General features: G+C 65.4%; 93 protein-coding genes and 1 pseudogene (1 of these 94 cut by a window edge). 31 read left to right on the plus strand and 63 right to left on the minus strand.

All coding sequences use genetic code 11. From position 1 onward, the window contains the following. Window positions 1-845: the 5' portion of a DUF475 domain-containing protein gene (locus DFP89_RS05625; RefSeq protein WP_114348434.1), read on the minus strand. It extends 205 nt beyond the left edge of the window; only the first 845 of its 1,050 coding nucleotides appear in the window; the start codon lies at window positions 843-845; its stop codon lies off the left edge, out of view. Window positions 846-933: 88 nt separating this feature from the next. Between DFP89_RS05625 and DFP89_RS05630 the strand changes: the two genes are divergently transcribed. Beyond that, the gene (locus tag DFP89_RS05630; RefSeq protein WP_114348435.1) at window positions 934-1,608 is read left to right on the plus strand and encodes a DUF1045 domain-containing protein; all 675 of its coding nucleotides are present in this window, start codon (window positions 934-936) and stop codon (window positions 1,606-1,608) included. Here the strand turns inward: DFP89_RS05630 and DFP89_RS05635 are convergent. The 6 genes and pseudogenes from DFP89_RS05635 to DFP89_RS05660 form a co-directional block, all read right to left on the minus strand. Continuing rightward, window positions 1,605-2,636 (minus strand): annotated as a pseudogene (locus DFP89_RS05635) (magnesium transporter CorA family protein). The gene DFP89_RS05630 and the pseudogene DFP89_RS05635 overlap by 4 nt on opposite strands. 6 nt (window positions 2,637-2,642) lie before the next feature. Next, entirely contained in the window at window positions 2,643-3,869 is a 1,227-nt protein-coding gene (locus DFP89_RS05640) for a glycerate kinase type-2 family protein (protein ID WP_114348436.1), read from the minus strand. Further along, a complete protein-coding gene (locus DFP89_RS05645) occupies window positions 3,869-4,819 on the minus strand; it encodes a 2-hydroxyacid dehydrogenase (RefSeq protein WP_114348437.1) in 951 nt (316 codons plus the stop codon). The genes DFP89_RS05640 and DFP89_RS05645 overlap by 1 nt, the downstream gene beginning before the upstream one ends. Then, window positions 4,819-5,178, minus strand: a complete 360-nt coding sequence (locus tag DFP89_RS05650) for a tRNA-binding protein (protein ID WP_114348438.1) — start codon at window positions 5,176-5,178, stop codon at window positions 4,819-4,821. The genes DFP89_RS05645 and DFP89_RS05650 overlap by 1 nt, the downstream gene beginning before the upstream one ends. After that, complete coding sequence (gene proC / locus DFP89_RS05655) at window positions 5,175-5,981, minus strand: pyrroline-5-carboxylate reductase (RefSeq protein WP_114348439.1); 807 nt, start codon at window positions 5,979-5,981, stop codon at window positions 5,175-5,177. Before proC ends, DFP89_RS05650 begins: the two co-directional genes overlap by 4 nt. A 172-nt stretch (window positions 5,982-6,153) precedes the next feature. After that, window positions 6,154-6,654 (minus strand): type III secretion system chaperone family protein, encoded by a 501-nt coding sequence (locus tag DFP89_RS05660; protein ID WP_114348440.1) that lies wholly within the window; start codon window positions 6,652-6,654, stop codon window positions 6,154-6,156. Window positions 6,655-6,889: 235 nt separating this feature from the next. Between DFP89_RS05660 and cobD the strand changes: the two genes are divergently transcribed. Further along, the gene (cobD, locus tag DFP89_RS05665) at window positions 6,890-7,855 is read left to right on the plus strand and encodes a threonine-phosphate decarboxylase CobD (RefSeq protein WP_114348441.1); all 966 of its coding nucleotides are present in this window, start codon (window positions 6,890-6,892) and stop codon (window positions 7,853-7,855) included. Here the strand turns inward: cobD and DFP89_RS05670 are convergent. From DFP89_RS05670 to DFP89_RS05680, 3 genes are all read right to left on the minus strand, one after another. Further along, window positions 7,839-8,882 carry a 5-(carboxyamino)imidazole ribonucleotide synthase gene (locus tag DFP89_RS05670; protein ID WP_114348442.1) on the minus strand — a complete coding sequence of 348 codons (1,044 nt, stop codon included), beginning with the start codon at window positions 8,880-8,882 and terminating at the stop codon, window positions 7,839-7,841. The two genes, cobD and DFP89_RS05670, sit on opposite strands and share 17 nt — an antisense overlap. Next, window positions 8,875-9,360, minus strand: coding sequence for a 5-(carboxyamino)imidazole ribonucleotide mutase (gene purE / locus DFP89_RS05675; RefSeq protein WP_114348443.1), 486 nt, complete (start codon window positions 9,358-9,360; stop codon window positions 8,875-8,877). The genes DFP89_RS05670 and purE overlap by 8 nt, the downstream gene beginning before the upstream one ends. 73 nt (window positions 9,361-9,433) lie before the next feature. Continuing rightward, window positions 9,434-9,652, minus strand: a complete 219-nt coding sequence (locus DFP89_RS05680; protein WP_114348444.1) for a YdcH family protein — start codon at window positions 9,650-9,652, stop codon at window positions 9,434-9,436. A gap of 198 nt (window positions 9,653-9,850) precedes the next feature. On the opposite strand from DFP89_RS05680, the gene DFP89_RS05685 reads away from it, so the two are divergent. Next, a complete protein-coding gene (locus DFP89_RS05685; protein WP_114348445.1) occupies window positions 9,851-10,261 on the plus strand; it encodes an Hsp20 family protein in 411 nt (136 codons plus the stop codon). A gap of 13 nt (window positions 10,262-10,274) precedes the next feature. Next, complete coding sequence (locus DFP89_RS05690) at window positions 10,275-10,502, plus strand: DUF1150 family protein (protein WP_114348446.1); 228 nt, start codon at window positions 10,275-10,277, stop codon at window positions 10,500-10,502. 124 nt (window positions 10,503-10,626) lie between these two features. Here the strand turns inward: DFP89_RS05690 and DFP89_RS05695 are convergent, their stop codons facing one another. The 5 genes from DFP89_RS05695 to trxB all read right to left on the minus strand — a co-directional run bounded on the left by DFP89_RS05695 (window position 10,627) and on the right by trxB (window position 16,015). After that, window positions 10,627-11,232, minus strand: a complete 606-nt coding sequence (locus tag DFP89_RS05695) for a hypothetical protein (protein ID WP_147273271.1) — start codon at window positions 11,230-11,232, stop codon at window positions 10,627-10,629. Between the two features lie 100 nt (window positions 11,233-11,332). Continuing rightward, window positions 11,333-12,139 (minus strand): glycosyltransferase family 2 protein, encoded by an 807-nt coding sequence (locus tag DFP89_RS05700; protein WP_114348448.1) that lies wholly within the window; start codon window positions 12,137-12,139, stop codon window positions 11,333-11,335. Continuing rightward, the gene (locus tag DFP89_RS05705) at window positions 12,136-12,915 is read right to left on the minus strand and encodes a hypothetical protein (RefSeq protein WP_114348449.1); all 780 of its coding nucleotides are present in this window, start codon (window positions 12,913-12,915) and stop codon (window positions 12,136-12,138) included. The genes DFP89_RS05700 and DFP89_RS05705 overlap by 4 nt, the downstream gene beginning before the upstream one ends. 92 nt (window positions 12,916-13,007) lie before the next feature. Further along, on the minus strand, window positions 13,008-14,717 hold the full coding sequence (locus tag DFP89_RS05710; RefSeq protein WP_114348450.1) for a bifunctional sulfate adenylyltransferase/adenylylsulfate kinase: 1,710 nt from the start codon (window positions 14,715-14,717) through the stop codon (window positions 13,008-13,010). A gap of 287 nt (window positions 14,718-15,004) precedes the next feature. Next, the gene (trxB, locus tag DFP89_RS05715; protein ID WP_114348451.1) at window positions 15,005-16,015 is read right to left on the minus strand and encodes a thioredoxin-disulfide reductase; all 1,011 of its coding nucleotides are present in this window, start codon (window positions 16,013-16,015) and stop codon (window positions 15,005-15,007) included. A gap of 184 nt (window positions 16,016-16,199) precedes the next feature. Here trxB and DFP89_RS05720 point away from each other — a divergent pair, with 184 nt between their 5' ends. After that, a complete protein-coding gene (locus DFP89_RS05720; protein WP_114348452.1) occupies window positions 16,200-16,700 on the plus strand; it encodes an Lrp/AsnC family transcriptional regulator in 501 nt (166 codons plus the stop codon). Here the strand turns inward: DFP89_RS05720 and DFP89_RS05725 are convergent. From DFP89_RS05725 to lgt, 4 genes are read right to left on the minus strand one after another with little or no spacing between them, the layout of a single operon-like run. Then, complete coding sequence (locus DFP89_RS05725; RefSeq protein ID WP_114348453.1) at window positions 16,697-17,134, minus strand: DUF6314 family protein; 438 nt, start codon at window positions 17,132-17,134, stop codon at window positions 16,697-16,699. The genes DFP89_RS05720 and DFP89_RS05725 overlap by 4 nt on opposite strands. A gap of 2 nt (window positions 17,135-17,136) precedes the next feature. Then, window positions 17,137-17,901, minus strand: a complete 765-nt coding sequence (gene pgeF / locus DFP89_RS05730) for a peptidoglycan editing factor PgeF (RefSeq protein WP_114348534.1) — start codon at window positions 17,899-17,901, stop codon at window positions 17,137-17,139. Continuing rightward, entirely contained in the window at window positions 17,861-18,943 is a 1,083-nt protein-coding gene (locus DFP89_RS05735; RefSeq protein ID WP_114348454.1) for a class I SAM-dependent methyltransferase, read from the minus strand. Before DFP89_RS05735 ends, pgeF begins: the two co-directional genes overlap by 41 nt. Further along, complete coding sequence (lgt, locus tag DFP89_RS05740; RefSeq protein WP_114348535.1) at window positions 18,940-19,833, minus strand: prolipoprotein diacylglyceryl transferase; 894 nt, start codon at window positions 19,831-19,833, stop codon at window positions 18,940-18,942. Before lgt ends, DFP89_RS05735 begins: the two co-directional genes overlap by 4 nt. Before the next feature lie 110 nt (window positions 19,834-19,943). Between lgt and DFP89_RS05745 the strand changes: the two genes are divergently transcribed. Next, complete coding sequence (locus tag DFP89_RS05745) at window positions 19,944-20,192, plus strand: accessory factor UbiK family protein (protein WP_114348455.1); 249 nt, start codon at window positions 19,944-19,946, stop codon at window positions 20,190-20,192. Window positions 20,193-20,194: 2 nt separating this feature from the next. Here the strand turns inward: DFP89_RS05745 and DFP89_RS05750 are convergent, their stop codons facing one another. Further along, the gene (locus DFP89_RS05750) at window positions 20,195-20,500 is read right to left on the minus strand and encodes a DUF6476 family protein (RefSeq protein ID WP_245948608.1); all 306 of its coding nucleotides are present in this window, start codon (window positions 20,498-20,500) and stop codon (window positions 20,195-20,197) included. Here DFP89_RS05750 and DFP89_RS05755 point away from each other — a divergent pair. The 3 genes from DFP89_RS05755 (at window position 20,499) to DFP89_RS05765 (ending at window position 23,774) form a co-directional block, all read left to right on the plus strand. Next, the gene (locus DFP89_RS05755; RefSeq protein ID WP_114348456.1) at window positions 20,499-21,545 is read left to right on the plus strand and encodes an RluA family pseudouridine synthase; all 1,047 of its coding nucleotides are present in this window, start codon (window positions 20,499-20,501) and stop codon (window positions 21,543-21,545) included. The two genes, DFP89_RS05750 and DFP89_RS05755, sit on opposite strands and share 2 nt — an antisense overlap. A 47-nt stretch (window positions 21,546-21,592) precedes the next feature. After that, window positions 21,593-22,498 carry an RNA polymerase sigma factor RpoH gene (rpoH, locus tag DFP89_RS05760; RefSeq protein ID WP_114348457.1) on the plus strand — a complete coding sequence of 302 codons (906 nt, stop codon included), beginning with the start codon at window positions 21,593-21,595 and terminating at the stop codon, window positions 22,496-22,498. A gap of 256 nt (window positions 22,499-22,754) precedes the next feature. After that, a complete protein-coding gene (locus DFP89_RS05765) occupies window positions 22,755-23,774 on the plus strand; it encodes a hypothetical protein (RefSeq protein ID WP_114348458.1) in 1,020 nt (339 codons plus the stop codon). A 124-nt stretch (window positions 23,775-23,898) separates the two neighbouring features. Here the strand turns inward: DFP89_RS05765 and DFP89_RS05770 are convergent, their stop codons facing one another. The 6 genes from DFP89_RS05770 to DFP89_RS05795 all read right to left on the minus strand — a co-directional run bounded on the left by DFP89_RS05770 (window position 23,899) and on the right by DFP89_RS05795 (window position 29,746). Continuing rightward, window positions 23,899-25,206, minus strand: coding sequence for an SPOR domain-containing protein (locus DFP89_RS05770; RefSeq protein ID WP_245948609.1), 1,308 nt, complete (start codon window positions 25,204-25,206; stop codon window positions 23,899-23,901). Between the two features lie 71 nt (window positions 25,207-25,277). Further along, window positions 25,278-25,913 (minus strand): uracil phosphoribosyltransferase, encoded by a 636-nt coding sequence (gene upp, locus DFP89_RS05775; RefSeq protein ID WP_114348459.1) that lies wholly within the window; start codon window positions 25,911-25,913, stop codon window positions 25,278-25,280. Next, window positions 25,910-26,878 carry an adenosine deaminase gene (locus DFP89_RS05780; RefSeq protein WP_114348460.1) on the minus strand — a complete coding sequence of 323 codons (969 nt, stop codon included), beginning with the start codon at window positions 26,876-26,878 and terminating at the stop codon, window positions 25,910-25,912. Before DFP89_RS05780 ends, upp begins: the two co-directional genes overlap by 4 nt. Next, the gene (locus DFP89_RS05785; protein ID WP_114348461.1) at window positions 26,875-28,074 is read right to left on the minus strand and encodes a phosphopentomutase; all 1,200 of its coding nucleotides are present in this window, start codon (window positions 28,072-28,074) and stop codon (window positions 26,875-26,877) included. Before DFP89_RS05785 ends, DFP89_RS05780 begins: the two co-directional genes overlap by 4 nt. After that, window positions 28,071-29,354: a thymidine phosphorylase gene (locus DFP89_RS05790; protein ID WP_114348462.1), complete on the minus strand. Its 1,284-nt coding sequence runs from the start codon at window positions 29,352-29,354 to the stop codon at window positions 28,071-28,073. Before DFP89_RS05790 ends, DFP89_RS05785 begins: the two co-directional genes overlap by 4 nt. Next, entirely contained in the window at window positions 29,351-29,746 is a 396-nt protein-coding gene (locus DFP89_RS05795) for a cytidine deaminase (protein WP_114348463.1), read from the minus strand. Before DFP89_RS05795 ends, DFP89_RS05790 begins: the two co-directional genes overlap by 4 nt. A 194-nt stretch (window positions 29,747-29,940) precedes the next feature. On the opposite strand from DFP89_RS05795, the gene DFP89_RS05800 reads away from it, so the two are divergent. Next, window positions 29,941-32,220, plus strand: coding sequence for an NADP-dependent malic enzyme (locus tag DFP89_RS05800; protein ID WP_114348464.1), 2,280 nt, complete (start codon window positions 29,941-29,943; stop codon window positions 32,218-32,220). Window positions 32,221-32,447: 227 nt separating this feature from the next. Next, window positions 32,448-34,343 carry a propionyl-CoA synthetase gene (locus DFP89_RS05805; protein ID WP_114348465.1) on the plus strand — a complete coding sequence of 632 codons (1,896 nt, stop codon included), beginning with the start codon at window positions 32,448-32,450 and terminating at the stop codon, window positions 34,341-34,343. A gap of 412 nt (window positions 34,344-34,755) precedes the next feature. Here the strand turns inward: DFP89_RS05805 and DFP89_RS05810 are convergent, their stop codons facing one another. Next, the gene (locus DFP89_RS05810) at window positions 34,756-36,810 is read right to left on the minus strand and encodes a type VI secretion system Vgr family protein (RefSeq protein WP_181870261.1); all 2,055 of its coding nucleotides are present in this window, start codon (window positions 36,808-36,810) and stop codon (window positions 34,756-34,758) included. A gap of 253 nt (window positions 36,811-37,063) precedes the next feature. On the opposite strand from DFP89_RS05810, the gene DFP89_RS05815 reads away from it, so the two are divergent. The 6 genes from DFP89_RS05815 to DFP89_RS05840 all read left to right on the plus strand — a co-directional run bounded on the left by DFP89_RS05815 (window position 37,064) and on the right by DFP89_RS05840 (window position 44,989). Beyond that, window positions 37,064-39,286, plus strand: coding sequence for a S8 family serine peptidase (locus tag DFP89_RS05815; RefSeq protein ID WP_147273272.1), 2,223 nt, complete (start codon window positions 37,064-37,066; stop codon window positions 39,284-39,286). Window positions 39,287-39,435: 149 nt separating this feature from the next. Continuing rightward, window positions 39,436-40,905: a tyrosinase family protein gene (locus tag DFP89_RS05820; protein ID WP_114348467.1), complete on the plus strand. Its 1,470-nt coding sequence runs from the start codon at window positions 39,436-39,438 to the stop codon at window positions 40,903-40,905. A gap of 1 nt (window position 40,906) precedes the next feature. Further along, complete coding sequence (locus DFP89_RS05825; protein ID WP_181870262.1) at window positions 40,907-41,686, plus strand: copper chaperone; 780 nt, start codon at window positions 40,907-40,909, stop codon at window positions 41,684-41,686. Window positions 41,687-41,829: 143 nt separating this feature from the next. Further along, window positions 41,830-42,582, plus strand: coding sequence for a gamma-glutamylcyclotransferase (locus DFP89_RS05830; protein WP_114348469.1), 753 nt, complete (start codon window positions 41,830-41,832; stop codon window positions 42,580-42,582). Window positions 42,583-42,725: 143 nt separating this feature from the next. Beyond that, window positions 42,726-44,030: an ABC transporter substrate-binding protein gene (locus DFP89_RS05835; RefSeq protein WP_114348471.1), complete on the plus strand. Its 1,305-nt coding sequence runs from the start codon at window positions 42,726-42,728 to the stop codon at window positions 44,028-44,030. Between the two features lie 185 nt (window positions 44,031-44,215). Further along, window positions 44,216-44,989 carry an L-iditol 2-dehydrogenase gene (locus tag DFP89_RS05840; RefSeq protein ID WP_114348472.1) on the plus strand — a complete coding sequence of 258 codons (774 nt, stop codon included), beginning with the start codon at window positions 44,216-44,218 and terminating at the stop codon, window positions 44,987-44,989. A gap of 69 nt (window positions 44,990-45,058) precedes the next feature. On the opposite strand, the gene DFP89_RS05845 is transcribed toward DFP89_RS05840, so the two are convergent. The 10 genes from DFP89_RS05845 to DFP89_RS05890 form a co-directional block, all read right to left on the minus strand. After that, the gene (locus DFP89_RS05845; protein WP_245948610.1) at window positions 45,059-46,117 is read right to left on the minus strand and encodes a LacI family DNA-binding transcriptional regulator; all 1,059 of its coding nucleotides are present in this window, start codon (window positions 46,115-46,117) and stop codon (window positions 45,059-45,061) included. A gap of 17 nt (window positions 46,118-46,134) precedes the next feature. Then, entirely contained in the window at window positions 46,135-47,427 is a 1,293-nt protein-coding gene (locus DFP89_RS05850; protein WP_114348474.1) for a D-tagatose-bisphosphate aldolase, class II, non-catalytic subunit, read from the minus strand. 3 nt (window positions 47,428-47,430) lie between these two features. Beyond that, complete coding sequence (locus DFP89_RS05855) at window positions 47,431-48,372, minus strand: tagatose kinase (protein ID WP_114348475.1); 942 nt, start codon at window positions 48,370-48,372, stop codon at window positions 47,431-47,433. Window positions 48,373-48,375: 3 nt separating this feature from the next. After that, window positions 48,376-49,347: an ABC transporter permease gene (locus DFP89_RS05860; protein WP_114348477.1), complete on the minus strand. Its 972-nt coding sequence runs from the start codon at window positions 49,345-49,347 to the stop codon at window positions 48,376-48,378. Further along, window positions 49,344-50,855: a sugar ABC transporter ATP-binding protein gene (locus tag DFP89_RS05865; RefSeq protein ID WP_114348479.1), complete on the minus strand. Its 1,512-nt coding sequence runs from the start codon at window positions 50,853-50,855 to the stop codon at window positions 49,344-49,346. The genes DFP89_RS05860 and DFP89_RS05865 overlap by 4 nt, the downstream gene beginning before the upstream one ends. 80 nt (window positions 50,856-50,935) lie before the next feature. After that, complete coding sequence (locus DFP89_RS05870; RefSeq protein WP_114348480.1) at window positions 50,936-51,823, minus strand: substrate-binding domain-containing protein; 888 nt, start codon at window positions 51,821-51,823, stop codon at window positions 50,936-50,938. Window positions 51,824-52,327: 504 nt separating this feature from the next. After that, window positions 52,328-53,110: an ATP-binding cassette domain-containing protein gene (locus tag DFP89_RS05875; RefSeq protein ID WP_114348482.1), complete on the minus strand. Its 783-nt coding sequence runs from the start codon at window positions 53,108-53,110 to the stop codon at window positions 52,328-52,330. 8 nt (window positions 53,111-53,118) lie between these two features. After that, window positions 53,119-54,120, minus strand: a complete 1,002-nt coding sequence (locus DFP89_RS05880; RefSeq protein WP_114348484.1) for an ABC transporter permease — start codon at window positions 54,118-54,120, stop codon at window positions 53,119-53,121. Between the two features lie 112 nt (window positions 54,121-54,232). Next, window positions 54,233-55,192 carry a substrate-binding domain-containing protein gene (locus DFP89_RS05885; RefSeq protein WP_245948611.1) on the minus strand — a complete coding sequence of 320 codons (960 nt, stop codon included), beginning with the start codon at window positions 55,190-55,192 and terminating at the stop codon, window positions 54,233-54,235. Window positions 55,193-55,456: 264 nt separating this feature from the next. Beyond that, complete coding sequence (locus DFP89_RS05890) at window positions 55,457-56,416, minus strand: sugar phosphate isomerase/epimerase family protein (protein WP_114348485.1); 960 nt, start codon at window positions 56,414-56,416, stop codon at window positions 55,457-55,459. 196 nt (window positions 56,417-56,612) lie between these two features. Between DFP89_RS05890 and DFP89_RS05895 the strand changes: the two genes are divergently transcribed. Both DFP89_RS05895 and iolG read left to right on the plus strand, forming a co-directional pair. Continuing rightward, window positions 56,613-57,629, plus strand: a complete 1,017-nt coding sequence (locus DFP89_RS05895; RefSeq protein WP_181870263.1) for a Gfo/Idh/MocA family protein — start codon at window positions 56,613-56,615, stop codon at window positions 57,627-57,629. A 1-nt stretch (window position 57,630) separates the two neighbouring features. Next, window positions 57,631-58,620, plus strand: coding sequence for an inositol 2-dehydrogenase (iolG, locus tag DFP89_RS05900; RefSeq protein ID WP_114348489.1), 990 nt, complete (start codon window positions 57,631-57,633; stop codon window positions 58,618-58,620). A 56-nt stretch (window positions 58,621-58,676) separates the two neighbouring features. Here the strand turns inward: iolG and DFP89_RS05905 are convergent, their stop codons facing one another. From DFP89_RS05905 to DFP89_RS05915, 3 genes are all read right to left on the minus strand, one after another. Further along, window positions 58,677-59,840: a Gfo/Idh/MocA family protein gene (locus DFP89_RS05905; protein WP_114348491.1), complete on the minus strand. Its 1,164-nt coding sequence runs from the start codon at window positions 59,838-59,840 to the stop codon at window positions 58,677-58,679. Between the two features lie 107 nt (window positions 59,841-59,947). After that, the gene (locus tag DFP89_RS05910; protein ID WP_147273273.1) at window positions 59,948-60,985 is read right to left on the minus strand and encodes a LacI family DNA-binding transcriptional regulator; all 1,038 of its coding nucleotides are present in this window, start codon (window positions 60,983-60,985) and stop codon (window positions 59,948-59,950) included. A gap of 86 nt (window positions 60,986-61,071) precedes the next feature. After that, window positions 61,072-61,845 (minus strand): class I SAM-dependent methyltransferase, encoded by a 774-nt coding sequence (locus DFP89_RS05915; protein ID WP_114348494.1) that lies wholly within the window; start codon window positions 61,843-61,845, stop codon window positions 61,072-61,074. A gap of 129 nt (window positions 61,846-61,974) precedes the next feature. Between DFP89_RS05915 and DFP89_RS05920 the strand changes: the two genes are divergently transcribed. Genes DFP89_RS05920 through DFP89_RS05930 form a run of 3 tightly spaced genes read left to right on the plus strand, consistent with a single transcriptional unit; the run spans window position 61,975 to window position 65,007 of the window. Then, on the plus strand, window positions 61,975-63,099 hold the full coding sequence (locus DFP89_RS05920; protein WP_181870264.1) for an ABC transporter substrate-binding protein: 1,125 nt from the start codon (window positions 61,975-61,977) through the stop codon (window positions 63,097-63,099). Between the two features lie 55 nt (window positions 63,100-63,154). After that, window positions 63,155-64,252, plus strand: coding sequence for a FecCD family ABC transporter permease (locus DFP89_RS05925; RefSeq protein ID WP_114348496.1), 1,098 nt, complete (start codon window positions 63,155-63,157; stop codon window positions 64,250-64,252). Next, window positions 64,246-65,007 carry an ABC transporter ATP-binding protein gene (locus DFP89_RS05930; RefSeq protein ID WP_114348497.1) on the plus strand — a complete coding sequence of 254 codons (762 nt, stop codon included), beginning with the start codon at window positions 64,246-64,248 and terminating at the stop codon, window positions 65,005-65,007. Before DFP89_RS05925 ends, DFP89_RS05930 begins: the two co-directional genes overlap by 7 nt. A 335-nt stretch (window positions 65,008-65,342) precedes the next feature. Here the strand turns inward: DFP89_RS05930 and DFP89_RS05935 are convergent, their stop codons facing one another. From DFP89_RS05935 to DFP89_RS05945, 3 genes are all read right to left on the minus strand, one after another. Next, window positions 65,343-67,403, minus strand: coding sequence for an ATP-binding protein (locus DFP89_RS05935; protein WP_114348542.1), 2,061 nt, complete (start codon window positions 67,401-67,403; stop codon window positions 65,343-65,345). 58 nt (window positions 67,404-67,461) lie between these two features. Further along, window positions 67,462-68,613 carry an RsmB/NOP family class I SAM-dependent RNA methyltransferase gene (locus DFP89_RS05940; RefSeq protein WP_114348498.1) on the minus strand — a complete coding sequence of 384 codons (1,152 nt, stop codon included), beginning with the start codon at window positions 68,611-68,613 and terminating at the stop codon, window positions 67,462-67,464. A gap of 82 nt (window positions 68,614-68,695) precedes the next feature. After that, complete coding sequence (locus DFP89_RS05945) at window positions 68,696-69,505, minus strand: lysozyme family protein (RefSeq protein ID WP_114348499.1); 810 nt, start codon at window positions 69,503-69,505, stop codon at window positions 68,696-68,698. Window positions 69,506-70,429: 924 nt separating this feature from the next. Between DFP89_RS05945 and DFP89_RS05950 the strand changes: the two genes are divergently transcribed. Further along, on the plus strand, window positions 70,430-74,449 hold the full coding sequence (locus DFP89_RS05950; RefSeq protein ID WP_114348500.1) for a peptidoglycan-binding domain-containing protein: 4,020 nt from the start codon (window positions 70,430-70,432) through the stop codon (window positions 74,447-74,449). A gap of 175 nt (window positions 74,450-74,624) precedes the next feature. Here DFP89_RS05950 and DFP89_RS05955 read toward each other — a convergent pair whose 3' ends face one another. The 10 genes from DFP89_RS05955 to DFP89_RS06000 form a co-directional block, all read right to left on the minus strand. Continuing rightward, window positions 74,625-74,948 carry a hypothetical protein gene (locus tag DFP89_RS05955; RefSeq protein WP_114348501.1) on the minus strand — a complete coding sequence of 108 codons (324 nt, stop codon included), beginning with the start codon at window positions 74,946-74,948 and terminating at the stop codon, window positions 74,625-74,627. After that, the gene (locus DFP89_RS05960; RefSeq protein WP_114348502.1) at window positions 74,945-76,492 is read right to left on the minus strand and encodes a lipase family protein; all 1,548 of its coding nucleotides are present in this window, start codon (window positions 76,490-76,492) and stop codon (window positions 74,945-74,947) included. The genes DFP89_RS05955 and DFP89_RS05960 overlap by 4 nt, the downstream gene beginning before the upstream one ends. A gap of 1 nt (window position 76,493) precedes the next feature. Next, window positions 76,494-77,408 carry a hypothetical protein gene (locus DFP89_RS05965; RefSeq protein ID WP_147273274.1) on the minus strand — a complete coding sequence of 305 codons (915 nt, stop codon included), beginning with the start codon at window positions 77,406-77,408 and terminating at the stop codon, window positions 76,494-76,496. A gap of 132 nt (window positions 77,409-77,540) precedes the next feature. Then, the gene (locus DFP89_RS05970) at window positions 77,541-78,239 is read right to left on the minus strand and encodes a DUF4123 domain-containing protein (protein ID WP_114348504.1); all 699 of its coding nucleotides are present in this window, start codon (window positions 78,237-78,239) and stop codon (window positions 77,541-77,543) included. 221 nt (window positions 78,240-78,460) lie between these two features. Then, window positions 78,461-80,227 (minus strand): ABC transporter ATP-binding protein, encoded by a 1,767-nt coding sequence (locus DFP89_RS05975; protein ID WP_114348505.1) that lies wholly within the window; start codon window positions 80,225-80,227, stop codon window positions 78,461-78,463. 3 nt (window positions 80,228-80,230) lie between these two features. Further along, on the minus strand, window positions 80,231-81,175 hold the full coding sequence (locus DFP89_RS05980) for an ABC transporter permease (protein WP_220269817.1): 945 nt from the start codon (window positions 81,173-81,175) through the stop codon (window positions 80,231-80,233). Beyond that, on the minus strand, window positions 81,172-82,170 hold the full coding sequence (locus DFP89_RS05985) for an ABC transporter permease (protein ID WP_114348506.1): 999 nt from the start codon (window positions 82,168-82,170) through the stop codon (window positions 81,172-81,174). Before DFP89_RS05985 ends, DFP89_RS05980 begins: the two co-directional genes overlap by 4 nt. Before the next feature lie 65 nt (window positions 82,171-82,235). Next, a complete protein-coding gene (locus DFP89_RS05990; protein WP_181870265.1) occupies window positions 82,236-83,999 on the minus strand; it encodes an ABC transporter substrate-binding protein in 1,764 nt (587 codons plus the stop codon). Between the two features lie 28 nt (window positions 84,000-84,027). Next, window positions 84,028-84,852, minus strand: a complete 825-nt coding sequence (locus tag DFP89_RS05995; RefSeq protein ID WP_181870266.1) for an SDR family NAD(P)-dependent oxidoreductase — start codon at window positions 84,850-84,852, stop codon at window positions 84,028-84,030. 8 nt (window positions 84,853-84,860) lie between these two features. Next, a complete protein-coding gene (locus DFP89_RS06000) occupies window positions 84,861-86,033 on the minus strand; it encodes an enolase C-terminal domain-like protein (protein WP_114348509.1) in 1,173 nt (390 codons plus the stop codon). A gap of 231 nt (window positions 86,034-86,264) precedes the next feature. Here DFP89_RS06000 and DFP89_RS06005 point away from each other — a divergent pair, with 231 nt between their 5' ends. The 3 genes from DFP89_RS06005 to DFP89_RS06015 all read left to right on the plus strand — a co-directional run bounded on the left by DFP89_RS06005 (window position 86,265) and on the right by DFP89_RS06015 (window position 90,402). Continuing rightward, window positions 86,265-87,860, plus strand: a complete 1,596-nt coding sequence (locus DFP89_RS06005; RefSeq protein ID WP_181870267.1) for an SMP-30/gluconolactonase/LRE family protein — start codon at window positions 86,265-86,267, stop codon at window positions 87,858-87,860. Next, a complete protein-coding gene (locus tag DFP89_RS06010) occupies window positions 87,857-88,705 on the plus strand; it encodes an SMP-30/gluconolactonase/LRE family protein (protein WP_114348511.1) in 849 nt (282 codons plus the stop codon). The genes DFP89_RS06005 and DFP89_RS06010 overlap by 4 nt, the downstream gene beginning before the upstream one ends. Window positions 88,706-89,088: 383 nt before the next feature. Beyond that, window positions 89,089-90,402, plus strand: coding sequence for a hypothetical protein (locus DFP89_RS06015; RefSeq protein WP_114348512.1), 1,314 nt, complete (start codon window positions 89,089-89,091; stop codon window positions 90,400-90,402). On the opposite strand, the gene DFP89_RS06020 is transcribed toward DFP89_RS06015, so the two are convergent. From DFP89_RS06020 to DFP89_RS20090, 9 genes are all read right to left on the minus strand, one after another. Beyond that, window positions 90,371-90,925 (minus strand): hypothetical protein, encoded by a 555-nt coding sequence (locus tag DFP89_RS06020; RefSeq protein ID WP_114348513.1) that lies wholly within the window; start codon window positions 90,923-90,925, stop codon window positions 90,371-90,373. The two genes, DFP89_RS06015 and DFP89_RS06020, sit on opposite strands and share 32 nt — an antisense overlap. Further along, window positions 90,922-91,470, minus strand: coding sequence for a hypothetical protein (locus DFP89_RS06025; protein ID WP_114348514.1), 549 nt, complete (start codon window positions 91,468-91,470; stop codon window positions 90,922-90,924). The genes DFP89_RS06020 and DFP89_RS06025 overlap by 4 nt, the downstream gene beginning before the upstream one ends. Further along, window positions 91,467-92,027, minus strand: coding sequence for a hypothetical protein (locus DFP89_RS06030; protein ID WP_147273275.1), 561 nt, complete (start codon window positions 92,025-92,027; stop codon window positions 91,467-91,469). Before DFP89_RS06030 ends, DFP89_RS06025 begins: the two co-directional genes overlap by 4 nt. A 146-nt stretch (window positions 92,028-92,173) precedes the next feature. Beyond that, window positions 92,174-93,442, minus strand: coding sequence for an amidohydrolase family protein (locus DFP89_RS06035; RefSeq protein ID WP_114348516.1), 1,269 nt, complete (start codon window positions 93,440-93,442; stop codon window positions 92,174-92,176). Further along, entirely contained in the window at window positions 93,442-94,389 is a 948-nt protein-coding gene (locus DFP89_RS06040; protein WP_425452638.1) for an ABC transporter permease, read from the minus strand. The genes DFP89_RS06035 and DFP89_RS06040 overlap by 1 nt, the downstream gene beginning before the upstream one ends. Further along, a complete protein-coding gene (locus DFP89_RS06045; protein ID WP_114348517.1) occupies window positions 94,386-95,432 on the minus strand; it encodes an ABC transporter permease in 1,047 nt (348 codons plus the stop codon). Before DFP89_RS06045 ends, DFP89_RS06040 begins: the two co-directional genes overlap by 4 nt. Continuing rightward, a complete protein-coding gene (locus tag DFP89_RS06050) occupies window positions 95,422-96,951 on the minus strand; it encodes an ABC transporter ATP-binding protein (RefSeq protein ID WP_114348518.1) in 1,530 nt (509 codons plus the stop codon). The genes DFP89_RS06045 and DFP89_RS06050 overlap by 11 nt, the downstream gene beginning before the upstream one ends. Next, window positions 96,948-97,961, minus strand: a complete 1,014-nt coding sequence (locus tag DFP89_RS06055) for a BMP family protein (RefSeq protein WP_114348519.1) — start codon at window positions 97,959-97,961, stop codon at window positions 96,948-96,950. The genes DFP89_RS06050 and DFP89_RS06055 overlap by 4 nt, the downstream gene beginning before the upstream one ends. Further along, window positions 97,958-98,362 (minus strand): hypothetical protein, encoded by a 405-nt coding sequence (locus DFP89_RS20090; protein ID WP_147273276.1) that lies wholly within the window; start codon window positions 98,360-98,362, stop codon window positions 97,958-97,960. Before DFP89_RS20090 ends, DFP89_RS06055 begins: the two co-directional genes overlap by 4 nt. Window positions 98,363-98,709: 347 nt before the next feature. Here DFP89_RS20090 and DFP89_RS06060 point away from each other — a divergent pair, with 347 nt between their 5' ends. The 5 genes from DFP89_RS06060 to DFP89_RS06080 all read left to right on the plus strand — a co-directional run bounded on the left by DFP89_RS06060 (window position 98,710) and on the right by DFP89_RS06080 (window position 104,777). Beyond that, on the plus strand, window positions 98,710-99,327 hold the full coding sequence (locus DFP89_RS06060; RefSeq protein ID WP_181870268.1) for a DUF4123 domain-containing protein: 618 nt from the start codon (window positions 98,710-98,712) through the stop codon (window positions 99,325-99,327). Window positions 99,328-99,359: 32 nt separating this feature from the next. After that, window positions 99,360-100,085: a hypothetical protein gene (locus tag DFP89_RS06065; protein WP_147273277.1), complete on the plus strand. Its 726-nt coding sequence runs from the start codon at window positions 99,360-99,362 to the stop codon at window positions 100,083-100,085. Next, window positions 100,070-101,335, plus strand: coding sequence for a glycoside hydrolase family 108 protein (locus DFP89_RS06070; RefSeq protein ID WP_114348522.1), 1,266 nt, complete (start codon window positions 100,070-100,072; stop codon window positions 101,333-101,335). Before DFP89_RS06065 ends, DFP89_RS06070 begins: the two co-directional genes overlap by 16 nt. Beyond that, complete coding sequence (locus DFP89_RS06075; protein WP_114348523.1) at window positions 101,325-101,723, plus strand: hypothetical protein; 399 nt, start codon at window positions 101,325-101,327, stop codon at window positions 101,721-101,723. Before DFP89_RS06070 ends, DFP89_RS06075 begins: the two co-directional genes overlap by 11 nt. A gap of 726 nt (window positions 101,724-102,449) precedes the next feature. Further along, window positions 102,450-104,777 (plus strand): S8/S53 family peptidase, encoded by a 2,328-nt coding sequence (locus DFP89_RS06080; protein ID WP_147273278.1) that lies wholly within the window; start codon window positions 102,450-102,452, stop codon window positions 104,775-104,777. 4 nt (window positions 104,778-104,781) lie between these two features. Here DFP89_RS06080 and DFP89_RS06085 read toward each other — a convergent pair whose 3' ends face one another. After that, window positions 104,782-104,973, minus strand: coding sequence for a hypothetical protein (locus tag DFP89_RS06085; protein WP_147273279.1), 192 nt, complete (start codon window positions 104,971-104,973; stop codon window positions 104,782-104,784). Window positions 104,974-105,055 lie beyond the last annotated feature (82 nt).

Genomic DNA, 105,055 nt, shown 5'->3' on the forward strand with positions numbered 1-105,055 from the left:
AGCATCACCGTCATGGCGCGCACATACATCGCCCCGATGCCCAGCCCGATGGCGATCAGAAACAGGTTCTGGGTCAGGGCAAAGGCACCGATCACCCCGTCAAAGCTGAACGAGGCGTCCAGCACCTCGAGGTAGAGGAAGGCGCCAAGGCCGCCGCGCGCCATGTCGGCGGGGCTGGAGCGGCCGCCCCAATTGTCCAGCACATGGCCCAGCATGTCGACGCCCAGATAGGTCAGCACCCCCCAGATCGCGGCGATGGCAAAGCTGTGGTCCTTGGCTTCGGGCAGTTGGCCCAGGATCACCAGCATGCAGATCAGCACGAAGCCGATCTCCATGCCGCGGATCTCGCCCAGACGGCGCAGGAAACGCTCGATCCCGGCGATCCAGTCCACGTCCTTGCTTTGGTCAAAGAAATAGTTCAGCGCCACCAGCATCAGGAACGAGCCGCCAAAGGCCGCGATCGGCAGATGCGCCTCGTGGATGATGCGGGAATATTCCTGCGGTTGGGTGGCGGCAAGGCGCATCGCCTCCCACGGGCCGAGTTTCGCGGCGATCACCACCACCATCAGCGGAAAGATCACCCGCATGCCGAAGACCGCGATGAGGATCCCCCATGTCAGGAAACGGCGCTGCCATTTCGGCGTCATCTGCTTGAGCTTGTTGGCATTGACGATGGCATTGTCGAAGGAAAGCGAGATTTCCAGCACCGCCAGCACCCCGGCGATCAGGAAAAACGACAGCGCCCCCGCCCCGCCGTCATAGCGCCAGCCGATCAGCGCAGCCAGCACCAGCCCAAGGCCGGTGATGATGAAGGGCCAGGTCATGTAGCGAAGCGTCTGGCGCATGGCGCCTCCGATAAGCGGCTGTCGATCCTCAATAGGCTCTGCTATGGCGGGGGGCAAGGCGGCCATGCGACATCGGCAAGGGGGCAGGATGCAGTTCCGGCGCTACGCGATCTATCACCTGCCCGGCGCTGCGCTGGGGGATTTCGGCGCCGGCTGGCTGGGCTGGGACGCGCGGACGGGCAGCACGCCCCCGCGCCCCGAGGGCCTGCCCGATCCGGCCGGGGCACTGATCGAGGTGCCGCGCCGCTATGGTTTTCACGCCACGCTGAAGGCGCCCTTCCGGCTGGCCGAGGGGCGGCGGCCCGAGGATCTGGCGCTGGCGCTGCAACTGCTATGCGACCATCTTGCGCCCTTCACGCTGGCGCTTGAGCTGCGCACCGACTGGGGTTTTGTCAGCCTGCGTCCGCGCCAGCAGCCACCGGAGCTGCTGGCGCTGGAATCATCGCTGGTAACGCGGCTGGATGAATTCCGCGCCCCCCTGACCCCGCAGGAATATGAGCGCCGACGCCCCGACGCCCTGCCCGATCAGGCGCGCAGGCATCTGGAACATTGGGGCTATCCCTTTGTGCTGGAGCTTTTCCACTATCACCTGACGCTGAGCGGCCCCCTGCCCCCCGCCCGGGCCGAGGCGCTGAGGGATGCCTTGGCACCCGGCCTTGCGCCGCTGATCGCCGAGGCCATGCCCGTCACCTCGGCCGCGCTGATGGGCGAAGACGAGAACGGGTTCTTTCACCTGATCGAGGATATTCCCCTGCGCAGCTAGTCCCACTTCATCCATTTCAGGACCAGCACGGTCAGCACCACCGAGCCAACCATCATCCCCAGCGCCAGATGGAAGCCCCATTCCAGCTCGAGGATCGGCATATGTTCGAAATTCATGCCGTAGATGCTGGCGATCAGCGTCGGCGGCAGGAACAGGGCAGCGACCACCGACAGGCTGCGCACGCGGTCGTTCTGCATCAGTCCGATCATCCCCATCGTCGCATCGACCGTCATGCCGATGCGGCCGCTGAGAAAGCTCGCATGTTCCTCAAGCGCCTGAATGTCGCGTTGCAGCGCCGCATGCGCCGGCCGCAGCTTGGCGCTGTCGGGTCCGCGCACGGCATTGGCGGCCTGATAGACCAGAATGCGGTCCAGCGACAAAAGCCCCATGCGGATGCGGTTCATCAACTCGGCCTGCTGGCCCACGGTGACCAGCACTTCCTGCAGCGTATCGCCGCCGCGCTGGCCGGGCATGCGCAGGACCTGCGCAGCCTCGGTGTCCAGCATTTTCGAGACCCCTTCGGAGAGGTCCGCCAGACGGCCGATGATTTCCTAGATCAGACCCAGAAAGATGCGCTCGGGGCTGGAGGTGCCGCAGCTGGAACGGTCGGCGCGGGTCGGAAAGGTCTCGAAGGGGCGCGGGTTGTGATGGCGCACGGTGACCAGCCGCTGGCCGTTCAGGATGAAGGTCACCGGCATGGAAAGGTTGGTGCCATCAGGCAGCGTGCCGGGCAGCACGCCGGTCATGTAGACGGTGCCCTTGTCGGTATAAAGCCGGTTCGAGATCTCGATCTCTTCCATATCGGCCAGGGTCGGAATGTCGTAACCCAGCGCCGCGACGGCCTGCACCTGCTCTTCCAGCGGCCGGTAAAGGTCGATCCAGATCGCCTCGGCCAGATCGGAATCCTTTGGCAGCGGTGCGACCCCCGTGCCCTGAGTGACATAGCTGTAAAGCATCGCATCCCGCCTGATCTCTTGCGGCCCTAGCTGTGCAGGGCCGGGCGGCGGGGTCAAGCCCCAGCCGGTCATAGGCTCTCAGGCGCGGACCAGCACCGCAAGGTCGGCGACATTGGTGCCGGTGGCGCCGGTCATCACCAGCGCCTTGCCCACTGCCAGCGCCGGGGTGGAATCGTTGCGCGACAGCGCATCAATGGGGTCGATGCCGCCGGCACGGATCGCGGCCAGCGTGGCCGGGCCGACCAGCCCGCCCGCCGCCTCGCCCGGGCCATCGCGCCCGTCGCTGCCGACCGAGGCAAAGGCCCAGTCAAAGCCCACGGGCCGGGCCTCGGCCAGCAGCGCGAGCCGCAGGGCCAGTTCCTGATTGCGCCCGCCCATGCCGTCGCCGACCAGCTTCACGGTGGTTTCGCCGCCAAAGGCCAGTGCCTGACCGGGGGCCAGACCGGCGGCAAGGGCCCAGATTGCCCCGGCGCAGTCCTGCACGTCGCCCTCCAGCGGGATCGGCCCGGCATCGGCGCCCGCCGCCTGCATGGCCGCGACCGAAATCCCGTTCGAGCCGACAAGGATATTGCGGCCCGGCGGCAGGGCTCGGCGATCCTCTGGGCGGCTCAGCGCGGCGCGGGCGGCCCCGGGCATCTGGTCCCAGATCCCCAGCGCGCGCGCCAGATCGGCGGCCTGCGCCCGGCTGCCCACAGGCGCCACCGTCGGCCCCGAAGCAATGACCCGCAGGTCGTCCCCCGGCACATCCGACAGGATCAGCGCCGTCACCGGCGCGCCCGAAAGCCGTAGCCAGCCGCCGCCCTTCAGCCGCGACAGGCCCTGACGGATCAGGTTCACCTGCGAAATATCGGCGCCCGAGGCCAGAAGCAGCCGGTTCACCGCCTGCTTGTCAGAAAGCGTCATGCCCTCGGCCGGGGCGGGCAGCATGGCCGAGCCACCGCCCGAGATCAGCGCCAGAACCCGGTCCTGCGGGCCGGCCGTGCCAAGCCGCGCGATCACCTCGGCGGCGGCGGCGGCGCCCTCGGCATCGGGCTGGGGATGGCCTGCGCGCATGACCCGCGCGCCGGTCAGGGGCGTGTCATTGCCGGCATTGGTGACGACCAGCGCCTCGGCCCCCGGCAGGGCGGCCAGCGCCGCCTCGGCCATGGCGCGTGCGGCCTTGCCCAGGGCGATCACCTGCCAGCGCCCACCGGCACCGGGCGGATTTGCCAGCACTTCGGCCATGCCGCGCGCGACCGCCGCGCCGGGATCGGCGGCAGCAATACCCGCGCGGATCAGCGCCATGGCGCGTTCTGCCGGCCCCATCAATTCACCCGGTCGGGCAAGCCATGCCCGTCGGCGAAAGCGACAAGATTGTTGAATGCACGCATGGCCATGGCGGTGCGGACCTCTTCGGCAGCGGTGCCCAGATGCGGCAGCAGGGTGACGTTTTCCAGCGCCGACAGCGCGGGGGCGACCTTGGGCTCAAACTCATAGACATCGAGCCCCGCCCCGGCGATGCGGCCGCGCTGCAAGGCGTCGATCAGCGCCGCCTCTTCGATCACGTCGCCACGGGCGATGTTGATGATGAAGGATCGCGGCCCCAGCCGGTCCAGCTCATGCGCGCCGATCATGTGGCGGGTGCCGCTGCCACCGGGGACGGCGACGACGGCGAAATCCGATTGCGTCAGCAGCTCGTCCAGATCGGCGACCTGCCGGGCCGGAAAATCTAGCGACGAAACGACCGAGCGGTTGTGAAACAAGACCTGCATGCCAAAGCCGAAATGGCAGCGCCGGGCGATGGCCTTGCCGATCCGGCCCATGCCGATGATGCCGACCGTACAGCCCGAGACATGCCGCCCCAGAAGCTGCGTCGGCTGCCAGCCGATCCACTCCCCCCGGCGCAGCAGACGCTCGCCCTCGCCGGCGCGGCGCGCGGTCATCAGGATCAGCGTCAGCGCGATATCGGCAGTGGCCTCGGTCACGGCATCCGGGGTGTTTGTCACCGCGATTCCGGCAACGGCGGCGGCATTCACGTCGATATGGTTAAAACCCGCGCCAAAATTCGCCAAGAGCTTGCAGCGCAGGTCGCCGCGAAAGGCGCCGGCGCCAAAGCGGTCGCCCAGCGTCGGCATGACCGCGTCATATTCGGCCATGGCGGCGGCGGCCTCATCCTCGGTCAGCCCGTCGGTGCGGTCCAGAATCGTCGTCTCGAACCGCGCCGTCAGGGCGTGCTCTGCCGCCTGCGTCATCCGCCGCGTCACCAGAAGCTTCATCAATACATCCTCCCCCCGATGGGCACGGGCTTGTCCGGGCCGATCAGCACCACCTGATCATCCTCATCCGGCAGACCCAGCACAAGCACCTCGGACATGAAGGGGCCGATCTGGCGCGGCGGGAAATTCATCACCGCCAGCACCTGTTTGCCGATCAGTTCCTCGGGCTGATAATGCCGGGTGATCTGGGCCGAGGATTTACGCTCGCCGATGCCGGGCCCGAAATCCAGCCACAGCTTGATCGCCGGGCGCCGCGCCTGCGGAAAGGTCTCGGCGCGGATGATGCGGCCGACGCGGATATCGACGGCGGCGAAATCGTCCCAGCCGATCTGCGGGGCAAGTTCGGTCGCGTCGCTCATTTCCCCAGCTCCCGCCCGCGTTCCGCCGCAGCCGAGACGGTGCGGCGCATCAGGGGCGGCAGGCCGGTTTCGGGATCCATCAATTCGCGCAGACCCGCTGCCGTGGTGCCGCCGGGAGAGGTCACGTTCTCGCGCAGCTTCGCCGGGTCCTCGTCCTCGGCCACGGCCAGCGCACCGGCCCCGGCCACGGTCGCCCGCGCCAGTTCCAGCGCCAGATCGGGCGACAACCCCTCGGCCTCGCCCGCAGCCGCCATCGCCTCGATCATGTGAAAGACATAGGCCGGGCCCGAGCCGGACAGCGCGGTGACCGCATTCATCTGGTCCTCGGACGGCAGCCGCACGACACGGCCGACAGCGGACATCAGCGATTGCGCCAGTGCCAGCTCGGCCTCGCCCGCCCGGGCATTGCCGACAATCGCGGTGATGCCCTGCCCGATGGCGGCGGGCGTGTTGGGCATGGTGCGCACGATGGGCGCGGCGGGAAAGGCCGCCTCATAGGCGGCGATGGTCACCCCCGCCGCGACCGAGACCACCAGCGTGGCCCCGCCCACCTGCAATTGCGGCAAGACATCGGCCATCATCTGCGGCTTGACCGCGATGACCAGACCCGCCGGGTCGGCGGGCAGCTTGCCATTGACCGAAATGCCCATCGCCGACAGATCGCCGCGCGGCTTGGGGTCCACGACATGCACCGCCGAGGGCCGCAGGCCGTTCTTGAGCCAGCCATCCAGCAGCGCGCCGCCCATCCGCCCGCAGCCGATCAGCACCAGCCCGCGGGCGTTCAGTTCCGAAATATCCGTCATGCGCTCCTGTCCCTGTCCCGGCCCCCGACCCGGGAACGCGCGATAGCAGGGTCCTGCCCCGTCGCGGGCGATCCCGGCCCTCATCTGCGTAAGGTTTTAGCCACAACCACGGGGCGGGGAAAAGGACCTTATCGGCCCGCCGGCCGATGCCGGTGCCGAAAATCCCCCGGCATCAGGCGCGCCCGTAAGCCTCGGCCATGGCGATGTTCATCGCCGCCTGCGGCGTGGCATCCCCCCAGCAGGCCAGCTGGAAGCAGGGGTAAAAGCGTTCCGCCGCCATGATCGCATTGCCGATCATCTGGTCGATCTGCCCGGGGCTGGCCATCGCATCGCCCGACAGCACCAGGCCGTAGCGCCAGACCATCAGCCGCTGCTGCGACCAGAAGGTGAAGCCGCCATCCCAGACCTGATCATTGGCAAGGTTCAGCACTTCGTAAAGCTGCGGCAGCCGCTCGGCCGGAGGGTCCATGTCGAAGGTGCAGATCAGCCGCAGCACCTCTTCGCCCGGAGACCAGGCCAGCGTGATCGAATAGGTCCGCCACTGCCCCTCGACCGCCATGGCGATCTGATCCTCGGCCAGCCGGTCGAAATCCCAGTCGTGATGGGTGGCGACGGTTTCGACGATGTCGATCGGATGGATCTCGTCGCTATGGATGAAGTCCAATTGTGCCATGCCCTGTCCCTGCCTGTCCGGGGGTGAGGCTGACCCACCCCTATCCTTGGTGGTCCCAACTACACCCGGCGTAGTTTCCCGAATGTGCCTACCAGATATCGTGGTACGGTTCCATGAGGGTGTAAAGCGAAAATTCGGTTACCACGGTATAACGGCCGATCCTCGCCGCTTGACGCGCGCAGGTTGCGGGGCTTCATGGCGCAAGGCAAGCCCCGAGTGAACAAGAGGTAAACGGATGCGCGATCATGGCGGCGATATCGACCGGGCGGCGAAACGATTCGGGTATACGGACTGGATCGACCTGTCGACCGGCATCAATCGCAGGCCGTGGCAGGCCGCGCCCCTGTCGGCCCATGCGCTGACCGCCCTGCCGACCGCTGCGGACGAGGCGCGGCTTTCCGCGCTGGCCGCCGCACGATTCGGCTGCGCGACGGATCAGGTCCTGCCCATGGCCGGGGCCTCGGCCGCGATCCAGCTTTTGCCGCATGTGCTGGCGGGGCGTCGCGCCGCCGTGCTGTCGCCGACCTATAACGAACATGCGGCCAGCCTGCGCGCGGCGGGCTGGCAGGTCGAGACGCCGCAGGATGTGGCGGGCCTCGTCGGCGCCGATCTGGCGGTGGTGGTCAATCCGAACAACCCCGACGGGCGCGAATTCACCCCGGCGCAGATCGCCGGGATCGCCGCCACGGTCGGGCATCTGGTCGTCGATGAGAGCTTTGCCGATCCGCGTCCGGACCTGTCCGTGGCCCCTGCCCGGCCCGCGAACGTGACCGTCCTGCGATCCTTCGGCAAGTTCTGGGGGCTGGCCGGGCTGCGGCTGGGCTTTGCCATCGCCGCCCCCGACCTGCTGGCCCGGCTGGCCGAGCGCGCCGGCCCGTGGTCGGTCAGCGGCCCGGCGCTGGAGATCGGCGCGGCGGCGCTTGCCGACCAGAAATGGTCCGAGGAAACCGTAACATGGCTCTCCGAGGCCGCGCTGCATCTGGACCAGATCGTCACCCAACACGGCTGGCGGCTAACGGGGGGCACGCATCTGTTCCGGCTCTATCACACCCCGGACGCCCGGACGGCGCAGGATCAACTGGCCCGCGCCGGCATCTGGGGACGGATTTTCCCATGGCATCCGCATTGGCTGCGGCTGGGCATTCCCGGAAACCGGGCCGAGTTCGCGCGCGTCAAAGCCGCCCTTACAGCAGCCGGTTGACATGCCCCATCTTGCGGCCCGGGCGCGCCTCGCCCTTGCCGTAAAGATGGACCTGCACGCGCGGCTTGCGCAGCAATTCCGGCAGGCGCGCCATGTCGTCGCCGATCAGGTTCTCCATCTCGACATCGGCATAGCGCTGGCCATCGCCCAAAGGCAGGCCGGCGACGGCGCGGATATGCTGCTCGAACTGGTCGACGGCGCAGCCGGCCTGCGTCCAGTGGCCCGAATTATGGACGCGCGGCGCGATCTCGTTCACCACCAGCCCCTGCGGGGTCACGAACAGTTCGACCCCCATCACGCCGACATAATCCAGCGCATTGACGATGCGCGCGGCCATCAGCACGGCATCGGTCAAAAGCGAGGCGGGCAATCCGCAGGGCACGGTGGTCGTACGCAGGATCCCCTCGCGATGGACGTTCAGGCCGGGGTCATAGGCTGCGACCTGCCCGTCCGCGCCCCGCGCCACGATGACGCTGATCTCGGCCGTGAAATCGACAAACCCCTCAAGCACCGATGGGACGCCGGTCCAGTCGCGCTGATCCGTGTCGCGAAAGCGGATCTGGCCCTTGCCGTCATAACCCATGCGCCGGGTCTTGAGAATCGCGGGCGCGCCCAGATCGGCCAGCGCGGCGGGCAGGTCGGCCTCGGTCTCGACATTGCGATAGGGTGCGGTCCTCAGCCCGATCCCGGCCAGAAAATCCTTTTCCGTCAGCCGGTCCTGCGACACCGCCAGCGCCCGGCGGTTGGGGCGGATCGGCCGGATCGATTCCAGCAGGTCAAGCGCCGCCGTTGGCACGTTCTCGAACTCATAGGTGATGACGTCGACCGATTCGGCAAAGGCGCGCAGGGCGGCCTGATCCTCATAGGGCGCATTCGTTACCGCATGGGCCACATCGCCCGCAGGCGCGGCGGCGGGTTCATAGACATGGCAGCGATAGCCCAGACGGCTGGCCGCGACCGAAAGCATGCGGCCAAGCTGGCCGCCGCCCAGAATGCCGATGGTCGAACCGGGGGCAAGCTCAGTCATCCTTGGGCTCCTGCGGGATGGATGCGGACAGGGCCGCGCGCCAGGCATCCAGCCGCGCCGCCAGCGCAGGGTCATTGATCGCCAGAATCCCCGCCGCCATCAGCCCGGCATTGGCGGCACCCGCCGCGCCGATGGCCATGGTCGCGACCGGATAGCCCTTGGGCATCTGCACGATCGAGTAAAGCGAATCGACGCCCGACAGCGCCTGGGTCTGGACCGGCACGCCGATCACCGGCACCCGGGTCTTGGAGGCCATCATGCCCGGCAGATGCGCCGCCCCGCCCGCGCCGGCGATGATGACCTTGAGCCCGCGTTCGACAGCGCTCTTGCCATAGTCCCACAGCCGGTCGGGGGTGCGGTGCGCGCTGACGATCCTGGCCTCATAGCCGATGCCCAACTCGTCAAGGATACTCGCCGCCTCGCGCATGGTGGGCCAGTCGGACTGACTGCCCATGATGATTCCGACGGGTTTGTCCATGGCGATCCCCCTGACTGTCGCGTTTGCCCCGCCCTAGCGCGACGGGCGCGCGCATGCAATCAGGCGCGGGAAATCAGGCAATGATATCGGGGGTCAGCTCGTCCTCAAGCCGGGCGATGCGGTCTTTCAGGGACAGCTTCTGCTTTTTCAGCCGCTGAAGGGTCAGCGAATGGGTCAGGCTTTGATTGGCCAGCGCGGCGATGGCCTCGTCGAGATCACGATGCTCGCGCCGCAGGACCTCCAGCCGGGTGCGGGCGATTTCCTCATGGGACATTTCGTGATGGGCATTCATGTCGGGCCTCGGGCTGGACTTGATCGCTTATAGCGCGGCGCCCGCGCACTGTTAATGGGTTGTTAACGGCTTTGCCCAATCCTGGTTAACAAACCGGACGCATCTTGCGGATCGGGGCCTGCGTTCACATATTGTCCCTGCCGGATCGCCATTCTGGGGTCTGGCCGACAGTCGCTTTACTGCAAAGGGCTTGGGGAAATGACCAAGATCAGTCTGGCCGCACATCCGTTCCTGCTGGGGTTCGACCAGCTTGAGCGCCTGGCCGAACGGGCCGCCAAGGGCGCCGAGGGCTATCCGCCCTATAATATCGAACATCAGGGTCCGAACGGGTTCCGCATCACGCTGGCCGTGGCCGGATTTTGCGACGACGATCTGGCCATCACGCTTGAAGATCGCCAGCTGGTGATTCGCGGCCGTCAGGCCGAGCCAGAGGCGGACCGCGTCTTCCTGCATCGCGGCATTGCCGCCCGCGCCTTTCAGCGCAGTTTCGTGCTGGCGGACGGGGTCGAGGTGGTCTCGGCCGGGCTGGAAAACGGACTGTTGAACATCGACCTGCGCCGGTCTGTCCCTGACAGCATCGTGCAAAGCATTCCGATCAGCCGCAAATGAAAGGGGATCGCAAATGAACGAGAAATTTGACTTCAGCCCGGAGACCTCGGGCAATACCGTCTATATCCGCCGCGTCGCGCTGGACACGCTGCCCGACGAAGTCCGCCGGCAGGTGCCGGATGTGGACGCGCTTTACGCCGTCCATGGCGTCGACGGCGAAAGACTGGCGCTGGTCAAGGACCGCGACCTGGCCTTTATTCTGGCCCGCCAGAATGAGCTGACCCCGGTCAGCGTCCACTGATGCATTGACGGGCGGGGCGCATTTTTGCCCCGCCCGCCCCGCGACCATGGCGACCGCCTGAGATCAGCAGATTACCGCAAGACACGGCCTATGGCCTGCGCGACCCGCGGCGGCATTCAACGCGTCACGAATTTGTCAGTCCGGCAACAAGGGCGTTCTGCGACCATTGCCAATGCGCGGTCAGCGAATTGATCAGGCAATGGCGACAAACCTTGCCCCCTTTCCATTCCGCAAAAAGGTCGCGCCGCGCGGGGGGCGCACCGGTCCCGGCAAGGCCAAAGGGGCTTGTGTCGCGAAACGGCACCTCTTTGCCGATCACCTCCTGACCGCAAAAGGTCTGACCGGTTCCGGGTACCTGCAGATGCAGCCTGCCCCGCTGCGAGATCAGTGGCAGACAGTGCTGCATGTCGCTGATGACCCGGCTGCCCATCGGTCCGACAAGCTGGTTCTGGGTCGGGCAGAACAGTGCCGCCCAGTTCTCGCCATCGGGATCGACCTCGATCCGCACCGGAATCAGCTCATCGACATCCGAGATCGGCATATTGGGGTAACGCGGCAGCGGAGGTCCGGCGACCGCCGCCTTGCGAATGACAAAGCCGGTGGAATCGGCCTCTCCCACCGTCAGAAAGCGGGTATAGAGGTCATCCAGAACTGCAAAGACTACTGCACAATAGGTCGCGTATTGCACGCGACCATCCGGGAAACGGACACTCGCCATCCAAGTCGCCACGACCGCCCCCTTTCAGCGGGTTCGCCCCAACGAAGCCGGAAACAGATTGCGAGATTTTCAACCAGAAATCAATGCGATAGATAAAATCAGAACGATATGTTCAGGCCGGCCAGCCATAGCGCTTGAGCATTGCACTGACGGCGCGGTCATTGCCATCGCCCGCCAGATTGGTGCCGCGCAGGTTCTGGGCCTGCGTATCTGGCCATTCGGTGATGCGGAAACGCCTGCCGATCTTGGCCGGGTTCGAGCCGCGCATCCGGTGCATCCAGTAAAGCCAGACGTCATCGGCCAAGGGCGCAAGTTCCTGAAACCGCGCCGCGTCGGTCACGTCTTCGTGAAAGACGCCGGGCGCATAGAGGACGCCCCCCACCCCGGTCGGAAAGATCAAGGGCCCGGTCTCGGGCGTCTCGATATTGCGCCGCCAGTCGTCATAGCTGCGCGGCTGATCGCCCGCCATGGTCACGCGATGGGCGCGATGGGCGGCGACACCGGCGCCGGCATGGGTGACCAGCCGCTCGAGCCAGTCCGGACCGTAATAGATATCGTCATCGGCGGTGACGATATGGGCACCGGGTGCCTCGATCAGCGTCGGCACGATCTTCTTGTAGGAGCGCCAGTTCGGACAGATCCGCACCTCGAGCCCCGGCAGATGCGCGGCACGGGGCAGCAACGCCTCATGCTCGGCATCCAGCCACAGGATCACCCGGTCGGCACGAAGGCTTTGCGCCAGCAACGAGCGCAGCACCAGATGCAGATGGGCAAAGCGCGCCGGATAGCTGGTCAGGCTGACCACCAGTTCCGAGGGCAGACCGTGCGGGCGCGGCTGGAGATCGCGGGACATGATCTCGGCCTCGGCCCGGGCGATGCGGCGGGCATGCTTCCAGCGCCGGAAGGCGTCCGCGATCATCCCTGCCATGCCTTGCGCAGCCAGTCGATATTGCCGATGCGGCGATACCATTTATGGCCGCGACCGGCAAAGACGTCCTCCATCTTGGGGGCGCCGGCAAAGAGCACGATCTTGGCCCGCGCGGGCAGCGTCGGATCGCTCAGATAGCTTTGGATATTGCGCGGCACGCAATCGTTCTTGAAGCTGACGCACCAGCCACGCGGCCAATAGTTCAGATGGCCATGCTTGGCCAGTTGCGCGGACTGGAACTGCTGGCTGATCTCATAGCCGGCGGTCGCGGCGACCGGATCGGCCAGATAGGCGTCAAGGATATAGCTGTGCGCGCCCACGACATAGCGAAAGACCGAGCTGTTGCCCACGGAATGCAGGAAACGGTCGCGTTCGGGGTTCAACCGGCGCAGCGGCTTGGGGCGAAACAAGTCGTCATCGCGGATGATGAAATATTCGCCTGGAAGATCGAAGAAATCCGAGAGGTCATCGACGACCACCAGATCCAGATCCAGAAACAGCGCCGTCATGCCGGTGAAACCGCCCAGATCGGCGCGAAACAGCGCCAGCTTGCGCCAGCGGGTGTCGCCATGCCCTTTGGGCAAGCCCAGTTCCGGCAAGGGCAGCGCCTCGACGCCCGGATCGATGCCCTCGGCGTCGTCGGTAAAGCAGATGAAGCGGTGCGGGCGGGCCAGATGGCGCTTTACCTGACGGTAAAGCCGGTTGACGTCCTCGGCGCCATAGATCGTGCCCCATTTCATCGTCAGGATCAGAACGGGCTCGGTCATCGGCACTCCCTTCACATCGTCTATCCCGCGATATGCGAAGGGGCCGCGCTGGTCAACGCCGGCGCGGCCCCCGAAATGTCACGGCTCCCGGCTTATTTCAGGCCGATCAGCCCCATGCCTTCCAGCTTCAAGAGCACCTGCTGGGCGGCGTGATCGACATCGACGCCCTCGGTCTGGACGCGCAGCTCGGGGTTCACGGGCTCTTCATAGGGGTCCGAAATGCCGGTGAACTCCTTGATCTTGCCTTCGCGCGCCAGCTTGTAGAGGCCCTTGCGGTCGCGGCGTTCGCATTCCTCAAGCGTGGTCGCGACATGGACCTCGATGAAGGCGCCGCCAGCCTCGACCATCTCGCGCACGGCGCGCCGCGTCGCGGTATAGGGCGCGATCGGGGCGCAGATGGCGATGCCGCCGTTCTTGGTGATCTCGCTGGCGACAAAGCCGATGCGCTTGATGTTGATGTCGCGGTGTTCCTTGCTGAAGCCCAGCTCCGAGGACAGGTGCTTGCGCACCACGTCACCGTCGAGCAGCGTCACCGGACGGCCGCCCATCTCCATCAGCTTGACCATCAGCGCGTTGGCGATGGTCGACTTGCCCGAGCCGGAAAGCCCGGTGAAGAACACCGTGAAGCCCTGCTTGTTGCGCGGCGGCGAGGTGCGGCGCAGCTGGGTCACCACCTCGGGGAAGCTGAACCATTCCGGGATTTCCAGACCTTCGCGCAGGCGGCGGCGCAGTTCGGTCCCCGAGATATCCAGAATGGTCGCGCCGTCTTCGACCTCGTCGCGGGGCTCGTATTGCGCGCGTTCCTGCACATAGACCATCTGTTTGAAATCGACCATCTCGATGCCGATTTCGTCCTGATATTTGCGGAACAGCTCTTGCGCGGCATAGGGATCGTAGAAATCCTCGCCCTTGCTGTTCTTGCCCGGGCCGGCATGGTCGCGGCCGACGATCATATGGGTCAGGCCGTGGTTGCGGCGGATGATGCCGTGCCAGACCGCCTCGCGCGGGCCGGCCATGCGCATGGCAAGGTTCAGCAAGCTCAGATGCGTGGTCGCGGCCGGATATTTGTCCAGAACCGCCTCATAGCAGCGCACGCGGGTGAAGTGGTCCACATCGCCCGGCTTGGTCATGCCGACGACCGGGTGGATCAGCAGGTTGGCCTGCGCTTCGCGCGCGGCGCGGAAGGTCAGTTCCTGATGGGCGCGGTGCAGCGGGTTGCGGGTCTGGAAGGCGACGATGCGGCGCCAGCCCAGCTTGCGGAAATAGGCGCGCAGTTCATTGGGGGTGTCGCGGCGGCCGCGAAAATCGTAATGCGTCGGCGGCTGGATGCCGGTGATCGGGCCGCCCAGATAGACCGGGCCGGCGGTATTGTGCAGGTAGTTCACCGCCGGATGCGCCAGATCGTCGGCGCCAAAGACCTGCTCGGCCTCATGCGCCTTGTTCGGGACCCATTTGTCGGTGACCGACAGGATCGCCAGAATGACGCCCTCCTGATCGCGCAGCGCGATGTCCTGGCCCGGCTCGATCTTGTCGGCGAAGTCCTGGCTGACGTCCAGGTTCACCGGAATCGGCCAGATATCGCCGGTGGTCAGGTGCATGTCCTCGACCACGGAATTGTAATCGGCCTCGGTCAGGAAGCCTTTCAGCGGGTAGAAGCCGCCATTCATCAACAGTTCAAGGTCGCAGATCTGGCGCGGGGTCAGATCCCAGGACGGCATGTTGCCGGCTTCGGTCTTGAGCTTCTGCGCCGAATCGGCGCTGACATAAAGTTCGGGGATCGGGGCAAGGTTGGGCTGGGTCATCGGTTACTCGGCGGTTTGATCAGGGCCGGAACAGCTGGCCCACAGCGAAAAAGGACATGGCGGCCGAAAAAATCCCGGCCCCCGGTTTCGGCTTGCCCTTAGCCGTCAAATTTCGCGGATTCAACAGAAGGTTTCAGGGTTTTCCCGCACTGTGTCGCATATCGGCCATGCATCGCCAAAAGGCCGGAATCTGACCGAAAAGGCTTGGTTTCCGCGCGCCGCCGCGCCGCCGCAAAGGCTTTCGCGGCAGCAGCGTATGGCCGGAACGCCGTCCCGGCCCGGGCGTCTCAGGCGGGAATTTCCGCCTCGTCCGGGGCGGGGGCGCCGGCCATGTGGTGATCGGCCAGCCAGCGCTCGGCATCCAGCGCCGCCATGCAGCCCATGCCGGCGCTGGTCACCGCCTGACGATAGATGTGGTCGGTCAGGTCGCCCGCCGCAAAGACGCCGGGAATCGAGGTGCGGGTCGAACCCGGCTCGACCTTCACATAGCCGCCGTGATGCAGCTCCAGCTGGCCCGCCACCAGTTCGGAGGCCGGCGCATGGCCGATGGCGACGAACACCCCGTCCGCCGGCACGGTCTGCTCAGTGCCGGTCTTGAGATTGCGCAACCGCACGCAGGTGACGCCCAAAGGCTGTTCGTCGCCCTGGACCTCCAGCACCTCATGATCCCAGATCACGTTGATCTTGGGGTTTTTGAACAGCCGATCCTGCAGGATCTTTTCGGCGCGCAGGCTGTCGCGGCGATGAACCAGCGTCACCTTGCTGGCGAATTTGGTCAGAAACAGCGCTTCCTCGACCGCAGTATTGCCGCCACCGACCACCACCACCTCGCGGTTGCGATAGAAGAATCCGTCACAGGTCGCGCAGGCCGAAACGCCAAAACCCTTGAACTTTTCTTCGCTTTCCAGCTCGAGCCAGCGGGCCTGCGCGCCGGTCGCAAGGATCACCGCGTCGGCGGTGATGCGTCGCCCCGAATCCAGTTCGGCCACGAAAGGACGCGCCTTCAGGTCCAGCCGCGTCACCGTGTCGATGAAGATGCGCGCGCCCATGGCGGCGGCATGGGCCTCCATTTTGACCATCAGGTCGGGGCCCTGGATCTCGGTCTCGCCGGGCCAGTTCTCGACCTCGGTGGTGATGGTCAACTGGCCGCCCGGCTGCATGCCCTGGATCAGCACCGGCTCAAGCATGGCGCGCGAGGCATAGACGGCGGCGGTATAGCCGGCGGGGCCGGATCCGACGATCAGCACGCGGCTATGGGCAGGCAGTGCGGTCTCGGCGGGGGTGGGGGCGTGGGACATGGACGGACCTTGGGCTGAAGCTTTCGCGTTGCCGCGCTAGGTAATCACGCCCGCGCCCGCATGCAATCCGCAGGAAGGTACGACCGTGCCCCAAGGGAATTTTTGAAATTATATTGCGCGAATACACCCGGCACGGTAGTTTCCGGAAAAAATTCAGGCCGACACCCGGCCCACGAGGACATTGATGAGCGCCGCCCGACTAGACGAAATCGACCGGAAAATCCTTTCCGAACTGCAGGCGGATGGCCGGATGACCAATGTCGAGCTGGCCCGCCGGGTAGGAATTTCCGCGCCGCCCTGCCTGCGCCGCGTCCGCGCGCTTGAGGAAATGGGCTATATCCGCGGCTATCACGCCGATATCGACGCGCGCGAGCTGGGATTCGAGGTGCAGGTCTTTGCCATGGTGCGGCTGATCAACCAGTCCGAGCGCGACCTTTCCGCCTTTGAGGCGCTGGCCCAGGGCTGGCCCTTGGTCCGCGAATGCCACATGCTGAACGGCGAGATCGACTTCATCCTGAAATGCGTCTCGCCCGACCTGCCGACCTTCCAGCGTTTCCTGACCGAGCATCTGACCTCGGCCCCGAATGTCGCCTCGGTCAAGACCAGCCTCGTGATCCGCTGCGCCAAGGACGAGCCGGGCGTGCCCTTCTCGATCGTCGAGGAACGCGCGGCAACGCAGGGTTAAGACGCGGGAACGTAGTCCGTTTCCAGCAGATAGTCCTTTTTCGGGCCGGTGACGCGGTGGCGGATCATCAGCGCAGGCGGCCGTCCCGGCAGGATGCGATAATCCGACCGATAGATGTCCTGCCCGCAGGGATGATGGCCCTGCCCCGTCCATGCGCCATTCGCCCAAACCAGATCGACGCGCTGGAACAGCCCCTGCGAAGGTCCGTCGAACAGGATCGTCATGCCCTGCCCGTCGATCCGGTAGAGATAGTTGCGAAAGAAGCTCAGCTCGCGCCCGTCGGGCAGGATCGCGCGGCCTTCCTCGTGATAGCGCAGGCAGTCCGGACTGTCGGCCCGGAACTCCGCCGTGCCCTGCATGCGCTCGCCGGTTGAGGCATGGCGCTGAAAGCGCCAGCGCCCGGTCAGCGCGGCCATGACCGTTGGATCGGCCATGGCTACAGCCGGATGACCGAGATCAGCCGGCCATAATCGACCTCGTGCAGATGGGTGCTGCGGCGATAGGAAAAGAACCGCTCGGGATCGGTATAGGTGCAGCGGCCGATCCATTCCGCATCAGTGCCCGCCTCGCGCAGCCGCATCAGCCCATAGGAGGGCAGATCGAACATCGGCCGCCCGTTCGGCCCACCGGCGAAAAAGCGGTGATGGCCGGGATCGTCGCTCAGGAATTCGTCCATGAATTCCGGGCTGACCTCATAGGCGCGCTGGCTGATCGTCGGGCCGATGACGGCGCGGATGCGGCGCGCGCCAAGGTCGGCCATGGCCCCCAGAGCGGCCTCGATCACGCCGGCAAGTGCGCCTTTCCAGCCAGCATGGACAGCGCCGATGACGCCAGCCTGCGGATCGGCCAACAGGATCGGCTGGCAATCGGCGGTCAGCACCGCGATGGCGATGCCGGGCTGGTCGGTGACGATGGCATCGGCGCGCGTCTTGCCGATTTCCGGCAATTGCGCGGCGTCGGTGACCACCGCGACCTCGGCCGAATGGGTCTGGTGCACGGTCAGCAGCGCCGCGGGGGCCACCCCCATCGCCTCGGCCACGCGGGCACGGTTGATCGCCACGATCTCGCCCTGATCGCTTGAGCCAAAACCGCAGTTCAGCCCCGCGAACAGCCCCGAAGAGGCGCCGCCGCGCCGGGTGAAAAAGCCGTGCCGGACCGGGTCAAGCAGCGGATGGGTCAGGATTTCCAGCGTCGTGTGCATCATTGTCCAGAGGTTCGAATCCGGGGGGAACTGGCACATCTGGCGCCCAAAGGGCCAGAACTTTGAACAGGTGACCCATTTCCGCAGGCGCGGTCAAGCGATGAAGCGCCGCCATCGCGTCCTGATCGCCGGCCTGCGCCAGCCGCTCGGCACGGGCCGCAATGCCCAGCCGCAGCAGCCATTCGCCCTGCGTGACCATGCGCGAAACCCGCGCCCCCGCCGCCTGCGCAGCCTGCGCCAAGGGCGCGAAATCGACATGGGCGGTCAGATCGGCCTCGCCGGGATGGGCAAGGGGGTCCTCGGGCGCGTGGCGGCGCAGGGCCTGAAACGTGTCGCCCCAGCCCTGCCAGTTTCCGTAATCGATGGCGATGGCCAGCCCGCCATGGTCAGCGATGCGCCGGGCGATCTGGGTCATGATCGGCGCAGCCTCGGGGCAGAGCTCGTGGATCTCGCGCAACCGTGCCTCGGGGCCGGGGGTCGGCGCGGCAAGGCCAAGCGCCAGATTGCCGGCATCGTCCAGATGCACGACCCGCTCGGCCCAGCCCTGTTCGGCGCGCTGGAATTGCCGGATCGGCAGCGCGTCGAAAAACTCGTTTGCTATCAAAAACAAAGCGCTTTCAGGAAGATCTGAGACGGAATCGAGGTGCTGGACCGCCCCCAGCCTGTCGCGCTGGACCTGCCGCAGATGTGGGGAGGCCTCGATCAGCGTGACCTGCGCCGCCTCATGCATGCCGGGGACAATGCGGATCGCGCGCAGGATATCGGCCATCAGCGTGCCGCGCCCCGGCCCGATCTCGGCCAGCGTAAAGGGCGCGGGGCGGCCCTGATCCAGCCATGACTGCGCCAGCGCCAGCCCGATCATCTCGCCAAACATCTGGCTGATCTCGGGCGCGGTGGTGAAATCACCTGCCACGCCAAAGGGGTCGCGCGTGGCGTAATAGCCATGGCGCGGATGCAGCAGGCACAGCCGCATGTATTCGTCCAGCCGCATCGGCCCCGAGGCGGCGATCTGGGCCGCGATCACTTGGGCCAAAGGCGTCATGCGGCGATCTGGCTTGCGACGGCAGGACGCCTGCGCGCCCGGATCAGGAAGACCAGCCCGACCAGCACCATCGGCAACGACAGCAGCTGGCCCATGGTGATCCCCCAGACCGGCCCGCCCAGCACATGGCCCAGCGGGTTGTCGGGGGTGATGAATTGCGCATCGGCCTGACGAAAGAACTCGACCACAAAGCGCGACAGGCCATAGCCCATCAGGAAGATCCCCAGCGCCTGCCCCGGACGGCGCAAGCCGCCCGCGCGGACCAGCGCGAACAGGACCAGTGCCAGCAGCACACCCTCAAGCCCGGCCTCGTAAAGCTGGCTGGGATGGCGCGCGCAAAGCCCCTCGACACCCGGGCAATCCTGCGCGGCCACGCCGGGAAAGATCACCCCCCAGGGCGCATCGGTCGGACGGCCCCACAGCTCGGCATTGATGAAATTCGCGATCCGGCCCAGTCCCAGCCCGATGGGTGTCGCCACCGCCAGCGCATCCGAGAGCCGCAGAAGATTGATCCCATGCCGGCGGCAGAACCACCACGAGGCCAGAACCACGCCCAGAAACCCGCCATGAAAGGACATGCCGCCCTTCCAGAGCACCGGGATCTGCGAGGGGTTCGCCAGATAATAGGCCGGTTCATAGAACAGCACGAATCCCAGACGCCCGCCCAGCACCACGCCAAGGATGATCCAGGTCAGCAATTCCTCGACCTGCTGGGGCCGCATCGGGGGCGCATCGCCCCAAAGCGCAGGCCGGCGCATCAGCGCGGTCACGATCCACCAGCCGATCAGCAACCCGACCAGATAGGCCAGCGCATACCAGCGCAGCGCCAGTTCCATGCCGAAAAGCTGGATCGTGAAGATTTCGGGCGAGATCTGCGGGAAAGGGATCATGGGCTCCTCGTCTTCGGGGCAGGCTAAGCGGTCGGCATCGGCCGTCAAGCGATTGAACAGCCGCTGCGGGAAGGCCATATAGGGGGCAAACCCGATCCGAAAGGCCCGCCATGACCGCGAACAACCGTTTCTTCGACGATCTCTCGAAATTGATGACCAATGCCATGGGCGTGGCCCAGGGCGCCAAGGACGAGGCCCAGACCGCCTTCAACGGCTGGATCGACCGCTGGCTGGCCGAGCGCGACTTCGTCACCCGCGAGGAATTCGAGGCGGTGCGCGAAATGGCGATCAAGGCCCGCACCGAGAATGCCGAATTGCGCGCCCGTCTGGACGCGCTTGAGGGCAAGCCCCAGGGCTGAACTCAGGGCTGAACCCGGTCCTTGAGCCGGCCCTGCCTGTCGTAAAGCAGCACCTCGCCCGTTTCCGTCACCACCACGACCCAGTTGCGGGCAAAGGTGACGGCGGCGGGCGCGGCGCCTTCGGGCAGGGCGATCTGTTCGGGCAGCTCGGGCAAGGGTGCCTCGGACAGGCGCAGCCACAAAAGCCCCGCGATCGCCAGCACCCCCACCCCCATCACCACCGCCAGCGAGGTCACGAGGATGCGCAGCCAGCGCAGCATCGGCAGCGCTTCCTCTGGCCCCGGTTCCACCTTATCATCCCGCGCCATGGCCGAAATCCTCATCACCATTCCCGAAGGTCTTTCCGACCGGCTTGATAAGGCCCTTGCCGCCGCCGCGCCAGAGGAGGCTGCGCTGTCGCGCTCGCGCCTGACGCGGCTGATCGCCGAGGGCGCGGTGACCGGGCCCTCTGGCCCCGTGCGCGACGGCAAGGCCCGGGCCGAGCCGGGCGAATACAGCATCGAGATCGGCGAGCCCGAGGCGCTGGACGCCCGGCCCGAAAACATTCCACTGAACATCGCCTATGAGGATGCCGACCTGATCGTGGTCGACAAGCCCGCCGGCATGGTGGTCCATCCCGCCCCCGGCGCACCCTCTGGAACGTTGGTGAACGCGCTGCTCTGGCATTGCGCCGACAGCCTGTCGGGGATCGGCGGGGCGGCGCGCCCGGGGATCGTGCACCGCATCGACAAGGACACGTCCGGCCTGCTGGTGGTGGCGAAAACCGACCGCGCCCATCAGGGGCTGGCGCGGCAATTCGCCGATCACAGCGCCAGCCGCCGCTATCTGGCCCTTGCCCACGGCATGATCGACGCCGCCGATGCGCGGCTGCGCGGGTTGCCCGGCATCGCCTTTGAGCCGGGCGGCGTCCTGCGCATCACCACCATGCTGGGCCGCCACCCGACCGATCGCCAGCGTCAGGCGGTCAGCTTTGACCGCGGCCGCCATGCGGTGACGCGGGCCCGCCCGCTTGAGGCATTCGGCACGCCGCCCGCCGCCATGCTGGTCGAATGCCGGCTGGAAACCGGGCGCACCCATCAAATCCGCGTGCATATGGCCCATGCCGGGCTGGGACTGGTCGGCGACCCGGTCTATAGTGGGGCAAGGCGCGCCTCGGCCAAGGCTTTGGGGGCGGATCTGGCCGGTGCTATCGCCGGTTTTCCCCGTCAGGCGCTGCATGCGGCCGAGCTGGGCTTTGACCATCCGGTCAGCGGCGACAGGCTGAGTTTTACCAGCCCGCTGCCGCCCGATATGGCCGGGCTTCTGGACAGGCTGCGCGGGGCTTCCGGCACGGCGGAACTTGAAATACGCTGATAGCGTTCACATTTACCCGCTAAAACCGCGGGACAGGGAATTTTCAGATGGCAACTTATCAGAACCTTCCGGCGCCCAGCCCCGAACAGGGGCTGAACCGCTATCTTCAGGAAATCCGCAAGTTTCCCCTGCTGGAACCCGAAGAGGAATACATGCTGGCCAAGGCCTGGGTGGACCATGAGGACCCCGAGGCCGCGCAGCGTCTGGTGACCAGCCACCTGCGGCTGGCCGCCAAGATCGCCATGGGCTATCGCGGCTATGGCCTGCCCCAGGCCGAGGTCATCTCGGAGGCCAATGTCGGCCTGATGCAGGCGGTCAAGCGCTTTGACCCGGAAAAAGGCTTCCGGCTGGCCACTTACGCGATGTGGTGGATTCGCGCCTCGATCCAGGAATATATCCTGCGGTCGTGGTCCTTGGTGAAAATGGGCACGACCAGCGCGCAGAAAAAGCTGTTCTTCAACCTGCGCAAGGCCAAGTCCAAGCTGGGCGCACTTGAGGAAGGCGACCTGCGCCCCGAGAACGTCGCCCTGATCGCCCATGACCTGAACGTGACCGAACAGGAAGTCATCGACATGAACCGCCGCCTGTCGGGGGGCGATGCCTCGCTGAACGCGACGGTGGGTTCGGGCGACGGCGAATCGACGGCGCAATGGCAGGACTGGCTGGAGGACGAGGACGCCAATCAGGCCGAAGCCTTTGCCGAGGCTGACGAGATGTCGGCGCGTCGTGAAATGCTGATTTCCGCCATGGATGTGCTGAACGACCGCGAAAAGGACATCCTGATGGAGCGGCGGCTGCGCGACGACCCGATGACGCTGGAGGATCTGTCGGCGCGCTATGACGTCTCGCGCGAGCGGATCCGCCAGATCGAGGTGCGCGCCTTTGAAAAGCTGCAAAAGCGTATCCGGGAACTGGCGCGGGATCGCGGCATGACCGTCCCCGAGGAAGCCTGAGACACCCAGGCCCTCCGGCCCGGCCATTGCAACATGACCGGGCCGCGCCGGACACGCATGTGGCGTGTTGCTTTTGTCGCGAACAATTCTGCGGCGATTTCACACCTTGGCCCGTGGCAAGCGAGACGAATTTTTCCCCCGTCCGCAGCCGGACGCTCTGGCGCAGCGGTGGTTTTTTCGTGACAAGGGGCGAAGTTGACCACCGCCTCGCTTGGCTTAAGGTCAGGGCAAGGCAGCAGGAACCGGTGGCGCAAGCATGACGGCGCTGAACCAATATCAACGGCTCGAGGCCGCAGGCATCTGGCGCGAAACGCCGCTGGCGCAGGCCCGCGACGTCATCGTGTCCTTTGGCGATGCGACGCTGGTTCTGACCGATCCCCGTTCCGAGGTACCGCTGGCGCATTGGTCGCTGCCCGCCGTCACCCGGATCAATCCCGGCAAGACCCCTGCGCGCTATGCCCCCGGAGGCGTCGATGCCGATGAAGAACTGGAAATCGAGGACGATCTGATGATCGCCGCGATCGCCAAGCTGCATCGCGTCATCGAGGCCCGCAAACCCCATCCCGGCCGCCTGCGCGGCGGGCTGATGCTGGGGGCGGCGGCGGTCATGGCGGCGCTGGCCGTCTTCTGGGTGCCTCCGGCGCTGGTCAGGCACGCCGCCGATGTCGCGCCCCCCGCCCAGCGCGCCGAGATCGGCCGCATGATCCTGAGCGAGATCGCCAAGACAACCGGCAGCCCCTGCTCGCGCCCGGCGGGCGATATGGTGCGCAAGAAACTGGCACAGCGCCTGATCGGGCCGGATGCGCAGATCGAGATTGTGCCCGCCACCCTGCGCGGCGCGCTACAACTGCCCGGTCCGGTCACGGTGATCGGCGAGGATCTGATCGCGGGACAGGTCACCCCTGAGGTCGCGGCCGGTCACATCCTTGCCGCGCAGGCCACGGCGATCAAGGCCCCGCCCTTGCTGGGCGCGCTGCGCCATGCCGGGCCGCGCGCGACCTTTCATCTGCTGACAAACGGCACGCTGCCGGCATCATCGCTGGCCGGTTACGGTGAAAAACTGTTGGCCGCCCCGGTGCCCCGCCCCGATGACGACGTGCTGCTGGACTATTTCGCCCGTGCCGGCATTTCGAGCGAACCCTATGCCCGGTCGCTTGATCCGACGGGCGAGGCGACGCTGGGCCTGATCGAGGCCGATCCCTTTCGCACCACCGAACCCCGCCCGGTCCTGAGCGATCGCGAATGGGTGGCCCTGCAGGAGATCTGCGACCAGTGATCTGCTGGCCAAGGGCGCTGCATCACCACACAAGCGGCAGTCGCAGCCCCCTTATGAAAGCTCCGAACGCCAACCGCGTACAGGGCAACGCCATTCCCGAACTGCCCGCCAAGGTGCAGCCGCGTCAGCGCGGATAGGCATCCTTGAACCCGGCGCGGCGGATGCTGTCCATCGCCTTGACGATGGACTGTCGGTCATTGAAGGGCCCGGCCATGATGTACTGCACCGCGCGTGTGCCGACCTTGTCCTTGCCGCGCAACACCGGATAGCCCATGGCAGCGATGGCCTGCGCCACGCGATCCGCATTCGCGGCATCGGCATAGGTCCCGACCTGAACATAGCGCGCGCCGGCAGGGATCATCATGCCACCCGTGGACGGTGCAGCCTCGGGCTTGGGTTTGGCGACGACCGCAGCCGGGGCGGACGGGGTCTGAGCAGCAGGAGCCTCGGCAGCAGGCATTGTGGCAGCGGGTACGGTCGCAGCGGGCGTTTTCGCAGCCGGAGCCTTGGCCGCAGGTTTCTCAGATGCAGGCGCTTTTTCAGCAGGCTTTTTCGGGACAGCTTGCGGCTGGGGCTTGTCCTTGGCGCCGGCATCGGCAGGCCTGGGCGCGGTTTCCTGATCGGGCTTGGCGGCGGCAGGCTTCGCCGGCTCGGATTTGGGCGCGATTGCAGCCTCGGCAACCTTTGGCTTGGCGGGGGGCTCGGCCTTGGGCGAGGTCGCAGAGCGAACCTCAGGCACCGCTGCAGCCGGCATTTCCGGGCTGGTCGCAGCAGGCGTTTCGCCGGCAGGTTCGGGGTTCTGGATACTGTCCACCGGGCGGATGAAGGTCAGGCGTGACAGATCCGCAGCCGGCAATGAATCGCAATAGCCCTGGCTTGGATCGGTTGCCAGCGCGCCGGGATTGGCCGTGCCGTCATAGCCCAGCAGTTCGCACAGCCGCTTGTTGGGCTGCAATGCCTCGCCCATGCTGCGGCGCATGTCGGGCGCGGCAGCCAGCGCCGCCTTGAGCGCATCGCCGGGGGCCGAGGAAATATCCGGCTCGGGTCCCATATCGGGCAATTTTTCCATCGGCGTGGGATCGCTGGCCAATTCGCCGGGGCGCAGATTGGTCAGGACCGTTTCGGCCAGCGCCTCTTCCAGCAATTCGGCGCGCGAGCGTCCGGCATCGGGGTCCAGCACCTTGAGCTTGGGCTTGCCGTCCAGCCCGCGCGCGGACAGCGTCGGCGGATAGCCGCAGATGGGCGAGCCATCGCGCGAGACCCGCGCCTTCCATTCCCCGGTTTCCTCGTCGCGCAGGAACACGCAGCCCTTGCTGTCAATATACTGACGCGAGGAGAAATCCGCCGGCGGCATTTCCGCCGGCCGGTAATCCAGCGCCAGCGCAACACCCGGCATCAGCAAAACCAGCATTACCCGCAGCATCAGCAGCATCGTCCCAATCCCGAATCGGCCATCTCGCCTAGGGATAGAACAAAAGCAGTGAAGGCGCGGTTAACGCGGGACTATTTCGTGCCGAACATGCGGTCGCCCGCATCCCCCAGACCCGGAACGATATAGCCGTGATCGTCCAGCCGCTCGTCCAGTGCGGCGGTGACGATGGGCACGTCGGGATGGGCCAGACGCATCCGTTCGACCCCTTCAGGCGAGGCCAGAAGGCACAGGAATCGCAGGTTTTTCGCGCCCGCCTTTTTCAGCAGGTCGATAGCCACGACCGAGGAATTCCCGGTCGCAAGCATCGGGTCGACGACGATGGTCATGCGCTCGTCCAGACCGCTTGGTACCTTGGAATAATATTGCACCGGCTGCAGCGTCTCGGGGTCGCGGTAAAGACCGATAAAGCCCACACGCGCCGCCGGGATCAGTTCCAAAATCCCGTCCAGAAGCCCGTTCCCGGCCCGCAGGATCGAGATCAGCGCCAGCTTCTTGCCCTCAAGCACGGGGGCATCCATTTCGCAAAGCGGGGTCTCGATGCGGGTCGTAGTCATCTCCAGCTCGCGCGTGATCTCATAGGCCAGAAGCAGGCTGATTTCGCGCAGCAGCCGGCGGAATCCGGCGGTCGAGGTCGATTTGTCACGCATCAGCGTCAGCTTGTGCTGCACCAGCGGATGATCGACGATGGTCAGATGCGGTTGGGTCATGTCAGGTCCTTTCGCAGACGCGTCTTTGTTGTCTCGTCGCAGAATGCCGCATCGACCGCCCAGAGGTTCATCTGGCGGAACTCATCCTCGGCCCAGCCGAAATGATCTGCAAGCATCTGATATTCATGGGAAAGCGTAGTGTGAAAAAACGGCGGATCGTCGGTCGAGACGGTCACGCGCGCACCCGCATCGGCAAGCCGCGCGATGGGATGGGCACCCCAGCCCCGGACCGCGCCAAGCGCCACGTTTGAGCCGGGACAGACCTCAAGCGTGACCTCACGCTGGGCCAGTTCATGCATGAGGTCCACGTCCTCGGAGGCGCGGATGCCATGGCCGATGCGGGTGACGCCCAAGGACAGCGCATCGCGCACCGATTCCGGGCCGCCCCATTCGCCGGCATGGGCAGTCAGACCCAGCCCCGCCTCGCGCGCGCAGTCATAGGACCAGGCGAAATCGCGAAGATTGCCGAAATCCTCGGCGCCGCCGATGCCAAGGCCGGTGACCCAGCCGCCGGCGGTTTCCGCCGCGCAGATCGCGGTCTTGCGGGCGCGGTCGGGGCCGAAATGGCGGATCGCGGTCAGGATGGCGCGGCTGGCGATGCCGCCCCGCTCGGCCGCCTGCGCGGCCTCCTCCATCGCGGCCAGATAGTCGCGCCACGCCACCAGATCGCCGCCGCCGCAGAACTCGGGCGAGACGAACAGCTCGGCATAGATCGCGCCATGTTCGGCGCATTCGCCCAGCACTTCGGTCAGCAGCCGCGCATAGTCGCGCGGCGTGGTCAGGACCGAGGTCGCCGCCTCATAGACGCGCAGAAAATCATGGAAATTCTGGTAGCTATAGGCGCCATTGGCATCAAAGATGCCGCTCAGGTCCTGCTTTTTCTCGGCGGCAAGGCTGCGGATCAGGGCCGGGGGGGCGGCGCCCTCGATATGCAGGTGCAGTTCGATCTTTTTCAAGGCGGTCATAGGAACGACTTTCCGGGTCCGACGGGGGGCAGGTCCAGATGGGCGGCAATCGAGGCCGCGATATCGGCAAAACCGACCTGTCCAATCCCGCGCGCGCCATGGCCCCAGCCCAGCACCGGCACGCGTTCGCGGGTGTGGTCGGTGCCGGACCATGTCGGGTCGTTGCCGTGATCGGCGGTGAAGATCGCCAGATCGCCCGGACGCAGCCGCGCGATCAGCGCCCCCGCGACGCCATCGAACCATTCCAGCGCCGAGGCGTAACCCGCCACGTCCCGGCGATGGCCGTAAACGCTGTCGAATTCGACGAAATTGGCGAATGTCAGGCTGCCCGGCTCGGCGGTTTCGCCCAAGGTCAGCAGATGCCCGGCCAGATCGGCATCGGACTTGCCCTTGTGCAGCTTGCCGATGCCGCGATGCGAAAAGATGTCGCCGATCTTGCCGATGGCATGGGTCGGGCGCCCTGCCCCCAAAGCGGCGTCCAGAATCGTCGTGCCGGGGGGCGCGATGGCATAGTCGCGGCGGTTCGGGGTGCGGGTGAATGCCCCCTTGGTCCCGATGAAAGGCCGCGCGATCACGCGGCCCACGCGCATCGGATGGACGATCGCCGCCACATCCTGACACAGCCGGTACAGCCGTTCGAGGCCGAAAAGCTCTTCATGCGCGGCGATCTGCAGGACGCTGTCGGCCGAGGTATAGCAGATCGGCCAGCCGGTCTGGACATGGCGCGCGCCCAGACGCTCGATGACCTCGGTTCCCGAGGCATGCTCGTCGCCCAGGATGCCCTCGGTTCCGGCGGCCTGCGCGATGCGCGCGGAAAGATCGGGCGGAAAGGACGGCTGGGTGTCGGGGAAATAATGCCAGTCCCATGGCACCGGCACGCCAGCGATTTCCCAATGCCCCGAAGGCGTGTCCTTGCCGCGCGAAATCTCGGTCGCGGCGCCCCAGAGGCCCTGCGAGGTCGCGCCAAGACCGGGTGCCTCCGCGCCACTGGCCAGACGGATCGCGGCCCCCAGCCCCAGCGCGTCAAGGTTCGGCATGCGCAGCGGCTGGCACGCCTTGGCCTGCGCCTGCGCGATATGGGCCAGTGTATTGGCGCCGGTATCGGGGCGGCCGTCGTTGAAATACTCGGCGGCATCCGGGGCACCGCCGATGCCCACGGAATCCATCACGATCAGAAAGGCGCGTCGGTCGGTCATGGCGATACCTCGCTGCGGATCAATGGTCCCGGTCCGGGCCCGTCGCCCATCAGATAGGCGGACTGGATGGTGGCAATGGCGGCCTCGGCCGCCGGTTCGGACGCCGCATGCACCAGCGCAAGCGGCCGATCCGGGCCGGCCTCTTCGCCGATACGCAGCAGATCCGCAAGCCCCACCCTTGGGTCAATGCGGTCCCCGGCATGAAGCCGCCCGCCGCCAAGCGCCACGACCGCATGCCCCAGCGCCTCGGTGTCGATGGCGGCGACGCGGCCATGACCGGGAACGGCACGGATGACCGGCGCGGAGGGAAGATGGCGGTCGGCGTTTTCCAGCAGATCGGCAGGCCCGCCTTGGGCCACGACCATGCGGGCGAAGCGCTCGGCCGCAAGGCCGGTTTCCAGCGCCCGTTCGGCCCCGTCCGCCAGCCCCGCCAGCCGCAGACAGGCCGAGGACAGCGCCAGAGACAGATCGCGCAACGCGCCCCCCTCGCCCTTCAGCGCGGCAATCGCCGCGCGCAGCTCCAGCGCATTTCCGGCGGCGCGGGCCAGCGGCTGGTCCATGTCGGTGACATAGGCGCGGGTCCGGCAGCCCGCTCCTTCGGCGGTATCGACCAGTGCGCGGGCCAGCACCTGCGCGGCATCCATGCTGCGCAGGAACGCTCCGCTGCCCTGCTTGACGTCCAGAACCAGCGCATCCAGCCCCGCCGCCAGCTTTTTCGACAGGATCGAGGCAGTGATCAGGTCGATCGAGCCCACGGTCGCGGATTCGTCGCGGATCGCGTAAAGCCGCGCATCGGCCGGCGCCAGATCGCGCCCCGCCGCGACAATGGCGCAGCCCTCATCGGCAACGATGCGGCGGAACTCGTCCTCGCTCAGCGCGGTGCGGAAACCGGGGATCGCCTCAAGCTTGTCCAGCGTGCCGCCGGTATGGCCAAGGCCCCGCCCCGAGATCATCGGCACATAGCCACCGCAGGCCGCGACCAGCGGCGCCAGGATCAGGCTGACCGTATCGCCGATGCCGCCGGTCGAATGCTTGTCCACCACCGGCCCCGGCAGGTCCCAGCGCATCACCTTGCCGCTGTCGCGCATGGCGCGGGTCAGCGCCACCCGCCCCGCCGCGTCCAGCCCGCGCGTCAGCACCGCCATGGCAAAGGCCCCGGCCTGCGCATCGCTGACCGAGCCATCCGCCAGACCGCGCGCGATCAGGCCCGCGCCCGCCGCATTGAGCCCGCGCCCGTCGCGGACCCCCGCAATGATGGGACGCGGATCGGCTGGCGTCATTCGTTGCCCGACATATGCGAGATGTCAAAGCGGCCCGGCAGCAGCTCGCCAATGGTGGTGGCCAGCGTGACGCCCCCCGTGGTCGCCAGCAGGACCGGGGTGTCCGCGCGGCCGAACTCGGCCAGTTTCTGGCGGCAGCCGCCGCAGGGCGGCACCGGGCTGGGACTGTCGGCGATGACGGCGACCTCGACCAGCTCGGTCTCGCCGCTGGCGACCATCAGGGCGATGGCTCCGGCCTCGGCGCAGGTGCCCTCGGGATAGGCGACATTCTCGACATTGCAGCCGGCATAGATCTGGCCCGAGGCCCCGCGCACCGCCGCACCCACCTTGAATTTCGAATAGGGCGCATAGGCCCGTTCCCGCACGTCGCGCGCCGCATTCAAAAGCGTCATGGCCCCGTCTTTCCCCTGCCGTATTCCGTTGCCGCCGACTTTGCGCCCGGCCAAGTGCCGATGCAAGTCTGGCGCGGCCTTGACGTGAATGCCGCCATTTTGCGGCGTGGTTCCGCCCCCTTGCGGGCAGCCCCCTGTTCGTCGCCGGAAAATTAGTTTAACGCTGAACCATCCGATCCGAGGAGGGGGCAGGCATGGAAGAACGCCGGCAGGACAGCGCCAGACAAGAGGCACTTGATTATCACGAATTCCCGCGCCCGGGTAAGCTTGAGGTGCGCGCCACCAAGCCCCTTGCCAATGGCCGCGATCTGGCCCGCGCCTATTCCCCCGGCGTGGCCGAAGCCTGCCTTGAGATCAAGGCCGATCCCGCCGCCGCCGCCCGCTATACCGCACGCGGCAATCTGGTCGCCGTGGTCTCGAACGGCACCGCCGTGCTGGGTCTGGGCAATATCGGTGCCCTGGCCTCAAAGCCGGTGATGGAGGGCAAGGCGGTGCTCTTCAAGAAATTCGCCAATATCGACTGTTTCGACATCGAGGTGAACGAGGCCAATCCCGAAAAGCTGGCCGATATCGTCACCGCGCTGGAACCCAGCTTTGGCGCCATCAACCTTGAGGACATCAAGGCGCCGGAATGTTTCATCGTCGAAAAGCTCTGCCGCGAGCGGATGAACATCCCGGTCTTTCACGACGACCAGCACGGCACCGCCATCGTGGTGGGCGCCGCCGCGACCAACGCCCTGCATGTCGCGAAAAAGAAGTTCGAGGATATCAAGGTCGTCTCGACCGGCGGGGGTGCTGCCGGCATTGCCTGCCTGAACATGCTGCTGAAACTGGGCGTCCGGCGCGAGAACGTCTGGCTTTGCGACATTGCCGGTCTGGTCTATCAGGGCCGGACCGAGGAAATGACCCCGCAAAAGGCCGAATTCGCCCAAGCATCCGACCTGCGCACGCTGGATCAGGTGATCGAGGGCGCCGACCTGTTCCTGGGCCTGTCGGGTCCGGGTGTCCTGAAGGCGGCGATGGTCGAAAAGATGGCCCCGCGCCCGATCGTCTTTGCCTTGGCAAACCCCACCCCCGAGATCCTGCCCGAAGAGGTGCGCGCGGTTGCCCCCGACGCGATCATCGCCACCGGCCGCAGCGACTATCCCAACCAGGTCAACAACGTCCTGTGCTTTCCCTTCATCTTCCGGGGCGCGCTGGATGTGGGCGCGACCACCATCAATGACGAGATGGAACTGGCCTGCATCGAGGGCATTGCCGCCTTGGCCCGCGCCACCACCAGCGCCGAGGCCGCCATGGCTTACCGCGGCGAGACGCTGAGCTTTGGCCCCGACTACCTGATCCCGAAACCCTTCGATCCGCGGCTGATCGGGGTCGTCTCGACCGCCGTGGCCAAGGCCGCGATGGAAACCGGCGTCGCCACCCGCCCCATCGCCGATATCACCGCCTACAAGCGCAAGCTGGACGGTTCGGTCTTCCGCTCGGCGATGATCATGCGCCCGGTCTTCGAGGCCGCCGCCACCGTCAAGCGCCGCATCATCTTTGCCGAGGGCGAGGATGAGCGCGTGTTGCGCGCCGCCAATGCGATGATCGAGGAAACCACCGATGCGCCGATCCTGATCGGCCGTCCCGACGTCATCGAACGCCGCGCCGAGCGCGCCGGCCTGCCGATCCGCCCCGGCCGCGACTTCGAGATCGTGAACCCCGAAAACGATCCGCGCTATCGCGATTACTGGGAGACCTATCACAATCTGATGGCCCGTCAGGGCGTCACCCCCGACATCGCCCGCGCCATCATGCGCACCAACACCACCGCCATCGGCGCGATCATGGTCCATCGCGACGAGGCCGACAGCCTGATCTGCGGCACCTTCGGCCAGTATAGCTGGCATCTGAACTATGTCAGCCAGATCCTTGCCCGGGACGGGCTGCGCCCCGTCGCGGCGCTGTCCCTGATGATCCTCGAGGACGGGCCGCTGTTCATCACCGACACCCAGGTCCATCACTCACCCACCGCCGAGCAACTGGCCGATGCCGCCATCGGCGCCGCCCGCCATGTCCGCCGTTTTGGCGTGACGCCCAAAGTGGCACTGTGCAGCCATTCGCAATTCGGCAATCAGAACACCGAATCCGGGCGCAAGATGCGCGACGCCATGGATATCCTGCATGCGCGCGAGGTGGATTTCGTCTTTGACGGCGAAATGCATGTCGACTCGGCGCTGGACCCGACCATCCGCGAGCGGATCTTCCCCGGCTCGCGTCTTGAAGGCGCGGCGAATACGCTGATCTTCTCGGGGACGGATTCGGCCTCGGGGGTCCGGAACGCGCTCAAGCTCAAGGCCAACGGGCTTGAGGTCGGGCCGATCCTGATGGGCATGGGCAACCGCGCCCATATTGTCACCCCCTCGATCACCACGCGCGGCCTGCTGAACATGAGCGTGATCGCTGGCACCCCGGTCGGTCATTACAAGTAAGGGGCCGATTCGCCCCGCCAAGGCTATGAAACGCGCGCCAGTTTGCAAACTGGCGCGCGTTTTTCTGTCCCCAGCAAAGAATTTTCCGCTTTGCAAACCAACCTCGCCGGTCTCGGCGAAATTCTGCAAAATATCGCCCTGCCCTGCCGATATTGGGCGTTAACATGCTTGCGCGAAGGCTTGGGGCGCGCCTAACTCTCGTCAACAGCTCGGGGAGGAGTGATCTGATGGGATATCGCGACACCTATGCCGCCTGGCAAGCCGATCCCGAAGGCTTCTGGATGCAGGCCGCCGGGGCGATCGACTGGCAGCAAAAGCCCTCAAAGGCGCTGTTTGCCGAAAACGCCCCGATCTATGAATGGTTCGCCGATGGCATGGTCAACACCTGCTGGAACGCGGTGGACCGCCATGTGCTGGCCGGGCGCGGCGACCAGATCGCGATCATGCATGAAAGCCCGATCACGCTCTCGACCAAGGGCATCACCTATCGGCAATTGCAGGACCGCGTGGCCTCGCTGGCCGGCGCCTTGCGCGCCAAGGGCGTTGAAAAGGGCGACCGCGTCATCATCTACATGCCCATGGTCCCCGAGGCGCTTGAGGCGATGCTGGCCTGCGCCCGACTTGGTGCCATCCATTCGGTGGTCTTTGGCGGCTTTGCCGCGAATGAGTTGGCGGTGCGCATCGACGATTGCCAGCCCAAGGCGATCATCGCCGCCTCCTGCGGGCTGGAGCCCAACCGCGTCGTCCATTACAAGCCGCTTCTGGATGCGGCCATCGACATGGCCAGCCACAAGCCCGATTTCTGCGTCATCTTCCAGCGCGAACAAGAGGTCGCCAAGCTGATCGAGGGCCGCGATGTCAGCTGGCACGGCTTTCAATACGGGGTCGAGCCGGCCGAATGCGTCCCGGTCGAGGGCAATCACCCCGCCTATATCCTTTACACCTCGGGCACGACCGGCCAGCCCAAGGGCGTGGTGCGCCACACCGCCGGCCATCTGGTCGCGCTGCAATGGTCGATGACCAATGTCTATAATATCGGCCCCGGCGACCGCTTTTGGGCGGCGTCGGACGTGGGCTGGGTCGTGGGCCACAGCTATATCTGCTATGGCCCGCTGATCGCCGGCGCGACCACCGTGGTCTTTGAGGGCAAGCCCGTCGGCACCCCTCATCCTGGCGTCTTCTGGCGCATCATCCAGAACCACCGCATCAAAAGCTTTTTCACCGCGCCGACCGCCCTGCGCGCCATCCGCCGCGAGGACCCGACCGGCGAATGGATCCGCCGCTACAAGCTGCATGACCTTCAGGCGCTGTTTCTGGCCGGCGAACGCGCCGATCCGGACACGGTGAAATGGGCACAGGAGCAGCTGGGCATCCCGGTCGTCGATCATTGGTGGCAGACCGAAACCGGCTGGGCCATCGCCGCCAACCCGATCGGGATCGAGGTGATGCCGACCAAGCTGGGCAGCCCCTCGGTCCCCATGCCCGGCTATGACGTGCAGGTGCTGGACGAGGGCGGCAATCCCGTGCCGCGCGGCACGCTGGGCGCCATCGCGATCAAGCTGCCCCTGCCCCCCGGCACATTGCCGACGCTGTGGAATGCCGAAAGCCGTTTCCGCAAAAGCTATCTGGACCATTTCCCCGGCCATTATGAGACCGGCGATGCGGGCTATGTCGATGAGGACGGCTATCTTTATATCATGGCCCGTACCGATGACGTGATCAATGTCGCCGGCCATCGCCTTTCGACCGGCGCCATGGAGGAGGTTCTGGCCAGCCACCCGGCGGTCGCCGAATGCGCGGTGATCGGGGTTGCCGATAGCCTCAAGGGCCAGTCTCCGCTGGGGTTCCTATGCCTGAAGGCAGGCGTCACCACGCCCCATGATCAGGTGGTGAACGAGGTGGTCAGGATGGTGCGCGACAGAATCGGCCCGGTCGCGGCCTTCCGCTCGGCCTGCGTCGTCGATCGCCTGCCCAAGACCCGCTCGGGCAAGATCCTGCGCGCCACCATGGCCAAGATCGCCGATGGCGAAGAGTTCAAGATGCCCGCCACCATCGACGATCCGGCGGTTCTGGACGAGATCCGCACGGCGCTGTCATCGCTGGGCTATCCCAACGCTTCCTGATTTCCGTATTTCGGGATGCCGGGTGCCCGGCAGCGCGGAACTGCGACCCGCTGGGGATCCTGTATGCTATTGCGCCTTCGATCCTCGTCGGGCCCATGCCGATCCGCCAGCTTTTCGCCCGCATCCGCGCGGCCCGTGAACCACTGCGCGTTCTCGCCCGGGCGGGCGTGATGTGCAGCTGACGGCCCCAGATCAAGACCGCGCGAGACGAGTTCACCAAGATTTCCGGGTGGCGCATCCCGCGTCCCATCAAGAAAAGCTCTGGCGGCCGCAAGACCAGCCCAACCCTTTCATCCTTGCCCGATGAAAAGCAGCGCCACTCCGAGCAAAGCCCGTCATCCGACTGCCTCAGCGCCGGCAAGATCGCCAGCCGTGGCGGGGCGGAGCCGGCGTCAGCCCTGGACCTCGCGGGTCAGGCCTTTTCGTCGTCAAACTTGGCGCATTCCTCGCAAAGCGGCAGGCCCTCGCGCGCGGCCATCTGCAGCGTCGGAACCTGCGCCCCGCCCGTGCCGCCCATGATGACATTGCCTTTCAGCCAGATCGTCGGCGCCTCCAGCGTGATGCCGCTGGCGTCGATGGTGATCTTGCCGCCGGGGCCCTTGATCTGCATCTTTTGCCAGGCCATCAGCGTGTGCAGCTTGGTGTTGTTGGTGATGGTCTCGCCCACGTCCAGCGTATAGCGGCCGAACACCTCGCCCTCGAAATTGCGGCCCGCCTCATAGAGATGGTCGGCATAGATCGACTGCTTGTGGATATTGCCGACGCGGTGGATGTGATCCTTGCCGTAGTTTTCCTGCTGGTTGCGGCCGACATTGTAGACCATGTCATTGCCGATGGTTTCGCGGTGGTCATTGCCGACGCTGATCGTCTTGTCATGCCCGATAGCTTCGGACTGGTCATTGCCGACGGTCTTGCTGCGATCATGCCCGATCGAATGACTTTCATCGTTTTCGATGATGGTGTTGTGGTCTTTCTGCGCATGCATGAAGACCTCTTCGCGGCCCTGTTCGTCCTCGAAGCGAAATTCGTTATAGCCGCTGCCCTGATGGGTGTCGGACTTGAAGGTGCTGACGGTCTTGTTGGCCGGCAGGGCATAGGGCACGGCATTGCGCCCGTTATAGACGCAGCCGGTGACCAGCGGCTTGTCGGGATCGCCCTCGAGGAACTCGACCACGACCTCCATGCCGATCCGGGGGATGACCATGCCGCCCCAGCCATTGCCGGCCCAGTTCTGGCTGACCCGGCAGCGCATCGAATAGGCACCGTCAAGATCCCAGTGAAAGCGCACGAGGATGCGGCCATATTCGTCGGGATCGATCTCGCCCTCGCCCACGACCATCGCGGTTTGCGGGCCGTGGACCACCGGCACCTGCGTGCGCCGCGGCGGCACCATCGGCGCGGTGTCGGGCATCAAGGTATAGGACCCGGTGAAGGAATAGCCGTCACTGCCCTGCCCGCCCGAGCCATATGCCTCGGATACGAAATGATGGCTGGCCGAAAGACACAGATAGGTCTCGCCCGTGCCGGGCACCTTGTCCCCTGACAGGGTCACGCGCTTGCCGGCCCCAAGGCTGACGCAGTCACCCACCGCCCGGTTCCGGCGATCCGCGCCGCGTTCCTGATTGGTGCGCAGCCCGGCGACGAGCTTGCCCACCGATTGCGCCAGATAGTCGCCCGGATAGTCGAAGCTTTCGATCTGCCCCTGGGCATAGACCGCGTCGCCCAGACGATCGGTCTCCATCGCCGCATCGGGGCTTTTGAAGTTGAAGTCGGTCAGGCGGATCGCGCCGGTGGTGATGTTGCGCTCGGGCGCCCAGTCCCAGAAATGCTCGCCCTCGGCCTGATGGTGGCCATCATAGCTCTTGAAGGGTCTTGCGCCGACCGTCTCATGGGCCAGCACGTCATCGGTCATGACCAGCGTGTGGCTGCCCATGGCGTGACGGAAGTGGAAGCTGATGCCGGCGCGCTCCATCTGGCGGCGGGCGAAGTCCAGATCGGATTCGCGATACTGCACCGTATATTCAAGGCTTTGGTAATCGCCCGAAAGCTTCATCTCCAGCGCCGGATCGCCCAGCCCGGCATAGTCGGAAAGCAGCTCGGTCAGGATCTGGACCACGGTCTTATTGTGGAAAATCCGCTGGTTGCGGCGGCGCGAGGCCAGCCAGAACCAGGGCCGCAGGATCAGGTCATAGCGGTGGCCATTCTCGCCCACCCCGGCCCAGCGGGCCTGCGTGACGATGCCGTCGAAATGGCGGGTGCCCTCGCGGGTGTCGATCTCGACCGTGGCATGGGTGCCGATCAGCGCATCGAAATCAAGATCGGAGCGGATCGCCAGCGCCTCGACGCGATATTCGTAAAGCTCGTTGATATGCTCGCTGCCATCAAAGCGCAGAAGCGAAAGCGTGTCGGGGCCAAGGGCCGTGGTCAGCCGGCCGAGACGTTCGGCCTGACGAAGGGGGGCATTCAATGTACTGGCCTCCGGCAACGAATCAATCAACAACGCCGCCATCATGGACGCAAATGATGGTGGGGCCAAGGCGATCAGGCAAAGAACCGTCCGTCAAGTGCCGGTTTGGCGTGAAGAAAACGGCAGATCCCGACGCCGATCCGCGCCCCGAAGGCCATTGCTTCGCCGCAACCAATTCAGTCGCCGGCCGACTCTGGCGGCTCTTTTCGTGCTAGACTGGATCGATCCTCAACCCATACAACCGGTGATCGATATGGCTGACAAGCGTGTAATCGCGTATTTCATGCATGAACGCGAAGAGGCCGAGGCGCGCGGGTTGCTGCGTGACGTGGTCGCCACCGATTCCTTTCTCATGGGAAATATCGACGACAGCGAGCTTGCGCGCCTTGAACAGGCCGGGCTGGTGGTCCGCGTCGTCGAGGAGGTGCCGCCCGAGCCCCTGGACGAGCTGATGGCGAGCGTCCAGAACATGACGGTTCCGCAGGCGGCTTTCGAGCGGGCCGGGGATCGCCCGGTCGGTGAGACGACATTTTTTACCTGCCAGCTTGCCGGACCGCTGATCGAGGAGTGGCGTCAGGCGCTCGAGGCGGCGGGGGCGGAAATCCTCGAACTGACCGGGCCAGAGCGCTATACGCTTCGGCTGGACCCGGACGCCCATTCCGCCGTTCTTGAGCTTGGCTTCGTGCTGCGGCTGCGCCCCTATTCCACCCAAAGCGCCCAGCCCGAGATGGCGCGCGCGTTCACCACCGAAAGCGTGAGCGATTACCGCGAGATGCGGGTCTATGAGATCCGGCTGCACCGAGCCGAGGACATGGAGGCGGTTCGGCGCTGGCTTGACGAGCATCGGATCGCCGTGGCGGGCGCTTCCGGCCGGAAGCTGCGCGTCCATCTTTTTGAAGATGCGCCCGAGCTTGCGCAGTTACGCCTGCGGCCCGAAGTCGCGCAGCTCGAGGACCATATCCCCCCCGAAATGTCGAACGCCCGGGCGCGGGTCATTCTGGGGCTTGATCCGGGAACGGGTCTGGCGGGTCTGAGCGAAACCGGGCGGGGGCAGATCGTTGCTGTCGCGGATTCCGGGCTTGACGATCAGCATCCGGATTTTCAGGGCCGGATCGTGGGGCTGATCGCGCTTGGCCGGCGCAACGATGCCTCTGACCCGCATGGGCACGGCACCCATGTGGCCGGGTCGGTGCTTGGCGACGGCGCCGCATCGAACGGCGAAATCCGCGGCGCGGCGCCCGCGGCCCAGCTGTTCTTCCAGTCGATCATGGATGCAAAGGGGCAACTTGGCGGATTGCCGCTGGACCTGAACACCCTTCTGGATGAGGCCTATCAGGCCGGCGCCCGCATCCACAACAACAGCTGGAGCGCCAATGTCGCGGCGAAGTACACGTCTTATTCAGTCGAGGTGGACGAATTTGTCGAACAGCATCCCGATATGACCGTGGTCATCGCGGCGGGCAACTGGGGAAGCGCGCATCAGCCGCAAAGCACGCAAGCCGGCCGTGTCGACTGGCTGTCGGTGGGCGCGCCGGCCACCTCGAAAAACGCGCTGACCGTCGGCGCCAGCCGCTCGGACCGGACCGAAGGCGGCCATGCGGCCCGGACATGGGGCGAGGTCTGGCCGCATGATTTCCCCGACGATCCGATCCGCGATGAGACGATCTCGGGCGATCCGCAATCCCTTGCCGCCTTCTCAGGCCGTGGACCCTGCGATGACCGCAGGATCAAGCCCGATGTGGTCGCGCCGGGCACGGACATCGTGTCAACGAAATCCGCGCGCGCGCCGCTGAGGAATTTCTGGGGGCCCTATCCCGGGCACCAGTCGCGCTATGCCTATATGGGCGGGACCAGCATGGCGGCGCCGCTGGTCGCGGGATGCGCGGCGCTGGTGCGTGAATACTACGTGGATACGCGCCAGCACGATCCGTCGGCGGCACTGATCAAGGCAACGCTGATCAACGGCGCGCGCTGGCTGACCGGAAAGGACGCGATCTCCGAATTCGCCGCGGCACCGAATTTCCATCAGGGCTTTGGCCGCGTCCATATGCCCTGGACGATTCCGAACGCGGATGAGCCGGGACTGGCGCTGTGCTTCCTCGACAGCTGGAAGGATCGCGCGCTGCAGTTTTTCGAGACCGGAGCGCGCTTTCGCTACCGCGTCAATGTCAAAGCTGGGCGCGATCTGCGCATCTGCCTTGCCTGGACGGACCTGCCCTTCCGCGCCTTGCAGAACAATCTCGACCTTGCTGTCGAGCATCTGAAAAGCGGAAAGAAATGGCTTGGCAATGCCGACCTGCCGCTGCGCCTGCGGCTGCCGGATGCCGAAAACAACGTCGAGGTCGTGCGCATCGCCGCACCCGAGGCGGGCGACTACCTGCTGCAAATCTCGGCGGGCAATCTGCTGCGCAACTCGGGGCAGGCCTTTGCCCTGGTGGTGACGGGGGATGTTGGCGGTGATCTGAAGCCCTACTGAGCGGGGGCCGGCAATACCCGCGCCAGCAATGCAAGCATTCCGCCGGGCGCCGACGGCCATGAAAACATGGAAAGGAATCGCCGGATCGGCTATCCTCTTGCGATAATTCAGATTCTCATCATACACCCTCAGATTGCGAGGAAGACATCATGGCTGGAGTCAGGAAGGATTTGGCCACGCTTGCGGGGCCGTGGTCGCCGGAAATCCTGTGGTATGCCCGCGCCGTCAATACGCTGAAGCGGCGCGCCCCGGCAGACCCGACCGGCTGGGTCTATCTTGCGGCGATTCACGGCATCGATCCCGCCGGCTGGGTCGGTGACGGGGTCATCCCGTCGGTGGCATCCCTGCCGCCGCCAGCCGTTCGGGATGTGGACTTCGATCAATGCCAGCATGCCGGCTGGTTCTTTCTGCCATGGCATCGCGGCTATCTGGCGGCCTTCGAGGCCATTCTGGCGGATTGGATCGCCGCGCAGCCGGGCGGTCCTGCCGACTGGGCCCTGCCATATTGGAACTATCTTGACGCCGCGAACCCGACGGCGCGCGACATCCCGCCCGAATTTCTTTCGGCAGACTGGCCTGACGGGCCGAGGAACCCCCTGCTGGCCCCACGCGGCGGCGCACAGGTCCTTGGACCGCAGCCCTGGCTGCCCCAAGACATCACCCTGAATGCCCAGACCACGCCGATGCCCTATACCGCCGCGCCGGGCACCGTCGGCTATGGCGGGGCGATCAGCGGCTTTTCAAGCTCGGGGGACCTGACCGGCGCGGTCGAAGGCAATCCGCACAACCTCGTCCATGTCATGATCGGCGGCCTTGGCGTTGGCGCGCCTCCGGGCTGGATGAGCGACCCGGCCTATGCCGCGCTTGATCCCATCTTCTGGCTGCATCATTGCAATATCGACCGGCTCTGGGCGGCCTGGATGAGCGATCCGGCGAATGTGCAGGAAACCGGATCGCCCTGGCGCAACGGGCCCTTTCCACGGCAATTCGTGATGCCCGATCCCGCCGGCGCGCAGGTTGTCTTCGTGCCCGGCGATACCCTGCCGGGCGGACCGCTTGAGCCGGTCTATGACAACCTGACCGCCGGGACCGGGATCGCCCCGCCCCCCGCCGGTCCAACCGGAGGACTCGTCATGGCGTCAGCCTCTCCCGCAGGCGGTGGCGGCGGCCCCGTCACCTCGTCGCTGGTCGGCGCGAACGATCAGTCGCTGACCGTCGCGGCGACACCGGTCGAGACCCAGATCGCCATCGATTCCGGGCCAGCGGCCCTTGCCGCAACGCCGGGCGCGCCGGCGCGCTACTATCTCAACCTCGAAGGGGTGCGGGGCGATGCGGCAAGCGGCGTCCTGAACGTCTCGATCGCGCCCGAGAACCGGGACGGCCCGCCGATCGTCGAAACGGTCACCCTGTTCGGCCTGGCGCGCGCCTCGTCGACCGAGGGCCGCCATGCCGGCAACGGGCTGTCGGTCGCGATCGAGATCACCGACGTGGCGCAGGCGCTGGAAGGTATGGGCGCGATCACCCCGAGCGCGCTCGGCGTGCGGATCTCGCAGCCCGAGGGGGTCGATACGCCGATCACCGTCGACCGGGTCAGCATCTACAAGAGCCAGCCGGACTAGAATGTCACGCGCGGCCGCCATGTTGGGACAGGTGCAAGTCGCGCTGCGCGGCGGGCCGGTCCCGATGCTGGCCGGGCTGACGGTGGCGGGCTTTGCACTGACGGCGGCGCTGCCTGCCGCCTTTCATCTTTCGACCGTCTGCGGCCAGATATCCGTCGCCGACATTCCGGCGCTGCTGGCGGTGGGGGCCGTGCTGCCCTCGTTTCCGGCACTGGCGCTTGGCTGGCTTGCGATGACGCTTGCGATGATGCCGCTGCTGGTGGCGGGACCGCTCGCCCATGTCCGGCGTTGCAGCCTGCCGCGGCGCAGGGCGCGCGCCATGGGGCTGTTCGCGCTTGGCTACGGCATATGCTGGGCCCTGGCCGGCGTGGTCCTTGCGCCGGCCGCGCTGCTGCTGGCGCTTTCGCTGGCGCAGGGGACCAGCGCGGCGCTGATGCTTGGCGCCGCCCTGATCTGGAGCGCCTCGCCCGTCGCGCAGCTGGCGCATAACCGCTGCCACCGCACCTTGCGCATCGGGGCTTTCGGCCCCGCCGCCGACCGGGATTGTCTGCGTCAGGGCGTGACGACCGGCATGGCCTGCGTGGCGACATGCTGGCCATGGATGCTGCTGCCGGCGCTGACCGGCGCGGCGCATCTGGCCGCGATGGCGGCGGTGGCGGCGTTTCTGCTGGCGGCGCGCTTCGCGCCGGCCGGCCCCGTGCGCTGGCGCGTTCCGCAGGCGCTGGAGGTGCTGTTTGGCCCCCGCTACCTCACCGGATTGCTGGCCCGGCGGCCGAAGTAACCGCCGCGCCGCATGGACCGCGGCAGCCTTGCAGATCGGCCTGCCCGGCCGGGGTCCGGCATCACCCCTGACCGGGGTCAGGCTTCGTGATATGATGGTGCCGTTGGCCGGCGCCCGGCCATTTCCTGTCTCGCGGGATCAGAATGCGACATGCACCCAGAACCCTGTCCCTCACCCCCGGGCACATTGCCCTGATCCACCGCGAGGTGCCCGATCCGGGTCCGACCGCCGGCGTGCAGCAGCAGACCGATGCCGATTATGCCGAATGGGTCGAAAGGATCGCCCAAAGCCACCCCGATCCGGCACGGCCGACACAGCTGTTTGCCTATGGCTCGCTGATCTGGAAACCCGAGATCGAGCACGGGGCCGAGCAGATGGGCACCGCGCGGGGCTGGCATCGCGCTTTCTGCCTGCGCCTGCACAGGTTTCGAGGCAGCCAGGAACAGCCGGGCCTGATGATGGCGCTTGATCGCGGCGGACAGTGCCGCGGCGTCCTCTACGAGCTGCCGCATGAGAACCTTGAACAACAGCTTGACCGTCTGTTTCGCCGCGAATTCACCGTGAAGCCGATCAACAGCATGCCACGCTGGCTGACCGTCGAGACCGCATCCGGCCCGGTCAGGGCCTTGGGTTTCGTGATGAATCGGACCTCGCCCTATTATGCCGGGCGGCTGGCGCCGGAGGAGGTGGCGCAAATATTGGCGAAAGCCTGCGGTCATTGGGGAACCGGCGCGGAATACCTGCTGAATACCGTTACGCATCTGCAGGCGCGCGGTGTCCGGGACAGCGGGCTTTGGCGGCTTCAGCATCTTGTCGCCGAAGAGATCGAGCGCGCCGCCGCAGCCATGGCGCGCCCGGACGCAGCCGCGGACCCAGAGGCCGGCGCGAGGCCGTAAGCCGGGCGCCGCCACCCGGCAGCATTTCCGAACCTTCGCAGGTTCAGCATCACAAATTTTTACTCGTGCAAATTTTTTATTTGACTTGAATAATTCAAAGGGTCAAAAATCTGACCACGGAGGAACTTAGGGGAGGTTATCCGATGTCCATGAAGAACGCACTTTTCGGCGCGACCGCACTGGCCCTGATCGGCCTTGCTGCCCATGCCGAGGAAATCACCATCGCCACGGTCAACAATGGCGACATGATCATCATGCAGGAACTGTCCTCGAAATGGGAGGAAGCGACCGGCAACAAGGTCAACTGGGTCGTGCTGGAAGAAAACGTCCTGCGCGAACGGGTGACGACCGATATCGCGACCCAGGGCGGGCAATACGACATCATGACCATCGGCTCATACGAGGCACCGATCTGGGGCAAGCAGGGCTGGCTGACGGTCCTCGACGGGCTTGAGGGTTATGATTACGACGACCTGATCCCGGCGGTCAGGGCGGGCCTGTCCAGCGATGGCATGCTGTTCGCGCTGCCTTTCTATGCGGAAAGCTCGTTCACCATGTATCGGACGGACCTGTTCAAGGCCGCCAATCTGACCATGCCCGAACAGCCGACCTATGCGCAGATCGCCGAATTCGCCGCCGCCCTGACCAAGAAGGACGCCGAGCAATACGGCATCTGCCTGCGCGGCAAGCCCGGCTGGGGCGAGAACATGGCCTTCTTTGGCACGCTGGTGAACACCAATGGCGGGATCTGGTTTGACGACAAATGGGTGCCGCAGCTTGACCAGAAACCATGGCAGGATGCGCTGGCCTATTACCTTGACGTGATGACGAAATACGGTCCTCCGGGGGCGACCTCGAACGGCTTCAACGAAAACCAGGCGCTGTTCCAGACCGGCAAATGCGCCATCTGGATCGACGCGACCTCGGCCGCTGGCCGGGTCTTTGACCCGACGCAATCGCAGGTCGCCAAGGATGTCGGCTTTGCCGTCGCGCCGCATGCCTCGGTCGACAAGGGCAATGCCTGGTTCTGGGCCTGGTCGCTGGCCATCCCGACCAGTTCGAAAAAGGCCGAGGTCGCCAAGAACTTCGTCGCATGGGCCACGAGCAAGGAATATGTCGAGCTTGTCGGCGCCGAAAAGGGCTGGGTCGCGGTCCCGCCCGGCACGCGGATGTCCACCTACAAGAACCAGAACTACATCGATGCGGCACCCTTTGCGGCAACGGTGCTGAGCGCGATCGAGGGCGCCAACCCCGACGACGCCACCGCCGTGCCGGTGCCCTATTCTGGCATCCAGTATGTCTCGATCCCGGAATTCCAGGGCATCGGAACCAGCGTTGGCCAGAACATCTCGGCGGCGCTTGCCGGCCAGACCCCGGCCGCCGACGCGCTTGCCGCCTCGCAGGCGACGACCGCCCGCGAAATGGCCCGGGCCGGCTATCCCAAATAAGCCGCCCCGCTTACGACCCCGCATCGTCCGATCCGCTCGGGCGATGCCTCCGCCGGGCGCGCAACTCCCGCCTTGCGCCACGCCCCGCCTGCGTCCATCACATTTGGCGAGAAGACGGACTTGGCGGCACAAAACCCGCCAGCCGATGAAAAATCGCCCATATCCCAGGAAGGAGTTCGACTGTCATGAAGCGTCTTGAAGGAAAATCCGCGCTGATCACCGGCGCGGCACAGGGCATCGGTCGCGGCTTTGCACAGGCCTATGTCCGTGAGGGCGCGACGGTCGCCATCGCCGATATCAACCTTGAGGCCGCCGAGGCCGCCGCCGCCGAAATCGGCCAGGGCGCCTATGCGGTGCAGCTGGATGTCAGCCAGCAGGACAGCATCGACGCCGCCGTCGCGGCGGTGGTGGCGCGCGCTGGCAAGCTCGATATCCTGATCAACAATGCGGCGCTTTTCGACGTGGCCGAGACCGTCGATATCACCCGCGCCAGCTATGACCGGCTTTATGCGGTCAATGTCGCCGGGACCCTGTTTACCATGCAGGCCGCCGCCAAGCAGATGATCAAGCAGGGCCATGGCGGCAAGATCATCAACATGGCCTCGCAGGCCGGGCGGCGCGGCGAATCCCTGGTCGCGGTCTATTGCTCGACCAAGGCTGCGGTGATCAGCCTGACGCAATCGGCCGGCCTGAACCTGATCAAGCATGGCATCAACGTCAACGCCATCGCGCCGGGTGTCGTCGATGGCGCCCATTGGAAACATGTCGACGCGATGTTCGCCAAGCTTGAGGGCAAGGCCCCCGGCCAGAAAAAAGCCGAGGTCGAGGCCGGCGTTCCCGCCGGGCGTTTCGCCACCCCGGACGATCTGACCGGCATGGCGATCTTTCTGGCCTCGTCGGAATCCGACTATATCCTGTCGCAGTGCTATAACGTCGACGGCGGCCAGTGGATGAGCTGACCGGGCCAGCGGCACCCGCCGCGAACTCGCGCACTCAGCCCGAACCGATGTGATCCGATCCTGCGCGCCTTACGCCGAGGCGCGCAGCATGATTCTGGCGGTCAGCAGCAGCGCGTCGCCCGATGCCTCGGCCGGGCTTGCCGGGGCCTTTTCATCAAGCAGGACCAGCAGGCGGTTGGTCGCAAGCCGGGCGATCTCGCCATAGTCCTGCGCGACGGTGGTCAGCGGCGGACAGGCATAGCGCGCCAGCGGGTGATCGTCATGGCCCGCGATCCGCAAGCCGCAATCGCGGCCATGGCCGACGCGGATCCCGGCCTCCCATGCCGCCAGCAGCGCGCCAAAAGCCAGCCGGTCATTGGCGCAAAGCAGCGTCGGCGACGGCAGGCCGCGCGCCAGATAACCGGCGGTCTGCTGATGCGCGAACTCCTCGAAATCCCAGCCTTCGGAAGCCGGGATCGGCAGGACATGCGGCATGTGCCCGGCCTTTTCCATCGCCTCTTCATAGGCCAGCCGCCGCGAGCGCGCGTTCAGGTTCACCTCGGGCATGCCCAGAAAACAGGGCGGCGTGCCCGAGCGGCACAGGTAATCGACGATCAGCCCGATGCTCTGGCGGTTGTCGGTGCCGATATAGGGCGTGCCCTCATGGCCGGGGGCATCGACATAGATCAGCGGCACCCGGCTGGCCAGCGAATCCAGCTTGCGCTGCCCGCGCGCCCGCCCCAGAGGCGCGACAATGGCGCCGGCCACGTTCATCGATTCGAACCGCTCGATCGCCTCGGCCTCAAGCTCGGGCCGCCCGTTCGAGCTGAGCGCGATCGCGAAATAGCCCGCCTCATTGGCGATCTCTTCGATCCTGCGGGTCAGTTCCATGTAAAAGGGGTCGATGGCGTTGGGGATGATGACGCCAAGGATCTTGGTGCGCTGCCGTTTCAGATTGACCGCGAACAGATTGGGCCGAAAGCCGGAATCGGTGACCGCCTGTTCGATCCGCTTGCGGGTCTTTTCACGGACCGAGGCAGGATCGTTGAAGTATTTCGAGACCGTCGGCCGCGACAGCCCGACATGGGCCGCGAAATCCTCCATCGTGCGGATATTTGCCGGCTTTGCCTTGGAATTATTCGCGGCCAATATGATGCATTCCCGTTTCAAGGACGTGCGGAAGAACCCCGGCACGCCACGACATAATCTTGCGCCAGCCGTTCAACCGCAGCAAGAGCCAGATCCCTTGCGCGCGGCGCCAGCCGGCCGGCACGGACATCGGGATAGAGCCCGCCAAGATACTGCGCAATCAGTGTTTCGGGCAGGTCGATATCCCCCAGCAGGGCCAAAAGCTCGGCCACTGCCTTGTCGGCTGCCGGGTTCGGCCAGTAATAGCGGATACGGTCACTATACGAGAAATGCCGCTGCAAGGCGCGCTCTGCGTCCGAGCCGTGATAATAGCGGTCCCAGTTTTTGGGCGCGTCCAGCATCACCGACTCCATTGTCGCGCGCAGGCTACGGGGGCGTTGGCCGGGGAAAAGCTCCTCGGCGATGGCGTCCAGCCCGTAAAGCGCCTCGCGCAGGACAAAGGTCAGGCCGGGGCCGACCTTCAGAATGGCAAAGCCATCATCGACCAGCGCGGTCAGGGCCTCGCGGGTCTGGTAGTCGGTCGAATGCGCCTCGAACACCAGTCCGGGCATCCGGGGCAACGTGGCGCTAAGATCAGTCGCAGCGGCAGAATCATAGTCGATGACATTGTGATTGCCGAATTCGACCCCCGGCTGGACCACCAGCCCGATGACCCGGCCAAAGGCGTCAGACAGCCCCGCCGTCGCGAAGGCGTCCTTGTGAACGGCAAAGGTCGTCAGTGCCGCGTCCGGACTGGTCAGTTCCAGCCCCTCGATTTCCTCCATGGCGCCGCCGGGGATCGGGACCTCGGTGCCGATGATATAGACCGGTGCGATGCCATCCTTGGGGCGCGAGGCTTCGGCGGCGGTGGCAAGGCGGGCGGCGCGCGAGGCGGTCTCGGCATCGTCCAGCGCCACCGGCTCGCCCGCGCAGCCCATCGAGCAATCCAGATGCAGCTTGGTGAAACCGGCGGCGGCATAAGCGCGGATCATGGTTTCGGCTTTGGCCATGGCCTGATCGGCCGGCATGTCCTTCCAGGGGTTCGGCCCCAGATGGTCGCCGCCCAGGATCAGCCGGCCCAGCGGGAAGCCGACCCGCGCCGCGATGGCCTCGACAAAGCTGCGGAAATCGGCCGGGGTCATGCCAGTATAGCCGCCATCCTGATTGACCTGATTGCAGGTCGCCTCGATCAGCAGCGGCAGGTCGGTTGGCAGGGTCACGCGCATCGCGGCCTCGATGGCCATGGGATGCGCGGTGCAGATGGACGGGATCCCCGAGGGACCCGGCCGACCGCGCCATGCGGCGATATCGTGCAGCGGATTGTCGGTCATGATCTAGCCTTTCTGTTCCGAAAGCAGCGCGTCCAGCTCGGCGCGCGTCGAGGTGCCCTCCATCGGGCCCAGTTGCGTCACCGCGCGGGCACCGGCGGCATTGGCATAGCGCAGGGCCTGTTCCGGTGCGGCCCCGGCCAGCCAAAAGCTGAGGAAGGCGCCGCCGAAGCTGTCGCCCGCGCCGGTCGGATCCAGTTCGGATACCACCAGCGGGGCCGTGTCGACGCGGGCCCCGGCCTCGAACAGGCTGGCCCCCTTGTCGCCGCGCTTGACGACCACTGTGCGGATGCCACGGTCCAGCAAGGACTGGACGGCGCGGGCCTCGTCGCGCGTGTCATCGAACAGGAACAGCTCCTCGCCCGAGGGCATGAACAGGTCCGTCATCGCCAGCACAGCCTCCAGTGCTTCGCGCAGGCCGGGCGCACCCAGGATCTCGGCGCGCAGGTTGGGGTCGAACGAGATGCTGCCGCCCCGCGCCTTGATGCGCCGCGCGGCGTCCATCACCATCGCGCCCAGGCCCGGCGCCGACAGCGCCGTGCCCATGACATGCAGGTGGTCGCAACTGTCGATCAGCGCCTCGGAGGCGGCGGTCGGGCGCAGGTTCCCGCAGGCGCTGTGGCGGATGTTATAGACAAAGGCGCGGCTGCCATCCTCGCGATAGCGCACAAAGGCGCTGCCGGTGGTCTCGCCCGGCGCGATCTCGATGCCCGAGACATCGACCCCGTCGGCCAGCAGGCGGTCGATATTCACGCGCCCGAAATCATCCTCGCCCACGCGCGAGACGATGGCGCAGGGCGTGCCCAGCTTGCCCAGCTGGTCGATGAAGATCGCCGGCGCCCCCGAGGGAAACGGCCCGACCAGCGGCTGCGCCGCCAAAAAGCCATTGCCCTTGGTGGTGGCGACGATTTCGACCAGCACCTCGCCGATTGTCAGAACCTTTGCCATGCCTCATGCCCTCCGCTGCTTGGCACGCACATCCAGCCAGACGGCGATCAGGATGACGAGGCCCTTGACGATCAACTGATAGAAATAGGGAACCGACAGCATGTTCATGCCATTATTCATGACACCGATGATCAGCGCGCCGATCAGGGTCCCGACCATGGTGCCGACCCCGCCCGCAAGGCTGGTTCCGCCAAGAACCGCCGCCGCGATGGCATCCAGCTCATAGCTCATGCCGGCATTGGTCTGCGCCGAATACAGCCGCGAGGACAGCAGGATTCCCGCCACCGCCGCCATCACCCCCGACAGGGTAAAGATCGCGATTTTCAGGCGGTCGACCTTGATGCCGGAATACAGCGCCGCCTCGCGATTGCCGCCGGTCAGATAGGTGCGGCGCCCGAATGTCGTGCGCGACAGCAGGATGTGGTTGAACACAAACAGCACCAGCACGATCCAGATGATGATCGGCAGTCCCAGGAACGTGCCCGCGCCGATGGCAAGCCAGGCCGGGTCCGCGATCATCGCGGGCGCGCCATTGGTCGGCAGGCTGACCAAGCCGCGATAGATGCCCATGGTCGCGACCGTCACGATGAACGAGGGCAGCATCAGCTTTGCCGTCAGCACGCCATTGATCGCCCCCATCAGCGCACCGGCCGCCAGCGTCAGCAAAAGCGCCGGCACAAAGCCAAACCCCAGCGCCAATGCCCCCACCATGCCCGCGACCGCGATGATCGAGCCGATGGAGAGGTCGATCTCGCCCAAAAGGATCACCCAGGTCATACCAAAAGCCGCAATCGCGACGACCGCAACCTGTTGCAGGATATTGGTCAGGTTCGCCACGGTCATGAAGCGCCCGTTCAGCGCGGTAAAGATCACGCAAAGCAGCACCAGCGCCAGCAGGATTCCGCCATATTGCAGCATCAGGGCGCGCAGCCGGTGGCCCTGCGAGGCGGTGATCGGGTCAGGTGTCTGTGTCATTTCAAAGTTCCCGTTGCATAGGCCATGACGCGCTCGGGCGTCAGATCGGTGCCGGCCACCGTCGCGGTGATCCGGCCTCCGGCCATGATGGAGACGCGATCCGCAAGCCCCAGAACCTCGGGCAGCTCCGACGAAACCATCAGGATCGCCGTCCCCTCTGACGCCAGCTGGCGGATGATGCGATAGATTTCGAACTTGGCGCCGACATCGACGCCACGGGTCGGCTCATCCAGGATCAGCACCCGGGGCCGGGTCAGCAGCCATTTGGCCAGCACCACCTTTTGCTGGTTGCCGCCCGACAGCGTCCCGGCCAGCGTGTCCAGCGAATTGGTGCGGATTGCCAGCCGCTGCACCTCGGCCAGGGCGGCCCGCCGCTCGGCGCCGAAATTCATGAAACCGGCACGCCCGGTAAAGGCCGGGATGGCAGCAGCCGAGATATTCGTGCGCAGCGCGGCCCCCAGGACCAGCCCCTCTTCCTTGCGGTTCTCGGTGACAAAGCCGATGCCGGCCTTGATCGCGTCAGCCGCATTGCGGAACCTGACCGCGCGGCCGTCCACGCGGATCTCGCCCTGCGCCTCGCGCATGCCGAACAGCGCACTCATGACCTCGGACCGGCCCGAGCCCACCAGTCCGAAAAAGCCGTGGATCTCGCCCGGGCACAGATCGAAGGTGACATCATCGAATTCCCCCGCCCGGGTCAGGCCAGAAACCTGCAGCACCGGGGCCGTCGACAGGCCGGGCAAAGGCTCCAGCGCGGGCGGATAGATTTCGTCCATGCGGCGCCCGACCATCAGGGCGATCAATTCCTCGATGGTGGTATCCTCGCGTGCACGGGTGGTGACATATTCGCCGTCGCGGATGACGGTGATATCATCCGACAGGCGCATGATCTCCTCCATCCGGTGCGAGATATAGATGATCGCCGTGCCGCGCGCCTTCAGCCGCGCGATGATGCCGAACAGGATTTCGGCCTCGGAATCCGACAGGGACGAGGTCGGCTCGTCCAGGATCAGCACCTTGGCGGGATGGCTTAGGCCCTTGGCGATCTCGACCAGCTGGCGCTGTGCAATCGAGAGTTGCCCCACCTTGGCGTCGACATTGACCGGCAGGCCCAGATTGGCCACCAGCTCTGCCGCCTGCTGGCGCAGCTTGCGGTCGTTGATAAAGCCGTAGCGCGCCGGCTCATGCGTGGCCATGATGTTTTCGGCCACGCTGAGATTATTGCACAGGCTGAGTTCCTGAAAGACGATGGCCAGCCCGCGCTGCGATGCCTCGGTGGGGTTTTGCGGCAGATAGGGCTGTCCATCCAGCTCCATCCGGCCTTCGGTCGGGGGATGCACGCCGACCAGAATCTTCATCAGGGTGGATTTGCCAGCGCCGTTTTCGCCAAGGATCGTGTGTACGCGTCCCGGACGCACCTCAAGCCGCATGTTCTTCAGCGCCGCGACGGGACCGAAGTTCTTTTTCACATCGCGCATGGACAGTACGGTCCGATCCGCCTCGCTCATGGCTTGCCCTCCCCCCTTCTTGTCCGTCTCCGCCCCGGCGCGATGCCGGGACGGATTTTCTGCATGTGACCGCCGGGCGATCACTTCTTGACGTAGACGCCCGGAACGATGGGCTGTTCGGCCGGAACGGTCTTGCCGGCGATGACGTCGACGGCGGTGTCCACGGCGGTCTTGCCCATTTCCTGCGGGTATTGCTGGATCACGCCAACCATGATCGGGTCGCTGTCAACGGCGTTGCGGGCCTCTTCCATGCCGTCAAAGCCGATCACCTTGACCTGATCCTGAAGGCCGGCTGATTTCGCCGCGACCGCAGCCGCCAGCGCCGCATCGTCGCCAAAGCCGAAGATGCCGGTGATTTCGGGATTGGCCTGCAGCATGTTTTGCGAAACCGCCAGCGCCTCGGCGCGGGTGATGCCGGTCTGCTGGGCAACGATCTCGATATCCGGGAAGGCTTCCAGCCCCTTCTTGAAGCCATCGATGCGGGCCACCACCGACTGAACCGTCGGATAGTCGATGATCGCGACCTTGCCCTTGCCGTCCAGCACCTTGCCCATCAACTCGCCGGCCTTGACGCCGCCGGTATAGTTGTCGGTGCCGATATGCGAGGTCACCTCGGCATTGGCGATCGGAATATCGACCGTGATCACCTTGATGCCCTGGGCCTGCGCCTTGGCGATCGCGGCCACGGCGCCCTGGCTGTCCACCGGCGAGATGACGATGACATCGACGCCCTTGACGATGAAGTCCTCGACATCGGCCAGCTGCTTGTTCAGGTCCTGATTGGCGATGCTGATTTCCAGCGGTACGCCCTTGGCTTCCGCCTCGGCCTTCATCGCATCGGCCAGTTCGATATAGAACGGGTGCTGCTGGGTCAGCAGGGACGCGCCGATTCCCTCGGCAAAGGCGGCCGATCCGGCGCTCAGCGCAACAGTGGTCAGCAGCGCCGAAAGCGCTTTCTTCAGGCTCATGTCAATCCTCCCGGGATCTCGTTGCAAGGAGATCAGATGCTTTGGCGCTTGCCATTGTCCGCAGCTCCTCTCTGCGGCATGAGTCACGATAATTGATACTTAACTCGTGTCAACTTTTAATTTTTCTCATGCGCTTTTTATTAACCTACCCCTGCATCGGGGGCGGCGCGGCCGCATCCCCGATGGCCACAAGCACCACGGAAAAAAGGACAGGCCCGATCCGCGCGCAGCGTTCGGGCGTGGATGCAGGCCGCCTGACAGGCGGGTCGTTCGGAACGGCCTTAGATGGCTCAGCCCGTAATACCTGCGCCGGACGGGGAAACGTTCATAGCGCGCGGCGCTGCGCCCGTCCGTCGTGACAGCCGTTCACGATCCAAAGGGTCTGCTGCGCGCCGGCCTGCCATTCAAAGCCGGTCTCCGGCGAAGATCACCGCCGGCCTTTTCATCATCAGGCCGCGTGACGGCAGGACCGGACGCGGCTTGAGGCCGCACCCTGATCCGGCCTCAGCCCTCCATGGCCACGTCCAGATCGGCAAGCGCCTCGCCACCCGCCATCAGGTCGGTGATCTCCTCGCGGGACTTTTCGCCACGACGGAAATTCGCGGCCACCCGGCCGCGGATCAGGACCGCATATTGATCACCCACGGCCATCGCATGCGTGACCTGATGGGTGATGAACACCACCGCGATGCCCCGCCGCTTGGCCTCGAGCACGATGCGCAGGACGTGGCTTGCCTGCTTGACCCCCAGCGCCGCCGTCGGCTCGTCGAGGATCAGCACCCGGGCGCCGAAATGCACGGCCCGGGCAATGGCCAGGGACTGCCGCTCGCCCCCGGACAGGCCGCCGATCAGCCGGTCGCCATCGTCGATCCGGGTGATGCCGAAATCGCGCACCGCCTTGACCGCGATGGCATTGGCCGTCTTGCGGTCAAAGACCTTGAACGGTCCCCAGCCTTTCGTCGGCTCGACACCGACAAAGAACGACCGGCCGATGGTCATCAGCGGAAAGGTTCCGCCGAACTGGTGGACGGTGGCGATGCCCTTTTCCTGCGCGTCGCGGGGGCGCTCGAAGCTGACCTCGGCCCCGTCCATCAGGAACTGGCCGCGGGTCGGCCTGTGCACGCCCGCCAGCGTCTTGATCAGCGTGGACTTGCCCGCGCCATTGTCGCCCAGCAGGCACAGGACCTCGCCCGCATTCACGCTCAGCGAGATGTCGTGCAAAACGTCGATGGGGCCGAAGGATTTGTCGACATTGCGAAGTTCGATCACAGGGGTTTGCCCGGACATGGCGTGTCTCAGTCCTTTTTCCTGGAGCCGGTATAGCTGAGCGCCATCTGCCGGAAGGTGTTGTTCATCAGGACCGCGATCAGCAGCATCACCCCGATGATCAACGAGGACAGGTTGCGGTCAAAATCGGTGAAATAGATGCCCTGGTTGACCATTGCGAAGGTCAGAGTGCCAAAAAAGATCCCGATCACCGAGCCGAAGCCTCCGGTCAGCAGCACGCCGCCGATCACCACCGAAATGATCGCGTTGAAGATGAAGGACATGCCGGTCGAGACCTGGGCCGAGTTGAACAGGATCGTCTGGCACAGCCCGACAAAGGCGGCGCTGACCGATGACAGGATGAACAGGCCGATGGTGAATTTCGTGGTCGGGATGCCGGCGTTGCGGGCGCTTTCCTTGTCGCCGCCCATGGCGAACAGCCAGTTCCCCCAGGGCGAGAAATGCAGGAAATAGACGTAAAGCGCCGTCAGGCCCAGCCACCAGACGATGATCACCTGATAGGAGTTGAAATAGAACCCGCCAAAGATGGCCTTGGCCCAGGCGGGCGGGTTCATGGCGACGGCGGTGGTGTTGGTCAGCAAGATCGACAGAAACAGCGTCAGCCCGGTCACCGCGAACAGCGTTCCCATGGTCACGATCAGCGATGGCACGGCGGTGCGCACCACCATGATGCCGTTGATCCAGCCGATCACGACCGCAAAGCCCAGCGTCATCAGGATGCCGACCGGGATCGGCAGCCCGTAATGCCCCGAAATGATGCCCATGGACATCGAGGCCGCCGGAACCATGGCCCCGATCGAGATGTCAAGCTCGCCCGCGATCATCAGAAAGCCGATCGGAATGGCGATGATGCCCAGATTGGCGGCCACGTTCAGCCAGCTGGCCGCCCCGGCAAATGAGGTGAAGTTCCGCCCGCCAAAGATGGCGAAAAACACGAAGACAAAGACCATGCCCAGAAACGCGCCCGATTCCGGGCGCCTGATCAGGCTGGCAAAGGACAGATTTCCCATAGGAGTTACCTCGAACTCGTACCGCCTTGGAAAACGGCATCATTCCTGTCGGACATAGAGGGATCAGCCCGGCGCGCGATGCGCGGGGCTGACCGCGAAGGACCGGACCGGATCAGCGCGCGCCGGCAGCGACCCCGACCAGCGCCGCGTCGATATTCCCGGCATCGACAATGCCGGGGCCGGTCAGCACCGGATCGGTCGGCAGGTCGATGCCGAAGTCGATATAGGCGGCCAGCATGGTGGTGGCGAGGAACGCCTGCGCATAGGGCTGCTGGTCGATGGCCATGGTCTGGGTCCCAGCCTTGATCCGCTCAAGCACCGAGGGGCTGAGATCGAACGTGCCCAGCAGCACCGGCCGGCCCGCCTGCTGGATGGCGATGGTCGCCGCGTCCGAAGCCCAGGCGCCCATGGTGATGACCGCGTCAATCGAGGGGTCCTTCAGCAGTTCGGCCTTCAGCGCCTCGGAGGTGCCGGTCACGTCGGAATCGATGCTGGCGGGCGTGGGCAGCCGCATGACCGTGGCGCCATTGGCCTCGGCCCCGGCGACGATGCCATCGCAGCGCCGCTCAAGGTTGACGGCGCCGGGCACATGGATATGGCACAGGATCTTCTTGGCGCCCTTTTTCGCCATGTAAGCGCCGCCCGCCTCGCCGGCCACAAACTCGTCCGAGCCGAAATAGTTGATGCCGGCGATCTGCTCCTTAACCTCTGCACCCGAGTTGTACATCATGATCTTGATGCCCTGATCGGCGGCGGATTTCAGCGCCGGCACCTGGCTTTCAGCCACCCAGACCGGAATGGCGATGCCATCGACGCCCTGGCTGACGGCGGTGTTGATCAGCTGCACCAGATCGGGGCCGAAATTGTCGTAATTCTGCGTGGTCAGATAGTTGACCGTGCCGCCATTGGCCTGAACCACCAGCGCGGCATCATCGACGCCCTTCTTGACGCGGTTGAAGAAGGCGTCATTGGCCGAGCCCGCGATCACCGCGATATCCGCCGCCGAGGCCGCGCCGGTCAGCGCCACCGAAGCCAGCATCGCGGCCAGCATGTTCTTGCGCATATTCATCATCGTTGTCGTTCCTCCCGTTCATGGCCCGAAGCGGCCGGGCAATCCGTCTGCATGCCCCCGACGCGGCTGAGGCGGCCCTGCCTGCCGCCCCGTCCCGCGCCTCTCCTCCAAGGGCTGCACGTCCGCTTGGTATAGGCGAGGTTGTCGCGCTGGCGTAACCGGAAGCTGATTGAAATCAATCACGCCATCCCGACACATCCGGCCCGAAACGCCAGCGGCCACCCGCATGGGGTGGCCGCTGACCGGACTGCCGGTTCCTTGGGGTCAGATTTCCTGCAGCCGGTAATCGGACGGCGCCCGTGGCGCGACATTCTTCAGCAGCGCCACCGAACGTTCCAGCCCCTCGATCGAGTTCAGGATGATGTCCTCATGCTCGATCGACAGCCAGCCGTCATAGCCGCCCATTTTCAGTCGATAGCAGAACTGCCGCCACCAGGTTTCGTCATGGCCGATGCCCAGTGTCACATAGCTCCAGGATCGGGCCGGGATATCGGTCAGCCCGCCATTCTCAAGCAGGCTGGTGGTCGCCTGCACCGGAGCGTTCAGCATCGTGTCCTTGGCATGGACGTGATAGATCGCCCCGCCCAACTGCTCGGCCATGATCAGGGGATCGGCGCCCATCCAGAACAGGTGGCTGGGGTCCAGATTGGCGCCCAGCAACGGCCCGATGGCCTCGCGCAGGCGCAAGAGCGTCGGCATGTTGTAGACGCATTGGTTGCCGTGCAGTTCCAGCGCGATGCGCTCGACGCCGCACTCCCGGGCCAGTTGCGCGATCTCTGTCCAGAACGGGATCAGCACGCGGTTCCACTGATAATCCAGAATCGCCCGCGTTTCCGGCGGCCAGCTTGAGACGACCCAGTTGGGCAGCGTGTCGCCCGGCGCACCCGCCGGCAGGCCGGACATGGTGCAGACCGTCTTGATGCCCATTTCGCCCGCGACGCGGATCGTGTCCTTCAGGCATTCGCCCTGTTTGGGATCGGTGGGATGGGTCGGGTTGCCGTTCGCGTTCAGGCTGATGACCTCAAGCCCGCGCGATTCGAACGCCCGCAGAAAGGCCCGGCGGGCTTGCGTGCTGGCCTTCATGGCAGCCAGATCGAAATGCGGCGCCGTGGACCAGCCGCCGGTATTGACCTCGACGCCATCGACGCCCATCCGGGCCGCGTTCTCCAGCACCTGTTCAAGGGACAGGCCACCCAGACTGTCCGAAACAAACCCGATCTTCATACCCGTTTCCCCATGGTCCGCGGGAATGCCCCGGCACTCCCCCTGCGCCGCCATCTAGGCGCGCCGCCCGGTCCGAGGCACGCGGATCTTTGATTGAAACCCATCAGGAATGGGCCAGCGCGGATCGGGCGGGCATGCCATCTCTGCCCGGTGTCGTTCCCCGCCTTTCGGGAAGACATCTCAAGGAGGAGGTTCCATGACAGTTCCATCGCCCCCGGTCAGATGGGGGATTCTTGGCGCCGCGCGGATCGCGGATGGCGCAATCCTGCCCGGCATCTCGAAAAGCCCGGCCTGCACCGCCTTGGCCATCGGCGCGCGCGATCTGGACCGGGCGCAGGCCATGGCAACCCGGCACGGCATCCCCCGCGCCTATGGCAGCTACGAGGAGGTGCTGGCCGATCCCGAGGTCGAGGCCGTCTATATCGCGCTGCCGAACCACCTGCATGTCGAATGGGCGCGCAAGGCCGCCGATGCCGGAAAGCATGTGCTGATCGAAAAACCCGCCGCCATGCGCGGCGCGGAACTTGCCGCGCTTGAGGGCCTGGACCCCCGGCTACGTATCTACGAGGCTTTCATGGTCCGCCAGCAACCCCGCTGGATCCGGCTGCGCGAGATCCTGCGCTCGGGCGAATATGGCCGCCCGATGACCTTCTGCTCGCTTCTGTCCTTCATGATGACGAACGAGGCCGATTTCCGGCAAAGGCCCGAATGGGGCGGCGGGGCGCATTACGATCTGGGCTGCTACACCGCGATGACCGCCCGCTATGTCTTCGATGCCGAACCCCGGCGGGTCTTTGCCGCGATGGACAGGAATGCGAACGGGATCGACATGTTCACCTCGGTGATCATGGATTTCGGCGATGGCCGCCATGCCACGTTCATGGTGTCCCTGGCGCAGGCGTCGTCGCAATCCATCCAGATCGTCTGCGAAAAGGCCTTCATCACCCTGCCGCAGGCCTATGTGCCCTCACGTGCCGAACCGAACCTGATCCTGATCGACACCTCGGCCGATCATGCGAATTCGAACCTCACCCCCATCGCGTTCCCGACGCTTGATCAGTACGAGGCCGAGGTCACCAATTTCTCCAAAGCGATCCGGGGCGAGCACGTCGCCTTTTTCGATCTTTCCGATGCCCGCGCGAATGCCGCCGTGACCGATGCCATCTTTGCATCCGCCGCCAGTGGCCGCTGGGCCGATGTCAAAGGAGCCTGACATGAGTGTGAAACTTGCCCTGATCGGCGCTGGCCGCATCGCCAATGTCCATGCCGACGCCATTGTCGCCAGCCGCGATGCCAGGCTGGTCGCCGTCACCGACGCGATCCCTGCCGCGGCCGAAAGCCTGGCGGCCCGCAGCGGCGCCCGGGTGATGAGCCCCGACGAGATCGCCGCCGACAAGGATATCACCGGCGTGCTGGTCTGCACCCCCACCGACACCCATGCCGACCTGATCGAGAAATTCGCCAAAGCCGGCAAGCATGTGTTCTGCGAAAAACCGGTCGATCTGGATCTTGCGCGCGCCGAACAGGTGGTGGCCATCGCCGCCGGGGCCGGGGTCAAGCTGATGCTGGGCTTCAACCGCCGTTATGACCCCAATTTCGCCGCCGCGCGCAAGGTCATCGATGCGGGCCGCATCGGCAATGTCGAGATGGTCACCATCACCTCGCGCGATCCGGGCGCGCCGGATATCTCGTATGCCTCGCGTTCGGGCGGGATCTTCCGCGACATGACGATCCACGATCTGGACATGGCGCGCTTTCTTTTGGGCGAGGAACCGGTCTGGGTGTCGGCCCATGCCTCGGTTCTGGTCAAGCCCGAGCTGAGCGATATCGGCGACAGCGATTCGGTTACGGTGATTCTGGAAACCGCCTCGGGCAAGCAGGCGGTCATCACCAATTCGCGCCGCGCAACCTATGGCTATGACCAGCGGATCGAGGTGCATGGCGCATTGGGTGTTGTGGACGTCGCCAACCATCACGAAAACACCCTGCGCATCGGCGGGGCCGACGGCTATACCACCGCGCCCTTGATGAACTTTTTCATGACGCGCTATCTGGCCTCATATGCCGGTGAGATCGCCGAATTCATTGCCTGCATCAAGGAGGACCGCGCGCCGAAAACCACCGGCGCCGACGGGGTGATCGCGCTGAAACTGGCCAATGCCTGCGTGGCTTCGGTCGCCGGGGGCAGGCGCATCGCCGTCTGATCGGACAAGAAAAGGCGCCTGCGGGCGCCCTTTCCGCTGGCCGGAACCAAGGAGGATCAGTCCTGCCATGCCACCCTGACCGGCGCGTTGGTCACGCTGGCCATCTGGATCGCATCCAGCACCTGCGCCGCACGATAGCCATCCTCGATCGAGCCATTCGCCAGCGGCTGCCCGGCATCGATCGCGCAAAGGAATTCGTGGATCATGAAACCGAAGATCTCGGCATAGCCGATCGACACGCGGTCATGGGGCACGGCGGCCAGTGCCACGCCGGGCATCCGCGGCCGGTACTGCACCTGCAGGAAATCCGATCCCTGATCGCTGAACCGGGCGAATTCGTAATAGCCGGGCGTCTCGGTCGAAAAGCGCGCGGTGCCCTGCGTTCCGTATACCTCGACCGAGAGGCAATTGCCCGACCCCACGGCCACGCGGCTGGCGGTCATGAAACCCTGCGCGCCATTGGCAAAGCGCATCAGACCCGACATCACGTCGTCATTGTCGACCCGGGCGGTTTCCCCGGACAGCTCGACATGGCCGTGGCCCACCGCCATGCCCTTGGGCAGGTACCGTTCCGGGATCGAGATGGTCGAGACCGCGCCCACCACCTCGGCCACATCGCCAAACAGAAACCGCATCATGTCCACGGCATGCGTGCCGATATCCAGCAGCGCACCCGGCCCCGCCTTGGCGAACTCATAGCGCCAGGAATGCGGCAATCCGGGATCGGCGGCATAATCGCATTGAAACTTGACGATGATCTGCACGGGCTTGCCCAGATCGCCACGCGCGATGCGGTCCCTGATCTCGGCCAGAGCCGGAATGCGGCGATAGTTGAACACGGTTGCCGACACGCAGCGCGCCGATCTTGCCGCATCGCGCAGCCCCCGCGCGCTGTCCGCCCCCAGCGCCAGCGGCTTTTCGCACAGCACATGCTTGCCCGCCACCAGCGCGGCCTGCGTCACCTCGGCATGCAGGAAATTCGGCAGGCAGATCGACAGGATATCGATCTCGGGGTCCGCAACCACCGCCGTCCAGTCCGAGGCGGTGCCCTGAAACCCGTATTTCGCGGCCAGATCCTGCGCCAAAGCCGGGTTCATGTCGCAGACGGTCTTCAGCCGGATCGCGCCTGCGGCGAAGCGATGGGCATACTGGCGATATCCGGCGGCATGGGCCGCGCCGATCATGCCCGCGCCGATGATGGCGATACCTTTGGGCGACATGGGATCCTCCTGAGCAAGCAAGTCACTTGCCAAGGGTTGTAATCGCGCATTGGCGTTCGCGGGCCCGCGACGCTGATTGTTTCACATCACGCGCAGGTTCGGCCCGGTCAGTTTCCGGCGGGGATGTTTTCGGCGCTGTAAAGGACGATGGGCACCGTCGACACATAGGGCGGCGCGACCGGGATATCCTCATATCCGAAATGGTCCAGCAGCACGTCGATGGCGAATTGCGCCTGCAGACGCGGGCTTTGGTCGATGGTCAGCGTCATCACCCCGTCGCGCAGCATCTTTGCCGTATGCACCGTCAGTTCGTGGCCGATGAACAGCGGAGGCTGCGACAGCAAATTCGCCTCGATGGCGGCACGTACGCCCAGATTGGCGGCGCCGACATTATAGACGGCGGCGGTGTCGGGAATGTCGCGAAAGGCAGCCAGAAGCCGGGCCTGCGTCCGGTTGCGATCATCCAGCCCCTCGACGATGCGGGCGATGGTCAGGCCGCGCGCCTTTTCGGACAGGTATTCGCGAAACCCCTCGACCCGGTCGGCATGGGACTGAAAGCCAAGATGGTTGCAGACGATGACGACCGGCCCCGGCCGCGGAAGCATCCGGCTGACGAAAAGCCCGGCGGCACGGCCGGCGGCACGGTGGTCGGTGCCGGCATAGGCCAGACGTCGGGTGCCTGGCAGGTCCGAAATCATCGTGACGACCGGGATCTTCTGCGCCGCAAGCCGGTCGACCGCGTCCCGGATCAGCGGATCATCCTGCGCATAGACGATGACCGCATTGGTCGAGCTGCCCAGGATCGCCTTGGCGACCGTCGCCGGTTTCTCATCCGGCAGGGTCGAGATCTGCAGGTGGATCGAACGGTCCGTCGCCCGCACGATCTTGCGAAACTCCTGCGCCATATGCTCGAGCAGCGGCAGGTTGGGCCGGGGCAGGATCAGGTTGATGCGGATGATCGGCTTGTAGGCCGGGGGCAGTTTGCGGCGCAGGCCAAGCTCGCGCGCGGCGTCCAGAACCCGGCGGCGCACATCCTCGCCGACATTGCCGCGCTCGTTCAGGACGCGGTCCACCGTTGCCGATCCGACCCCCGCCGCAGCGGCGACATCGGCCATCGTCGGGCGACGCGTGACTTTCTCCTGCAACTTCCGTTCCTCCCGACAGCCGGGCGACGATACATGCCCTTTCCACCGGCGATCAATGGCGGCATTGCCGGGGGCGTGGCCGGTGCTTACGGCTTGCGGGCGCTGATCGCGTAGCGATGCTCGCTGCGCCTCAGCAGGGATTTTCGCCAGCCGAAATGCCGCGCCTGCGCGTGGTGGATGGCGTTGAAGCCGGTATCGATGCGGATATCGGCAAAGCCCGCCGCCCCCAGCATGGCGGCGACGTCCCCTGCCCGCGCCCCGTCCGAGAAATGCACCCGCGCGAGGATCTCGGCGTGACGCGCGGCCATGCTGTCGGCAAGCGTGGCATGCGCGGGACCGATCAGGCGCTGCAAGAACCGCCCCAGCGGGCCGCGACGGACGAAATCGCCGTCCACCAGCAGGATCTGCCCGCCCGGCGCCAGCACGCGCAGCCATTCGGCAAAGGCCGCCGCCGGGTCAACCAGCGTCCAGACCAGATGCCGCGTCACGATGACCTGCTGGCTGCCCGAGGGCAGCATCGTGCGCTCGGCATCGGCCTGCAGAAAGCTGACCTGCGCCCCGGCCGCCCGCGCCTTGGCTCGGGCGCGCTCGAGCATCGGCTCGGACCAGTCAAGCCCGGTCACCTGAAAGCCAAGTTCGCTGCACAGCAAGGCAATCTCGCCGGTCCCCGAGGCCAGATCCAGCAGCCGCCGCCCATCCGCCGGCCCCAGATGGCGCGCGAACAGCTCCGCCCAGGCGGCGCGCTCGGCCCCGTCGGCGATCTTGTGGCCGGGGTCCTGATCGAAGCTCGCGGCGCGATCCGACCAATAGTCACGGATCTCGTCGCGCAGGTCGCGGTTCGTGCCAAAGCTCTGCGTCATCGGCCCTGCCCCCGGCTGCCATCGGGCCCGCAGCTAGCGCATGATATCTGACAAAACAAGTCTGGAATTATTGTTGACAATATTTATCACCAACCCTACCCCAAAGAGAAATCCACCCATGAGGACGTCATGATCCACCTCCGCTCTCTGCTCGGTGCTGCGGCGCTGAGCCTTCTCGCAGCCAGCCACGCGCTTGCCGACAAGGTGACCATCACCGACATCACCGGCCGAGAGGTCGCGGTCGAGACGCCGGTCCAGCGTGTGATTCTGGGCGAGGGGCGGCAGGCGTTTTTCACCGCCGTGCTCGAGACCGAGGACCCCTTTGCCCGCGTCGTCGGCTGGCGCGACGACTTCAAGGAGGCCGATCCCGACACCTATGCCGCCTATCTGCAGAAATTCCCCAGGATCGGCGAGATCCCCAGCTTTGGCGGCTTCAAGGAAGGCACCTTCGATATCGAGCAGGCGGTTTCGCTGAAACCCGATGTGATGATCCTCAACCTCGAGGCCAAGGCCGCAACCGACGAGGCCGGCTATGAGGAAAAACTGGCCGCGGTGGGCATTCCCATCGTCTATGTCGATTTCCGCGAGAATCCCTTTGAGCATACCGCCAAGTCGATGCAGATCATCGGCCAGCTTTACGGCAAGGACGAGCGCGCGGCCGAGTTCAACGCCTTTTTCGCCGAGCAGATCGCCAGGGTGACCGATGTGACCGGCGCGCAGAAGGATCTGGCCCGGCCGCTGGTCTTTGTCGAGCGTGCGGGCGGCTATGCCGAGGATTGCTGCATGTCCTTTGGCGCCGCCAATTTCGGCCAGATGGTCGAGATGGCGGGCGGCACCAACATGGCGACGCCCTTCATTCCCGGCACCTTCGGCACCGTGAATGGCGAGCAGATCATCGCCTCGAACCCCGACATGGTCATCGTCACCGGCGGCAACTGGGAGGCCTATGTCCCCGGTGGCGCCTGGGTCGGCGTCGGGCCGGGCGCCGATCTGGCGGTGGCCCGGACCAAGCTCGCGGCACTGATGCAGCGCCCGGCCTTTACCGGCATCAAGGCGACCGAGGCGGGCAATGTCCACGCCATCTGGCACCAGTTCTACAACAACCCCTACAGCTTCGTCGCCGTCCAGCAGATCGCGAAATGGACCCATCCCGAGCTCTTCGCCGATCTGGACCCCGAGGCGACGCTGAAGGAGTTGCACAGCCGCTTCCTGCCGATCGAATACCGCCCGGGCTATTGGGTGTCGCTGAAATGATGTCACGACGGGGCGGGCAAACACCGCCCCGCTTCGCCTGAATAGGGGTCCAGCCATGTCCAGCCCGACCGAGACAGCGCCGATCAAGACTGCGCCAACCAAGACTGCGCCACCCGATACCGCCGCGCATCCCTATCGCCGGCTCGTCGCCCGCCGCATCACGCTGGTGCTGGGGCTGAGCCTGCTTCTCTGTCTCAGCATCGCCGTCGATGTCTCGCTGGGGCCCGCGCGCTATGCCCTGCGCGACGTGGCGGCGACGCTGATCTGGCCCGAGGCCGCCGATCTGCAGATGCGGGTGGTGGTCTGGGATATCCGCCTGCCCATGGCGCTGATGGCGGTGACGGTCGGGGGGTGCCTGTCGCTTGCGGGCGCGCAGATGCAGACCATCCTCGCCAATCCGCTGGCCAGCCCCTTTACCCTTGGCCTGTCGGCGGCAGCCAGTTTCGGCGCGGCGCTGGCCATGGTTCTGGGCGTGGCGCTGTTTCCCGCCGCGCTGGCGCTGATGGTGCCGATCAATGCCTTCGTCATGGCCATGCTGGCGGCGCTGCTGATCTTTGCGCTGTCCAGCATGCGCGGCGTCACCGTCGAGACCATCGTGCTATTGGGCATCGCCCTGGTCTTCACCTTCAACGCGGCGCTGGCGCTTTTGCAGTATTTCGCCTCGGAACAGGCCCTGGCCGCCGTGGTCTTCTGGACCATGGGCAGCCTGACCAAGGCCAGTTGGGACAAGGTCGCCGTCACGGCGGCGATCCTTGTCGTCTGCACGCCGCTTTTCGCCCGCCGCGCCTGGGCGCTGACCGCGATCCGGCTGGGCGAGGCGCGCGCCTCGGCCATGGGGGTTCCGGTGCGCCGGCTGCGGCTGGAAACGCTGGTCCTCGTCTCGGTTCTGGCGGCGATCCCGGTCTCCTTCGTCGGCACCATCGGTTTCATCGGCATTGTCGGGCCGCATATCGCCCGGCTGCTTCTAGGCGAGGACCAGCGCTTTTTCCTGCCCGGCGCGATCCTGTCGGGCGCCCTGATCCTGTCGGCGACCTCGGTCCTGTCCAAGGCGATCCTGCCCGGCGCCGTGCTGCCGATCGGCATCATCACCGCGCTGGTGGGGGTGCCGTTTTTCGCCACGCTGATCTTTACCCATGGAAGACGCTCATGGTGACGCTGGAACTGGACCGGGTCGAGGCCCGCTATGGCCGCAAGATCATCTATACGGACGCCACCACGCCGGCGATTTCCGGCGGCCATCTGACAGCGCTGATCGGCCCCAACGCGGCCGGGAAATCGACGCTGTTTCGCCGTATCGCCGGTCAACTGGCCGGGTCGGGACAGGTGCGCATCACCGGCGCGGACCGCGATGACCTGCGCTACATGCCGCAGGATACGGCGATATCGGCGGCGCTCAGCGTCTATGAGGCGGTGATCCTGGCGCTGAAGCAGGGCCGCAGCGGCTGGCGCCTGTCGGCGGGGGAACTGGCCGCCGTCGATGCGATCCTGACCCGGCTGAAGATCACCGCGCTGGCCGAGCGGCAACTGGCCGAGCTGTCCGGCGGCCAGCGCCAGTTGATCTCGATTGCCCAGACCCTGGTCAGCCGCCCCAGGCTGGTGCTGATGGACGAGCCGACCTCGGCGCTGGATCTTTACCGGCAATACGAGGTGCTGGAACTCTTGCGCAGCTACGCCGCCGAGACCGGCGCGGTGGTGGTGCTGGCGCTGCATGACCTCAATCAGGTGATGCGCTCCTGCACGACCACCATCGCGGTGGCCGAGGGCCGCGTGGTCGCGGTCGGCCCCACGCTTGAGGTGCTGTCACCGGCGCTGATCCGACGGCTTTACGCCATCGAATCCCGGGTCGAGACCTGTTCGCGCGGCTGCCCGATGATGATCGTCGACGGGGCATTGGAACAGGGCACCTGACAGCGCCAACTCAAGTCCACGGCCAGTCGCAATTGTTCCGCAGCGCACCGGAACAACGCGCCGCGCCCCTTCGCGTCACGACCTTCGCGGCCGGCCTGTCGACGGCGATATCGGCGAAATGCTGGCAGAACCTCCTCGCAATCGCTGCTGAAATCAGGCCGCGCAAATCTGCGGAGAGATTCTCAATACCCGCACCGACACCAGAGCGAAAATCAGAAAACCGTTCGGACCGCGCGCATGATCGCATGCATCATTTGGCATCACGCTGCCTATGTCCCCGCGCACCGCGCGGTGGCCCTGCAACGCGGTGGCCCTGCGGATGACGCGCCCGCCATTCATTCCTTTGGCGTGGATCGCACCTCGGCAAATTCAAGCTGCCTGCTGACCAGCGCGGTCAGATCCGACAACGAGAACGGCTTGGCCAGGAAGGCTGCCCCGGCGATGGGCTGATGCCCCTCGGAAAAGACATCCTCGGCATAGCCGGACATGAAGATGACTCTTGTGTCGGGCCGGTCGCGCAACGCGGTTCGTACCCAGGCAGGCCCGTCCATGCCCGGCATGACGACATCGGTCACGAAGACATCGACCGAAAGCCGCTGATCGGTCAGCAGCGACAACGCATCCTCGGCGCAGGCCGCCTCGAGCACGTTGAAGCCTTGCAGCTTCAGGGCCCGGCTGGCGAAGGCACGGACCGGCGCTTCGTCTTCGACCAGAAGCACCGTCGCCTCGACATCGCGGCGCACGCGCGGAACGGCGGTATGCGTCACGACCTCCTCGTCTTCGCGGCGGTCATGGGCCGGAAAGAACATCGAGAAGCAGCTTCCCCGCCCGGGAACACTGTCACAGAAAATATACCCGCCAGTCTGCTTGACGATGCCATAAGCTGTCGAAAGGCCAAGGCCGGTGCCCTCGCCCGTCCGTTTCGTCGTGAAGAACGGCTCGAAGATCTTGGCCAGATCGTCAGGCGCGATGCCACAACCCTGGTCATGCACCTGCACCCGCACATAATCGCCCGCAGGCAGCGTCGCACGCCCGAATGTCGTGCCGGTATCAAATCGGATATTGTCGGTCGAAATGGCGATATCACCGCCTTGCGGCATGGCATCACGCGCATTGACGACAAGATTCATGATCACCTGCTCGAACTGCCGGCGATCTGCGCGGATCATCCGCAAAGCCGGATCGTGATCGAAGGTCAGCACGATCCGCTCGCCCACGAGCCGGTTCAGCAGATGCGTAAGATCGGACAGCGCATCCCTGAGATCCATGATCTGCGGCTTCAGCGTCTGCTTGCGCGAGAAAGCCAGCAATTGGCGCACCAGCGCAGCCGCCCGGTTGGCGTTCTGGCTGATCTGATCCAGATCGGCATAGTCGGGATCCGCCTTGTCATGCCGCAGCATGAGCAAGTCGCAATGGCCGGTGATCGCGGTCAACAAGTTGTTGAAATCATGCGCAATACCACCCGCCAACTGTCCGATCGCCTGCATCTTCTGGCTTTGCACGAATTGCGCCTCAAGCGTCTTGAGCGCGCTTGCGTCCGAAAGCACGGCAGTCGCATAGTCACCCTGCCCACGGGTCAGGCTGATCTGGACAAAGCGCTGCACTCCGTCGCCCTTCAGGTAAAGCACTTCCGAGCCGCCGATGGTGCGCCCCGCGCAAACATCGCCGACCCAATCGCTCAGCTCGCGTCCCAGACCGTCAAGCAACGCCGCAAGGGATTGGCCCGGAACAGCTTTCGCGCCCAGCAACTCGCGGGCGGCATCATTCGCCCGCATGATGTTCGCCGACGGATCCAGGACCAGAAGCGACACTGGCAGATGATCGAAATCCCCGCCATCTTCCTGAACAGAGGACGCGGTTGCCGGCGCGGCAATATCGTCATCAGAGATACGCCAGCACTGCACCGTCGAGCCGGCATCGCGGGTGACGTGAAAGGGGCCTTGCGCCCCCAGATCGACGCGGAACCTGCCATTGCGGCCAAGCGCGATGCCGATGTCATGCCATATCCGCTCGGGCTCGGCATAGCGCCGCGCCAGCAGCTCCTGCACCCGGCGACCGGTGACATCACCGATCCGTTCAAGCGCGGCCTCGTTTTGCGCAAGGACAATGCCGTCCGGATCGACCGCGAATGATGGCCCCGAATCGTCCAGAACCCGCGAAATGACCCGCATCAGATCGCGCCGGACGGCCAGCCCTCGGCGGATCTGCCTGACCGAGATCGCCCCGCCGGTCAGGTACCAGGCCATGGTCGCGCCGCCCGCCGCCAGCAGCGTCGTACCGCCGCTTGCGCTTTCCGGGCGCAATGCCAGCCAAAGCGCGCCGATCACGACCGGCAGCACCAGAAATGGAACCAGAAGCTGCGCCGAGCGCAGGATCTCTGCCCGTTCGGATATCATCAGGCCCCTCGCAATCAGTCGTTTCCGGTCGGGATAGCGCATGGCGGTTAAGGACCCGTTAATGACGCTGCATCAGGCAAAGATAAAACCCGTCCGAGGCGTCCAATGGCGTGAAAAGGCGTTCAGTGACCAGTTCGAACTCTGGCGCGCGGTGCAGGAAGGCGGCTGTCTGCGCCTGATTCTCGACCCGCAAAAGCGAGCAGGTCATATAGGCAAGCCCCCCTCCTGCGGCGACCCGCGCGGCCGCCTCATCAAGGATCCGCGCCTGCGTTTCGACCAGCGCCGCCAGTTGCGTCGCGGTCAGCCGCCATTTTGCGTCGGGTGTTCGCCGCCACGTACCGCTGCCCGAGCAAGGCACATCCGCCACGACCAGATCGAAACGTCCTGACAGCTTGTCCGGCGGGGTGATCTGCACCCTCACGCCCGCACGCGCCGCCCGCGCGGGCAGGTCGGACATGCGGCTGACATCGGCATCATGGGCGGTGACCGGAGACAGCCCACGCGCCGCGAGCGCCAATGCCTTGCCACCGCCACCCGCGCAATAGTCCAGCAGACTGCCGCGGTCGGGCAAGAGGCTGCAGGCCAGTTGCGGGGAAAGATCCTGCATTTCGACCAGCCCGTCGCGATAGGCGCTCGAGGCCGCCAGCCGCCGGGCACCGGCAGAAACGCAAAGCGCGGTCGGCAAATCGGGATAGGGCGCAGCCGCGATATCCTCGGAAGCCAGGACCGCCACGGCCTGATCCGGCGTCGCGCGCAACTGATTGGCGCGCAGCCAGACCGGCGCGCGCTTGCGCATGGCCATGGCCACAGGCTCGACCGCTTCGCCCAGGGCTTCGCTCCAGGCCGGCAGGATCCAATCCGGCAGGTCAAGCGCCGCCGCAGCCTCCGGCGCCCCGCCACGGGCCAGTTCATCGGCCGAGAGCGGCCACGGCGCGTGACCTTCGCCGGTAAAGACGGTTTGCGGGTCCCTACCCTCGTCACGACACATGCCCAGCATCAGGCCGCGTCCCGTCATCGCACCACCCAATGCCGCGCGCGAACGCAGGCGACGCAAGCTGTCGAAGACCAGATCGCGCACGGCGGCACGATCCCCCGAGCCGGCAAAGCGGCTGGCGCGCGACCAGCGCAGCAGGGCCTGCTCGGCAGGGTCGCCGCCAAGGATACGGTCCAGGATCGTGATCGCCGCCTCGATACGGGCTGCTGGGGTCATGTGGCCTGCGCCCCCGGGCGCTGATGGTCATGGTTTCAGGCCAGAAAGGCCGCGCCACCCGCTTTGTCAATCCTGTCCCCATTCAGGGCGGTGCGGCCTGCTGCCAGAGCGAGGGCCGTCCGGTTCCGGCATCGGGCGATGCAAGCCGAACCGCGACCATCGGCGTCCCGCCCGGTGCCAGCGGCGACCGCCCCGAGGCCAGCACCGCCAGCGATCCGGGCTGGCCCGTGCGCGGGCTGCCCAAGGGCGCCCCGAGCAGCATCACCCTTTCGCGGACACGCTGCCGCTGGCCGGAATCGATCCCCGCAAAGCTGTTATAGGTTTCGGGCGAACCGCTCAGCCCTTGGAAACCGCGTTCGCGCAACATGTCCCGCAACGTGTCGAAGCGCGCCAGATAGCGCTGCGCATGGACTTGCGTGCGCGAGTGGAACGCCCCGGCCGCAATGCGCCAATCGCCGGTTTCGGTATATAGCTGGCGCACGAACCGCGCCGCGTAGCGGGCGTTCTCCAGAGGGTCAAACATCTGTGCGACGGATGCGAAATTCTCGCCATGCCAGCGGTAATTCAACTGGAAGCAGCCGATATCCAGGTTGAGGCGACCCTGCGCCACGCGATCCTCGGCAAAGGCGATGGCGGTATCGGGATCGTCGAACCATGTCCCCTCCCCCTCGGAATTCGCACTCCAGGCCCAGGGGCGGACGACCCCGTCCATGCGCCGTCCGGTTTCGGTCAGGGTCAGCGCACCCAGGATATCGACCGGCACACCGCTTTCCTGAGCCGCCTGCTGCGCCGCCCATTCGCAGATCTCGGCCGAGGGCAGCGCCAGCGCAACCGTGCGCAGCAGCAGAAAGGCCGGGATGGCGACCGACAGAAGAATGAGGCGAGACAGCATGACAGCCCATGAAATCGGCGTTCAGCATCCTCATAGGCCGATCCGGTTAAGATTCGGTAAGCCCGTCCCCAAATGCCATTCCAGAGATGCCCGACCATTGCGATCGGGTTTTCGCATGACGCCCCCCTTCACCAAAAAATACCTGATCGATTCACGGATTCAACAAAACCAATAACGGTAGCGACCGGCCAACACTTACCCAATAACGTGTGCGGGCAAGCGCCGGGAGGAGAATCTGACGTCATTTACCGTCGCGACTCAACGAATTACTCCGGCAGTAGCCAAGAAAATTCATGGCGACCATGATCAATATCCGACGTCTTGGAAATGCGTCAGGAATGCGTCGAAAAATTTCGCCACGCATGTCAAATCGCAAGCCGTCAATGCGCTCATCCCACAAGGGATCAAAGAGTTAACTGTTTATTTTTATTTGATAAGTACTGAATATGTCGGAAAATTTCTCGTGGCGATTTCACATCACAAGAACTCGCCATCCAAGGAATGATCGTTGACAAATTATGCAATACAAATCCGACAATAATGATCTCACATGATGAATTCACGATATGAGATACTGTCTGTCTCGCATATCTGATTGCATCCTGCGGCCAAGTTTGTTGACAGGTGCCACCTATGCGCGGATCATTTTCCAGAGACTTGTCTGCTGAGGGGGAATATATGATGGCTCGTAATGCCCTGCTGATCGGCAGCCTTCTGTCGGCATCAATTGCCCTGACCCAACCAGTGCATAGTGACGAGCTCGGAAGGTTTTTCGGCACGATCGCCGGTGAAATCGTAAGGGACCAAATGCGCCAGCAACAGGTGCAGCCCCGAAGACAGCAGCCCCAGGCGAGCCAGCCGCAAACGCGTCAGCAAACAGGGGCGCGTCAACAATCCGCAGCCCCTCAGCCGCAGCAGCCGGAAATGAGCCTGGCGGAACGGATGGCCGTGCAGCGCGCGCTGGCGGCAACGGGCCATTATGCAGGCGGGATCGACGGCATACTCGGCTCGGGCAGCCGGCGGGCCATCGCCGGCTGGCAAGCTTCACTGGGCGCGGCTGCAACGGGTTATCTGCTGCCTCAGCAGGCCCGCATGCTGATCGCGGCCGCCCCGCCGCCCGATCCGCTTTACGAGATGGCGGCGCCGAATCCAGCCGCTCGACCCGGCGTGACGCAGGGCTGGGCGGGGAATGCGCCTGTTTCGGCAACTGCGGCCGATGGCCACTATGCGGCACCGATGCTTGCCGGATCCGCGCCGGCCGCGCCGGCCGCTGAGCCATTGCCGGGCGACGCGCTGATCGGCGACAACGAGTTGGCGCGGCAACTGGTGATCTGGACAATCGCGCAGAACCCCGCGTTGCTGAACTCCTCGCATGGCCTCGGTGCGCTGATCAGCTTCAACTATGCCCCGGAGATCCAGGCGCAAAGAATCACGGACCCGGCGCTGCGGCGTCAGATACTGACGGCCAAGCTTGCAACCGAGGACAAATCCCCCCCTACTCGCGCCGTGCTCGAACGTTGGGTACAGATCCAGCCCGCCTGGGACGGCGCGCCACCAAAGATGGCAACCGAGTTTGCGGATATCGAGGGCGTGCCGACGATCACCGCGCTGAACGCCGTTTCGCGCGGCCCGTATGCGCCGTCCGTCTGGTCGCTCGCTGTCGATCAGCCGTTTTTCCTGCCACCACCCGAAGGTTTTGCCGCCTGGACCATTCCCCCAGAGAGCCGGGACGAGTTGCTCTTGCAGATCGATATCACGCTGTCTGACGTGCGGCCGCGCATCGGCTCGGCGGACATCGGCGTCAGAGGCGGCAGCGCCAAGGCTACCATCAACCGTGTCACCCTGATCCGCCGCCCGCCGCCCGCGCACAACCGAAGCGATCCAAACCCGCCCGACGAGATCCTGCACACATGGACTGGCGAGGCCCCGGCCACGGCAAGTCCCGACCGCCCGGCCGATCCGGGTGCCATTGCTGCGGTCTATGGCGGCGCTGTCAGTGGCGGGCGGTATGTGGTTTCGTCGGGGGGCAGCGATATGGGGCTTGATGTCATCCACCAACCGCTGCTTGCCGGCGATTGGGGCCGGCTCGACGAGGCCTTGCCGCTGGCCCTGTCGCTGCGTCGGTTGACGGAGGCCGCGCCCGATCGTCAACCGGACCCGCAACTGACCGAAATGCTGTCGCAGTATCTGCTGACGGCCCGTGAACGCATTGACCTGCTTCCGGTCGAGATCGCGCAGCGCAACGATTCGACCACGATCAGCGAACTTGCCCTGCATGCCGCGATGACGGAAAACGCCGCCGCCGTGCGCGATATCGTCGTCACCCGTGCGCCCGACCTGCCGCTGGCCATGCGCCATGTCGGGTATGCCTCGCTGGGTGAATACGACTTCACCGCGAATGCCTTTCCGGTCTCGGTCGACCCCTCGTTGTTGCAGCGGCTGCCGCTGGCCAAGCCGGGACCGGACATGAGCCTCGACGCGCTGCTGCCGATCGCACCGACCGACGCGCAGGCGCTGCTTGACACCATGGCGCAGATAAATCCCGACGGCGGACAGAACCGGCAACTTTTCTCGGTGGTCGATTACGTGCTTGAAGAGATGGTGCCGCGCGGCGCCCGCCCGGGTCCGATCACGCAGGCCGAACTGGAGGCGCTGTCCCCGCGCAGCCGGATCGAAAGCGTGGCCCTGTTTATCGATCCCGGCCTGACGCAGAAGCTGATGGATCTGCCCATCCCCGAGGACCCTGCACATGCCGTCGCTGCGGCGGAAGGTGTCGAAGGTCCGCCAGAGGAGATTTACGCCACGACCGGAAAGAGCCTTTGGGGGGCCTTCGCGCGCGCCGATGTGAAGGACGAATGGTCAAGCAGCTATATCATGAGCATGCAGCAGGTTTATCGCGGAGGCGATGCCGGCCTTGAGGCCCGTACCGAGGCGATGCGCAACGAAATGATCGCCGAGGCGCGTAACAGCTATTGGATCGGCGCCCATCTTGATGTCGGCGAATACGACCCGAACACGGGAAGCGTTCCGTTGACCGGCTACACCCTGGTTCCCGTGCCTTATGACAATGACATTTCGGGCGTCGCGCCACCACCGTTGCAGCCACGGGACAGCCGCGATTTCGCGGCGTTGCAGGTCACGGCCGAGGAGGCGGCCAAGATCGACCAGCTTCGCGAGTCCCGCACCCGGATTGCCGCCTATCTGCTGATCCGGCCGGACGAAGTCGTCTTCGATGACGAAAACCATGCGCCGTTCCTGACCTTCGCGCGCCCCGAGGCCGTGCTGCTTGGGCCCGCCGGCAGCGACGGCATGCCCGATCCGGTCATCCTGCGCATCGGCATGCTGGAGCCACCCCGGCTTGATGCCGCCATCACGGCTGCGGAAGGCGGGGCCGCTTCCCCGGTGACTGCTGCGCCAGAGGCGCTGTTTCTGGATCAGGAAGGGGTGGATCTGCTTGCGCTGTCGCTGGATCCGGCCGTCTATGGCGACAGCGGCTGGCAACGCATGCTGATCCAGCGGCTGGTAAAGGAGCGCTGGTTCGCGCTTGAGGGCGAGGCGCTGCGCGGCGACCTGCCCTGGGGCAACTTCTTCGCCAATCCGCAACTGACGCCGCAGGCCGACGAGGTGGCCGCGTTGCTGCCCGCCTTCCGTGACTGGACGATGGCACGCGCCGCCGCCCTGCCACAGGATCTGCTGCTGCCCCACGGGCCGGTCCCCCAGAACAGCCCCCAATGCGGCATGATCCTCGATGTGACCGGACCGGGATCCGAGGCCGATATCCGCTTCATCCTGAGCGATGCGGCATCGCTGCTGGGCGACGCGCTGCCGCTTCCCGAAAATGTGCCCGTCGGATACAGCAACGTCGCTCGCGCCGGCAGCCATCAGGTCTGGGCCTTCGATTCGGCGCCGCCTCACAGCAATTGCAGCTATCCGCGCGGGGTCGATGGCGCTGAACTGGGCGACTTGATCGCGGCGGATCCCGACAGTACATCCGCGCTTGTCCATGTTGCGGCCGTGCCGACCCTGGGCACTGCCGGCGAAGGCGTATTGAGCCAGTTGCTGCGGCTGAAGATCTCGGAGCTGCGATTGGCACCGGCCGAGGGCGCGGACAACATCCCTGCCGGTCTTCGTGCCGTTGTCATCGTCGCGACATCGGTCGAGAGCGTGACCGGCTATCGGCACGGCAGGAACAATAGCGGCTTCGAGGAGGTGGTGACGCTCACGCCACAGGACTGGGCCACACCGGTCGCACAGACCCTGGCGTCCGAGGATGTGGTCGGCCTCACCATCGGGATGACGCTTGCCGATTTCGAGACCGCGGCGCGCGCACATCTGGGAAAGGCGGTTCTGTTTCGCGAGGAAACGCCCGGCAAGGGCATGTTCGGACATGCCAGGGGGCTGCTGAACCTTGAAACCGGCGAGGCTCTGGCCGCCGTTTACGCGCCCCATGCCGAAGGCCAGCCGGTCGTCGCGATCATGCGCCGCCTGAGCCTTCCCGCCAGCAAGGCAAGCACCGAAGCGGTGAAACAGGGCCTGATCCAGAAATACGGCGCATTGTCGCGCGAGATTGACGACGGTTTCTGGCTGTGGGGAACCCTGCCCGATAACGAGGACGGATGGGGCGTCTGCGGCGGCCCCTCACTTCTGGGCAGTTCAGGACGCGAGCGCGCGCCCGAGCTGGTGCCGACCGAAGATCTGGGACAGCCTGTCGGCACCTATCAGAACAGCCCGGCCTACTGGTACGATGCCGGCTGGCCCGACATCGTGACGGACCGTCCGGGTCAGGTCGATCCGTCGCGCTGCGGCCCGGTGGTCGGCGCGATGGTCGCCGATAGCGGCGCGGCTGGGCGGATGCTGCAGCTCTGGCTGCTGGACCGCAAGCTGGCGGGCGAATTCGACGCCCTGCCCAAGCCCGCCGTCGAGGCCGCCGATATCAAGTTCTGACATCAAGCTCTGACATCAGCTTCTGGGGCAGCATGCCCCGGAACTGCCGCCGCCCCTGCCCCCAAGGGCGCGGGCAGGCGCTCTGCATCGCCGCCCATGCCCGATGGCCCGAACCGGGTCCGCCCCGGACGCGCGCGCGCCCCGAGGGGGTCGGCCTGCGGGATCGATACGCCGCCTATTGTTCGGGCTCTTTCAGGCGGTCAAGCTGATCCTGCAACCAGAGCCGCCTTCCGTACCATTTCCCGCGCCTCTGCGCCTCCTGGAACTGCGGAGATTGATCCAGCGCCAGCCCCTGCAGCCATCCCAGTTCCAGCAGCACGAGATGATCCTGATCGGACATGCCGATCAGGCTGTCGGCGACCGGAAAGAAGTGGTCGAAATACCGTCCGCGCGGCTCGGCCAGGGGGCCTTCGCCGGCAAATGCCTGCCGCAGTTTCCGGCTTGCACGGCGTGCGTGGCGATCCTGAATCGCCGCGATATCCTGTTGCGAGAGGATCATTGATACAGCTCGCAGGACCCGAGAACCTCGGCCATGCGGCCACGCACCCAATCGATGACCACGCGCGCGCGGATGGCGGCCTCGTGCTCATAGCCGGGATGGTGAACGGCACGCCGTTTGCCCGAGATGCGCAGCGTCGAGGCACTGATAGGCACGGTGCGATCGCCCGAGCCGACCGGCGCCGCGATGGTCCAGTCGGTCCCCAGACCCAGATAGCCGCCATCGATATGCTTGTCGCCCTCATTGCCCCAGACGACATGCTCGCGGCGATAGTTGGGCGTCGCGCCCTCCTTGATCGTGATATTGGATTCCTTGACGCTGCGCCCGAGGCTTCCCCCGGTCATGTCCGGGCGCCAGCTGATGAAGTCATAGGTCTTCATCCCCGGATCGGCGCTGTGGCACATATAGGTCAACTCGTGAAAGTCGCCCGCCGAATAGATCCGGTCGTGCCACGCCTCGGCCACCTGGTTGTGGCGCAGGAATTCGTCGAACGGATCGCCTTTCGGAAGCGCCTCGGGAAACAGCCAGTCCGGATTGGCGGCCCGGTACATCTTGTCCTTCTTGCGGTAGATCTCGGTATAGGGGTTGGCCTTGGGCAGATGCAGATAGCCGGCCCCGCCCGAGATCGCGTTCCCGACCAGATTGCGCGCGGGGTTCAGGATGTGCAGCCATTGCCGCGAGCTGTCATTGGCCCGGTACCGCTTGTTGGGCAAAAGCTCCTGCGCGCCGGGCATATGTCCCAAAAGCGCCGTCACCAGCGAACCCTGGCGGCCCAGCACGACATAGCTGCCAAGCTCGGCGCCGATGCCCGGGTTCTCGAACCCGAAGTGAAAGCGCTTGTAGGCGGCCGGCGCGCCGTCCGTTGGCATGACGGTGCTGATGACCGCAAGAATGTCGCCCGCCGCGCCATGCATCAGCGCCGCCGAGCGGGCGACAAAGCCGCCCATGGAATGGGTCACCAAAATCGCGCCCGGGCATTGCGCATCATTGGCCGCGGCCCATTTCCGCGCCTCGGCGACCCAGGTCTTGATATGCGCGGCCGCCGCCTTTCCGGAATCGTAGTTCGAGGCGGACCAGTTATACCCGCAGGCATAGACCGGCATTCGCACCAGATTGAACTGCGGGTTGTGCTTGCGCACCTCATGGGTCAGCCGGGCGGGAAAGCTGCTTTCCATGTCGCGCAGGATCGGCCCGTAAGAGGACAGCGACACCGAGCTCCAGTTCCGCGACACCTGCGCGGCCGTCAGCCCCGCGACGGGGGCAAACTCGACGGGTTTCAGAAAATTCTTGTCGAAACGATTGCCGACAAGCAGCGCTTTCCTTTTCGCTGCAGCCGCCCGCACGTTCGAGCGCTCGCGGGTGCGAAACAGGTCGGGGCCGGGAACGGATCCCGCGTTCAACGCATAGTGCCGGATCATCAGCCCCTTGCTGTCGGGGTCCCAGACGATCTGGTTGCCGGATTTCAGACGCGACCCCATGATCCCCGGCAACAGGATGACCGGGACGATCACATCGGCGGGGCAGACCGCGGTTCCGCCGGCCATCTCAGCGCCTCCTGCTGATCGAGGTCAGCAGCCCGAGGGCGCGGCCTTCGGCGTCGGCCTCTGGTTCGGCTGCGTTGACGAACTTCAAATGCGCCGAGGTCAGCGTCGCGCCCGGCGAGGAGGTCAGCGTCGCGCCCGGCGAGCTTCCGACCGGCCAGAAGACCGTGGCGTCAAACCAGGTTTGCACGTCGTCGCCCTCGCGCAGCGTCACCCGCGAAAAACCGGCATCGGCGCCGTCGACCTTCAATGTGCTGTTCTCGACCTTGACCCCCGGCACATCCGCAATATCGTTCGGCTTGACCAGAGGCCGGTCGTCACCGCCCTGATCGGCGGGCCCGATGATGAAGTACAGCTGATAGTTGTTCGAGGCGGCGGCATCCGCCTCGGCCTGGCCGGTTTCCTCGGCCCGAACGGCAGAGGCCGAGAACATCGCCTCGGCGTCAGGACCCGCCTGATCAAAATACGCGGTTTCAAAAAACAGCCCGTCAAAGACAAAACCCATGGCCCTGGCATTCGGGCCGACCGGCGCAACCCTTGTCAGGCTGTGAAACAGCCATTTCTCCGCGTCGTCGCCCTTGGGAAAATCGGTCCGCGACATGGAATCGCGCGTCATGACGACATCGTTGCCGACACGGTACAAGCCCAGCACAAGATAGGTATAGCTGGACACGATCAGCCCCATATCCTCGCTTGTGACAAAGACCTCCCAGTCATTGACGGTCATGTGGCGGATGATCTCGCCGACATCCTCCTGGGCCAGCACGATGTCCTGCGCCCGCCCGGCCTGATTTCGCAGCACGGTGATCGCGGTCGAGCCGATAGTGGCCGTGATGTCAGGGGCGGTGAAATCCGGGGGCGTGCGAAACTGGTGAAAGCCAAGATGCACGGTGGGCCAGGCCGAAAGGTCTGCGGGCACAATCTGTTCCTCTGTCTTACATGCGGCAAGAGTTGATAGCAGGACGACCAGCAGGCCGAGAATGGCCATGGGCGAAAAGGCGGCTCGCTGGTGCATCGCGTGTTTCCTGATCCTGATCTCTACCGCGCGTCGTCATCTCAGATGAAATGTCGCGCCGCCGCCTTCGTCATCGCCCCGCCAGACAAGGCGGCAACCGCCCCAGAGCCGGCCGAACAGATCGGCGCCCGCGTCGCTGGTCGCATGTTGCAGGGCGGCAATCTCCCAGAAGCGGAAATAGTACCATTTCCCGCTCTCCTGCTGGATGCGGGTGAACCTGCGAAACTGGCGGCGCAATTCGGCCAGCGACTTGCGTGATCGCAGAAAGATGCCGGGGGCCGCGTCCCACAGGTCGTCGGGCATGCCGGCATTTGAGAAAAGACAGCGGGTGAACCGGCTGTCATCGGAAATCCTGACGAGATAGGGCGCCACCTCGCGCAGCTCTTGCGCGGCCTTGCCCGAGAAAAGACTGCACCATTCCAGTTCGGAACGGTCGAGCAGTTCGGGAAGCTGCGGCGCACGCGCGGCCTCAAGCAGCGCAAAGCTGTTCATGGGCGGGCTGTCCTCGGCAGGTTCGGGCTGGCCCGCCGCATCGGCGGTCTGACCGGCCGGCCCGAACAGCCATGGATAAAGCGCGTCGGGGACGGTTTTCTTCGGCCAGATGCCCAGCTGCGCATCAAGCGGCCTTACCCCGCCAATCGTTTCGGTCGCGGGAAACCCTGCGGCAGCCCGGGTCGCAAGACCGGACTCGGAGCGCGTATCGACGGCGCTCGTCCAATACTCCGAGTCACTCACCTGAATACCTGATGTTCACCGCATGACAGCATCGGGATGTTAGCTTGACCAACCCGCAGGCACAAGAAGCCGCATCCGCCGACGGCCCAAGGCCCACGGATTCGCCGCGCTCCTCGGCGATCTCTGTCGCCTGAATTCGGGAAATGTGTCCAAGCATAAGGGCCATTCGCTGCCCCCTCCTCCCCCCAAGGGATAGCGGCCCGCCGGCAGGCAGCGGGCGATCAGGCCGCTCGTGCCAACCCGCTTTCCAGCACGAAACCCGGGTAGCCGCCATGAATGACCGGGGCCGCGTCCCAGCCGGCGCGGCTGCGCCCGACCGGTGGCCAGCCGCGCGACGGGTCCGGCCAGGGGATCGCCCCCACCAGCGCCCGGGTATAGGGATGGCCGGGGGTCTTGATCACCGCGCGCGGCGGGCCGGCCTCGACGATCCGGCCCTGATGCATGACCAGCACGTAATCGCTGACATGGTAGGCCGTCGCCAGATCGTGGGTGATATAGATCACCGAAATCCCGAACTGGTCCTTCAGCTCGCGGATATTGTTCAGAATCGTCATCCGCAACGAGGCATCCACCATCGAGACCGGCTCATCCGCGACCAGCAGCGGCGGCCCGATCATCAGCGCCCGCGCCACCATCAGGCGTTGCCGCTGGCCGCCCGACAGCTCATGCGGAAAGCGGCCCAGGACCTCGTCGGCATTCAGGCCCACGGCGCTGCATGCGGCCTCGACCCGCCGGCGACGGTCGGTGGTGCCGGCGGCGATGTCAAAGTTGACCAGCGGCAGTTTCAGCGTCCGGTCGACCTGATAGAACGGGTTGAACGAGCCATAGGGGTCCTGAAAGACCGCCTGCACCTGCTGGCGATACCCCGCGCGGGCCCTGCCCCCCATCGCGTCGACCGGCTGGCCGCGCCACAGGATGCGCCCCTCGGAGGGGGATTCGAAACCAAGGATCAGGCGGGCCAGCGTGGTCTTGCCAGAGCCGGACTGCCCGACGACCGACACGATCTGCGGCGTATCGGCGGCCAGGGCGAAGGAGACCGGCGCCAGCGCCCGCACGTCGCCGCCGCCGAAAAAGCCGCCGCGAAAGGTCTTGCCGACATGATCGAAACGAAGCAATTCGGACGGGCCGGCATCGCCGGTCGCGGGCATGGCGAGCACGGCTGCGGAACCGGCTTTCTGCGGTTCGCGAACCTGATCCTGCGGCACATCGCCAAGTGAGGGCACACTCTCGATCAGCATCCGCGAATAGGGATGGCGCGGCGCGGTGAAGATGCGGTCGACAGGGGCATCCTCGGCGATCAGGCCGTCCTGCATGACGATGACGCGATGGGTCGCCTGCGCCATCAGGCCCATGTCGTGGCCGATCAGCAGCAGGCCGCAGCCGATCTGCTCCTGCGCGGCGATCAGCGTCTCCATCACCTGCTGCTGGGTGATCACATCCAGCGCCGAGGTCGGCTCGTCGGCGATGATCAGGTCGGGCTTCATCGCGATCGAGATGGCGATGCAGGCGCGCTGTTTCATGCCCCCCGACAGCTGATGCGGATAGCGCGTCCCGACATCGGCCGGCAGCCCCACCCCTTCCAGCGCGGCGGCGACGAAATCGCGCGCCTCGGCCCGGCCCATCCGGCGCCCGTGATCGGCCATGCCGTCCAGCATCTGGTCGCGGATCCGCATCACCGGGTTCAGCGCATTCATCGCGCCTTGCGGGATATAGGCCACGCGCGACAGTCGGGCGCGGCGCATCTGTTCGTGGTCCAGCGCCAGCAGGTCCTGCCCCTTCAGAAGCGCGTTGCCGCCGGTGATCCGGCCCGGCTTGTCGATCATCTGCATCAGCGCCAGTGCCGTGGTGGTCTTGCCCGAACCGCTTTCTCCAACCAGCGCCACCCGTTCGGCCGGGGCCAGATCGAAGCTTGCGCCGCGCACGGCGTGGATCACCCGCGTGGTGGTGAAATAATCGACGCGGAGGTCGCGCACCGTCAGCAAGGTCATGGTTCAGCCCCTTTTTCGAAGTCGTGGATTGGCCAGCTCGTCCAGCCCGGCATTGATCAGGTAAAGCGCCACGAACAGGATGATCAGCAACAGGACCGGCGGCAGGATCCACCACATGCCCAGCAGAAAGGCCGAGAACTTCATGATCCAGTAGATGGTCATGCCCAGGGTCGGTTCGTTCTGCGGGCCCAGCCCCATCGCCTCCAGCCCGATCCCGGCCAGGATCGCCGCCGCCACCGCGATGATGAAGGACGAGATCAGGAACGGCATCAGGTTCGGCGCGATCTCGCGGAAGATGATCGAGGGGACCGAGGCGCCCGACAACCGCGCCATCTCGACATAACCCGCGTTGCGCATGACGAGGATCTGGCTGCGCACCTGCCGCGCCGGCCGCCGCCAGGCCAGAAGCGCGATGATCATCGCCATCCCGAACGAGGTCAGCGCCGTGCTCAGCATGGCCGAGATGATGACCAGAAACAGGATCGCGGGAACGGTCAGCAGCACATCGACCAGCCATGTGATGATGCGGTCGGTCCAGCCGCCGTAATAGCCGGCGACAAAACCCAGCGCGGACCCCGCGGCCATGCCGATCAACCCGGCCAGAAAGCCCATGCGCAAGGTCAGCCAGGATCCGTAGACCATGACCGCCAGAATGTCGCGGCCCTGCGGATCGGTTCCCAGCGGGTGCTCTGCCCCCGGCGGCAGGCTGGCGGGCCCGACCAGCGGCTGGGCCATGCCCGCCTCGATGAACAGACGGCCGATCAAGGAAAAGGCCAGCAGCCCGCCCAGCAGCAGCACACCCAGCACCAGTTGCGGGTTGCGCCGCAGATAGCGCGCGATGGCCAGGATCCGGGCAGCGGCGCTGCCGCGCGGGGCCTCGCGCGCGATGACCTCGACGCGCGGCGGGGATGGCGAAGCGATCGGCGCGGGATCGGGAATTCGGGTCATCGGCGCACCCTCGGGTCAAGCAGCGGATAGATCAGTTCGACCGCCAGCATGGAGACGGCGATGGTCACGATCAGGATGAAGACGATGCCGTAGATCGTCGGATAGTCGAACAGCGTGATCGAGGACAGCAGCAGCAGACCCATGCCGGGATAGCCGAAGACCGCCTCGACCAGCACGGCGCCGGTGACGATCTGCCCGAAGAACAGCGCAAGCGCCGTGACCTGCGGCAGGATCGCATTGCGTACCCCGTAATTCAGGAACATCCGCCGGTTGGTCAGGCCACGGGCGCGGGCGAAGGTCATGTAATCCTCGCCCTGCACCGTGACCATCATGCCGCGCATCCCGACCGCCCAGATCCCGATCGAGGCGATGGTGATCGACAGCGCCGGCAGGACCGAGTGATGCAGCACCTCGCGGGCGAATTCCCAGGTCGGCGCGGGGATCGAAAAGATCGAATAGCCGCCCGAGATCGGGAACCAGCCCAGCCTGACCGCGAAGACATAGATCAGCACCAGGCCGATCAGGTAAAAGGGGATGGCCGAAAACACCATCAGCATGGACGACACCGCCTGCAACAGCACGGAATCGCGCCGCCACGCCGCCCAGGCGCCGATCAGGGTGCCGATGACGAACGAGATGATCGTGGTCGAAACCATCAGCCCGATCGTCCACGGAATCGCCTGCGCGATCAGGTCGCTGACCCGCGCCGGATAGTTCGAAATCGACTGCCCGAAGTCGAAGCGCGCGATATCCCCCAGATAATCGAGATACCGTTCCCATATCGGCCGGTCGAGACCGAAGCGTTCGTTCAGCGCCGCCGTCAGCTCGACGATCTGCGCGCTGCTGATCCCCGAGGTTTCGCCCAGCACCGTCAGCTTCTCGGTGATCGGGTTCTTGGGGGCAAGCTGCGGCAGGAAGAAGTTCAGCGTCGCTGCCGCCCAGATGACAGCCAGCAGCATGAACACATGCCGCAGCAATCCGATGAGATAGTTCATGGCGATATTCCTGGAAGCAGGATGGCACCGGGGCGCAGGATGCGCCGCCGGTGCGTCGCGCGGCCCTATTGGGCAGCGGCGGGTTCAAGCTGGTGCAGCACATAGCCGAACTGACCCGAGGTATACCAGAAGGCCGGCTGCATGTAGGGATTCTCCAGCGACGGCCAGTTGCCCCAATAGGCGGTGTTCAGCGGCACACGGTGATACCATTCGGTCAACGGCACCTCGACCGCCTCGCGCATCCAGATCTCCATCGCCGCCGACACCCCGTCGGCCAGCCCCGGATCGCCCGGCGGCAGCGCTGCCACCTTCGCGACTGCCGCGTCATATTCCTCGTTGCACCAGCGGGCCATGAACATCGTCGGCTGACCCTCGGGCAGCGCATTGGCGCAGGTATACATGGCCAGCGTCGCATAGGGGTCCGAGATCGAGCCGCGATGACCAAAGATCATCAGATCGGCGCGGCCGTCGCGCATCACCGCGCGGCTTTCCGGGCTGGAGCGGAACTGCGCGTCGATCCCTGCCCGGCGCAGCTGTTCGGCCACCACCGGTGCCACCGGATCAAGCTGCGGGATGGTCTCGATCTGGGCGGCCAGAACCGTGCCGTCCTTTTCCCACATTCCGCTGGCATTCTTGGTGAACCCCGCCTCCTGCATCAGGGCGTCGCCCTTTGCCGGGTCGAAGACGCCGATGCCATTCGCCTCGGCCAGCGTCCTGGTCACGTCGGTATAGGGCTTCAGCGCCCCGAAAGCCGGAAACGGCCCGAACAGCTTTTCGCTGGCGCCGCCATAGACGACTTCGATCAGTTGGTCACGGTCGATGAAATAGTTCACCGCGTGGCGCAGCCGCGCATCGCCCCATTTCGGATTGAGATGATTGAAATAAAGCGAGGTCGGCCACCAGTCGATGGAGCCATAGGGCGCCTCCTTGCCGCTGAATGTGGTCACATCAGGACGGGCGGCAAGCTCTTTCATCACGGAGGTCAGTTGCAGGTCGGCGGTGATATCGACCTGGCCCGACCCGATCATCTGCGCCATGCGGTCGCGCGTGCCGCCCGGAACGGTCAGGATCCGTTCCATCGCCGGCAGGTCGGTGAAGCCCGCGGCGGCGCCCCAGTAATCGTCGCGGCGATCCATGAAGATCTGGCTGTCGGTAAAGCGCACCAGCTTCCATGGACCGGTCGTGACCGGCCAGCCCTGTGCCAGATCGAAATTGCTGAACTCGGCCTTGTTCTCGACCCCGGACCAGATGTGCTCGGGCACGATCTGATAGCCGATATCGTAATAGTTCATCAGGAAGCTCAGCGCGAAACGCGGGTCCGGGGCCTTCAGCGTGAACACCACGGTCAGCGGGTCGATGGCCTCGGTCCTGGCGACGGCGGCGGCGACATTGCCGGCCTGCACCAGATCCTTTGCGCCCCCGCCATTCTCGCGCAGCATCTCATAGGTGAAGGCGACATCCTTGGCGGTGAAGGGTTGACCGTCGGACCAGGTCACCCCGTCGCGCAGCTTGACCGTGGCCTGCGTAAAGTCGCCATTGAAGTCAAAGCTTTCGGCCAGCCATGGGATGATCTCATCCTTGTTCGAGTTATAGTAGAACAGCGGCTCGAACATGTTCAGGATCGAGCCCCGGATATCCTCGTTGTTGATCGAATAGGGATTGGCCATCCCGACATTGCGATAATTCGGTGCCTCGGTCTGATGGGCGACCACCAGCGTCTTTTCGCGCGCAACATTGCCGGGCGTCTGGGCGATGGCTGCCCCCGTCAATCCAAGGATGAAGGTCCCGGCCAGAAGCGCTCTCAGCACCGGATTTCTGCGGTCAGCCATGGTTTCTCCTCCCATTGCGGCTTCTTGTTCAGTCCACGGCGGGGGCGGCCTGCAATCCCAGATGCGCCCCCCCGGTTATCATCAGCGCCGCGCCGGTCAGGAAACCTGCGGCGGGCGACAGAAACATCAATGCGGGCGCCACCATCTCATCCGGCTGGCCGGCGCGGCCGAGCGGGTTCGCCCGGCGCGTCAGCTCGGCCCAAGCCGCCGGATCGGCGCGGCGAAAGGCATTGCGGTCGGTTTCGATCAGGCCGGGCGACAGGGTATTGAAGGTGACACCCCGCGCCGCATATTGACCGGCAAGATTGTCCATCAGATTGCGCATCGCCGCCTTGGTCATCGCGTAGACCGGCATTTCCGGCGAGGGGGATCGCTCCTGGACCGAGCCGATGGACAGAACCCGGCCAAAGCCGCGCGCGGCCATCACCGGCGCAAGAACCTGAAGCAGCGACAGGTTGGCGGTCAGGTTCACCTGCAATTGCAGGGCTATTTCCGCGGCGCTCTGTTCGGGCAACGGCTTGTTGATCTGGGCGGAAGCCGACAGGATCACCCCGTCCACCGGCCCGCCCGCCAGCACCGCCTGCGCAAGCGCCGCTCCGGCGCCGGGCTGGGCCAGATCGGCATCAAGCAGCTCGGGCTTTTGCCCCCGTGCCGCGATATGCCGGGCCAGCTTCTCGGCGGCATCGGGCTGGCCCGCAGCCGCGTCCAGCCGCGCGGCGTGGTTGATTATCACCTGAGCCCCGGCCTCACCCAGCGCGCTGGCGATGGCGGCGGCGATCCCCCGGCTGCCGCCCGTCACCAGATAGCGCCGGCCGGTGAAGGCCCCGGCGTGGGTCTCTGAAATATCCCGCATCCGTTCCATCATGAATCCGGCCCCGCACCCGCCATCCCGGCAAAGCTGACCGGCACGGCCCCGGCGATGGCCTCATCCTCGGCCCCGGCGAATTGCGGCACGAAGCCGAAACCGCCCCCGCTCCCCAGCCCGGTACGGCCATCCCTGACCGGCTCGGCCCCGCCGGCGATGGCATCGTAAAGCGGCGTTTCGCCGACCTGACGTTCCACGATCACCTGCGCATCCATCGCCGCCGCGAGATGACGGCTATGGCCGTCCAGAACAGGGCCGACGGGATTGTGCAGGCTGGGCGCCACGCCGCGCGCCAATGCGGCCTCCAGCACGCAGATCCCGCCGCGCAGCCCGGTCAGCCGCAGGTCGGGCAGGATCACGTCATGACCGGCAATGGCGAGAAACCGCATCGCATCGGCAAGCCCGGTCACATCCTCGCCCCCGGCGATCCGGATGCCGCGACCATGGGCGGCACGGCGGATCGCCCGCTGATCCCCGGCATCGGTCCGCGTGGCATCGACCGGATCCTCGATCCAGTAGGGCGCGCAGGACGCCAGCGCGTCGATCAGGCGGCGCGCATCCGCGACCGAGAAACGGGAATGGCAATCAATCATCAGGCGCGCATCGGGGCCGATGGCATCGCGCACGGCTTCGACGCGTGCCACGCCTGAGGAAAACAGCGCCGGATCAGCGTTGCGATCCCAAAGATAGCCGTCGAATGGCGCGATCTTGACCGCACGATAGCCGGCAGCGATCACCTCGGCGGCGCGGGCGGCGAAACCGGCCGGCGCGCGGTCAGCAATGCCCCGGTTGATATTCGCATAGCAGTCCAGACGGTCGTGGAAACCGCCGCCCAAAGCCACAGCCAGCGGCACACCGGCGCGGCGCGCCAGCGCATCGGCAGCCGCGGCCTCCAGTCCGTGACGCAGGACCGCCAGCCGCGCCGCCCCCTGCCGGCCGCGCACCAGTGCCAGCAAGCCCCCCGGAACGCTCGGCCGGTCATTGGCTATGGCCCGGCCCAACGCGGAAAGCGCCAAGGCCAGCCCGGCCTCATCGCCGAAATCGGTGATCTCGGCCCACCCCTCGGCGCCGCAGCCCAGCCGCACACGCAGCACGACCCACACGGTCTTGGGCGACACCCGGATCAGCCGGAAACCCATCTGAACGGCGCGAGGTATTTGAGTCAGCATGATCGCCTTTCCAAATTTGTTCCATAATGTGATAGATGATAATTTTATGTCAATTGATTTTCCACTTACTTCACTCCTGCGCGCGCTACGACGCTCTATGATGGGCAAGAAGAACAGGAAATGTTGCGGGGAAATCGTTGCTGCTCTATGTTCCACATTATGGAATGGGTGCCCAAGATGACGCAAAAGCCTGCCACAGACTCCGATGAAGTTCCTGGCACTCAGGCGCTGATGCGCGGAATCGATGTGTTGATGGCCATCAACATGGCGCCCGAGCCCCCCCGATTCGCCGATATCAAGGCGGCTGTCGGCCTGCCCAATGGCACCCTGCACCGGCTGCTGGCAGCGCTGATCCGGCGGCAGCTGATCCGCTATGACAGCCACAACAAGCGCTACCTGACGGGATCGCGGGTGTTCGATCTGGCCCGTCGCACCCTTGACCAGTCGCAGGTGCTGCGCGCCGCGCGGCCCGAACTGGCCCGGCTGGCGCGCCTGCTGGGGCGGCCCGTCTGCCTGTGCCTGGCCGATGCCGGCGAGATCTTCGTCATCGACTATGAAGACCCCGATGCGACGCAATCGCGCGTGGTCCGCCTGTGGCCGCGGCTGGCGGCGAGTGATTGCGCCGCGGGACTGGCGATGCTGGCCAACCTGCCCGCCGATCAGCGCCCCGCCCTGCCGACGGGCGGCGCGGATCTGGGCCTGTTTCGCGCCCTCGGCTATGCCACCCATCTGGCCGCCCGAGGCGGCGCCAGCGCTGCGGCAGCCATTTGCGACGACAAGGGAATACCGCTTGCCGCGATTTCGGTCGCCTTCGACGGGTCCGCCGCAGCACCCGAAACGCTGCACGAGGCCGGACGCCTTCTCGCCGAGGCCGCGCATCGGGCCGAGGCCAATTTCGGCGTGTCCGTGGCCACACCCGCCATCGTGACCGAGGCCCCCGGGCCGGTTCCCGACAGCTTGACCGACCATGCCACCGGACGCGATTTCATGGGAGAGAACCCGGTCTGGAGCGCAAGGGATGGCCGGCTGTACTGGCTGGATATCCTTGCCCCGGCGCTGCGCAGCCTTGCCCCCCAAAGCGGACACAACACCCACCGGATTCTGCCTCGCGTCATCGGCGGGCTGGCGCTGGCAATGGATGGGCGCATGATCCATCTGGGTCAGGGCGGCATCTTCACCCATGACCCGGCCAGCGGCAGCCAGAACCTGCTGCTCGACCCCGAACCAGAGCTTCCCGACAACCGCTTCAACACTGCGGCGGTGGATCCGGGCGGTTGCCTGTGGGCGGGCACCATGTCGCTGCGCAACCGCCCCGGCACCGGCGCCCTTTACCGCATCACGCCCGAGCTTGGCGTCCGGCGCGTGATCGGCCCGGTCGGGCTACCGAAGAACTGCGCCTTCTCTCCGGATGGGCGGCAGCTCTACTATACCGACGGCGCGCGCAAGGCGATCCTGAGGCACGATCTTGACATCAAGAGCGGCAGTATCGGCCCCGAACAGATCCTGTTCAGCGCCACATCCGACAGCGGGTTGCCAAACGGCATCGCCTGCGACAGCGAGGGGATGATCTGGGTCGCGATGCTGGGCGGATGGTCGGTCTGGCGGCTGGATCCGCAGGGCCGGGTCGAGCGGCGCGTCGCGCTGCCCGTGCCCATGCCGACCGCCGTCACACTGGGCGGCGCGGATATGCGGCGGCTTTTCATCACCAGCACCTATCTGCGCCTGCCGCCGGGATATTCCACCATCGCGCCGCGCTCGGGCAATCTGTTCTCGATCCCGGTCGACATTCCCGGCCAGCCGGTGCGGATTTTCGGAGGCAAGGCATGACCGCCTCACTGGCCCGCGGTCCGGCGATCTGCGTTCATGACGCCATGGCGTTGACCGGGGAATCGCCCTGCTGGGACGCCGGACGCGGCATCCTGTGGTGGATCGACATTCAGGGCCAACGGCTGCTTGCCCACGCGGCTGAAGGCCAGAACCGCGCCATCCCGTTACCGCTGATGCCGGGCTTTGTGGCGCTGCATGACAGTGGCGATCTGTGGCTGGGTCTTGAAAATGGCGTCTGGCGCTATGATCCGGAAAGCGGAGACCTGGATTTGCTGGCCAAAACCAATGCCAACCCCCGCTTGCGCCTGAATGACGGCAAGTTCGACCGGCGGGGCCGGCTGTGGTTCGGCACCATGGACAAGAGCGGTCCGACCGGTGGCCCGGTCGGCGCGCTGTGGCGGCTCGATCCGAATGGCACGCTCCACAAGATGCGCAAGAATGTCTCGATCCCCAACGCCATCTGCTTCGCGCCGCAAGGCGACCGCATCTATTTCGCCGATACCGCCCTGGCGCGGATCGAAACCGCGACGCTTGGCTCCGACGGAGCGCCCGGCCCATGGGAGGTGCTTTGCCGCTTCGAGGCGGGCGAACATCCTGACGGCGCGGTTGCAGACGCGGAAGGCGCCATCTGGGTCGCCGTCGTCGGCGGCAACCGGATCGAGCGCATCCTGCCCGACGGGCACCGCGCAGGCGTCGTTCCGCTGCCCGTCAGCCGCCCGACGATGCCCTGTTTCGGCGGTGCGGGCGGGAACGTGCTGTTCGTCACCAGCCAGCGCCGCTTTCTGACAGCCGACGATTTGCGGGCCCAGCCATGGGCGGGCGCGCTGATCGCGGTGGCAGTATAGACGGCTTCGACATCAGGCCGAGCCTTCAAACGCATGCGCGAGTGATGGTTGATGCGGGGCTGGGCGCTGGAAGCGGCCAATCTGCCTGAGGCGTCGGCCCTTGGGATGGATCGGGGCGATCCGGCCAGTGTCGGGCACGCCAGCCTGCCGCCACCGCGCCCTCCGCTGACGCCGGCGCCGGCTCCAGCCATTGACCAGATGTTCGGCCTTGGCCTTGGCCTGTTCCAGCGCCTACTCGGCCTGCGCGCCACTGGCCGAACATGCGGCGAGGCAGCTTTTGGAGATCCTGCGGCCTGCGGCCCGTCCTCTTTCCGGTTACCTCTGCCACAAAAACCTGCCACCTTCCGGTTGTCAGGCATGACAAGGCTGAAACAAGGGGAGCCGTGGGGCGCGATCTGGGCATAATCGGACAGCATGTCGGGCTAAGCCTGTCGCTGTTCTGGCGCTATGGCGCGGTTCTGACCGCGATCTGGGCAGGCGGCGCCTTGCTCGATCAGATCCTGCTGCGGATCGCGGTCGAGATCGGATTTTTCAACCGTCTGTTGGGGCTGTTCGCGATTGCGCCGGTAATCCTGCTGCAATTGCTGGTCACGGTATCGATGTTCCTGATCTTGCGGAACGGCCTGCCGCGCATGCGGCTCTGGCGCAGGAGGGCGGCGCAGGTCACCGCCCAAACGCCACAGGATCAACGCGAAGGCGGTATGTTCGCAGTCACCTTGCTGGCGGTTCTGATCCCGTTTTACGGCTATTATGCCGGCTGGGGTTTTCTGGGCGATACGCTGCGCAGCTATTCGCAGATTTTCTATGCCGCGCAGATGATGCGGGTGGACTTTACCAGGCCAGAACTGCCCCCCACCGCGCTGGAGGTCAGTCAGACCGGCTGGGTCATCCTGGGCGTGCTGCTGATCTGGGCCATCCGCCGCTTTGCCAAGACCATGCAGAGCCGCGGCAAGTCCGGCTTCTGGCCCATGCTGGTCGTGGCCTGCGAGGCGACCTGGGCGCTGCTCGGCCTTTATGTCATCGCAAGCTGGAAGAACGAATTCGCCGGCTGGCTGGCGACCCTGCCAAGACCCGACGAGTTGCTGGAATGGATCATCCCCGCCGCCCGGGCCGCGATCAGCACGGCCGAGTTGCGCCCGGTCGACTGGGCGCCGGAATTTCAGCTTTGGCCAATGCTCACATCGCTGTTCTGGTATGCGCTGCTGCCGCTGGTCTGGTTCAATCTGGGCGCCATCGTCTATGGCCATGACCTGACGGGCGTGGGCGGGCAGACCCGGCGCGTCGCAGGCCATGCCATCGACCGATGGAAGGCGCTGCCAAAACCGGTCACCGACTTTATCGGGCATTTCTGGATGGGGGTCGTCAAACGCTGGAATGCGGTGATGAACGGGGTTTTTCTGGCCGCCTCGGCCGGGTTTGCGCTGACGGCTTCGGTTCTGGTGCTGTGGCGGCTGGTCGACTGGCTGGGCAATTGGGCATGGGCCGGATTGGCGCATCTGATCGGGCCTCAGGACATGCTGAGCTGGCAGGTCCTGTCCGTGCCGCTGAATGCGCTGTTCAATGCCCCCGGCGCGCCCGCAGGCGGACTATTGGTCAGCCCGCTGCAGTTCTGCGTCCTCGCCGCCGGGCTGGAACTGGCCCTGCGGGCAGCCGTCACCCCCGAACCTATTCCGGCGGAGGCCGCAGCACCGGCCTGATCGGCAAGGACAAGGCATCGGGCCGGGTGGTCATCCCCGATATCCGCAGCCGCAACTTGCCCAGCACATCGACCGGCACCAGAAATGCCTGCACCGACATCGAGGGGCTGCCATCCTCGGGCGCCAGAATCCGCGATTGATCGCAGCTGTTGTCGGTATCCCCCTCATCGCCCAACAGATCGATGACCTGCAACCCGACGACATTCATCAGCGGTCTCCAGACGCGGCCCTGATCGTCGGTCAGCCCAAGATCGCAGGCCAGCCAGTCGCGCATCCTCTGCGCATCGCCCTGCAGGCCCATGCGCAGATACAGCACCGCCCGATCCGGCAGTTCGGGCAACACCATCACCCGCGCCTGATCGACCGAGACCGTCACGCCGGCCAGTTCGCCGCTTGCTCCCTCGATCCGGGTGACATTCCAGTTCTTGCCGCGACGCAGTTCCAGCAGATCGGGCCATGCGACCAGAAGGGTGCTCAGCAGCGAAAACACCAGCGCCAAGGCGATCCAGCCAAGCCGTTTCATCCGTCCAGCTCCAGCATGGGCACATGGATTGGCGCCGTGACCGGGGCCTCTAGCCGCAAGACCCCGTCCAGTGGCGGATCGGTGCGCTGCGCCAGCAGCAGCGCACCCTGCGGGATTTCGTCGGCGGGCAGCTCGAAAATGGCAATCGCCCTGCTTTCCAGACCCGGCTGCAGCCACAGATCCTGAACCTGCCGAAAGGCGCCCGAAATGCGGTCCGTGGTGTCATAGCGCCGCCCGCTGGCGCCGATCCATGTCGCCCGCAGCATGGTCGATTCCGTGGTGCCGAACAGGGTCGCATCGACGATCAGGAAGACGCCCTGCGTCTCGCGCCGAACCAAGTCCCCATAAAGCGGAAAGGTGATCATATCCGCGCTTCGCCAGCTGTCGATGCGACCGCCGATCAGGCGGGTCTGGCCAGTCTCGCCGGGTGGAACCCGGGTTTCAAACGGGCGCACGATACTGTTGTAATCAGGATTGGTCAGCATCATTCCGGCCAGCAAAGCGGCACTGACCGCCGCAATCAGGATGGGCGCCACGCGGATCATGGCCGGATCCCGGGGATGGCGGTCAGCCGGGCCGCTGGCGAAAAGCCAAGCCAGCTTGACTGGCCGTAAAGATTGTCCTTCAGCTTGAAGGCCTGTTTCGCGAAATCGATCTGGACCTGCCCTGCCTGCCAATCAGGCGCGACCTGCCAGATCAGGGCGATGTCTTCGGAAATGCGCGGCTGCAATTGCTGCAGGGGCGCATCATCGCGCAAAAGCACGATCTGCGGCGGCTCTTGCGGGGCGCCGTTCAGGATCAGCTGCGGTGGATGCGGCGGGCCGCCGAATATCGCGACCTGCGTCTCTCCGGTCAGGTTCTCGATCGCGGCAGTCAGGACCAATCGGCCATCGCCCGGCTGCCATTCCAGCACCATCGGTGTCAGCGCGGTCCGCCCCAGATCGACAGCTGTCCCGAAAGCCGCAGCCGGGGCAGTTTCCGGGGATCGCGCCTCTTCGATCTTCCACCACCAACTCAGCAGAACCGCCGCGGCGATACCTGCGGTCGCCAGCGTGCGCAGCCAGATCCGGCGAAGCAAGGATGGTCTGGTGTCCCGAGTCATGCCGGTATCTGAGCGAAACAGGCATATGGGTGCAAGTCATTGACACGGAGACCCGGTGCCTGCGCTTGATCCGGCGGATCATCGTCAGGCCCGCAGGCTTTGCGTCCCATCTGGACCGCGGCGCCACACGGAGCCGCCGCGCGGCGTCAGAGCCTGCGCCGCACGGTTTCCGCGCGCCCGGGCAATGTCAGTTGCGCATCGTTGCGCTGCCGCCGGGCCACCAATCTGCCCTTGGAGATCACCGCCAGACGGTCGGGGCGCAGGCGCAGCGCCTCGGTCGGGTTGCCGGCGTCCAGCACCACAAGACTGGCCCGCGCGCCCACATGCAGCCCGTAATCGGCCAGTCCCATGATCCGGGCGTTCTGGGTCGTCACCATGTCAAAGCAGCGCGCCATTTCCGCCGGATGGGTCATCTGCGCGACATGCAGCCCCATGAAGGCCACGTCCAGCATGTCCGCCGTTCCCAGCGAATACCACGGATCCAACACGCAATCCTGCCCCCAGCCGACGGTGATGCCATGGGCTTGCATCTCCTTGACCCGGGTCAGGCCCCGACGCTTGGGATAGGTATCATGGCGGCCTTGCAGGGTGATGTTGATCAAGGGGTTCGGGATCGCGGTCATGCCCGATTCCGCGATCAAGGGCAGAAGTTTCGAGACATAGTAATTGTCCATCGAATGCATCGACGTCAGGTGACTTCCGGCCGCCCGGCCGCCGAGGCCGTGCCGGGTCACCTCGCGCGCCATGGTCTCGACATGGCGCGACATGGGGTCGTCGGTCTCGTCGCAATGGACGTCCCACATCAAGCCGCGCTCGGCCGCGATGCGGGCAAGGTCGCGCAGGCTGTCGGCGCCCTCCTCCATCGTGCGTTCGAAATGCGGGATGCCGCCGACCACATCGACACCCATGTCCAGCGCGCGGATGACATTCTGACGCCCGGTCGCCGCGCGATAAAGCCCGTCCTGCGGAAAGGCCACCAGTTGCAGGTCAAGGTAAGGGGCGACGCGGGACTTGACCTCGAGCATGGCCTCGACCCCGCGCAGATGGTCAGGCGTGGTGTCGACATGGCTGCGGATCGCCAGAAGGCCCATCGAGACGGCCCAGTCACAATAGCGGACGGCGCGGTCGACCATCTCGTCAACCGTCGCCGTGTCGCGCAATTCGCCCCAGAGGCTGATCCCTTCCAGAAGCGTCCCCGAGGCATTGACCCGTGGCAAACCATAGGAGAGCGTCGCGTCCATGTGAAAATGCGGATCGCAAAAGTGTGGCGAGACCAGATCGCCGGTGGCATCGACGACCAGCCCGGCCTCGGCACCCTGAAGCCGGCCCATGGCCGCGATCCGGTCGCCGGTGATGCCGATATCGGCGGTCGTGCCATCGGGCAGCGTGCCGCCCCTGACCAGAATGTCGAACATCAGCGTTCCCCCTTGTTATAGGGCACCATCAGGGCCTGCGGCACCTCGGCCCGGCGCGACATCAAGACCAGCGCGACGATCGACAGGATATAGGGCATGGCCAGGAACAGCTGATAGGGCAGGACCGCGCCGATGGGCGTCTGTTGCAGGCGCACCTGAAGCGCGTCGAAGGCCGCGAACAGGATCGCGCCCATCACCGCCTTGCCCGGCCGCCAGGCGCCGAACACCACCAGCGCGATGCAGATCCAGCCGCGCCCGTTGACCATGTCAAAGAAGAACGAGGAAAAGGCCGACAGCGTCAGGAACGCCCCGCCAACCGCCATCAGCCCCGACCCCACGATCACCGCACCCATGCGCAGCCCCGTCACCGACAGGCCCTGCGCCGCCACTGCCGAGGGGTTTTCTCCCGCCGCGCGCAGCGCCAGACCCAGGGGCGTGCGGTACAGCACCAGCGCCACCAGGAACGCGGTCAGGAAGGCCGCATAGGTCAGCGCGGTCTGGGAAAACACCGCCTCGCCCAGAAAGGGAATGTCCGAAAGGACCGGCAGCTCCCAGGGCTGGAAGGGCTCGATCCGCGGCGGGCTGGTCACTTGCGGCAGGGCCAGCCGATAGGTGAAGGCCGCAACCGCCGTGGCCAGAAGCGTGATCCCCAGCCCGACCACATGCTGGGACAGGCCAAAGGGCACGGTCAGAGCCGAATGCAGCGCCCCGAACACCATGCCCGAGGCAAAGGCCACCGCCACCCCCAGCCACAAAGGCAGGCCCAGATAGACGGCGAACCAGCCGGCAAAGGCACCCATGACCATGATGCCCTCGATCCCGAGGTTCAGCACACCGGCGCGCTCGCAGATTAGCTCGCCCATGGTGGCGAAGATCAGCGGCGAGGCGATGCGGATCGCGGCGGCCCAGAAGCTGGCCGAAATCAGGATGTCCCAGAACGCCATCATCGCCAGACCACTCGGTAGCGCGTCAGAAGGATCGCCAGCACCATGAACAGCAGCGCCACCGCCATCAGGATATCGGCGATATAGGTGGGCACGCCGGCCGCGCGGCTCATGCTGTCTGCGCCGACAAAGATACCGGCGACGAACAGCGCCGTCAGCACCACGCCCAAGGGATGCAGCAGCGCCACCATGGCGACGATGATCCCCGTATAGCCAAAGCCGGGCGAGAGATCGCGCGACAGGTGGCCCTTCAGCCCGGCGACCTCGGAAAACCCGGCCAGCGCCGCCAGCCCGCCCGAGATCAGCGCCGTCTTGACCAGCACCGCATTGACCGGAATCCCGGCAAAGCGCGCCGCTTGCGGGTTCTGCCCCACGGCGCGGATCTGATAGCCAAGGACGGTGCGCGTCTGGATCACCCAGATCAGCAGTGCCGAAATCAGCGCCAGCGCAAAGCCCCAATGCAGCCGCAAGCCTTGGGCGATGCGCGGCAGGCGCAGATCGGCCGCGACCGGCACGGATTTGGGCCAGCCCATCCCGGCGGGGTCTTTCAATGGGCCTTCGACCAGATAGCTGACAAACAGCAGCATGATGAAGTTGAACAGAAGCGTCGTCACCACCTCGTCGACGCCGAAGCGGGTTTTCAACAGGACCGGCCCCAGCAGCACCAGCGCACCGGCCGCGATGGACAGCGCCGCCATGACGGGCAGCTGCAGCCAGGGCGCGCCCCAGCTGTGCATGCCGATCAGCACGGTCATGACCGCGCCGGCATAAAGCTGCGCCTCGGCCCCGATGTTCCACAGTTTCGCGCGAAAGGCGACGGCGACGGCAAGCCCGGTGAAGATCAGCGGCGTGGCGCGGTTCAGCGTCTCGAGCGTCGCGAACTTCGATCCGAACGCCCCTTTCACGATCAGCCCCAGCGTCGCGAAAGGGTTGGCCCCGGCGATCAGCGCCAGCACGGACGCAACCAGCACCGTCGCGCCCAGCGCCAGCGCGGGCAGACCGTAGATCCGGGCCGGCCCGGGATTGGCGATCGGTTCAAGCCGCATGGGGAAAGCCCTCGCCCGCCATCCACAGGCCCAGATCGGCGACGGATGCGGTGCCGCGCGGGATCGGGGGCGACAGCCGCCCCTCGCTGATGACATGGATCACGTCGGAAAGCTGCATCACCTCGTCCAGATCCTCAGAGATCAGGATCACCGCCGCGCCCCGGTCGCGCGCGGCCAGCAACTGGCCGTGGACATAGGCGATGGCGCCGATATCCAGCCCCCGGACCGGCTGATTGGCCAGGATGACCGAAGGCCCAGCCTCCAGCACCCGGCCAAGGATCAGCTTCTGCATATTGCCGCCCGACAACAGCCGGATGCGGGCATCGGGCCCCGGGCAGCGGACATCGTATTTTTCGATGATGTCGCGGGTATGGGCAGCTGCGGCGGCCCAATCCATCCAGCCCCCGCGGCTGAAGGGCGGGCGGACGTGGGTTTCCAGGACCGCATTCTCGGTCAGGGTGAAATCGGCGATGGTGCCGGTCTTGTGGCGATCCTCGGGGATGCGGCCAAGGCCGGATGCCAGCGCCGCCGCCGGGGTCCAGCGATCCGGCGCGGGCTGGCCTTCGATCAGCAGCCGGCCCGAGGCTGGCGACAAAAGCCCCGACAGGATGTCGGACAGCGCCGCCTGGCCATTGCCCGAGACCCCGGCGATGCCGGTGATCTGGCCCGCATGCAGCGCCAGCGACGCCGCCTTCAGCCCCGGCGCGCCCTCACGGTCGGGCGTGGTGACGCGGTCGAGTTGCAGCAGCGCCCTGCCCGCCTGCCCGGCTGCGATCTGCGGGCGGGTGACCTCGGCGCCGACCATCATCGCGGCCAGCTGCGCGGGCGATGTGTCGCGGGTTTCGACCTCGCCCGCCATCCTGCCATGACGCAGCACAAGACAGCGGTCGGCAATCGCCATGACCTCATTGAGCTTGTGCGAGATGAAGATGACGGCCAGCCCCTCGGCCACCATCTTGCGCAGCGTGTCGAACAGGGCTTCGGCCTCTTGCGGGGTCAGAACGGCGGTGGGCTCGTCCAGGATCAGCACGCGCGCATCGCGATAGAGCGCCTTCAGGATCTCGACCCGCTGGCGTTCGCCCACCGACAGGCGCCCCACCCGCGCATCGGGATCGACGCTCAGCCCAAAGCGGCCCGCAAGTGCCATGACCTTGGCCCGGGCGGCGGCGATGTCCATCGACCATGACCACAGCCCGCGCGTGCCCAGCAAGATATTTTCCAGCACCGTCAGCTGATCGGCCAGCGTGAAATGCTGATGCACCATACCGATCCCCGCGTTCAGCGCGGCGCGGGGATTGCCGGGCGGCAGGGCCCGGCCAAAGGCGGTGATCTGGCCTTCATCGGCCACATATTGACCGAAAAGGATATTCATCAGCGTGGTCTTGCCCGCGCCGTTTTCGCCCAGAAGGGCCACCACCTCGCCGGCACGCAGGCGCAGCGAGATGGCGTCATTGGCGACCAGCGCCCCGAACCGCTTGGTGATGCGGTCGAGGCGCAGAACCTCGGCCGGGTCGGTCACGATGATTTCGGCTCTTCGTCGTTGATCTCGACGGTGAAGCTGCCATCCTTGATCGCGGCTTCCTTGGCGGCGACCGTGGCCATGACCTCGGCCGGAACCTTGCCTTCGAAGCTGCCCAAGGGCGCCAGCGAGCAGCCGCCCGCCTTCATGAAGGAATAGACCCCGTAATTGTCGGCCTTGAACGCGCCGCCCTCGATCGCATCCAGCGCCGCGTTCAGCGTCGGCTCGAAATGCCACAGCGCCGAGGCGACGACGGTTTCGGGATAGTCCGCCTGGGTGTCGATGACATTGCCGATGGCCAGAACGCCACGCTCCTTGGCCGCATCCGAGACGCCGAAGCGTTCGGCGTAAAGCACATCCGCGCCCGCATCGATCATGGCGATGGCGGTTTCATTGGCCTTGGGCGGATCGAACCATGAGCCGATGAAGCTGACCTGGAACTTCGCATCGGCGCGGGTCTCGCGCACGCCGGCCATGAAGGCATGCATCAGCCGGTTCACCTCGGGGATCGGGAAGCCGCCGACCATGCCGATATTGCCCGACTTGGTCATGGCGCCGGCAATGATCCCCGACAGATAGCTGGCATCCTGGATGTAATTGTCAAAGACCGCCAGATTGGGATTGGCCGCCGCGTCGGGCATGAAGGACGAGCCCAGCAGGAAGGCCACATCGGGATATTCGGCCGCGACCTCGCGCGCCTCGGCCTCGGCGCCGAAGATCTCGCCGACGATCAGCTTGACGCCGCTTTCGCAATATTCGCGCATGACGCGGGGATAGTCCGTGTTGGCGACGTTCTCGGTGTAGGTATAGTCGATGCGGCCCGCGGCCTTTGCGGCCTCGGCGGCCTGATGGATCCGGCTGACCCATTGCTGCTCGACGGGCACGGTATAGATGCCGGCGGTCTTGATCGGATCCGCCGCCAGCGCCCGCAGGGGCACCAGCCCCGAAAGGGACAGCGCAGCCCCAGACAGAAGAACACTGCGACGGGAAGGACGATACGCCTGAGTCATTGCTTGCTTCCTAACTGTTGGGGGGTGATTTTTTTCCAAGTAGTAAAAAAGCCCGGCCCATATAACAATCGTTTTCTCACGACCATCGCCGCGCACAAAGCGCTTTCGCACATTGGCCCATCCGGCGCGCAGCAAATGTCATGGGCCACAAATTGCGCCCGGAGGACATCATGTGAAAACTCGCGCGGGAGCGGGATTGCAGAGAAGCTGTCGCCGTTCCTGTGCAGCAATCGGCCGATCTGATCAGCGGGGTCGTCAGCCAGCGGGCCTCTACCCCAAAGGCAGACATCATTGCCGGCGAGACCATTGCCGGTGGTAAACCTTCCAGCCTTTCGTCGGATTTCATGGTTGTCTTTCGTTTCGGACAGAATCGTCCACTGCCCGGAGACCTCCCGGCGCAAGAGGCGGCGTCTCATCCAGTAAGCGTAATACTGGTGGCCAGCGAAAAAGAGACCTCTGGCGACCTTTACCGGCAAAGGATCCGCCAGCCTTATGGGGCCATCGGGAAAGACAAAGGACGAAACACGCCCGGTGGTGTCCGTGAACAGCGACTGCTTGGGGCTGTCGGGGCTTCTGCTGCCTGCTGCACTCGGAGACCCGCTCAGCGCCGGACGTCTTCGCGACCGCAAAGGCAACTCGGCGCGGAAAAAGCTTGCTCGGCGCGCGGATTCCGTCGACTTTGCCGTAAGCGGCAAGCCACCTGGGGAATGTCGGAACAATACCTTGGATGGACGCACAGGCAGCCGTCATGGACCCAACTGACGACGTTCGATACGATCGGATAGAGGTCCGGCCTCTTGATCGCCAGTTCGGCGTGCATCCGGCCCTTTCGGTCCCGGCAGGTGTTTCCGAAATCGTTTTTGGACAGGTGAACGGCACCGGCGCCACGCCTTTCACCTACGCGCTGTTTGACGCGGCGCGGGTCGACGGCCTGTCCGAGCGGCTGGTCGCAGCCGCGACCCCCCATGACTGTCTGGTGCGCGGCCGCTCGCGCGAGGGGCTGGGCGCGGTGTCGCCCTGGCTGGTTCAACTGCGGGCGGACAGCCGGTTGTGCCGTGATCTTTTCACCGCCGGGACCGCGCCTTGGGAGCTGTGGGGCCGGGAAGCCTATATCCTGATGCGCTCGCATGACGAGCTGGCCACGCTTGTCGAGCACCTGCGCCATTTTACCAAGCTGCGCGACAGCAAGGGGCAATGGCATTTTTTTCGCTTTCAGGAACCGCTGGTCATGCGCACGATCGTCATGGGGCTGCCCGACGATGCGCGGCGCAGCTTTCTGGCGCCTTTCCAGCGGATGATCGTGCCGGATCGATCCGATATTCTGCACGTCTTTGACATCAGTTTTAACGGTAGCGCGGGTCAATGATTTCATATGACGACGTTCTGAACAGCAGCGGCATGCCCGCCTTCCTGCAGGAAAGACGGCAGCGCTATTTCGACAAGGCAAGGGCGTTCTGCCGCGGACAGTTTCCCGGCCGGTTCGGGGCGGCAAGTGACGCTGAAGGTCTGGCGCATGTCAAGACGGCCTATGGAATCGGGAAATCCTTCGGGCTGCGCAGCGAGCGCGATCATCTGAAACTGCTGATCGCGACCGTCCACTGGGGGTTGGGCCTTGCCTCGGATCCGCGCCTTGCCCTGCGTATGGTCCGGGCGGGCTGGCTCGAACCCGACCTGTCGGCCCGCCATCATGTCAAACCCTCGCAACTTCTGCGCGCGGTGGATGACTGGCATGCCCAGGTTCGCCCCGAGGGTCGCGCCTGGGCCGACGCGGCCGCGCAAACCGCCCCGATCAACGCCTCCGGCCTGAGCGGGTCCGACGCGCTGTACATGGCTGACGAGATCTGGCCCGTGGGCGTCCGGCAGATGCCGGCACGGGCATGGGGGCCATATGGCGCCGCGCTGGATGCGGATCGGCAGCGATGGGCGCTGGATGGCGGGGCGCTCGTCCTGCATGCGCTGCTGGGGCTGCGACTGGGATACCGATACCTGTTTGAACCGACGCTTTCCGATTTCGCGGCGGCTTGGCAGACCGATGACTCAAAGGCGCAAAGATTCGATGCGCTTTTGCAGGCGGCGCTGGCAATGCCCCCCTTGTTGCAGGACATGACATGCCACAGGACCTGAACGACCTTGAGGACGACGAGACGCCGCCGCAAGGTGTGACCCGCGCGGCCGAACAGGCGGCGGATGCACAGGGTTCCGCCAGTCCGGTCGAGGCGACCGAGCAGGGCTGCCGCGGCTGGATCGAACTGGACAGCCGATACTGGCATGTCAACGATCTGGGCGTCAGTGCGACGATCGAGGTTCATCGCATCACCGCCGGCACAGCCGGACTGCCGGACGAGCAGACCGAACTGGTGGACACGCAGGTGCTGCACTATGCGCAGGAGGCCGGCTTTCGCATCGATCCGCCTTCGGCACCGGCTGCCGCACTGACCGATGGAAACTGCCGTATCCTTCTGGGCGGCGAGGAAGGTTATCTGTCAGGCCATTCCTACCGGCTGAAACTGACCCCACGCGACAATCCCGACAACGCAAAAAAATACGTCATCCTGCCGGTTGCGATAACGGCGGAGGATGCGGGCAACGACTCGGCGCTGACCGGCACGCAGGTGGGGCGGCGCATCATCCCGGACCCGAACACGGGACAACGGCCGACGACATCGCCCCTGCCCCTGACGGATACGGTCGACCAGTACATGCGCGTCCACGAGGATCGCACGACCGGTGCGGCGCAATGGGCAAGCCGGGCCTTTCCCATGCCCTGCGCCGATGCGACCCAGCCCCATAAGGTCGAAATGCGCTGGATCCATTACTGCGACCCGCGCGACTTCATCTATGGCCATCTGCTCAATCTGGAGGGCGGTTTCGTCAACGATCCTGTCGACCGCGGCGGCGCAACCAATATGGGCATCACCATCGCGACATGGCGGCAATATTCGCAGGAGCTGTTCGGAATACCGGGCACGGTGGACACATTGCGCAACATCACCGAGGAACAGGTCTATGAGATCACGCTGGCGGGCTATTGGCGGCGCTTCTGGTGCGACCGGATCAATCACTGCCCTCTGGCGATTCAATATCTGGATACATGTTTCAATGGCGGCGGCGTGATCGTTCTGCAGCGGGCCATCAATGTCGTCGCGGATGCGCAAGGCAAGCCGCATTGGCGCACCGGTGAAGATGGCGATATCGGCGAGGGAACGCTGCTCGCGGCCAACAGGATCATCGAATGCGGCCATGGCGCGGCGCTTTACATCGCCTATCGCGAACGCAGGATCGCGCGCTATCGCACGATCGTCGCGAATAACCCAAGTCAGAACCGCTTTCTGAGAGGATGGCTGAACCGTGCGAATGAATTCAATGAATTTTAAAGTTGTTGCCGCCTGCTGCCTGATCGCGCTTTGCACTCTGGCCGCAGGCGCTGATGGCACCGAGTTCGCCCGATGGGAGGCTGACACCACCGACCCCGAACGCTTTGCCGGCACGGTGACGATCACCGGGACGGGTGAAGACATGACGCTGGGCTATTCCTTCGTCTATGACACCCAGATCATCAGCGCGAATGAGCCGGCCGCGGCGATGAAGCCGCTGGGAAATGATTGCTGGCGCGCCGATGTGAAGGGCGAATTCATGCAGGATATCGCCGAGACGATGGAGGTGGTGTTCTGCCAGCGCGGCGATCAGGCTTACTGGTCGCTGCTCGACACACGCGGCGGCGCGGTGCGGCTGCCGGCATGGGTATCCTTTACAAGGTCGTAGGACGCGACGGGAAAGCGCTGCTTGAAGCTTTTCCGATGGGTTTTTCGAATTGCGAGGCGTTATCGCATAGCTCTTAGCTGTCAGGATTCATGTTGCAAATCCGGTAGGTCAAGACGCTGGGCATGAGTAAACCTGAACGCGCTTGCTTCCGCCATGGTTGGCGAGGGTCTGGCCCGGTCGTTCTGTCCGGCCAGATCATGCTTGCCCGCGATCTGCGGATGCGATGGTGAAGACCCCAATGCGGTTCAGAGGGATGAGGCGTTCGAAACCGGCGAACGGCCTGCCGGTGCACGCATGGCCCAATCCCGGCGCAAGGGATGGTGCGCCGAAGCTCAGACATGATCGGCCATACCCACAATTGTTTGAAACGCGATTCGATGGCAGGATATTCTTTTGGAGGGTGATTCAATGGGCTGCGAATGGGATGAACTGCCTACCGCAACCAAACTTGGGAAAGCTACCGCAAATGCCGATTGGCTGGAAGAGATCAGGCCCTTCTATTTGCGGCACAGTTTTCCGCTCGCGATATTCCTGCCCACAACACCCGGAGCGCCGATATTTACCGGCGTCCTCGACATGCCGCACTGGCGGCCAACCTATATCCGGGTCAATGGCGCTACCGACCGCGCCGTGAAAGATGCCGCACGTGAAATTCGTGATGCCGGAACATTTTCTCCGCCGAATACATGGCCGATCATTCTGCTGAACAGGGATGCAGAGGAGACGTTGGACCGGCTGATCAATTTTAGCGGCTCATCCATTCCCGATGAGGCCCGCTACCTCTTCATCTATACGCTTGAGCGGATGAAGTTCCCCTTCAAATTCGCCTGCGAGCCGAAATATGTTGGTCCGCCGGTGCCGGATCTGTCCCTGCTGAATGTCTGGCAAAGGGGCAGTCCAGCCGTGAAGCCTAAGGCGACTGGCACGGAAATACAGAAACGCAAGATCCAGCCATCCCCCGTCGTCACCGCCATCATCGACACCGAGATCGCGATCGCGCATGAGCGTTTCCGGTCGGGCGCGATGACGACCCGGATCGCCCATTTCTGGCGGCAACAGCAGGAATCGATCCTGCCCGCAACCGGCCTTGCCACGGGCGAGATGTTCGACGAGGACGAGATAAATCAGCTCCTGCGCGAGGCCGCCGGCAACGAGAGGCTGTTCTATCACCTTCTGCGCAGCGGAAAATATGGGAGTCATGGCTATACTGCTATGGTTAAGCCCGGGGCGGGCGAGGCGATAGATCCCTGGAGGCTCGAGGTGGCGACGCGCCTGAAGCATATGATCGAGCTCGAGGCGCAATATGGAAAGGAAAATGGCGAGGCGGCCGGGGCTGCGAAAATCAACAAGAGGGACGAGGACGACAGGAACGGCCGCAACGATGAAAGTCATGGGAATGACACGGATGGCAGCGCGTCTGAAAACCTCGAAACAGGGAGGCAGGTTCTTGTCGAGAGGCCGCTTGCCCGCTTTCTGGTCGCCCCCGATGATATGGACAGCCAGACCCTGTTCGATTTGGAAAAACGGAGACTCATCGTCGCCTTCGTTCGCGAATCCGCGCCGGATAAAATAGCCGATCGTCTTCGACTGATCGATTACGCCGATCTGCGCGAGGGCATCCCTTTGGCGCCATGGCAGCGGCTCCGGCGCGACGTGAACTATGCCTCGCGCAGCCGGTCGCGGCCGGTGGGGTTCAGGGCCGGGCATGGCACACATATCATGGATATTGCCGCCGGCTTCCCCGCAGAGAACGCGCCGACGGATCGGCCCATCGTCGCCGTCGAACTGCCCGACTATGTCATCGAGGACACCACCGGCGCGCGGCTGGAGGCCTTCTGTCTGATGGCGATGCGGCAGATCCTGCGCTGGGTCGATGACTGGGGGACAACAACCCCCGGCGAGGGAAGTCGCGTGCCGGTCGTGGTGAATATCAGCCTTGGCAATGCCGCCGGACCACGCGATGGCACCGGCTTTCTGGAACAGGAACTGACCCGGCTGGCCGCGGCGCGCGAGGCATCGGCGGACGACTCGGATCGGGTTGCCACGAAGATCGTCATTGCGGCCGGAAACAGCTATCGCAGCCGGCTGGCGGGCAAGATTCAGCTGAGCGCTCTCCAAACCGAGACGGTGGACTGGTGCGTCCCGCCGGGCGACAAGAGCGCCAGCTATCTCGAGATCCGCGCCAATAATCCGGCGCGCATGGAAATCACATTCGAGGAACCGGGCGGCGGCGTACGGAAGCTGCCGGCCGGCAAGGGCGTGGTTCTGAAATCCGGCGAGCGCGTGGTCGGTCGGCTTTTCCAACACGAGGAGGCTGGCGATGCCGTGCTGACCCTTGCGCTGGCACCAACCCTGGCACTGGATGCGCCTTTCGCGCAGGCCCCGGCGGGCACCTATCGCCTGACCTTTCACAATACTGGCGACGATACGCTGAACATCGGGCTTGGCATCCAGCGGGACGAGACATTGTCGGGCTATCCGCTTTATGGCAAGCAATCCTATCTGGACCATCCGACGGTAAAGGAACGGGATCCGGTGACCGGCGATCACGACCTGCCGGAAAGCCGGTCCCCGGTCGGGCGCGAGAACACGATCTCGGCTTTTTCGACCTCGACGCAGCCACAGCTTTTCGTCGTCGGCGGCGCGGTCGCCAGCAAGGTCGATGATACGACGGATGCGCCCGAAGCGCCGGCGACCCGCTATACCGGCTCGGGGCCGACATCCGGGAATGCACCGCGAAACGGTCCCGATCTGGCCGGGATCGCGGTGGATGCGCCGGCAACCCCGGGGCAGCGGGCCGCTGGCTATTTCAGCGGCTCAAGCGTGGTGTTCGATGGCACCTCGACCGCGACCGCCCATGTGACGCGGCGCATGGTCGATGTGCTGATAAGCAAGGGCGGCGCCATACTCGACCATCACGACATGCTGAAGGCGGTTCTGGATGTCGCCAGACTGCCGCACAGGAGGCAGGATCAGCGGCTGGGTCATGGCATCCTGAAGGCGGAGACAGCGCCGGGGAGGGTGCCCCGGCGCCGAGGCGGGCCGGGCCACTGAGCGCCTATTTGGGCGGCGGTTTCGGCAGGTCCTGGCGAAAACCCTTCAGCACCTGCGACGATGTGACCTTCAGAGTGGGGGTCTCGATGTTTCCCGCAGTGCCCTTGGGATGTGAATCCTTGATGGCGGCATCGAGTTCGCTCAGGGTGAAGTCGCGGCCAAAGATCTTCGGTGAACCCTCTGTGTTGATTGCCACTGAGATTTGACCCGGCATTGTCACCGAGAACTGACCCACCCAGTGGTTATGTTCTGCGTGTTATGATGGCGTCAATGCTAGT

This window comes from Paracoccus lutimaris (assembly GCF_003337565.1).
Lineage (GTDB): Bacteria > Pseudomonadota > Alphaproteobacteria > Rhodobacterales > Rhodobacteraceae > Paracoccus > Paracoccus lutimaris.

Bases quoted from the DNA above. Each gene is read 5' to 3' on its own strand.
- DFP89_RS05630 (WP_114348435.1), top strand. From the start codon at position 934: ATGCAGTTCCGGCGCTACGCGATCTATCACCTGCCCGGCGCTGCGCTG.
- DFP89_RS05640 (WP_114348436.1), bottom strand. From the start codon at position 3,869: ATGGGGCCGGCAGAACGCGCCATGGCGCTGATCCGCGCGGGTATTGCT.
- DFP89_RS05645 (WP_114348437.1), bottom strand. From the start codon at position 4,819: ATGAAGCTTCTGGTGACGCGGCGGATGACGCAGGCGGCAGAGCACGCC.
- DFP89_RS05650 (WP_114348438.1), bottom strand. From the start codon at position 5,178: ATGAGCGACGCGACCGAACTTGCCCCGCAGATCGGCTGGGACGATTTC.
- proC (WP_114348439.1), bottom strand. From the start codon at position 5,981: ATGACGGATATTTCGGAACTGAACGCCCGCGGGCTGGTGCTGATCGGC.
- DFP89_RS05660 (WP_114348440.1), bottom strand. From the start codon at position 6,654: ATGGCACAATTGGACTTCATCCATAGCGACGAGATCCATCCGATCGAC.
- cobD (WP_114348441.1), top strand. From the start codon at position 6,890: ATGCGCGATCATGGCGGCGATATCGACCGGGCGGCGAAACGATTCGGG.
- DFP89_RS05670 (WP_114348442.1), bottom strand. From the start codon at position 8,882: ATGACTGAGCTTGCCCCCGGTTCGACCATCGGCATTCTGGGCGGCGGC.
- purE (WP_114348443.1), bottom strand. From the start codon at position 9,360: ATGGACAAACCCGTCGGAATCATCATGGGCAGTCAGTCCGACTGGCCC.
- DFP89_RS05680 (WP_114348444.1), bottom strand. From the start codon at position 9,652: ATGAATGCCCATCACGAAATGTCCCATGAGGAAATCGCCCGCACCCGG.
- DFP89_RS05685 (WP_114348445.1), top strand. From the start codon at position 9,851: ATGACCAAGATCAGTCTGGCCGCACATCCGTTCCTGCTGGGGTTCGAC.
- DFP89_RS05690 (WP_114348446.1), top strand. From the start codon at position 10,275: ATGAACGAGAAATTTGACTTCAGCCCGGAGACCTCGGGCAATACCGTC.
- DFP89_RS05700 (WP_114348448.1), bottom strand. From the start codon at position 12,139: ATGATCGCGGACGCCTTCCGGCGCTGGAAGCATGCCCGCCGCATCGCC.
- DFP89_RS05705 (WP_114348449.1), bottom strand. From the start codon at position 12,915: ATGACCGAGCCCGTTCTGATCCTGACGATGAAATGGGGCACGATCTAT.
- DFP89_RS05710 (WP_114348450.1), bottom strand. From the start codon at position 14,717: ATGACCCAGCCCAACCTTGCCCCGATCCCCGAACTTTATGTCAGCGCC.
- trxB (WP_114348451.1), bottom strand. From the start codon at position 16,015: ATGTCCCACGCCCCCACCCCCGCCGAGACCGCACTGCCTGCCCATAGC.
- DFP89_RS05720 (WP_114348452.1), top strand. From the start codon at position 16,200: ATGAGCGCCGCCCGACTAGACGAAATCGACCGGAAAATCCTTTCCGAA.
- DFP89_RS05725 (WP_114348453.1), bottom strand. From the start codon at position 17,134: ATGGCCGATCCAACGGTCATGGCCGCGCTGACCGGGCGCTGGCGCTTT.
- pgeF (WP_114348534.1), bottom strand. From the start codon at position 17,901: ATGCACACGACGCTGGAAATCCTGACCCATCCGCTGCTTGACCCGGTC.
- DFP89_RS05735 (WP_114348454.1), bottom strand. From the start codon at position 18,943: ATGACGCCTTTGGCCCAAGTGATCGCGGCCCAGATCGCCGCCTCGGGG.
- lgt (WP_114348535.1), bottom strand. From the start codon at position 19,833: ATGATCCCTTTCCCGCAGATCTCGCCCGAAATCTTCACGATCCAGCTT.
- DFP89_RS05745 (WP_114348455.1), top strand. From the start codon at position 19,944: ATGACCGCGAACAACCGTTTCTTCGACGATCTCTCGAAATTGATGACC.
- DFP89_RS05755 (WP_114348456.1), top strand. From the start codon at position 20,499: ATGGCCGAAATCCTCATCACCATTCCCGAAGGTCTTTCCGACCGGCTT.
- DFP89_RS05750 (WP_245948608.1), bottom strand. From the start codon at position 20,500: ATGGCGCGGGATGATAAGGTGGAACCGGGGCCAGAGGAAGCGCTGCCG.
- rpoH (WP_114348457.1), top strand. From the start codon at position 21,593: ATGGCAACTTATCAGAACCTTCCGGCGCCCAGCCCCGAACAGGGGCTG.
- DFP89_RS05765 (WP_114348458.1), top strand. From the start codon at position 22,755: ATGACGGCGCTGAACCAATATCAACGGCTCGAGGCCGCAGGCATCTGG.
- DFP89_RS05770 (WP_245948609.1), bottom strand. From the start codon at position 25,206: ATGCTGCTGATGCTGCGGGTAATGCTGGTTTTGCTGATGCCGGGTGTT.
- upp (WP_114348459.1), bottom strand. From the start codon at position 25,913: ATGACCCAACCGCATCTGACCATCGTCGATCATCCGCTGGTGCAGCAC.
- DFP89_RS05780 (WP_114348460.1), bottom strand. From the start codon at position 26,878: ATGACCGCCTTGAAAAAGATCGAACTGCACCTGCATATCGAGGGCGCC.
- DFP89_RS05785 (WP_114348461.1), bottom strand. From the start codon at position 28,074: ATGACCGACCGACGCGCCTTTCTGATCGTGATGGATTCCGTGGGCATC.
- DFP89_RS05790 (WP_114348462.1), bottom strand. From the start codon at position 29,354: ATGACGCCAGCCGATCCGCGTCCCATCATTGCGGGGGTCCGCGACGGG.
- DFP89_RS05795 (WP_114348463.1), bottom strand. From the start codon at position 29,746: ATGACGCTTTTGAATGCGGCGCGCGACGTGCGGGAACGGGCCTATGCG.
- DFP89_RS05800 (WP_114348464.1), top strand. From the start codon at position 29,941: ATGGAAGAACGCCGGCAGGACAGCGCCAGACAAGAGGCACTTGATTAT.
- DFP89_RS05805 (WP_114348465.1), top strand. From the start codon at position 32,448: ATGGGATATCGCGACACCTATGCCGCCTGGCAAGCCGATCCCGAAGGC.
- DFP89_RS05815 (WP_147273272.1), top strand. From the start codon at position 37,064: ATGGCTGACAAGCGTGTAATCGCGTATTTCATGCATGAACGCGAAGAG.
- DFP89_RS05820 (WP_114348467.1), top strand. From the start codon at position 39,436: ATGGCTGGAGTCAGGAAGGATTTGGCCACGCTTGCGGGGCCGTGGTCG.
- DFP89_RS05825 (WP_181870262.1), top strand. From the start codon at position 40,907: ATGTCACGCGCGGCCGCCATGTTGGGACAGGTGCAAGTCGCGCTGCGC.
- DFP89_RS05830 (WP_114348469.1), top strand. From the start codon at position 41,830: ATGCGACATGCACCCAGAACCCTGTCCCTCACCCCCGGGCACATTGCC.
- DFP89_RS05835 (WP_114348471.1), top strand. From the start codon at position 42,726: ATGTCCATGAAGAACGCACTTTTCGGCGCGACCGCACTGGCCCTGATC.
- DFP89_RS05840 (WP_114348472.1), top strand. From the start codon at position 44,216: ATGAAGCGTCTTGAAGGAAAATCCGCGCTGATCACCGGCGCGGCACAG.
- DFP89_RS05850 (WP_114348474.1), bottom strand. From the start codon at position 47,427: ATGACCGACAATCCGCTGCACGATATCGCCGCATGGCGCGGTCGGCCG.
- DFP89_RS05855 (WP_114348475.1), bottom strand. From the start codon at position 48,372: ATGGCAAAGGTTCTGACAATCGGCGAGGTGCTGGTCGAAATCGTCGCC.
- DFP89_RS05860 (WP_114348477.1), bottom strand. From the start codon at position 49,347: ATGACACAGACACCTGACCCGATCACCGCCTCGCAGGGCCACCGGCTG.
- DFP89_RS05865 (WP_114348479.1), bottom strand. From the start codon at position 50,855: ATGAGCGAGGCGGATCGGACCGTACTGTCCATGCGCGATGTGAAAAAG.
- DFP89_RS05870 (WP_114348480.1), bottom strand. From the start codon at position 51,823: ATGAGCCTGAAGAAAGCGCTTTCGGCGCTGCTGACCACTGTTGCGCTG.
- DFP89_RS05875 (WP_114348482.1), bottom strand. From the start codon at position 53,110: ATGTCCGGGCAAACCCCTGTGATCGAACTTCGCAATGTCGACAAATCC.
- DFP89_RS05880 (WP_114348484.1), bottom strand. From the start codon at position 54,120: ATGGGAAATCTGTCCTTTGCCAGCCTGATCAGGCGCCCGGAATCGGGC.
- DFP89_RS05885 (WP_245948611.1), bottom strand. From the start codon at position 55,192: ATGATGAATATGCGCAAGAACATGCTGGCCGCGATGCTGGCTTCGGTG.
- DFP89_RS05890 (WP_114348485.1), bottom strand. From the start codon at position 56,416: ATGAAGATCGGGTTTGTTTCGGACAGTCTGGGTGGCCTGTCCCTTGAA.
- DFP89_RS05895 (WP_181870263.1), top strand. From the start codon at position 56,613: ATGACAGTTCCATCGCCCCCGGTCAGATGGGGGATTCTTGGCGCCGCG.
- iolG (WP_114348489.1), top strand. From the start codon at position 57,631: ATGAGTGTGAAACTTGCCCTGATCGGCGCTGGCCGCATCGCCAATGTC.
- DFP89_RS05905 (WP_114348491.1), bottom strand. From the start codon at position 59,840: ATGTCGCCCAAAGGTATCGCCATCATCGGCGCGGGCATGATCGGCGCG.
- DFP89_RS05915 (WP_114348494.1), bottom strand. From the start codon at position 61,845: ATGACGCAGAGCTTTGGCACGAACCGCGACCTGCGCGACGAGATCCGT.
- DFP89_RS05920 (WP_181870264.1), top strand. From the start codon at position 61,975: ATGATCCACCTCCGCTCTCTGCTCGGTGCTGCGGCGCTGAGCCTTCTC.
- DFP89_RS05925 (WP_114348496.1), top strand. From the start codon at position 63,155: ATGTCCAGCCCGACCGAGACAGCGCCGATCAAGACTGCGCCAACCAAG.
- DFP89_RS05930 (WP_114348497.1), top strand. From the start codon at position 64,246: ATGGTGACGCTGGAACTGGACCGGGTCGAGGCCCGCTATGGCCGCAAG.
- DFP89_RS05935 (WP_114348542.1), bottom strand. From the start codon at position 67,403: ATGATATCCGAACGGGCAGAGATCCTGCGCTCGGCGCAGCTTCTGGTT.
- DFP89_RS05940 (WP_114348498.1), bottom strand. From the start codon at position 68,613: ATGACCCCAGCAGCCCGTATCGAGGCGGCGATCACGATCCTGGACCGT.
- DFP89_RS05945 (WP_114348499.1), bottom strand. From the start codon at position 69,505: ATGCTGTCTCGCCTCATTCTTCTGTCGGTCGCCATCCCGGCCTTTCTG.
- DFP89_RS05950 (WP_114348500.1), top strand. From the start codon at position 70,430: ATGAGCCTGGCGGAACGGATGGCCGTGCAGCGCGCGCTGGCGGCAACG.
- DFP89_RS05955 (WP_114348501.1), bottom strand. From the start codon at position 74,948: ATGATCCTCTCGCAACAGGATATCGCGGCGATTCAGGATCGCCACGCA.
- DFP89_RS05960 (WP_114348502.1), bottom strand. From the start codon at position 76,492: ATGGCCGGCGGAACCGCGGTCTGCCCCGCCGATGTGATCGTCCCGGTC.
- DFP89_RS05975 (WP_114348505.1), bottom strand. From the start codon at position 80,227: ATGACCTTGCTGACGGTGCGCGACCTCCGCGTCGATTATTTCACCACC.
- DFP89_RS05980 (WP_220269817.1), bottom strand. From the start codon at position 81,175: ATGACCCGAATTCCCGATCCCGCGCCGATCGCTTCGCCATCCCCGCCG.
- DFP89_RS05985 (WP_114348506.1), bottom strand. From the start codon at position 82,170: ATGAACTATCTCATCGGATTGCTGCGGCATGTGTTCATGCTGCTGGCT.
- DFP89_RS05990 (WP_181870265.1), bottom strand. From the start codon at position 83,999: ATGGCTGACCGCAGAAATCCGGTGCTGAGAGCGCTTCTGGCCGGGACC.
- DFP89_RS05995 (WP_181870266.1), bottom strand. From the start codon at position 84,852: ATGCGGGATATTTCAGAGACCCACGCCGGGGCCTTCACCGGCCGGCGC.
- DFP89_RS06000 (WP_114348509.1), bottom strand. From the start codon at position 86,033: ATGCTGACTCAAATACCTCGCGCCGTTCAGATGGGTTTCCGGCTGATC.
- DFP89_RS06005 (WP_181870267.1), top strand. From the start codon at position 86,265: ATGCGCGGAATCGATGTGTTGATGGCCATCAACATGGCGCCCGAGCCC.
- DFP89_RS06010 (WP_114348511.1), top strand. From the start codon at position 87,857: ATGACCGCCTCACTGGCCCGCGGTCCGGCGATCTGCGTTCATGACGCC.
- DFP89_RS06020 (WP_114348513.1), bottom strand. From the start codon at position 90,925: ATGAAACGGCTTGGCTGGATCGCCTTGGCGCTGGTGTTTTCGCTGCTG.
- DFP89_RS06025 (WP_114348514.1), bottom strand. From the start codon at position 91,470: ATGATCCGCGTGGCGCCCATCCTGATTGCGGCGGTCAGTGCCGCTTTG.
- DFP89_RS06030 (WP_147273275.1), bottom strand. From the start codon at position 92,027: ATGACTCGGGACACCAGACCATCCTTGCTTCGCCGGATCTGGCTGCGC.
- DFP89_RS06035 (WP_114348516.1), bottom strand. From the start codon at position 93,442: ATGTTCGACATTCTGGTCAGGGGCGGCACGCTGCCCGATGGCACGACC.
- DFP89_RS06040 (WP_425452638.1), bottom strand. From the start codon at position 94,389: ATGATGGCGTTCTGGGACATCCTGATTTCGGCCAGCTTCTGGGCCGCC.
- DFP89_RS06045 (WP_114348517.1), bottom strand. From the start codon at position 95,432: ATGCGGCTTGAACCGATCGCCAATCCCGGGCCGGCCCGGATCTACGGT.
- DFP89_RS06055 (WP_114348519.1), bottom strand. From the start codon at position 97,961: ATGACTCAGGCGTATCGTCCTTCCCGTCGCAGTGTTCTTCTGTCTGGG.
- DFP89_RS06060 (WP_181870268.1), top strand. From the start codon at position 98,710: ATGGACCCAACTGACGACGTTCGATACGATCGGATAGAGGTCCGGCCT.
- DFP89_RS06065 (WP_147273277.1), top strand. From the start codon at position 99,360: ATGCCCGCCTTCCTGCAGGAAAGACGGCAGCGCTATTTCGACAAGGCA.
- DFP89_RS06070 (WP_114348522.1), top strand. From the start codon at position 100,070: ATGCCACAGGACCTGAACGACCTTGAGGACGACGAGACGCCGCCGCAA.
- DFP89_RS06075 (WP_114348523.1), top strand. From the start codon at position 101,325: ATGAATTTTAAAGTTGTTGCCGCCTGCTGCCTGATCGCGCTTTGCACT.